A 110,807-nucleotide genomic window follows, 5' to 3' on the forward strand; every position below is an offset into this window, starting at 1 on the left:
CGTCCGGAGATCGAGTGACAAAGCTTTCGACATGTCCGCCGGCCTCCTCACCCGGCAAACATGATGAATCAGAAACGCGTTGATTTGGGAACCCGCACCGATTCATTCAGCTCGGGTGACGCTCTAGTTCGCCCAAAACCCACCATAATTGCAGCGCTCACTGGCATTTCGCCGGGGGGCCGGATGTGGGGATTTCATCATGGAATTTTTGGGCAGGGTTATTGCCGCCGCGCTGATCGCGGTGGGGATTGCAGGTGCCGGATGGCTTGGCGGGCAGGCGCTCATCGAGAGCCGCCAGCCGGTACGGACTGTAACGGTCAAGGGGCTGTCGGAACGCCCCGTTATGGCGGACCTGGGGTTCTGGCCGATCAAATTCGTGGCGACGGGCCCGTCGCTTGAGGATGCCCGGGCAGAGCTTGAGGCTGCGGATGCGTCCGTGCGACGCTTCCTTACTGCGCAGGGTTTCGCCGAAGAGGCGATGCGGGTCCAGAACATATTCGTCGAAGATCGGCTTGCCGGCTATAACGCCTCGAACATGCCCGATCTCGCCCGGTTCGTGCTGACAGAAGAATTTCTTGTGACATCGACCGATGTCGAAGCCATCGCCGAGGCGGCGCGTAATGTGGGCGAAATGCTGCGGATGGGGGTGGTATTTTCGTCCGACACCTACAATGCCGGCCCGTCCTATGTCTTTACCGGATTGAACGATCTCAAGACCGATATGCTGGCGGAAGCTACCCAGCGGGCGCGCGAGTCAGCGGAAGAGTTCGCACGCGAAGCCGGCGCGGCGGTGGGCACCATCCAGACGGCCAATCAGGGCGTGTTCGAAATTCTCGCCGCTGTCGAAATTCCCGAACAACGCAACGAAAAACAGATCGAGAAGAAAGTCCGCGTCGTAACGACAATCACGTATTTTCTCGAGTAGACAGCTACGCCGCACACTTGCGGCATTGGCCGCGGATTTCCATTGTGGTGCGGGTGGGGCGGAAGCCTTCGGCTTTCGCCCAGGCGTCCAACCGCTGGCGCACGACGTCGTCGGAAAATTCCGACACCTGGCCGCATGTTTCGCATATGGCGAACGCGATGAGACCCGTGTTGTGGCAATGGGGATGCGCGCAGGCGACGAAGGCGTTGAGGCTTTCGAGCCGGTGGGCGAGACCCATATCGAGCAACTTGTCGAGAGCGCGGTAAACCTGGAGCGGCGCACGCAACCCATCGTCGCGCAGCTTGTCGAGAATGGTATAGGCGCTCAGGGGGCCTTCGGCCTTTTCCAGCGCGCCAAGCACAAGCGACTGGTTGCGGGTGAGATCGGAGTGTTCGGTCATGCGGACGGTCCTTTAATCCCCAGCGGTACAATCGAGGTCAAGGCAAAGATTCCCAAAGCTGCCACGACAATCGAGGGGCCGGAGGGGGTATCGAAATAGAGTGACCCCCAAAGCCCCAGCAGCACGGCGGCGACGCCCCCGAGCGAAGCGTAGAGTGCCATCTGTTCGGGGGTTCCTGAGAGACGCCGGGCGGCGGTAGCGGGGATGATGAGCATGGCCGTGATGAGCATTACCCCGAGGATTTTCATGGCGATCGCGATGAGGCCTGCGAGCAGGACCATAAAAACCAGCCTCGTGCGTTCGGGCTGAAAGCCTTCGGCCTGCGCGATGTCCTCGGAAACCGTGCCTGCCAGCATCGGTCGCCATAGCCATGCGAGTGCGGCCAGCACCAATGCCCCTCCACCGTAGATTACGGCGAGATCGGCAACGGAAACCGCGAGGATGTCACCGAACAACAGCCCCATGAGATCGATGCGAACGTTGGGCATGACCGACACCAGCACGAGCCCCAGCGCGAGTGCAGAATGGCTGAGCAGCCCCAAGAGCGAATCGGCCGAGAGCGTACCGCGTCGCTGGAGGAAGGCCAGAACCAATGCGGTCAGCACGGCAATGGCGAAGACGCCGGCTATGGGCGTAATGGAAAAGAACAGTGCCAGCGCCACCCCGAGAATGGCCGAATGGGCCATCGTGTCGCCGAAATAGGCCAGGCGCCGCCAGACAATGAAACTGCCCAATGGCCCTGTGACGGCGGCGATGCCGACCCCTGCGATAATCGCGCGCGTGAAAAAGCTCTCAAGCATGGCTATGCTTTTCCCCCTCCTGGTGATCGCAATGGGGGCCGTGGGCATGGTGATCGAAGTGAAGATGGCCCGAAGCGTCGCGCACGGTTCCATCGGGTAAATGTGCATGGTCGTGATCGTGGCGGTAAATCGCCAAGGTCTGGGCGGCACGCGGGCCGAAGAGGGCCGTATATTCGGAACTGACGGCCACGGCTTCGGGCGTGCCCGAGCAGCAGACATGACCGTTGAGGCAGATGACCGTATCGGTGCGGGCCATCACGACGTGCAGATCGTGCGAGATCAGCAGCACACCGCAGCCGGTCTCGTCGCGGATCCGTCCAATGAGATCGTAAAGCGCGACCTCGCCCGAAAAATCGACGCCCTGTACGGGCTCATCGAGAACGAGGAGATCGGGCCTGCCGATAATGGCGCGGGCAATAAGCGCGCGCTGGAATTCTCCACCCGAAAGCGAATGGACCTGCGCGTGGCCCAAATGGGCGATGCCGACCTGATCGAGCGCGGCGGCGATTTCGGCTTTGGTGTGCCGCGCGGCGAGGGTCATCAGCCGGTTGACGGTCATGGGCAGCGAACGGTCCATCGCGACCTTTTGCGGGACGTAGCCCACGCGGAGTTTCGGTGCGCGCCATATCTCGCCTTCATCGGGTGTGACGATGCCGAGAGCGGCCTTGACGGTCGTGGATTTGCCCGAACCGTTGGGACCGATCAGGGTGACGATTTCCCGCCTCGCAATCGACATATCGACGCCGCGGACCAGCCAGCGCCCATCACGGCGGACGCCGATACCGGATACTCTGACAATCTCGTCGCGCTTGGGGGGTGTGAAGTTTTCCATAGGTGCTCGGATGACGGATTGACAATGCAGCGGATGTTATAGCATTACGTATCGAACGTTACATCATAACATATCTATCCGGAGCGCCATATACAATGTCCAAAACTCCGCTCGCGCTCATCGCGCCCGCCGCGATTGCCCTTTTCGCTGCCAGCCCTGCTTTAGCTGCCCCGAACGTCGTTGCAACGGTCAAGCCGCTGCACTCGCTGGTCGCGGCCGTGATGGAGGGTGTGGGGACACCCGAGTTGCTCGTGCGAGGGGCAGCCAGTCCGCACGGCTTCTCGCTCAGGCCCTCGGACGCCGCCAAGCTCGAAGCCGCCGATATCGTGTTCTGGATCGGCGAAGATCTGGAAACCTTCCTGCCCGGCCCGCTGGCCTCTCTTGCGGCCGATGCGACGGTTGTCGAATTGATGGATGTCGATGGCATGATCATTCTCGATCTGCGCGAAGGTGGTCTGTTCGAGGCGCACAGTCATGATGACGACCATAACCATAGCCACAATGATCACGAGCATGACGACCACGGCCACGGGCATGATCACGATGATGACCATGGGCATGATCATGACGATCATAGCCACGACGATCATGGACATGACCATGCGCATGGCGATGGACATATCTGGCTCGACCCGCAGAACGCGCGGCTGATGGTAGCGGCGATCACCGATGCCCTGATCGCGGCGGATCCGGAAAACGCCGAAACCTATAATGCCAATGGCCAGGCCACTGCCGAACGGCTTGTTGAGCTCGAGACCGAGATTGGCGCCGCGCTCGCCCCTGCACGCGGCAAGCCGTTCTTCGTCTTCCACGACGCCTATCACTATTTCGAAGCCCGCTTCGACATCGAGGCGACCGGGAGCTTTACTGTCAATCCGGAGGTTGCGCCAGGCGCGGCACGGCTGACCGAAATTCGTGCGACCGTCGAGGGGAGCGAAGCGGTGTGTCTATTTGCAGAGCCGCAGTTCAGCCCGGCAGTTGTCCACACCATTGCCGAGGGAACGACGGCGCATACCGGGGTTCTCGATCCGCTGGGCGCCGATATCGAAGACGGGCCGGAGCTCTATTTTACTCTGCTGCGCGACCTGGCGGCCAGCCTCAACGATTGCCTTAGCCAGTAAGCACCAGCGCTCAATCCATCTTCAGGGCGGGCTGAAATGTCCGCCCATTTTTCCAACCACAAATGTAATGTTATAACAAAAGGATAATTGAATATGCGAAACCTTCTTCTATCAACCAGTGCCGGTTGGATGATTGCGGCGCTGGCCAGCGGCCCGGTGCTGGCCGATGAAATTTCCTTCTGGCGCGCTTTTGTTTCCGATCACGGTGAGGCGAAAGTAAGCGTTGTTGATCTCGATGCGGGGACGGTGAGCCACAGATTTGAAACTGAGGGACCGGCAGCCCTTTATGCGACCGGATCGGGCAAAGCGGTCTTTGCGGTACAGGGTGGAGCCAATGTCGTGCAGGCGTTCAGCTCGGGTATCGAGATCGATGACCACGGGGACCATGGCGATATCGAGATTTCTGAACCCGCAGCACTTCCGGGAAGCATTGCAGGCGAGCGACCGGTCCACTTTGTCGAGCATCATGGACAGATTGCCCTGTTTTTCGATGGCGAGGGCGTGGCCAAGATCGTCAGGGAGAACGACTTCGGAGCAAATGTGCGCGAGATCGATTCCGGGGCGCCGCATCACGGCGTTGCCGCCGCCTATGGCGACTATGTACTGATATCCGAGCCGCACCCGGAAGATCCCTCCAATCTGCCGGTCGGCATATATGTCGTCGGGCCGGACGGGAACCGGGTGGGCGACCTTTACGAATGTCCGGATCTCCATGGCGAAGCGTCTTCGGGGAACCTCCTCGCCATCGCCTGTGCGAGCGGCCTGCTGCTCGTCACCAACAGCGCAAACGGCCCGCAGATTTCGCACCTGCCCTATGCCGAGAGCCTGCCGGAAGGCAAATCCACGACGCTTCTGGGCGGAACGAGCATCCAATACTTCCTCGGAAATTACGGCGCGAACCGGGTGGTGATCATCGATCCTTCGGATGCCGACGGGTTCCGGCTCGTTGATCTGCCGACGCGCCGGGTGCATTTCGCCACCGATCCGATACGGCCCCAGTTCGCCTATATTTTCACGGAAGACGGTAATCTGCACCGGCTCAATATCCTTTCGGGCAATGTGACCGGAACGCTTGCGCTGACCGCGCCCTATTCGATGGACGGACACTGGTCCGATCCGCGTCCGCGCGTAGCCGTTGCCGGTGATGAAATCCTCGTGACCGATCCGCTCGAGGGCAAAGTGCTGCGCATCGATGCGTCCAGCTTCGAGATCGCGGGTGAAATCGCTGTCGAGGGCGTGCCTTATAATATCGTCGCCGTCGGCGGCTCGGGCCACGCCCATTGACCTCCTGCCGCCCCACCCTGTGGCGGGGCGGCACCTTCCCAACACTTTCGAGCCTCACTTCATGGTCAGTCGTCTTCCCGTTACCGTTCTCTCGGGCTTTCTTGGCGCCGGGAAAACCACCCTACTCAATCACGTTCTCGCCAATCGCGAGGGCAAGCGCGTTGCGGTGATCGTCAACGACATGAGCGAGGTCAATATCGACGCCGCCCTCGTGCGCGAGGGCGAAGCGAACCTCTCCCGTACCGATGAACAACTGGTCGAGATGACCAATGGCTGCATCTGTTGCACGCTACGCGACGATCTTTTGAAAGAAGTACGACAATTGGCCGAACAGGGACGGTTCGATTACCTGCTCATCGAGTCCACCGGGATTTCCGAACCCCTGCCCGTCGCGACCACGTTCGACTTCCGGGACGAATCTGGCGCTTCCCTGTCGGATATCTCGCGGCTCGATACGATGGTGACGGTGGTCGATGCAGCGAACCTGCTCGCTCACTATGCCTCCCACGACACGCTTCAGGATCATGGCGAGAGCCTTGGGGAGGGCGACGAGCGCACGCTGATCGATCTTCTGGTCGAGCAGATCGAATTCGCCGATGTGATCGTGCTCAACAAGGTTTCGGCGGCAACGGCTGAGCATCTCGATGCCGCCCGCAAGATCATCCGCTCGCTCAACGCCGAGGCCCGGCTCATCGAGACCGATTTCGGCAAGGTGGCTGTGAGCGATATCATGGGCACAGGGCGGTTCAGCTTCGAACGGGCGCAGGCACACCCGCTATGGTTCAAGGAACTCAACGGGTTCAAGGACCATGTGCCCGAGACCGAAGAATACGGCATTCGGAGCTTTGTCTATCGCGCGCGGCGGCCGTTCGTGCCGCAGCTTTTTCACCGGTTTGTCAACGACGCGTGGCCCGGTGTGGTGCGCGCCAAGGGCTTCTTCTGGCTCGCGACCCGCCCGTGGTTCGTGGGAGAGATGAGCCAGGCGGGAGCGATGGTCAGGACCGAAAAGCGTGGGCTCTGGTGGTCGGCGGTACCGAGGGAACGCTGGCCGGACAATCCCGAGTGGCAGGCCGCGATGACGCCCTATCTCGACCCGGTCTGGGGCGACCGGCGGCAGGAGCTTGTGTTCATAGGGATCGATCCCATGGAGGAGGTTGCCCTAAGGAAACGGCTCGATTCCTGTCTCGTGCCGGCAAAGGGCTTCAACCCTGAGGACTGGGCGCACCTGCCGGATCCGTTCCCAGCCTGGCAATAGTCCCTATTTGAGCGGGCCCTTGAAAATGAAGAAGGCACCGAGTGCAATGAAGGCGAAGCCCAGGACGTGATTGAGGGTGAACTTCTCGCCGAGATAGAAGATTGCAAAGAGAGCGAAGACGGATAGGGAGATGACCTCCTGAATCGTCTTGAGCTCGGCGCCCGAATAGACGCCATACCCGATACGGTTTGCGGGGACCGCCAGCCAGTATTCGAAGAACGCGATGCCCCAACTGACGAGCACGACGACCCACAGCGCCGCTCCAGGAAACTTGAGATGCCCATACCAGGCGAAGGTCATGAAGACGTTAGAAGCGATGAGCAGGACGATCGGCGCGACGACCGCGAAAAGCGAAGGCACGGCAGCTTGCATTTGGCACTCTTGGATTACGCACGTCTGGAACCGTCGCGCGGATTCAAAGCGCTGATTTTCGGGCGAACGCAAGCAGATTTTTTGTCGGGGTGCAGGCAGCACCGCACCCCGACAAGAGCAATGCCTAGGCCACTTTTGAAATGTCGGGCACCGCGTCGAGCAGCATCCGGGTGTAGTCGGCCTGGGGATTGCCGAAAATCTCTTCGACCGGTCCGCTTTCAACCAGCACGCCATTATGGAGCACGCCTACGGCGTCGGCCATCTGGCGGACCACGGCGAGGTTATGGCTGATGAGAAGATAGGTCAGCCCGAACTCCTCCTGCAACGCAGTCATCAATTCGAGCACCTGAGCCTGCACCGAGACGTCGAGAGCCGAAGTCGGCTCATCACAGATTATGAACTCGGGCTGGCTCGAGAGTGCACGGGCAATGGCGATGCGCTGGCGCTGGCCGCCCGAGAACTCATGAGGGTATTTGTGCATGACGCCGGGATCGAGCCGGACCTTGGTCAAAAGGTCGGCGACCCGATCGGCGACTTCCGCGTTGCTGGAGGATAGCTTCAAGGCCCGGATCGGCTCGGCGATGATATCGCCTACACGCCAGCGCGGATTGAGGCTGGCATATGGGTCCTGGAAGATCATCTGGATAGAGCGACGGCGCTTGGTCGCAGCTCCTCGATCATTCCAGATGTCAACACCCTCAAGCTTGACGCTGCCCGCAGTGGGGGGCTGGAGGCCCACCATCATACGGGCACAGGTCGATTTGCCCGAGCCCGATTCACCAACCAGGCCATAGGTCGAGCCACGCCTGATCGTAAAGGACACGTCATTGACGGCCTTGATGATCTTGCGATTGCCGCCAAACAGCCGCGACAGGACAGACGGCGAAAGGTCGAATTCGCAAAAGAGGTTTTCGACCGTCACCAGAGGTGCGTCGTCCTCGTTTGCGGCCGCCACCTGTCCCTTTGCGGCAGCAGCGGCGTAACGCGGGTTCTGCGACTTGATCGAGGGAATGGCCTCGATGAGCTTGATCGTGTAGGGCTCCTTGGGACGATTGATGATGTCGCCGACGCTTCCCGTTTCGACGATTTCGCCCTTGTTCATGACGATCATGCGGTCGGCCGCTTCTGCGATGACACCCATATCGTGCGTGATGAGCATGACGCCCACGCCGCGCGAGGCACAGAGCTCCTTCAAAACCTTGATGATCTGGGCCTGCACCGAAACATCGAGCGCCGAGGTGGGTTCGTCGGCAATGACGAGATCCGGCTCAGCGGCCAACGCCAGCGAAATCACGACACGCTGACGCATTCCCCCCGAGAACTGATGGGGATAAGCGTCGATCCGCTCCTCGGGCTTGGGAATGCCCGCTTCGGCGAGCAGCTTTATCGCGCGTTCGCGGGCCTGCGCCTGATTGAGCGGCAGGTGGCGCTGGATGGTTTCGACGAGTTGTTCCCCGACCGTATAAAGGGGGTTAAGGCTCGTGAGAGGGTCCTGCATCACCATGCCGATACGCTTGCCGCGGATCTTGCGGTAGCCTTCCTCGTCAAGACCGTCGATGCGCTCGCCCTTGAGACTGATATTGCTCACGGTGACTTCGCCCGGCCTGTCGACGAGGCCCATGATGGCAGTGCCAGTTATGGATTTCCCGGCACCGGATTCGCCGACCACCCCCAGCACTTCGCCGGGCATGATATCGAAGGATATGCCATTTACGGCGGTGAAATCGCCCCGGCGGAGGTGAAAGACGACCTTGAGATCGCGGACCGAAAGAAGCGGTTCAGCCATCAGCGGAGCCTCGGGTTAAGGGCGTCGCGCAGCCAGTCGCCCAGCAGGTTGACCGAAAGCGCGAGCAGGATCAGCGTGAAGGCTGGGAAGGCAAGGATCCACCATTCGCCGGAGAACAGGAACTGCTGGCCGATGCGGATCAGCGTGCCGAGCGACGGCTGGGTGGGCGGCACGCCGACGCCGAGGAAGGACAGCGTCGCCTCCTCGATAATGGCAAGCGCCAGCCCGATGGTCGCGATTACGAGCACGGGGCCGACCACGTTCGGCAGGATGTGCTTGATGAGGATGAAGATCGGCGGCACGCCCATGATGCGCGCTGCAGATACGTAATCCTTCTGCCTCTCGACCATGGTTGCACCACGCACGGTGCGCGCGAATTGCGCCCAGTTGGAAAGCCCGATGGCGAGGATAAGGACGACCAGCACGGTGTTTTCCTGCTGGTTGGCCGGAATGAGCCCGCGTGCCACGCCAAAGATCAGGAGAGCGATCAGGATGGCGGGAAACGAAAGCTGGATATCGGCAATGCGCATGATGACCGCATCGAGCAGCCCGCCGCGATACCCGGCGATCAATCCCAACGACACACCGAGCGTCATGGCGAAAAGCGTAGCCGATAACCCCACGAACAGCGACACCCGCATCCCGTAAAGGATGGTCGAGAGCAGATCGCGTCCCTGATGATCGGCACCGAGCAGAAAGTAGTTTCCGGCAAAGGACGTCGACATGGGCTTGGTGAACCCATCCATGAGATTGAGTGTCCGCGGATTGAACGGGTTATAGGGCGCAATCCAGGGCGCAAGTATCGCAGCCAGGATCAGCACCACCGCGATAATCGATGCGACGATGGCAATCGGAGAGCGGCGGTAGGAAAAGACCAGATCGGAATCGAGAACGCGGACGAGCCGGCTCTGCGGTTTTGCGGGGGTGGTGACATCGGTCACGGCTTATCTCCCGCCCGCGACGCGAAGGCGCGGGTCAACTATGAAATAGAGGATGTCGACGATCAGGTTGATGACGACGAAGATGAAGGCGACGAACATCAGGTAGGCCGCCATTACCGGCACATCGACCACTGCGACCGAGTTGACGAAAAGCGATCCCACGCCCGGCCACTGGAAGACGGTTTCGGTGATGATGGCGAAGGCGATGACGGATCCCAGTTGCAGACCCGTGATCGTGATGACCGGCACGAGCGTGTTCTTGAGCGCATGGCCAAAATTGATGGCGCGCTTGGAAAGTCCGCGGGCACGGGCAAACTTGATATAATCCTGCCGCAGCACTTCGAGCATTTCAGCCCGCACAAGGCGCATGATGAGCGTCATCTGGAAAAGCGAAAGCGTGATGGCCGGAAGGATGATCGAACGCAGGCCAGACTCGGTCAGAAAACCTGTGCGCCACCAGCCAAGATCGACCACCTGCCCGCGACCAAAGGAAGGAAGCCATTTCAATTCGACGGCAAAGACGTAGATGAGCCCGATACCGATCAGAAAGGTGGGCAACGAGACGCCAACCAGCGAGGCGGTCATAATGACCCCGGTCGACCAGTTCTTGGGGCGAAGCGCAGTGAAAACGCCCAATACCAGCCCGACCGTCAGCGCCAGCGTCGCAGATACAAAAGCCAGTTCGATGGTCGCGGGCAGGCGCGACATGATCAGTTCTGCCACCGGCTGCTGCAAGCGATAAGAGATGCCGAACTGGCCTTGAAGCGCATTGCCGATGAAGCGGAAGAATTGAACGTAGAAGGGATCGTTGAGGCCCAGCCGCTCACGCAGCAGCGCCTGATCGGCCATCGTCGCTTCCTGGCTGACGAGCGAAGCGACCGGATCGCCCACATAGCGGAACATCAGGAAGGAAATAAGGGCAACAGCCAGCATGACGAGAGCGGATTGCCCAAGTCGTCGGATGATGAAGGCCAGCATTGTCTCGCGGTCTCCGTTTCAGATCGAGGCCAGTGCCAATCGAAACGCTTCTAGCCGATGCGCCCTTCAAGCTATTGTGGCCTGTCTGGAAGTGTAGCGTCTATCGGGACGCCCTCATATCCCCTTGTCCGCGGGTGCATCAGCACCGGCTCGGGGAGGTGGATAAGGAAACGCCGCACCGCAACTTTTTCAAGTTACGGCGCGGCGATTCAATGTCAACGAACCTACTCGAAGGTCACCGACGTCATCAGCGGCTGATTTTCCGGATGAACCGGCAGCGTAATGTTGTCGCGCATCGCATAGGCCAGGACCTGGTTGTGGATCGAAAGGAACACATGGTCCGCCTGAACCTGCTCCCAGATCTCGGCGATCACGGCATCGCGAGCTTCGAGATCGGTCATGGTGCCGAGCGAGACGATCTTGGCGTCAACATCGGGGTTGGAATAAAGCCCGATGTTGTAGGTGCCGAGACCGGAGTCGTTCTTGGTGTGCACCAGACCATTGAAATTATAGGCCGAGTCGAAGGTCGGCACGCCCCAGCCAAGGAGGTAGAAGTCCGTATCGCTATTGAGAATGATCGGGCTGTGCTGGGCGACAGGACGCGAGGCGAGCGTCACGTCGATGCCAATCTGCCCGAGCATGCCGACAACAGCCTGAGCGATAGCTTCGTCGTTGATGTAGCGATCGTTCGGCGTGTCAAGGGTGACCGAGAAACCATCGGCATAGCCGGCTTCGGCCATCAACTCACGGGCCCGCTCGAGATCGGGTGCCGGGCAGGCATCGAGCTCGGGTGTCCAGCCGCTGACGAACGGAGGCATGTTGACGCAGGTCGGGATCGACTGGCCGCGCATGACCACCTGACGGATGGCCTCACGATCGACAGCAAGGTTCATTGCTTCGAGCACACGCACGTCATCGAACGGGTTTGCGCCGTCGGTTCCAGAGATCGAGGTGCCTTCACGCAGATCGCCGAAGCGGTAACCGAAGTAAATCGTGCGGTTTTCAGGACCGGTCTCGATCTTGATGCCGTCGGTACCGGCAAGGCGCTCGATATCCTGAACGGGCACGTCCTGGACGATATCGACCTCGCCCGACAGCAGTGCGGCAACGCGGGTCGCGGCATCGGCGATCGGGAGATAGATGATCTCGGTTACTTCGGGCGTTTCATCCCAGTGATCTTCGAAATGGCGCAGAACCGAACGAACGTCGGGGTCGCGCTCGACCAGAACGTAAGGGCCCGTGCCGTTGGTGTTGCGAACGGCGTAATTGTCTTCGCCTGCACCGAAATCCTGGACATCGACCACGTCATTGGCCTCGGACCAGCCCTTGTCCATAATGAAGGTGTTGGTGACGTTGTTGGGATAGAGCGGCGAAGGGCCGGCCATCTGGATTTCAACGGTATGGTCGTCGACCGCGCGCACCTCGACGATGTCGCCATGCAACTGGCGCATGTTCGAACCTTCCGAACGGGCGCGATCAAGCGAGAACACAACGTCCTCGGCAGTGAAATCCTCTCCGCCGTGGAACTTCACGCCCTGGCGCAGTTCGAACACCCAAACGGTGTCATCGTCTTCCTTGATATACCAATCGGTCGCAAGGCGTGGCTGCAAGGCGCCGGTCAGGTCACGGTCGAGCAGGGTTTCGTAGATGTGGTGGTTGAAGTTGTGCGTGGGACCCTGATTCTGGGAATGCGGGTCGAGAGTCAGTGCGTCGGTGGAGCGCGCCCAGCGGACTGTTTCGGCGCTGGCTGCGCTAACGAGCACACAAGAGGCCAGAAGGGCCGCTGCAATGCCGGTCAGAGTTTTCTTCATATCTGTTCAATCCCCTTGAGATGCCCACCGCCGGCGGCGTTTTGCCTCCGGCGGTGAAGACTTCGAATGCAAACAGAACACGTCAAACGATGCCGGCAGTTCGAACCAGGGAACTCCGCTACGGAGATCATCTATGTCGAACGTGTCGGGTCACCTGTCTGGCGCACTCTCTTTGTCGATGTGCAGGGGTATCTTTTGCATGATGATTCCTCCCTGCGACTTGGGGCCAGCAACGCGGCTAAGCGCTGCACGCCGAGACCGCAACAAAGCGCCTTTTGTATGATCGCGCAATGGGTATCTAGCAGCCCTTTACGTCAACGAGACTGACCCTTCTTTACCCTTTGGTCAAAAATACAAGGATTTACAGAGCTTAAGAGGCGTACCAATTGGTACACACTGCTTTAAAATGGAGCAAAATTTTTTTGGTGCCTAGCAATAGCTCGTCAGGCGTGCGGCGACAAAAGCCGGATACGGCTCGAATGGGAGCGATTTGGTCCCGATCACGGGCCTAGCGCGCCGAGCGCTTCACATGATCGAGGAGCAGGTCTTTAGCTTCGTTGATGCGAGCAGCAAGAAAAGAGGATCCCCCGTGATCGGGATGCACCTTCTTCATGAGCGTCCTATGGGCCTTGCGGATGTCCTCGGCGCTCGCGCCGGGCTTAAGTCCGAGGATTTCATACGCCTCGTCAATGCCAGAAAGGCCGGAACCGGTGTCCGCACGACGCCCTTCGTCTGCTCCTGCTCCGGAATCCATTCCGAAGTGCTCGGCGAACCAATCGCGCCAGCCCGCGCGGTTGGCATCGAGCCAGCTTTCGAACAGCGCCAGGGAGTCCGCGTCGTCCGCGACCTCGTCGTAAAGGGCCCAGCATTCCTCAGCCGTCAGGGAGGAAAGATCGCGGCCGGCGAAAAGGCCTTCATTGACGGCTCCCGACACCGAACCTGTTTCATGCTCGAGCCGCATGGAGAGATAGCGGCTGCGGACCTTGGAGCTGTTGTTTGGGCTCGACATGCCCGCGCCGAAATCGATGGGACCGAGCCGGCCGCGGGTCAGCACGCCTGCTGCAGCGATGCCGACAAAGCTGGCGAGCATCATGTTGCCACGCAGGCCGAGGACCGCAGCCACAGCGGCGAGTCCGCCTCCGACAATCCATCGCAGCGCCCGAACGAGCCGACGAATTTCGCCCTGCGTGTAAAGAGAGTAGAGCCAGGCACCCAGCACGACGGCCACAGCCCCCAGGAGAATCCAGGTCATTTGAGCTGTTCGAGCAGCTTATGCGCCTGCCCGCCCCCTTGGAGCTTCAAAGCCTGGCGGCCACCGCTTGCATAGGCTGCAACGGCACGCAAGAGCGCGGCGAGTTCGCGCGGAGCTTTTGCGTCGAAGCGCGCATAGGCTCCCTTCGAGAGACGGGCGAATTCGCGGAATGCGGTTTCGGCGGTTGGATCATGTCCTTCCTGGAAAACGAAGATCGGGCAACCTAGCAGACCAATCTCTCCCGCTTTCTGGGACAGGCGGTCGATATCTTCCTCCATCGCGTCGCCCACATAGACGATGGCGTTGATCCGTTCCTTCTTGTGCTCTTCGCGAGCGTGGGAGAAGACCTTGGAAATCTGCGTATGGCCGCCACGGCAATCGATTCCGGTCATGAGATTGGCCAGCGCGCGCGGGTCGGCCACCCATTTGGAAGCCCGGCATTCGCCAAATCCACGAAAATAGATGAGTTGGACGCTGAGACCACCGGTATCGGCAACAGCCTCGAACATTTCGGCCTGCAACTGGCAAGCAAGGTCCCATGTCGGCTGGCGGCTCATTGTCGCGTCGAGCGCAAACAGCAGACGGCCCTTACCTCCGCCCTCACCTGCCCTGGCCGCCGACATGGTGCCGACTTTGGCGATAAAATCGGCAATAGCGCCCGATTTCGGCCGCGCCTTGCGTGCCGATAACGCTTCATCCCGCTTGCTCGGTTGTTTGGTGTTCATCGCCTGTCCCTGTTACCGGCAATATGGTCCCCGAGGACCTGTACCGCAAGAGTTTGGCCCTGCACTCGCGCGCTCGTACCCGCTACCTAAGCCCCATCGGCAGGCAACGGTTCCAGCCGGGTTTCCGCGTCCCACGCTATGGCATCGTTACAACCACGCTGCCACGCTTTAGGCCAGAAGCTGCGCGGGTGTGGGCCTTAGCGATTTCGGACAAGGGAAAAACGGAATCGATCAGGGGCGTATAGATGCCTTGTGCCGCGAGTGCCGTCAGGTATTGGAGGTCTTCGGTCCGCTCGGGTGTCGTGCCCGTGACGTTACGTTTGCCGCCCTTGCTCTGCCTCAGCATTCCCGGCAGGCTGGCGGCGATGCCGAGGAACCGACCGCCGGGTTTGAGCGCATCGAGGCACGCATCGAGACTGGTGACGCCCGCCGTGTCGGCGATGACGTCATAAGCAGCGTGTTCTGTTGTGTAGTCGGTATAATGATAATCGATAACCCGCTTCGCGCCGAGGTTTTGCGCCAATTCCATATTGGGTGCGCTGGTGGCGGCTGTGACCTCGGCGCCCATGTGACGCGCGAGTTGGACGAGAGCGGAGCCCACGGTGCCGCTGCCGCCAATCACGAGGATTTTCTCCCCGGCCTGCAGCATGGCCCTGCGCAAAAAGTAGAGCGCCGTCGTGCCGCCGAACGAGAGGGCCGCGGCTTGCTCGAACGAGAGATTTTCCGGCTTTTTGACGATGGGCTTGGTTTCGGCAATAGCCCTGTACTGCTGGTGAGAGCCAAAGCCGGGCATGGCGATGATTTCATCTCCCGCCACAAAACGGGTGGCCGATCTGCCGACGGCGACGACGGTACCCGACAGTTCGGCGCCCAGGATCGGCACACGGGGCTTTCGGAAGCCGAACACAAGGCTGGCCAACAATCCGAATCCTTTGGGATAGGTCCGCGTGCGAATGCGGATGTCTGCCGAATTGACGGTGGCGGCAGCGAGCTTGACGAGGATTTCATGATCGCGCGGCTCGGGCACGGGTCGTTCGGCAAGGACGAGGTTTTCCGGTCCACCGAAGCCGGTGAGGATGGCGGCGGTCATTGTATTTGGCAGAGTCATCCTCGAGTCTCCTTTTCCCCAGCTTTCCATTGAAACACCTCGCCGATCTCGACACCGAACACCTCGGCGATGCGGAAGGCGGCTTCGAGCGAGGGGGAATACTTATTGTGTTCGATTGCCGCGACGGTTTGTCGGGTCATGCCGATTTTCTCGGCGAGTTCCGCCTGGGTCATTTCACCGTGGTCGAAGCGCAGACGACGGATCGTGTTGGTGATCGGCGGAGGCGTCATGCGGCAGCCGTTGTGCGGAAATGGCCGATCAGGATAGTTTCCCGGATGAGGCCGGCGGCCATACCGACAACCATGAGCGCGTTCGCCATCAGGATCGCAGTTGCCCCGGCCGGATCGGCGGCGAACTCCCCGCGGGCCACCTCGCTGACCCAGAAGCTGGCGATTGCCACCACTGCAATGCCGAGTTCCAGAACTCGCCGGCAGACCTTGTCGGCCCGTGCTTCTATGATGCGTTCGAGTTCATCGGGCGGCGCATCGAAATCTTCACGCGCCATGCGGGCGCTGACGATTGCGAGGCCGAGCAGGAGCGCAATGTGGATGACGAGGGTCCAGACAAAGACCGTCAACAACGCCCAACCATCGATATCCCGGCTCGCCACCGCGGCAAAGAGGGTGGCGAAATAATAGGGCCAGAGCAAGAAGGTGGTGACCAGGGCGAACCAGGCCTGCTTTTCCCGAACGGACATCTTCGCCTCGAAGCAATGTGAAAAATCTGTGGCTTGATATCCATTATTATTGTCATAATGTCAAATATTTTTTCCATAGTGGTTCGTGATGAATGCCTGCCGGAGCAACGCACCCCATTTAGGGATGACGAAGCCAGGGGGCCGGGCTAGTCTCGCCCAATCGGGAATCGAGCGGGCCAGAGCACCATGATGAGCGGAAAGCCGAAGATCGCCATTACCTATTGCGTGCAGTGCAACTGGCTGTTGCGGGCGGGCTGGATGGCGCAAGAATTGCTCTCGACCTTTTCGGATGCGCTTGACAGCGTGACATTGGTCCCGGCGACCGGCGGAGCGTTCGAAATCGTTTGTGACGGGGAAAGCCTCTGGGAGCGCAAACGGGACGGCGGATTTCCGGACGTTAAAACGCTCAAGCAGCGCGTGCGCGATCGAATAGACCCCGAGCGGGATCTGGGCCATATCGACCGATAGCGTTCTTTTCCGCTGTCCCTCCTCCTTCCGGAAACCGATACTCGGCTGCGCGATCAATAGGCCAAAGTATTCCGCTCCATCCCGGTGTACCAAACACCTGACGGGCCCATATTAGCCGGGTGGAAAGATACGCGCGTTCCGGGCGTTGTCCCAGGAACCGGAAAGGAGACCCACCATGCCCATTCTCATCGGCGATATCGCCCCAGATTTCACCGCCCAGACCACTGAGGGCGAAATCCGCTTTCACGATTTCATAGACGGAAGCTGGGCGGTGCTGTTCTCGCATCCCAAGAACTATACCCCCGTCTGCACGACCGAGTTGGGTTATACCGCCAAGCTCAAGCCCGACTTCGACAAGCGCGGGGTCAAGGTTCTCGGGCTGTCGGTGGACAAGATCGAGGATCATGCCGGCTGGGCACGTGATATCGAGGAAACGCAGGGCGCGGCGCTTAACTTCCCGCTCATCGCCGACGATGGCTCGATCGCCCGGCTCTACGACATGATCCACCCCAACGCCAACGACACCCTGACCGTGCGATCAGTCTTCGTCATAGGGCCGGACAAAAAGGTCAAACTCAAGATCGAATACCCCGCATCAACCGGGCGGAACTTCGATGAAGTGCTGCGCGTAATCGACAGCCTGCAATTGACGGCCAAACATCAGGTAGCAACGCCGGTCAACTGGAAGCATGGCGAGGATGTGATCATCGTCCCCGCGGTCACCAATGAGCAGGCAAAGGACAAATTTCCTGGCGGCTGGAACGAATTGAAGCCCTATTTGCGCATAGTGCCGCAGCCACAGGGCTGAGGCTCCGAACGGGGCCCGGCGCCCTGACGGCGCATGGATAGGAAGGGCGGCCTGGAAGCCGCCCTTTTTCATATCTTTAGAAGGGTATGTTTGCCTGGGAGAGCCGCAACTCCTCCGAGCGGCGAATGCTGGCAAGTTCGCTTTCGCGCGCGGAACGCTCGCGCTCAAGGACGAGCCGGGTGTTTTGCAGCGACTGAAGCTGGGTCCGCATGGCCGAACGCTGTTCCGGAGTCAAATCCGGTTTGGCGACATTGGCGATGGCTGTTTCGATTTCGCTGTCCAGCGAGGTGATCCGTGCATTGAGATCAAAGAGCGCGCGCGCAGCGGTGTGGACGCGGGCAAACGACACGCCGATCTCTCCCTGGCAGGTATTGTAGGATGCACGGCCTGCTCGCCCTTCACGCTCAGCCCGCTCCAGCCGGCAATAGGTCCGCAAACCCTCCTGCCGTCCGGCTTCGTAGAGCTGCCGGTCCAGCACTATGCCGTGCTGAGCACAGGCTGAAATATGGTTGTCGACATACGATGCCGGATATCCGTTTGCGCCGTCTCCGATCCCCACGGAGCGCCAATCCCCGGCGGAACACTCGGCTTTGGAAAGCGTCGCACAAGATGCGATAATGGCCGCCGCGAGAAAGGCGGCCCCAATAAGAGCGAGACGTAGCATTTATTAATCCCCCAATGAAATGGGGCAATAATGCAGATCAAATACCAGTTACGCAATAGGACCAAGCGCAATCCGAAGGGTCTTCGGCAGGGATTGAAATGCGAGGGCGTGCGCCTGAACGATGTAGGCGCTAAGTAGATCAGCATCGAGCGCCGCTTCTGGCTCGACCTCCACCCATTTGGCCCGGGCAAGGTAAGGTGCGGGTCGAACCCCATGCTCGTCCTTGAGCAGGTCAAAACTCATGTCCGAACACTTGAACGATATTGCAGGGCCATCGCCGTCCCCATCCGAAAAGATGGCAAATATCTTTGCCCGGTCGCCGGACCCCACCTTGGCGACGCTAGCACCGCCCCACTGGTGGACAATAAAGCCGTGCGGCAGGTTCCCCGCGAATGTCTCGAAGCTGTCCCGCTCGAATATGTTCATGCTGCGGGGAGCGGGCACGACACGCCGGTGCCCTTCAAGCCGCAATACCCGTTGGGATTTTTGGCCAGATATTGCTGGTGATAGGTTTCGGCAAAATAGAACGGACCAGCCAGTGCGATTTCGGTGGTGATCTCCCCTGCCCCGGCAGCGTCGAGTTCGGCCTGATAACGCACCCTGCTCATTGCTACGGCCTCGGCCTGGGCCGGACTGGTGGTATATATGGCCGAGCGGTATTGCGTACCGACATCATTGCCTTGGCGCATGCCTTGGGTAGGGTCGTGCTCCTCCCAGAAGGTCTTCAAGAGGGTTTCGAGGGAAACCTTAGCCGGATCGTAGACGACCATCACCGCTTCGGTATGTCCGGTACGGCCCGAGCAGACTTCCTCGTAGGTCGGGTTGAGCGTCAACCCGCCCTGGTAGCCCACCGCGGTGACCCATACCCCTGGAAGCTGCCAGAACAGCCGCTCGGCGCCCCAGAAGCATCCCAGGCCGAAATAGATCGTTTCGGTCTCCTCGGGATAAGGGCCCTTGAGCGGACGGCCCGAAATGAAATGGGTATCGGCGATCTCGAGCGGGGTATCGCGACCAGGCAGCGCCTCGTCCGCGGTGGGCAGAGAAGCGGACTTTGAAAAGAGCGAAAAGATCATCAGGACAGCCTCCTTGGGGAGAGCCTCGCCCGCATCACAGCTGGTCGATACTGACGAGACGGCGGCGATTGCGCGTGCGGCTGAGCAACGCAAAAGCGATCCCGAGGCCGCCCAGCACTGCCCACCCGGGCCAGCTCAGCAATGTGGTGATGACCGGTGCCCAAAGCAAGGGATGCGCGGCAGTCTCGACATAGTCCTGCGCGGTCCGCAACGTTCCGGGGAAGAAATCATCCCAGGTGCCTTCGAGCGAGGTAACAACCAGCGCATTGGACGCCAATGTCCGCGTTCCGTCGATGATCAGAAGGATCATCGCCAAGGCAAGCAGCACAGCGGCCAGAACAAACGCAATCCGTCTCAATGCCATTCCAACCGCATCCCTGAACCCCTGCCGGACCTACCATAGCCAACACGACATGATAAGAGCGGATGCGCCGCATATAGTACTCGTCCCAGCACCGGCGGCAAGCAGCCGATCAAAAAGTGACGTTTACCCCTTGGCATAATGCAGAAAGCCGGATAATCGAGCACTCGCAAAATGGAGAGATGGCCGAGTGGTCGAAGGCGCACGCCTGGAAAGTGTGTAGGCGGGCAACCGTCTCGAGGGTTCGAATCCCTCTCTCTCCGCCATTTGCTTTTAACGGCAGTAACGCTTTGTTTTAGCTGATATTTTCGGATAGCACGGTGACGGCGGGGCCCATGAAAGTGCTCCAAAAAGCCCGCCTGATCGCAGCCTAAGCTACTTGCGTGGTACCGGCCAGGAAGGGGCAGGCGCAACACCTGGATCGCCCCTACCTGGAGGCTCCCCCTTAGGAGCAGAGTCGCCAGGGTGCGGACGAGGTGGAGACGGTCTGGGCGGGATCGGGAGAGGAGGCCTAAGCATATCACTCGCCTATGTTGGTGAAGGCAACGGCACAGATTGCCAACGTACCTAAAGCAAAGAGCCAGAAACTCAAGGTGTTGAGCCTGCTGGTCCACATTCTGTGCTTGTTTACGGAGGGCTGCGCCTCGATATGCTTCCGGTATTCTGCATCGAGGTTCTGGATGTCGAGATTAGCTGCCTTCCATGCAGTCTGGTAGGAGCACAATTTGGTGAGAATTGATGCGAGAATAGAAACCACGCAACTAGCAAGAGCCACTTGTGCAAAATGACGTCGGTGCCGTCTAGTTTATCTACAAAGGCAGTGAGAGGCCGAGGGCACCTGAAGCTAATGTAAGAAGGGCTTTATCAAACGTCCTGATATTGTGGCTGGAAAGTTCAGCAAGAGCTTTGCGCCGCTCGATGAAGCAGGCGTACTCCATTTCATCTTGGTCTAAACTCGACGCGTCCCTCATTGCAGCATCTTACCCGATTGGCCTCGGCCAAAGTCACCCCCCAGAAGCCACCGTGTGAATGGCGATGGTCGCGAACCCTAGGCCAGTCAGTAGGTCGTATTTGTGGAGCAGGCTGATGCCCCCCCTTTGCCCTCGATCATGTTACCGACAATCTGCCCTCCGAGTACAACAGCAAAGCCGACCACCGGGCACATCAAGGCGGTCTACTCCCGGGCGACTTGATCGGGGGCGGTTCAGTCCGATTGCGCTTCGGACGCCAATCTGTGAAGGCCGTTATTCCAATGGGGCCCCTGTTGGGTCGACAACTCGTGATGACCTCCCAGGAGCGTTCGATAGACTACCCCCTTTAGGTCGATCGACAATTATGGCCGCCAGCAATAACGCCAGGGCAGAGACCGAGAATCCCGTACGCCAAATGTGCCAGTTCCACCACTGCGCCCGCAGGTCGCTCCAGCCTCCCGGAAGTGCATCAGGAGACCACTCCATCACCAGATCATTGATCGGTTGACTGAAGAGCCGGGTGGTAATGCCGGCCGCGGCCATGAATAACAGAGCCACCAGATACAGCCAGAAAATGTACCCCTTGCCACGTGCCGACCAGACAAGAAAAAGTGTGAGCCCAATAGCTGCAAAACCCAGTGCTGGCAGCAGCACGTTCAGGCCGCGCACGGCTCCCTGGTGCATTTCAACAAAGGTCGCCGGCGCGAACAAGGAAGGATCATATCCGCGCCAGATTCCAAAAACGCTTCCGGCGACGAGCGCAAAGAGCAGCGCAGCGAAATACTGGCAAAGCATGAGCCGAAGGTTCATATCATCCTCCATACCAGGCTGGGCGCTGGCGAAATATTCAATACTGCGATACTGTATCCAAATATGAGCGATGTAAAGTCACAAAAACGGCGCTATCAGTCGGACCTTCGCAAGGCACAGGCTGCCGAGACTCGCGAGGCCATGCTCACGGCGGCTGATGACCTTTTTAGGCGGAGGGGGTGGGTAGCTGCCACGATCGCCGACATCGCGGCCGCGTCACGCGTTTCCAAAGAGACCGTCTATGCGGTCTTTAGGAACAAGAAGGCAGTCCTGCGGGAACTGATCGTCCGCGCCGTCCGTGGCACGGACCCGAAAACCCCGCTGATCCAGCAGGAGGCGACACGTAGTATTGCCAAGGAGGCGGATCAGGCGCGGCAGATAGAGTTGTTCGCAGCCGGGATTGCTAAAGTGCTCGAGCGGGTGGCGCCGTTGATGGATGTGGCACGGGCTGCTGCGGAAACCGATCAGGCCATGGCCAAGCTCTACGAGGAACTTCAACGCGGGCGGCTGAACAACCTCGAATGGTTTGCCAATGCACTGGCGCGCACCGGCCCGCTGAGAGACAACATGGATCCGGGCGCAGCCGGACGCATCATCTGGCGGCTAGCCAGTCCCGATCTCTTCATGCTGATAAGGAACGTCGAAGGCGCTTCCCAAGAGACTTATGTCGATTGGCTGGCAACAAGCCTGAAGCTTCTGCTCCTTACCCGCTAAACCGGGCGAAAGTGCCAATCGGCAACGCCATGCTGACCGAAGAGTATCCTCGTTTTAAGTTGACAATGATATTCAACTTTATAAAAGAGGAGTTGTTTAATCATATTTCGGTGCGCTTATGTCTCCCGCTAATTCCCTCTCTTGTGCCGGCGCTGCCGCGCTCACCTTCGCCCTCTTATCCACCGCAGCGGCCTATGCGCAGTCGATCGAGATCGTCGACCAGGAGAACCGCACGATCACCCTCCCCCGGCCTGCGGAGCGGATCGTCACCATCCCCATGCCGATGGCCTCAGGCGTCATTGCGATCGACGGATCGGCGGACAAGCTTGTGGGCATGAACCCGCTATCGCTGACCGCCATCCAAGAGGGCATTCTGGGGCGCATCTTCCCCGAGGCACTGTCGATCACCGACGCGGTGACGGCGACCAATTTCGTGCCCAATGTCGAGGCGCTCGCAGCGGCAAATCCCGATCTCGTAATTCAGTGGGGTGGGCGCGGTCCCGAAATCGTTGATCCGATCCTCAATGCAGGTCTCAACGCGCTGCTGATCGTTTACGGCAACGAGACCAACACCCGCGACTATATGAGCAATGTCGCCACCGCGATCGGCAAACCCGAACGCATCGAGGCACTGGTCGACTGGCGCGAACGAGTGCAACAGGAAATCGCAGCTACCACAGAAGGGTTGTCGGACGACGAACGTCCCAACGTGCTTTATCTGGGCCGCTCGCTTTCCGATATCACGGCCTCGGGCGCGCCCAACAACTACAACAACTGGTATATCGAGCTTGCGGGCGGCAAGAATGCCGCGGCCGAACTTGAAGGCAACCAGTCGATCAACCGCGAGCAGATCGCGCAATGGAATCCCGATGTCATCCTGCTCAATTCCTTTGAGCCCGAACTCGACGTTTCCTGGGTTTACGACGATCCGATCCTGTCGCTGACCACAGCCGCGCAGGAAGGCCGGGTCTACAAGATGCCGCTGGGCGGCTATCGCTGGGATCCCCCCAACCAGGAATCGCCGCTGACCTGGATGTGGCTGGCCGAGTTGCTGCACCCCGATCTGTTCGATTTCGATCTCCGCTCGGAAATGGTCGAAGCCTACCAGGTCCTCTACAACCATGCGCTGACCGATGCCGATATCGACGAGATCCTCTGGGTTTCCTTCCAGGGCGACGGGGCTGGCTATGACCAGTTCCTTGCCGACTAGGCCGGGACGATGACCGATGCCACGCTGGGGCCGGCGCAATCGCGCCGCCCCTTCGGGATATCTGCCACTGCTCTCGTCTTTGCGGGGATGGGCGCCTTCACCCTTCTCAACATCGTCATTGCCATATGTGTCGGACGCTATGGCGTGCCGGTCGGTCGGGCGCTCGAAATCGTTGCACACGCAACGCTCAATCCGGGCGCCGAGCTTTCGGAAATCGACGAGCGGATCGTCTGGCTTGTCCGAACCCCGCGCGTGCTGCTCGCTGCGCTGTGCGGTGCCGGGCTCGCGGTTTCGGGTGCCGCGCTGCAAGGCGTGTTCCGCAATCCGCTCGTGTCCCCGCAGGTGCTGGGCATATCGCAAGGCGCGGCCTTCGGGGGCGCGCTGGCGATCTCGCTGGGCATCTGGGGCGCACCGCTGCTGATCATGGTCTTCCTGTTCGGGCTTTCGGCGCTGGCGATGGTCGGGTTCATCGCGCGGATCGACGGGCGCACCGAAATCATAACGGTGATCCTGTCGGGCATGGTGGTAGGAGCACTGTTTTCGGCCTTTGTCTCGTTGCTGCAATATTTTGCTGACCCCAATTCCTCGCTTCCCGCCATTGTCTACTGGCTCATGGGATCGTTCGCCACAGCCACCTGGGAGCGTGTCGGCATTGCAGCGCCTGGCATGGCGATCGGTGTGTTTCTGCTGTGGTCGCTGCGGTTCCGGCTCAACATTCTCTCGCTTGACGATGCCGAGGCGCGCAGCCTTGGTGCCCGGCCCGATCTGGAGCGCTGGATCATCTTTGTATTGGTCGCGCTGGTCGTTGGCTCGCAGGTCGCAGTTTCGGGTGTCGTGGGCTGGATTGGGCTGGTCATCCCTCATGCCTGTCGTCTCATGGTCGGTTATGACCATCGCAAGCTCATCCCGGCCTCCATCATCGCCGGGGCCGGATACATGGTGCTGATCGACACGCTGGCACGCACCATGACTACAGCGGAAATACCGCTCGGGGTGCTGACGGCCATCGTCGGAGCGCCCGTCTTTGCCCTGCTTTTACGTCACCATTATCGCGAGAAGGGTTCGAAATGATCGGACTTGAAAATGCGTCGGTTGCCTTTGGCAAGCGAACGGTCCTCGACAAGCTCAACTTCAACGTGCCGCGCGGGCAATGCATGGCCATTCTCGGCCCCAACGGCCGCGGCAAGACCACCGCGCTGCGGGCTATGCTGGGATTCCAGCCCTTGGCCAGTGGCTCCCGGGTCGCTCCCCAAGTCGTGGGGTACGTGCCGCAGTATGCTTCTGCCAGCCAGAGCTATTCGGTACGCGAAGTTGTGGTGATGGGACGCGCGACGGGGCTCGGGCTTTTCGGCCAGCCCCGGCTTGGCGATTATGCCGCCGCAGACAGCGCACTCGAGCGCGTGGGGGCAGAACGGTTTTCAGGCGAGCGATTCGACCGGCTTTCTGGCGGCGAGCGCCAGCTTGTGCTGCTGGCACGCGCGCTGGCGACAGGGTCGGACGTGCTGGTACTGGATGAGCCAGGCTCGGCGCTAGATCTTGCCAATCAGCAGCGCCTGCTAGTGATGCTCGACGGTTTACGCCAGCAGCGCGACAAGGCAATCGTCTTTACCACCCACGACCCCAATCATGCCCTCGCTGCCGCCGACACCGCGCTATTGATGATGCCCGACGGTCCGGCTCTTTTCGGCCCAGTCGAAGAGATGATCGCGCCGGCCCCGCTCGAAGCGCTTTATGGCGTGCCGATGAGGTTGGTCGAGATGGAGGCGGGCAAGGGCCGTACCCGCGCCGTACTGCCCGCCTTTGCAGGAAGACGCGCGGCATGAGCGTTCTGTTTGTCCATTCCCACTATGGCGAGCCGGGGCGAGGTTGGCAGGCACTGGCCGATGAGGGCAGGCTCACCATTGTGCGCGAGCGCGAATTGTCCCCAGAACATTTCGCAACCACACAGGGCATTGTTACCACCACGCATCTCGATCAGATCGGGTTCATGGGCTGGAAGGATGAGATTGCGGCTCTCTTCACGCGCGGGGGCAGCTGGTTTTTCAACGGCCACACCTTGAAGCCGTTCGTTGACGGGCTTAGCACCTACCGTCCACTTGGAAGTCCCAAGCGTGCCGACCTCAGGCTCACCCGGCTTTTCGAACACCCGATCTACCAAGGGATTCCGCAAGGTGATCTCGAGGAAAACAAGGGTGTGGCCGGATTCTACGGGCGGGGTCACAACCCGATGCCGGCGGGTGGGACGGCGGTCAACGGTATCAGCGCGGCGTTGCTGCCCATTGACTGGGAGTGGCGATTGCCCGGCGGTGGCAGGATGTTCTCGCACGCCGGGAACGATCTGGGTGGCATGGGCGCCGACGCCGGACACAGCGGCGTCCTGACCCGGCGTATTGCCGCTTGGGCGGCAGGGGAGATTTGAGCATGAAAGTCCTCGCCGTACATCCAGGCACCTATTATCACATCGAAAGCCTCGAAGGGCCGCGCTATGGCGGATACTTCGATGAGTTCGTGCGGCCTGAAGATCTGGGTGACGTGGAACTCGATGATTTCGACGTCGTGCTCGTCCCCTGCCGGACGCCCGCAGACCGCATGGCAAAAAATTCCGCACAGTTGCGCGCCTATCTCGACAAGGGGGGCACGATCATCGCGACCGGGGAAAGCGACAGCCATCTCTGGCTGCCGGGCATAAGGTTCACCCCCCAGCCGACCAATTTCTGGTGGTGGCTGACGCCGGGCGCCGACCTTGGCGTACGCATTGCCGATCCCAACCATCCGCTGTTCGCGCGGTTGGCGCAGCGCGACATCACCTGGCACCTGCATGGCTGGTTCGACGCGCCGGACGGGGCCGAGGTGCTCGCCGTCAACGATGACGGCAAGCCGATCCTCTATATCGACGGGGTCACGACCAAGGGTCGCATGGTGGTCACCTCGCTCGATCCCTTCTACCACCATGGCAGCCATTTCATGCCGGCAACGACACGGTTTCTCGATGGGTTCCTCCCGTGGATGCGCACTCATCTGGTCCGGAATTCCAAAGCACACGAAAGGGTCGCCGCACTATGACAACGCTCACCGTTGCCGAGGACGGCAAGGTCCTCCATTTCTCCTATGACGACCTGATGCGCTATCATGGGTTCGGTTTTCCCGGCGGAGTGGCGCATGGACTAAAAGTGCTCGAGCGCGCACTGCCGCTCCTGAGTCCGGACGAACCCGCCGAAAGGCGCGAAATCTCGATTCGTACGCCGTTCCGGGGCCCTGGTGCGCGCGACGCCTTCGAGATCGTTACACGCAGCCTGACCGAAGGACGTTACAGCGTCGAGGCAGACCTTGCCCAGCCGGAGCGCGGGGAAACGCTCAAGGGTTACGTCTTTATTCTCAGCTACCGGGACAAGACCGTTCGTCTGCGCATCCGCGAAGGGATTGTGCGCGAGGAGTTCATTTTTCTTGGGCGCAAACCGGATCGCACGGCTGAAGAGACCATCCGCCTCACCGAATTGAAGCAGGACATGGCAGAACGCCTGCTGGCATTGCCGGCGACGGATATCTATGACCCGTTCTGACCACGAGACCATGAGACCATGAGACCGCACGCTTCACGTCCTGACGGGTGATGCTCTCGTGCCGTCTCACCGCCCCTTTCCTTGTCGGCATATTGCCTTGTCGCCAGGTCTCCAAGAAATATCGCCTTGCCGGACCTAACGCGGGCACAGTAATATTTATCAAATGTTAAGCCGTGGGGGCGGCGTGGATCATGGGGAATGGGGATATCGAAGGGGTAGCGCCGGCACCCCTCACGCGCCTACCCTTTTCCAGCTTCAATACCAGCGACCTGCCGCAAGAACAGGCCTTTGCCGGCTGGCAAGAGCAGGTCAACACCTTCGTGGACGTCCGGCCGCACGACAAGGACGAAGCGTTCTTTGGTTCCATCCATGCTTTTCTCCTCGGTGGCATGCAGTTGGGCATGTTCAAGACCACGTCCCAAAGCTGGGATCGATCGCGCTTCCGCATAGGGCGCGACGGGCTCGATCACTACGGCTTGCAGATCTACCTGAACGGCTCCTGCGGGCAGCGTGACGGTGCAAACGGTTCCTACGCTCGAAAAGGCGATCTGTTCATCTGCGATCTTGCCCAACCGCACCGCAACGAAACGATCAGTCCTGAAGCTCTATACCTCATGGTGCCTCGTGCCGTGCTGGCCCCACTTCTCAAGGCACCGGACGCTCACAACTGCCGCCTACTTTCAGGTCACAGCCCCCTCGTGACTCTGCTCCGCGAACACTTGCAAATCCTTCTTCGGCAGGCACCGGCGATGAGCATGGAGGAGGCCGGCATGATCGTCAGCCCAACGCTCCAGCTTGTGGCCGCCGCGATCAACGCCCAACCTGCAGAGGTGCATGCCAGCGGGATCAACCTTGCCCTGACCATGCAGATCCGCCACCTGATCGAGCTAAACCTGTTGGATGCCGCCCTTTCCGCCGAAGCGGTAGCGGCTCATTTCGGAATCTCGACGCGCAAACTCTATTATCTCATGGAAAGTTCCGGAGGCTTTACCTCCTATGTGCAGGAGGCGCGGCTGCGGCGCGCCCGCGCCGATCTGCTCGATCCCCGGCAAAGCCATCGCAGCATCGCCGAAATCGCGCAGGCATACGGCTTTGCCCATCGCAAGAGCTTCATCCGGGCGTTTCGACGGCTTTACGACATCGGTCCGCGCGAAATGCGTCAGCTCGGAACCCAGGGCACGACCATTCCCCCGCGGCGCAGCGTCGGGGATGACTGGCGGCATTGGATGTATGCGGCCGGCTAGGAAGCCCGTTTCCACGCTCCGGCCCTCAACCGCCGCGCCGCGACGATGCCGTGGCAGTCGCCGGTGCGCGATTCGAACCTGAGGGCTGTGTCTACACCGCTGTTCCAAGCCGAACCTTGCGAATGCGGCCACTAGTTTTGCAGTCGCGGCCACATTTGCAACGCTCCGCTTCATTCCGCTTGAGACAGGTCGGCGATCTCCTGAAAAGACGGGAACTCAACTTCGGCGCCGGGTGCGCGCCTGCAAGATAGTTTTCGTCAAGGGGTGGGAAGTGAAGTCAGAGGCAGGGGTAAACTGTGGGGGAGTATCCCCGGGTCGCAAGGTGGGCGGCTGCCCGAGACGCCGTCGCTCGCTGATGTTGGCTCTGCTGGGGGCAACGGCTCTAACGACCACACAGGTATATGCAGCGGATCGCGACTGGCTTGGCGACGTTTCAGCGGATTGGAATACCTCGGCAAATTGGGCTCTCGGTATGACCCTGCCGCCGCCGAACAACACCTTTCACGCGTCGATAGACTGGGACCCCAACAGTTTTACCGGATTCACACCGATACTCACGACCGTCGGAGGCTTCCAGATCGACAATCTGCTTTTCGCCTTTGACAATGGACATATCGGTACTCTAGCCATTGAGGGAGGAGGCAGCCTCGGCATAGACGGCGATTTGCTGATCGGCTTGGGTCAGGGGAGTTTCGGCAGTCTGGCAGTCAGTGATACGGACGGCAATGGGAACCGTTCGGCATTCACGGCCGTGGGCGGGTTCTCCATTGGAAGCGGTCTCAACAGCAATGGCGCCTTGATCATTACGGACGGAGCCATTGCTTCAGCTCTATTGGCCAGTTCGATCGGCCAGTGGAACGGATCCAACGGTTCGGTCACGGTTATCGGTGCTGACGGTGCCTTGCGTTCGCAATTCATTATCCAGGACGACCTGGATGTTGGCGTCTTCGGCGCGGGCCTCCTGGACATTACAGACGGCGGCGAAGCGGCGGTCCTTGGCACGTTGACGTTCGGCACCAACGGGTCCGGCATCGGTGGGGCGACCGTCAGCGGCGCCGATGCCAATGGCACGAACTCCAAACTTCTGGTTGGTGGTGACATTTACGTGGGAGCCCAGGGAACAGGCTCCCTCAGCATGGAGAATGGCGGCTTTGCCGACGCATCCAACGGAGCGGTCTATATTGGCTATGATATAGGAAGCGGCGGTATCCTGAACGTCACAGGAGCCGGCTCGGCATTGCTTACCGACAATCTGCGCGTGGGCGGGGCGGGCTCAGGGGCTTTGACCGTCGCTGAGGGCGGCCAGGTCGTCGTCACCGATTCCATACAACTCAACCATTGGGGCGGCCAGGGGAGTGTTATCGTGACGGGGGCCGGCTCGACGCTCACCGCCATGAACAGCCTATTCATCGGCGAGAATACCGTCGCGGGAAGCACGGGCGAACTGACCGTATCCGATGGGGGTCAGGTAAGCGCAGGAACCATTTCGATTGGAGGGACAGGTGGCATCGGCCGGTTGAACATTGGAGGGGCCGTCACGGCGGCAGCTGCGGGCACGGTCGATACCGGCAGCATCGTTCTGGGCAACGGCGGCACCGGCATGCTGATCTTCAACCATACCGATACGAGCGGAAATTACATTTTCGCGCCCGATCTGACTGGCAACGGCAGTATCGTCCATCAGGCCGGAACCACGATCTTCACCGGCAACTCCGCCACCTTCGCCGGCAATACAGCGTTGGCTGCCGACAGCAAACTGGTCGTCAATGGCAGCCTGGGCGGCTCCCTCGGCGTCGGAGGCATCCTGGGCGGCAACGGTATGCTGGACCAGGTCCATTTGTTCTCCGGCGGCGTCATCGCCCCGGGCAATTCGATCGGCACCTTGACCGTGGCCACCATCACGTTCGATCCCGGTTCGATCTATTTGGTGGAATTGAACGACGGCGGCAACACGCCGGGGGTCAACAACGATTTCATTGACGTTACAGGTAGCGCGACGATTTCCGGCGGAACGGTGCATGTAACCCCCGAGAACGGCACCGACAATGGAACGAGCTACACCCTGGGGACCACCTACACGATTCTCTCTGCGGCGGGCGGTATCATGGGCCCCGGTTTCAGCGCAGTTACCGACGACTACGCCTTTCTCAACTTCGTGCTTTCGAACGATGCGAACAATGTCTATTTGACTTCGGCACCCGGGGCGACCAGCTTCTGCCTGGCCGGCATGACCGCCAATCAGTGTGCGACAGGAGATGGCGTTTTCTCGCTGGGCTCGGGTGGCCTCCATACCGCGGTCCTCAACCTTTCGAACGCGGCGGCCCCGGCAGCCCTAGACCTTCTCTCTGGTGAGATTCACGTATCTGCAAAGACCGTGCTGGTCGAGGACAGCCGGTTTGTCCGCGAGGCGGCTGTCAACCGCCTGCGCACCGCCTTCGGGGCCGCCGGCGCGAATGGAAACGGCATGGCCGGGCGCGACGTCTCCGATACCCTCACCTTCTGGGGGCAAGGCTTGGCGTCCCGGGGGCATTGGGACAGCGACGGCAATGCCGCACAGGTGGCGCGCAGCATCGGCGGGGTGTTGCTGGGCGGGGACGCCGCGCTCACCGATACCGTCCGGCTTGGCCTGATGGGCGGCTATAGTGTCTCGCGCCTGGGCGTCGATGACCGCTCATCGTCCGCTTCAGTAGAAAGCTGGACCGTCGGCGCCTATAGCGGCGGGCAATGGGATATCGCAGGGGGCGCCTTCGCCCTGCGCGGTGGCGCGGCCTATGGCGGCCACAGCATCGATGTCAGCCGCTCGGTGGCCTTTGCCGGCTTCTCGGACGCACTGTCGGCGAATTATGGCGCCCGCACCCTTCAAGCTTTTGGCGAGGCGGCCTATGGCTTGGATGCCGGGCAGGCACGCTTTGAGCCCTTTGCCAGCCTCGCCCATGTCAACCTTTCGACCGATGAATTTACCGAAACCGGCGGCGCGGCGGCACTCTCGGCGACCGGCCAGACCATCGAAGCCACCTTCGCAACCCTGGGTATCCGCGCCGAGACGACGCTGAACCTTGGCGAGGCGGCCACGGCTCGGCTCCATGGCTCGGCGGGGTGGCGCCACGCATTCGGGGATACACCGGATGCCATGCTGAGCTTTGCCTCCGGCAGCGATACCTTCACCATCACCGGTGTGCCGATCGCAAGGGACGCCCTGGTGCTCAACGCGGGCCTCGACCTCGACATCACCTCCAATGCCCGGCTCGGCCTCTCCTATGGCGGCCAGTTCGGACAAGGCGCTGCCGACCATACCTTCAAAGCCAACTTCAATGTCAGTTTCTGAAAGGCGGACCCGAGTTCGCCCGTTTGCCCTCGGGAGAAACCGAAGAATGGGGAATCAAACTGCACCCTCGAACTCGGCGACGCCCCCTAGAACGGCAGGACCATTGGCACCAGGGCGACACTGACGAGCAGAGCAATTAGCGCAAGAGGCGTCCCGATTTTTACGAAGTCGATGAACCTGTAGCGCCCAGGACCCACGACGAGCGTGTTCACCGGCGAGGAGACCGGGGTCATGAACGCGGCCGAGGCGGCGAGGGCTACCGTCATGGCGAACGGATAGGGTGAGGCCTCCAGCGCTTCCGCAACAGCCAGGGCCACCGGCGCCATTAATACCGCCGTCGCGGTATTGGAGACAAAAAGCCCAAGTCCGGCTGTTACCATGAAGATGCTGGCCAGAATCAGATGGGGCCCGGTCGCTCCGGCCGTATCGAGCAAAGCTTGGGCGGCGATGTCGACCCCGCCAGTACGCTGCAGCGCGATCGAAAACGGCAGCATACCCACAATGAGCACCAGCGATTGCCAATGGATCGAGCGATAAGCACTGTTGAAATCGATACAGCCAAACAGCCCCATAAGCAGGCAGGCAACCAGCGCCGCAGTGAGATTTGGGACGAGGCCAGTGACCATCAGAACGATCATCAGGGCGAGGGCCGCCAAGGCGAATGGCGCCCGGTGCGGCGCAGGCAGCACCTCATCGCTTTCCCGCGGCAGGCCGAGCACGATGACGCGGCTGAGATCGGCCTGCAACTGCCGGACAGCCCGCCAGGGGCCTATGACGAGAAGAGTATCGCCAAGGGCCAATTTCATATGTGTCAGATTTCCTGAAACAGCATCGCGGCCCCGCTTCAACCCGATCACCGAAAGGCGGTGCCGGGTCCGGAACTGGCTTTCGACCAGTGTTTTTCCGATCAGGTCGGATCCTGCGGGCACCATAACCTCGGCCATTCCGATTTCCTGCGCATAGTCGGTGTAATAGGCTCCCGAGAGGGGCAGATCGCGCAGGTTGAACCGTGCAATAAAGTCTTTGACGTCTTCATCCGGGTTTACATAGTCAATGAGCAAAACGTCGCCTGCCAAAAGCAGCGTATCGGCCTTGGGATGGACAAGGCGGCGCCCCAGACGCTGCCGGCGTTCGATTGCCAGAATGGACAGACCGGAACTCGAGCGGAGATCGAGCTCGCCGAGGCTCTGCCCGATCATGGGGGAACCGGGACGGATCTGCAGGCGATGCTCACGCCCGGCCAGCGCGTACTCGTCGATCCAGGTCGGAAATTGCGGCCCGGCGTGCTGATCGTCCTGTACCTGGGAGGAGAGAAATCGCCGGGCGAAGATCATGTATCCGATGGCCAGTATCAATACGGGCACGCCGAATGCACTGAAAGTGAAAAAGCCGAACCCCTCAAATCCGCGCCGCTCCAGTTCGCCCTGGACAACAAGGTTCGGGGCGGTGGCCACCAGCGTCATCATCCCGGATATCAAGGCAGCGATGGACAAGGGCATCATGAGCCGGCTGGGACTTGTCCCGCTGCGGGCCGCAATTCGCAACACGATGGGAATGAAGATCGCGACAACCCCCGTGGAACTCATCACCGAGCCGACGCCCGCTACGACGAGCATCAACAAGACGATCATTCTCGATTCGCTCCGGCCGACCGTGGCAGACATCCAGTCGCCCAAACGCTGGGCTACGCCTGTCCGTACCAACCCTTCGCCAATCACAAACAGGGTGGCGATCAGAACGATGTTGGGATCGGCGAACCCCGCCAGCGCCTCTTCAATGCTGACAATCCCACTCAGGGGCAGGATGACAATCACCAGCAGCGCAACCGCATCCATGCGCGGCCGGCCAATGACGAACATGACAATCGCCGCACCCAGCAGCAAAAGTACAAAGGCAAGGTCGGCGGGCATGACACTCCATCGTGACGCTCGATCAGCGGCTTTGTCCTACGGGGCGAGGGGTATCCGCAAGGCGATCCGACGTTCTCTCTCTGTCGGCGATGTGGAAACATCATTAATGGCTTGTGGCGGTCGTGGGGGCAATCCATGTTAGGCGGCTTTGTTCCCGCGAGGCGGCGGCGATGACTTACGCATGCGCGGTTCCCGCGCCGCTCGCCTTGCCCCGGTCCGATATCGTATTGGCGGAACGTGGGTGGCTTGAGATAGTGGGATGGTCCGGAGGAGAATGCAGATGATCGTGGGCGGATGGTCCAAAAAACCCATGCTGTTGATCCTGGCCCTGGTCCTGCTCGCGGTGCTGGCGATGCAGCAGAGGGCGATGGCTCGAGCGTGCGCCGAAGAACGTTTCGAAGGCACCGGTTATATCGTCTGCACATTCGATCCGGCGACATCGAACCTGCGGCTGTTCTGGAAGAATGCCGACGGGGAGCCCTATCGCTCCTTCTCGAATGTTGGTGCGGCGCTACGCGATCAGGGGAAAGAACTGGTCTTCGCCGCCAATGCCGGAATGTACCAGGCGGACTTTTCCCCGCTGGGGCTTTATATCGAGAACGGGCGGCAATTGCGGCCGGCGGATACCGGGAGTGTCGACGGACCGCCAGCGCAGGTCCCCAATTTTTATAAGAAGCCCAACGGCGTCTTTTTTCTCGGGGCAACAGGCGCGGGAATTCTCGAAACCGCTGCATTCATCGCGGCGCAAATGGGTGTTCGCTACGCCACGCAGTCCGGACCGATGCTGGTGATCGAAAATGCCCTGCATCCTGCGCTCATCCCCGGATCGACCGACAGGCGGCGCCGCAGCGGCGTTGGCGTTTGCGAAAACGGGGTGGTTCGTTTTGCCATCAGCGACGGCGCCGTCAACTTCCACGATTTTGCTCGCCTGTTTCGTGACCGTCTCGCCTGTCCGAACGCACTGTTCCTGGACGGAGGTCATGGAGCGGGGCTCTACCTACCCGAAGCGGAGCGCAACGACTTTTCCTGGCACGGCGGATACGGCCCCATCCTCGGGCTCGTCGAATAGGTCCGCTGCCGGTTCAGCCCTGCTCCTCCGGTTTGCCCAAGGCATATACGCACCATTTAATCCAACGGCTCATGCGTCACGAACGTCAGGATTTCGTCGGTGTGGAAGCCCAGCGCCATTGGAGAGGCGATACCGGTCAGCAGGCCGATATCGTAGAGTTCCGCTACAGCGCCGTCGATGCGGAACCAATGAACGCAGGTTCCTGTCGTAAGATTAATGATCTGCCACCCGCACCACGGTTCGGAATCCGCGTCGGCGAGACGCTGGTCGAGGGCCAGGCCCTCGAATCGCTCGTAGCGTGGCCGGGAAAGCCCGACGATGGCGTAGTCACCATGGACGGCGAGCCCGCGCACAAAGCCAGGGCAGAATGCCAGCGGCCGAAAGGCATCACTGGAATGGGCCGTGCGATCGACCCAGCCCAGTTCGCCCGTACCGGAATTGAGTACCCAAAGCCGACCCCGGTGGAGGCGGGGAGAGTGCGGCATTGAGAGGCCTTCGGCGACGATCCGGCCGCTCTCGACCTCGATCACCACGCCCCCGTCCGCGCGCCGGTCGCGCCACCCGTCTATCGTGTCCGACCGGCTGACGGCCGTGACGTAGGCCGGCCGGCCGCCGTCCATCGCCAGGCCGTTGAGATGACAGCGATCTTCCCGGACAATCCGCGATATAAAAGGCGGCTTCCAGAATGGCTTGAACGCATGACGCGCCGAAGGGGTGGCGAGACAGTTATACAGCGTATTGACGAATACCGGTCGACCGTCTGCCATCATGCCGACATCGTGGATGTCGAGCGCTCCGGTAATGTCGATGCGGCGCGGCACGAAACAGGCATCCTGCAGATGATTGATGCGCTCGCCAGGACCGAGCACATTTTCGAACCGGATGAGCTGAAAAAGTGACGCGAGGAGGATCGACTGGTTTTCGCCCTCCCGGGACGGAATAACGCAAATGCCCATCGCTTTTTGAAAGAAGCGTTCGTTGACATGCAGCCCCCCATTGGGATGACTGCCGAGCAAATAAAGTTTGCCAGACTGATATGAGGAGAAGGCGAGTGAGATGTTCTGCTGGGCCAGGAACTGGGCGAGTCCGGGCGAGGCCGAGTAACGGACGGCAGCTTGCGTCCCTGCTGCCGGAGCGGGATCGGCCGGCTGGGCGTCGACGCCGTAAGCATTCTCACGCTCATGCATCTCTGGCCATCCGTCGCATGCCAAGGCATAGGGCGATGTCGGCGGCGATCCGCGCGGCGGCCTGGGCGGTGTAATGAAACTCGTCGATAAAGGAGAGCGACGCCGCGTCCGACACGACGACGTGTGCGCTATCGGCGGCTGCGGCAAGGAATGTCCGCCGGAATGAAGACGCACGCAGGCGATAGGTTGTAAAGCGCTCCTCATCATCATTGCCCGGTTCAGTTAGAGCGCAGCCGATTTCGGTCTCGTCCAGTTCCGACTTGTCGAAGGCGGAAGCCTGACCGTGGACCACCAGCGGACAACCAGAGCTGGCGGCCAGCGTCAGGAGCTGATCGAGCCAAAAGCAGCTATAGGTGACGAGATTGGCAAATGCCCTCTCTTCATCTGCCGACCCGGGCAGAAAACGCGCGATGTCGTTGCCCAGGAAATCGGGCGATCCGAAAAGAGGGTCACAGCGGCGCGTATAGGCGTAGCGCGAGAAGGTTGCCCCCGCAAAACAGATGATGAAATGGGGCTTGCGTGGTGCTTCCGACAGGATACGCAGCGCTGCGGTATAAAGGGTGCGCAGGTCGGCTTCCGGGAACGACACATTGATGCAATAAAGGCCGCAGGCCTGCGAAAGTCGGGAGGCAACGGTCTGCGCATTGGATTCGAGCCCGAAACCGAAACTTTCCGAGGCGCCGAGAACCAGTCCGTATTCTGCACCGGACAAGGCCGCATCAAGCCCGTAGCGCTCACCCTCGATTTCCCCGTGTCGGAAGCCATACGGGTCGGTCGAGAACGCCTCAGCCTCTAGGTTGCCGACATAGGCCAGCACATCGCCGCGACGCGCCCACCGGCGCTCGCGCACGTAATGACGCGCTGCGGGGAACACGCGAAGAATTTCGCTGTAGTTCGCCATGAAACCTAGAACTTGTACCCGATCGATAGTTGCCCGCTGTGCGCCGTTCCGTTGGAGCCGAAGCTGCCGCGATAGCTCCCGCCCAATTTCAATCCACTATCGAAAGTGAGGTTGACGCCCGCGCCGATGGCCAGGCGATTTTCGTCGAAATGGCCACCGCTCAGCGTATAACCTGGCGTTCCGGCAGCAAGCGTCAGACTCCGGTCCGGCGCGCCGCCCACCGCATGCTCATACGCGACGCTCAGCCCGGCATGCAGACGCGCGCCATCATCGAATTGCCATTCGTGTCCGAGCGCGATACCCGCTGAAAGCGACCCCGTGAGATGATCGGTTGGAGCGAAAGAAAGATTGAGGACGCCTGCGCCGGTTTCTGTCCCTCCGTCGCTGCGGACGTAGGCCAGGTCTGCCCCCACGAAGGGCGAAATGGTGACGTCACCCAGTTCGAGGGCATATTTGGCCGCAGCCGAGATACCAAGACTCTGTGCTCCATAATTGGCAGTCGCCGTGCCCCCCACGCCGCCGATAAAGACGTCGCGGGTGGTTTGTACGTTGTGAACGCCGACATGTGCCGCTGCCGTCAGCAGGAAGGGCCCGTCCTCCACCGCACCGAAAACGCCAAAATGGCCGCTATCAATGGTGGCTTTAGAGGAGGAGGTAGTGGCGCCGCTCCGGGTATAGCCGAGAGCTATAGCGGCGGAGATTCCTGCGTCGAGCATGGCCAATTCGGTTCCTGCTGCAATGCCTGAGAATCCAAGATCGAGATCGGACGCCGTGCCGCCGCCCCCTATAGTAGCACGGCCCCCAGTCAAAAGCGCCCATGGCCCTCCATCAGATTGGGGGGCCGCAGGATCGACGGCGCGGCCGATGGCCTCCACGGCGGGCGGCCTCGGTGCGTAGGCCAAGGGTGCAACGGGCGGCGTGGCGCTCTGGATATTGCCTGCCTGGCCCGTCAGAACCTGTCCGAAGCTGAGGCTGGAATTGGCCAGAACGCCGGGCGTTCCGGCATGAATCTCACCCGAAGCGAGGGTAAACGCCGCCTGAGCGGTTTCGAGAGTGGGAGCAAACAAAATGCTGTTGTAAACCGCGTGAGCATCGGGATCGGAACTTTGCGACAACTCGAAAAGACTGCGGGCCACGGCGGCTTGGTTTGTTGTCGCGGCAGCGGTTTCGAAGGCCGCAATATTTGCTTCGAGTGCGACTTGCGTGGCCGTGTTGGCAAAGATGAAATCGATGAACATCGAATCGAACAGCTTGTAGATATAGTCAAACTCGCCCGCGATATCGTTACCCGCTTCGAGGATCACGAAGCGCTGGCCATCGGCAATGGCGCCTGACGGAACAAGATTCACTACAACCGCCCCGCCGTTTAGCGTCACGGTGTCGGATACAATCCGGTCCGTTCGCCCATCCCCCGCGATATCGACCACATACAGGCTATTGGCCTCGAATTCGGTCGAACCCAGCGCGGTCAGCGTATCGAATGTCCAGAGCGCTCCGGGGGCCACGATCGCGCCGGGACCGAAGGTAAAGGACCTCGCAGTTCCGCCGCCCAGCAAGGCGCCCCAAGGGCCGACAATGAAATCCATGCCGCCGAGATCAGCGTTGAGAACGAGCCCGCCCTCATAGACCGTAAAATCGGCGGTGCCGGCATTGCTGCCCGTCAACTCCAACACAGAGGTGCCAGACTTGGCAAAGGCCTCGAAGCCGAGGAAATCGGCATCCGGCGCCCCGCTTCCGCCGATATCAAGCCGCGTCATGTCGAATGTGGAATCCGGTCCCCAAACGCGTCTCGAACCGCTGAAGACGAGGGTATCGAAGCCGAGGCCGGCATCGACGATACCGTCGATTTGCCAATCATCCCGCAACTCCAGCCGATCGTCGAACGCGTTGACCGTATCGAAAACGATCGCATGGCCGCCCTGCGCGGCTACGGTCCCGGCGACCGTCACCGAACTTTGCCCTGTGATCCGGATGGCGTTCTCCGTCATGGTCAATCCCGTGGCCGTGACGGTGGCCTGGTCTCCGATCACAATCCGGCTGCCCTCAAGACTGGACATGACGATACCGCTGCGACCGATAACGTCCCCATCGACCACGATATCAGTATGGCCGCCGGCATTGTTGACGACCTCTATACCGTATTTGCCGCCCTCGACCCGCCCGGTCTGGCCGATCGACACAGAAATACCTGTGGCGCCATGGGAATTGGTGACGTAAATGCCCCTGCCGATAGGAGAGCTGGCGCTGACATTGCCGTGCACCGAGACGGTGGAAATTCCGGTCCCGCGGTTGAGCACATTGATACCGCTATTATGACCCAGAATATTGCTGCCTTGTTCAGCCGCCACCGTGACGCTCCCGGCATAGAGCTGGTTCGTAACGCTGACCGCATACCCAAAAAGACGGTCAACCATGACGTCGCCGCTAACGGTTACGGAGGAGTCGCCGCGTCCCGCATTGCGCAGCACAATTCCGTTCCCTCCGATAACCCGCGAGTTATCGGCCGTGACGACGACGAGATCGCCGGCATCTAACTGCCCCTGCATTAAAATGGCATACTGCCCTGTTCCAGTTACGTCACCTCCGACATCGATGCGCGCGGTGCCGGTGCCGGCGTGACCCGCAAAGATGCCGGTAACCCCCTTGACTTCCGAGCCGGCGCCGGTGGTGATGGACATGTCGGTGCTCATCGCGCCATTGATGACACGGAGTGCCTGCCCGTCGGACGAACCGGCAAAGCCATCTACATTTACCGTGACCACCCCACCCATATTGATAACGCCTAGGCCGACGTTCACGCCGTCGACATGGGCGTGTTCCCCAAGCGTCACGGACAGACCACCAGCCCCGCCTGCGTTGCGCGCGCTGATGCCAACCTGGGACCCCAGCGCCATACCGTCGAAGTTGATCGTTGCGCCGGCACTGCCGTAATTGACAGCATTTATGCCGTATTGTCCGGCGAAATAACCGCTCGTATCGATTGAGACCGAGCCTGGAGACGCGCCAGTATCACCGGTCGAGACGATGCGAAGTCCGTCCCTTTCGCCCGAAACGAAGACATCGCTGTCCGGCGCGCTCGTGAACCTGATATCGCCGCCGCCCGAGATGGCAATGGCGTCACCGCCGTTCCCGCCATGTGGGGGATCGGTCTCGATGGACAGTCCATCGTCGGCATGGACGCTGGCATTATCGATATTGATTGTTTGCGTGTCGTAGCTGCCGCCCTGGCACAGATAACTCGCGCCGCCGGTCGATACGCATACCTGCTGCGCGTATGCACCGCGCCCATAACCGGCAAGACCGCTGGCGATAAGGGAAACAGACACGAGAAGCTGTCGCCGGCGTGAGGCGACGACACCGGCCTGTTGCCTGGCATTGCTCGTTTTGTCCTTCCGAGCGGGACGTGTTTCTTTAACTTCGAACATCATTTCTTGCCGTAGCCTGGTTCCACTCGGGCACCTCGACGGCTGGCTGGCTACCCCTCCCCCGTCGCGTGCGCCCCGCCCTGCGTATATCCATATCGCCGGGGATTTCACGTGCCGGTAAGCTGGCAGACAAACGATGTATGTGAGGATGCAGAAATGGCGCCGGAATTTATGAATTCGTGCAACGGATGCGCGCTGGCATCCGATGATATCAACGCATGCGTGAAATCCAGTGCCACCACTCGCTGGAATTTCCCTTCCAGGCGAGCCTGCCCTGCCCTTCCAGGGCGAGTTGGCGCACATCGCGCGCCGTCATGCCGAATTCGCGGCGAAAGGCGTAACTGAAATTGGAACCGTAGGAGAAGCCATAACGCTCTGCGATATCGGCGATCTTGAGACCTTGCTGGGCTGGATCGGCGAGGATCTGCCGGCAGGCGCGGAGCCGCTGCCGCTGCACATAGGACGCAAAACCGCCATGCCTTTCGAAGAGGTAATAAAGTTTGCGCAACGAGATACCGAACCGCCGCGCGACCGGCTCCGCCGCCAGGCCAGGATCGGTCAGATGATCGCGCACATGGCTAGCAATGGCCTCGAATAGAGAGAAGTTTACCCCGTCCATGACGTCTTCCTCCACCGCGCCGTTGAGTACCGCTGCCGCGATCGCAACCGTAGGATGGACGAGAGCGGCAGCCTGATCCGGACGCATTTGCGGTGCAGCTGCAAACAGGCCGACGAGATGGTTGTAGAACAGTCCAACCATAGGATTTTCCCGCCTGATAATGCGGGTGTTGTGATCATCCTGCCGTGTAAGCAAGGGTGCCAGAAGGCGCCGGGGAATGATTATGTTGAGGGTGTGGCAATCGGTGGTGCCCGTGGCCTGGGGTTGTGTGAGATCGCTCACCCATAAATCGCCGGGACGCGTATAGCTGTCCGTGCCGCCGTCTCGCTCGCCCAGATGGCCTTCGGTATAAAACTCGATCATGAAGTGATCCAGGCCATCGCGCCCGATGCGGAAATTCGACCGGTCGAAGCTCTGGGCTACCGTGGAGGCAGACGAAAGGACGAGATCGCCAATCTGAAAGGATTCGACACGGGCAAAAAATCGTTCATCGGCATCGATCTTCAGTCTCGTGTCAAAGATCACCCCTATGCCCTCGTTCCATGCGGCCACCGCGAGCTTCGGGGCGAGTCCGCGCGTATCGAGGACCGAACTGGGGACGGGAGAGATTTCTTGCCGCGATGTCGGCTCGTCCTCATTCGCCATTGGCGCTAGTTCCCAGCTGAAAGCATCAAAAAGAAAAAATCATACCCTGCGGGAGGAAACCGATAAAGTACCGATCGGTTCGGCTCGAAGTTCGGATCGAACGGCCGTCTATCAATCCCTGTGGAGGACATATTTTATGGGATATGTGTTTGATCCTATGCCGACGCCAATCCTGGCGGTTGCCGGATCCGACGACCTGCTGCCGGTGCGCCGAATTTTCTGCGTGGGGCGCAATTATGCGGCTCATGCGCGGGAAATGGGTCGCGATCCGGACCGTGAGCCCCCCTTCTTTTTCACCAAGCCAGCCGATGCGGTGGTTCATGACGGCGAGACCGTAAATTATCCTCCGGAGACTGAGAACCTGCACTACGAAGCCGAACTGGTGGCGGTTATCGGCAAGGGGGGCCGCAATATCGCGCAGGCCGATGCCCTCGATCATGTCTGGGGCTATGCGGTCGGCAACGATCTCACCCGGCGCGACCTCCAGTTCCAGGCGCGCGAGCTTGGTCGCCCGTGGGATTGGGGCAAGGCGTTCGACCGGTCGGCCGTCATCGGGCCGGTGCACCCGGTTGCCGACATAGGCCATCCCGACCGCGGTGAAATTCGCCTGGAGGTCAATGGCGAGGTCAAGCAGCAGGCCGATCTGTCCGAGATGATCTGGAGCACGAGCGAGATCGTTTCCCTTCTCTCGCGCTCCATGACCATCAAGCCGGGCGACGTCATCATGACAGGCACCCCCGCTGGGGTCGGCCCGCTCGTGGAAGGCGACGTTTGCGTGGCCTCTATCGAGGGGCTGGGCGAACTGACCACCCGCATCGGTCCAAGGGTGTAGCCCGGCGGCTCCACCTGTTCCGGGCATCTGGCGGGGCCGATTGCCTAGGCCGTCAAATGGCCGCGATCTTCCGCTTCGGAAAATTCGACGATCACGTTGCGGATATGCCGGCCCATCGCCTTTTGGGCGGCGTCGGGATTGCGCTGGCGCAACGCCGCGAGGATGGCGTGATGATCCCCGATCCACAAGGAACGCACGCTGGTTACGTCGATATGCTCGACCAGCTTATGCCACATCGCCGACTGCTGGCGCTGCGACCATAGTGCCTCGACCATTCCCACGATAATCACGTTGCCCGTCATCTTGGCGAGGGCAAAATGAAAGCTCTGATCGCCGCCTTCGTTCCAGAAATCGTGGTCAGGCTCATGAAGCATCCGGGCGATGCACTCTTCGAGCAAGGCGATGTCGTATTGGGTGACCCGGTCGGCGGCGAGTGCGGCTATTCCCGGCTCTATGGCGAGCCTTGCTTCGAGCAACTCAAATGGGCCAGGGCCAATGTCGGCATTGAGGGGCTCGAAACTCACCTGGCATCCCAGCGAGGGGAGCACCACGATACCAGATCGTCCGCGGACCTCGACAACACCACGCATCTCGAGCGCGATTACCGCCTCGCGGACCACGGGACGGCTCACCTGCAGCAATTCAGCCAGTTCGCGCTCCGACGGCATGCGCCAATTCGGATCGTGCTCGTTGGCGCGGATAATCGATGCAATCTTGCGAGCGACGGTCTGGTAGAGCCGATGCTCGCCTGGCGGCGAGCCCTGACGGTGCTGCATTGCGTCCATGATACTGGTACCCTTACCGGCCGATCACCGGACGACTTATAGCGTTACGGAAGCCACGAGCAATAGAGCGGATGCGTCGGGTCGACCGGCAATTTGGCCGGCAGCCCAGTGCGCTGCGAATGATAGGCGGCCGTGACCAGTTCGATGGAGCGGCGCGCATCGGCGACCGTCACTGGCGGTTCGGCGCCCTCGACGAGCGCGGCATGGAACAACTCGAACTGGCGTGTGTAGCCGTCCTCGGTCGGCTCGAACGCTGCAAGTACCTCCTCTATCCGATTTTGATGCGCCTCGTCCCGAGCCGTGAAAACCCACGGGTCGCGTGCCATTGTATAGGGTTCGGTGATGCTTTCGGCGGTCAGATCCGCAAAGCAGAACCGCAACCGCGAAATCTCCTTGTGCGAGCCGAGCGTCATCGAGAGCGTAGCCAGTGAACCGTTGGCCATGCGGACTGCGAGAGCCATCGTGTCCTCGACCTCGATCGGGTTTACCAGCGTCGCACCATAAGCAAAGATTTCGGCGGAAGGGCCATGAACATAGTTGAGCATATCGTGCGCATGGATGGCGTGGCCGAGCAGGCCCCCGCCCAGTTCGGTCGCCCATTTCCCGCGCCAGGGCACTTCATAATAAGCGGGGCCGCGCCACCAATGGGTTTCGATGGTGGTCATGAACGGCGTTCCCGTCAATCCGGCCTCGATGAGCCGTTTGAGCTTCTGCAATCCCGCGCCGTAGCGATACTGGAAGATCGGCATCAGCACGCGGTCAGTTTCATCGAGAATGGCGGCGATGTCATCGACTTGCTTTAGCGATCCGAACAGCGGCTTTTCACATATCACGTGTTTTCCGGCACGGAGCGCCTTCTCACAGAGTTCGAAATGGGTTCCCGGCGGGGTGCAGATGTCGACAATATCGATATCGTCCCGGGCAATTACCTGGTCGAAATCCTCACAAAATTCGGGAAGCCCAAAGGCATCGACAAGCACTTGCCCTCGGTCGGCGTCGAGCGAGCACAGAACCCGCACGTCAAACCGCTCCTTGTTCCAGTTGAACCCCGTGAGGTGCCGCTCGGCAATTCCCGCGCCGATCACGGCTACATTGTACCTGCGTGTCATCTGTCGACCTACCTTTCACCGTTGGTCAGGACGGTTGCGCTTGCCTGGGCTTCGAGCGAGAGCCGGCACACCTCGAATGCGTGGCGCTGGGTCATCGCCGTTTCGGTGCGATCGCGGACGTCTGCGAGGAACTTGTCGAAGTATTCGAGCGGTTCATCTCCACAATCGATGTGGCGGATACCCTCGGAATCGACAATGAACAGGTGATCCTTGCCAGGCCGGCCAGCGATATCGATGTATTTGCGTAGCTCGATATAGCCCTCGGTTCCCAGAATGGTCAGCCGTCCGTCTCCCCACGTGGGCAGTCCCTCAGGGGTAAACCAGTCGACGCGGATATAGCCCGCGCCCTTGTCGCTCGCCAGGAGCACGTCCCCGAAATCCTGGAAGCGCGGGATCTGCGGATGGGCGAAATTACCAACGGTACTGGCAAGGACCCGTGCCGTTTCAGAACCGGTGTAGAACAGAAATTGATCGATCTGGTGGGAGGCGATATCGACGATGATGCCTCCGAACGCATCGGGGTCGAAAAACCATTCCGGTCGCCCCGTCCCGCGCCGGTGTGGACCGGTACCTATTGTCTGAACCACGCGTCCAATCGCTCCGTCGGCGACCAGTTTACCGGCCACGACGGCCGAAGGAACGCAGAATCTTTCGGAAAAGCAGATCGAAAAAATGCGGCCGGTCCGCGCAACCGTCGCCTCGACGGCCTCGAGTTGCTCGAAGGTGGTGACCCCAGGCTTATCGACCATGACATCCTTGCCAGCGTCCATCGCTTGAATCGCCAGCGCTGCACGGTCCCGCGGAACGGCAGCTATACAGATGACATCGATGCTATCATCGGCAAAGATCGCGTCCCGTTCCAACTCGGCCGCATCGGGATAAGTTCTCCTGAACGCGTCGACCAATCCAGGTATGGACGACTCCGGACAAAAGCCAGCGAACTGGGCTCCCGACGCCTTAAGGCCGTTCACGTGCTCGAATATGTGGCCGTGGTCGATGCCGACAGCCGCAAACCTCACCATCTTGGCTTTCTCCTCGCTTCCGCTCAACGCGAATTATTGTTTCTGGACAGACCAGATATCCAAAATTGCGGGCCTGTCAAGCATAGGCCATACCACGCAATGACCGCAAGTTCGGGGCCATGCACCTGTTTAAATACGGGAAAATCCCGGATTTCCTGGCCACTTCTAGATTTTGATCGAAGACAAGTTCCCCCGCCGGAATCTTTCTCCCGCCCCCGGTTGACATTCTGGTAAGGCCAGATAATTCTTTTGAGGTATCGCAGTTGGAGGACTGCGACAATAGGGAGGACTAAACATGAGATTGAAATCCTTGGCAGCCTCTTCTGCTTTGGGTCTGCTGGCCGGGGCGCTGTTCTCGGGCAGTGCCTTCGCGCAGCAAATCACCGTTTACTGCGGCGACAACGATTGCGACACGATGCGCATGATCGCCGATCGGTTCGAAGCGGAACATCCAGGGATGAGCATCAATTTCGAGCTCGTCTCTTACCAGGCCATTCTGGAGGCGCTGCCGGTGCAGCTCGAATCGGGCGAAGGCCCCGATGCCGCCGTGGTCACCGACTTGGGCGGCCTCAGCCGGTATTACCTCGACATTTCCGAGTATGTGGACAGCGATTTCTTCGAAGACGAGTTCGGCGGGACCCTGATCTGGCTTCGCGGTGCCAATCCTGGCAGCGATGCGATCAACGGCATGCCCTTCACACTTACAGTGAATGGCGGCTACGTGAACCTCACCCTCTTCGAGCAGGCCGGCGTTCCCCTACCGGAAGAGGGTGCGACCTGGGACGAATGGGCCGAGGCCACCTCACAGGTTGCGGCAGCGACCGGGACTGAATTCGCCATGTCCATGGACCGTTCGGGGCATCGTTTTGCAAGTCTGGCGATCAGCCACGGCGCGGAACTGGTGGATGAGGAAGGAAATCCGGTTGTCGACGAGGGTCTGAGACTTGCCGTTGAAAAATTCGTCGACTGGCACCAGACTGGCGTCATGCCGATGGATCTCTGGGGCGCGGTTGGCGGCGCGACGCACCGCGAGCTGTTCTCCGATTTCCTCAATGCCAACGTCGTCATGTATTTCGGCGGCTCCTGGGCGCTTTGGCAGATGGATGCCGAGGTCGGCGATCTCTTCGACTGGAAAGTAATCGATGCGCCATGCGGTCCGGGCTCCTGCACCGTCATGCCCGGCGGCGGGGCATTGGTCGGGTTTGCCCATACGCGACACCCTGAAGTGGTCGGTGCCTGGATCGGTTACCTGGCACAGCCCGAAAACATGCGGGAAGTGGTCAGCACGCTTGTGGAAATTCCGGCAGGCCGCACGTTGGTCGAGGATGGCGTCGATTACCCCACGGCGTCGGAACGCACGCAGGAGGCACTGGCAACCTTCACCAACCAGATCCCGAAGATGGCGCCCGCTGCTTATCGTTTCCAGGGCTGGCGCTTCCAGCGGGCCATGATGAATGCGCTGACGACGCGCATCAGTCAGGTTCTCAACAACGAGCTTAGCATCGATGCGGCCCTTGATCGCATCGCGCAGGACGTGAACCTGGCCATCGAAGCGGCAGCCGGGACCTGATGCAGGCTTCGTCGCCTCCCTGAGCGGCGTGACGGGGGCCTGGATACGCTCCGGTCCGACAAGGGCCGAGGCTTCCGGGCCCCCTACTCCTCAGGCAGGCTCCACGCGTCGTTCTCAGGGCGCGTCAGAATTGCGCGATCATCCGGGGAGGCATGATGAGCACCACCAACTGGGTATCCAGAGCCGGCTTCGGCCTTATGTCGCTGCCCGCACGTGTCATCGAACCAGTGATGTCGGGCGTCCAGCGTCTCATCGGCATCAAGCGGATGCCCTGGTTCTTCCTCATCCCCAATCTGACGGCTGTGATGCTCTTCGCGCTCCTGCCAGTGCTCATCAACGTCTTTTATTCGCTGACCGGAAGCGACCGGCTTTACCCGCAGGACCGGCCCTGGGTCGGCGGGCGCAATTATGAGACGCTTTTCGACTGCACGAACTATCTCGATCCCTCAACGTGTTCGCGCGACCTGTTCTGGCGGGCTCTGGGCAATACGCTGACGTTCGTTCCTATCCAGGTCGTGTGCATGATCGGCATCGCGCTCATTACTGCGCTCTGCCTCAACAGGGAGATACGCGGCCGTGGCTTTTTCCGCGGCGTGTTCTTTTTCCCCGTTATGCTCTCGCCGGTTGTCGTCGCCTTGACCTGGCAGTGGATATTGCAGCGCAACGGCGCGCTTAACGGTATTTTTTCCGCAATCGGACTTAACCCCGTCAACTGGCTGGTGTTTCCCAACACTGCCTTCTTCTGGTCGGTATTCGTGACGGTCTGGGCTCATATGGGCTTTTACACGATCATCCTGCTTGCAGGGCTGCAGGCCATACCGCGCGACGTTTATGAAGCCGCGAAAATGGATTCAGCCAGCAACTGGCGCGTGTTCACGAAAATCACCCTACCGCTTTTGCGTCCGGTGCTGCTCGTCGTCTTCATTCTTTCGATGATCCGCTCGGTGCAGACCTTCGACGAGCTTTACATTCTCACGGGGGGCGGGCCGGGCTCGGCCACCATGCTGATGGTTCAATATATCTACGAAATCGGGTTCGCCATTCAGCCCCGCAACTTCGGCCTGGCGGCGGCCGCCTCGCTGCTGCTTGGCGCGGCGCTGCTGGTCTTCACCGCCATCCAACTTCATCTCTCGAGGAGAGCCCAGAATGGTTGACGTCACTTTGGCTCGCAAGTCGGCCCCCTCCGGCACGTTTTCGTGGCTCTTTGCCCGCCGCGGCCGGCAGGGGTTCGATTGGTCGGATGCCCTAACCTACGGCTTCCTGCTACTCGGCGTGCTTGTGATGTTCACGCCCGTGCTGTGGGTCGTCATATCCTCGTTCAAGACGCCAGCCAATCTTTCGGAATTTCCGCCCACGGTCCTTCCCTATTCAGCCGAACGTGTCGAAGTTGAGGGGTACGCACAGCCCCTGCCCCTATTCGAGGTCGCGGGGGAGGATGGTGAAGTGAGACTTCTCGCGCAGATACGGCGGGTCGGGCTCAATGCGCAGATGATCGATCCACAAGACGTGGAAGCCGGTCCGTTCACCGTCCCTGTGGCCAGCGCGGTTCCGTTGCGGCAAGTCAATTTCGTGCTGGAGAACTACACCAATCTTCTCGTCGGCCAGGGTGGAGACATCTGGCGATACGTTTACAACAGCCTGTTCATCACGGTCGTGGCTACGGTCATAACCCTCATCATGAATTCCATGGCTGCGTTCGCGCTCTCGAAATACAAGTTCAGAGGCCGCAATGTAGCGCTGCTCGCGATCCTGGCGACGCTGATGATCCCCGCAACCGTGGTCCTCGTGCCGACATACCTGATCGTCGCGCAACTGGGTCTGGTCGGCAACCTTTGGGGTGTCATACTCCCCACGGTCGCGACGCCGACCGGCGTGTTCCTGCTGCGCCAGTACATGCTGACCATCCCCGACGAATTGATCGAAGCGGCGCGCATGGATCACGCCAGCGAGTGGCGCATTTTCTGGCGGATCATCCTTCCGCTCTCGTCGCCCGCATTGGCGGTTGTCGCCATCTTCTCCATTCTTTCCCGATGGAACGACTTCCTTTTGCCGCTGATCGTCTTGAACCGGCGCGAGGTCTTCACCCTGCAATTGGCGCTGGCATCCTATCAGAACGAGAACGAAATCCGTTACGACCTGCTGCTGTCGATGACGACACTGACCGCCCTGCCGCTGGCACTCTCGTTCATCTTTCTCCAGCGCTACATCACCAGCGGCATCGCTTCCACCGGCATCAAATAGGACACTGGATCCATGGCTAAGCTTGTTCTTGAAAAAGTCGCCAAATCGTTCGGCCTGGTGAACGTGTTGCCGGGGGTCGATCTCGATATCGAGGACGGCGAATTCGTGGTTTTCGTCGGCCCTTCCGGGTGTGGCAAGTCAACGCTTCTGAGGCTCATCGCGGGGCTGGAAGACGTGTCCTCCGGCGATATCCTGATCGACGGAGACAGCGTCACGCACGTTCCGGCCGCCGACCGGGGAGTCGCCATGGTCTTTCAGTCTTACGCTCTCTATCCCCACATGACGGTGCGGCAAAACCTCAGCTTCGGGCTTGAAAACATCAGGATGCAGCGTCCCGAGATCGAACGACGCGTGGGCGAGGCGGCGCGGCTGTTGCAGATCGAACAACTGCTCGAGCGCCGGCCCAAGGAGCTTTCGGGAGGCCAGCGGCAGCGGGTCGCCATCGGCCGTGCCATCACCCGCGATCCCAAGATCTTTCTTTTCGACGAACCGCTTTCCAATCTCGATGCCGAACTTCGAGTGCTGATGCGAATAGAGATTACCCGGCTGCACGAGCGGCTGGGCAACACGATGATTTATGTGACCCACGACCAGATCGAAGCGATGACGATGGCCGACAAGATCGTGGTGCTACGCGGCGGGGTGATCGAGCAGGTCGGGGCGCCTCTCGAGCTCTACAACCAGCCGCGCAACGCCTTTGTCGCAGGCTTTATAGGCTCCCCGCGCATGAATTTCGTCGAAGGGACAATTGGTGAAGTGAGCGGGGAAACATTCACCTTCACCTCCCCCGATCTCCCTGCGATGACTTTGCCCCGCCGAACTGCGTCTCTGGCTGCCGGCCAGAAGGTAAGTGTCGGCGTGCGGCCTGAGGATCTGATCGTCTCCAAGGGCAAAGGGAGCGGCTGGCCGGTCACGGTAAGCGTCGCCGAACAGCACGGAGCCAACAGCTATATTCATTGCTCGCGTCCCAACGGCGAGCCCCTCCTGATCCATCAGCCCGGCCAAAGCGCGGTGGAGCGAGGGGACATCCTCAACGTTTCTCCCGTGCCGGCCCGCTGGCACCTGTTCGATGCTTCGGGTCTCAGAATCGAAATCGAGCCCGGGCAGGAAATGGCACCTCCTATCCTGCATACTGCTATTCAGTAGGCTTACAGCGGCGAAGACCGTAGACCGCAACCCCGCCCCGCGGTCATCCTTAGGTTGGCTGCGGCCAAGGGGCGGTGCCGATCTCACCATCTTTGCGCCACGCCGCTTGTAAACAATATTACAATATGCCTAGAGTGACGCGACGAAGGCGGTGACCCGCACAAAGCGGCGAGGGTGGAGATCGGCATGACCCAGGTTGCATCGGGTATCGAAAGCACGACCGGCGCCAGGCGATCGGGTATCCGGCGCCTTCGCAATTTTCACTCGCAGGTCATTTGGGCGCTGGGCACAGGCATCGTCTCGGGCACCTATGCGGAAGGCCAATTGCTGCCCGGGGATGCGGATTTGATCGAACAGTTCGGCGTGTCCCGGACCGTTGTACGTGAGGCCCTTAAAACGCTTGCTGCCAAAGGGCTCATTGAAGCCAAGGCGCGCGTTGGCACCCGCGTGCTGCCGCGCGCGAGTTGGAACATGTTCGATAGCGACGTGCTCATCTGGCATCTGGAGGGTGGACCTGCACCCGAATTCGTGGTCAGCCTTGGCGAAGTCCGGATGGCAGTCGAGCCCGAGGCTGCGGCGTTGGCTGCCGTTCGACGTACCCAGGAACAGGCGGACATGCTCCATCATTGGGTGACGATGATGGCCCACCCCGGACAGTCTGCGGACGAGTTCGCGTTCCACGATCTCGAATTTCACAGGGTGGTGGCCGAGGCTTCCGGCAATCCGTTCATGGTGTCGCTCAGTGCAGTCGTCGATGTAGCGCTTACAGCCACGTTCACCCTGAGTTCGCCGGTCGAAGGCGGCGAGGCCCTGGAACAGGCTGTACGCTTTCATCGCGGAATCGCGGAATCCATCGCCGAACGCGAACCCGAAAGTGCTCGGGTCTACATGCGCCGGGCCATACAGAGCGGCCTTGACCGCTCCATGAATGCGCTTCGACGCGCGACGCGTTAAGGTAACTTGCGAAGCCCTCTTTACAATAAATCATATTATATGTCAGCTTGCGAGGGTACGGGCACTTGCGGCCCGTGCTCGGAGGTGCCGGGAGAGCTTTCGCGGCAAAAACCTAGGGAGACGTTACAATGAAGTCCATTCTGCTTGGCGCGGGCGCATTCATGCTGGCCGCGTCCATGACCGCCGCGCCGTCCTTCGCACAGGAGCGCGGTTTCGTCGGCATCTCGATGCCGACCCAATCGTCCGCCCGCTGGATCTCGGACGGTAATTCCATGGTGGAACTGTTCGATCAGGCGGGATACGCCACAGATCTTCAATACGCTGAAGACAATATTCCCAACCAGCTTGCCCAGATCGAGAACATGATCGTCCGCGGCGTCGATGTTCTGGTTATCGCTGCGATCGACGGCACCACACTTTCTGCGGCGCTCGAAGAGGCTGCTGCGAACGGGATCAGCGTGATTGCGTATGACCGCCTCATCCGTGGCTCTGAAAATGTCGACTATTATGCAACGTTCGACAATTTCCAGGTTGGCGTGCAGCAGGCACAGTCGCTGCTCGATGGCCTCGGCATTCCGGGCAATTCCGGCCCGTTCAATCTCGAAGTGTTCGGCGGCTCGCCCGACGACAACAACGCCTATTTCTTCTACAACGGCGCTATGAGCGTCCTGCAGCCCCATATCGACGCGGGCACGCTGGTGATCCAGTCCGGCCAGACCGGCATGGATACCGTCGGTACGTTGCGCTGGAGCGGCTCGGTCGCCCAGGCACGCATGGACAACCTCCTCAGCGCCCACTACACCGAAGAACGCGTTGACGCCGTTCTGTCTCCCTATGACGGCCTCTCGATCGGCATCATCTCCTCGCTGCGCGGCGTGGGCTATGGCAGCGATGACCTCCCGATGCCGATCATCTCCGGCCAGGATGCAGAGGTACCGTCGGTGAAGGCGATCCTTGCGGGCGACCAGTACTCGACGATCTTCAAGGATACCCGCGAACTGGCACGCGTGACCGTTGGCATGGTCTCGGCGCTGCTTGCGGGCGGCGAACCCGAGATCAACGATACCGACACCTACGACAACGGCGTGAAGGTCGTCCCCTCCTACCTGCTGCACCCGGTGCTGGTGACGGCGGATAACTGGGAAGACGTCCTGCTCGGTTCCGGATATTATACCCGCGACCAGATCGTCGACTAATACGTCCCTTGCCTTGCGGCGCGGCGGCTCCGCTGCGCCGCAAGGCTTACGGTATCAATCCAGACTTTCCGGTGCGCCATGACTGCCATCCTCGAAATGCGGGGAATCACCAAGACCTTTCCGGGCGTCAACGCGCTGGACAACGTCAACCTGACGGTCGAACAGGGTGAAATCCACGCCCTTGTCGGAGAGAACGGCGCTGGCAAATCGACGCTCATGAAGGTCCTCAGCGGGGTTTATCCGCATGGGGAATATGAAGGGCACATCTATTTCGAAGGCGAAGAAAAACGCTTCGGCGGGATTGCCGATAGCGAGCGCGCCGGGATCGTGATCATCCACCAGGAGCTGGCCCTCGTACCGCTCCTTTCGATCGCAGAGAACATATTTCTGGGCAATGAGCGCGCCTCGCGCGGGGTGATCGACTGGGGCGAGACCTACCGGCGCACCGAGGAACTTCTCGCGCGCGTATCGCTCAAGGAGTCCCCACGCACGAAGGTTACCCATCTGGGACTGGGCAAGCAGCAACTGGTCGAGATCGCCAAGGCGCTGTCCAAGGAAGTCAAACTCCTGATCCTTGATGAACCGACCTCGAGCCTCAACGAAAAGGACAGCCAGGCGTTGCTCGACCTCCTGGTCGATCTCAGGGCCAAGGGTGTCTCCTCTATTCTGATCTCGCACAAGCTCAACGAGATTTCGCAGGTCGCCGACCGCATCACGGTACTGCGCGACGGTGCCACGGTTTCGACGCTCGATTGCCATGCGCGCCAGATCGCGGAAGCCGATATCGTTCGCGACATGGTTGGCCGTCCGCTCAATGATCGCTTCCCCAAGCGCGAAGCTAGCGTCGGGGATACGCTGATCGAAGTGCGGAACTGGACGGCGCATCACCCGGTTCATACCGACCGCAAGGTCGTCAACGACGTGTCGTTCCATGTGCGCGCGGGCGAAGTGATTGGCATAGCCGGCCTCATGGGCGCCGGCCGCACCGAGCTGGCGATGAGTCTGTTCGGCCGGTCGTACGGCGAAAAGATTTCAGGCGAGGTCCTGAAAAGTGGCATGCCGGTCGACGTTTCCACGGTGCAGAAGGCCATCGGCAACGGAATCTGTTATGCAACCGAGGACCGCAAGTCGCTCGGCCTCGTGCTTATCGACACCATTCGCCGCAATATTCCCCTTGCCAACCTGAAGGGCGTTGCCAAAGGTATCGTTATTGACAGGCGCAAGGAACGGGAGGTCGGCGAAAGCTACCGCCGCCGCATGGCCATCAAGAGCTCGAGCATCGACCAGAAGACGGTCAATCTTTCGGGTGGAAACCAACAAAAGGTTGTATTGAGCAAGTGGCTGTTTGCCGGACCCGATGTGCTCATTCTCGATGAGCCCACACGCGGGATCGATGTGGGCGCCAAATACGAGATTTACTCCATCATCAACGACCTTGCCGCCTCCGGTAAGGCGATCATCGTCATTTCTTCGGAAATGCCGGAACTGTTGGGCATCACAGACCGCATCTATGTGATGAATGAGGGAAGCTTTGTGGGTGAATTGCCGATTGCCGAGGCGAGCCAGGAAAAAATAATGAGCATGATACTCAATAAGGGCGAGAGAGCATGACGACCGAAATCTCGACTACGCAAGCACCGTCCAGACGGTCGGCCTCCTTCGATTTCCTGAAGACCCATGTGCGCGAATACGGCATTCTGTTCGCGTTGATCGCGATCATGGCATTCTTCCAGATCGCCACGGACGGCATCTTGCTGCGCCCGGTCAATCTTACCAACCTCGTCCTTCAGAACAGCTACATCGTCATCATGGCGGTGGGTATGCTTATGGTGATCGTCTCTGGCCATATCGACCTGTCGGTCGGCTCGGTGATGGGCTTTATCGGCGCATTGTCGGCAGTGTTGATGGTCAATATGGGCATCCCCTATATTCCCACTGCCATCATCTGCCTCGCGGTCGGGGCGACCATCGGAGCGATGCAGGGCTACTGGATTGCCTATTGGCGGATCCCGAGCTTTATCGTGACGCTTGCCGGCATGCTCGTTTTCAAGGGCATGATGATGGTGCTGCTCAAAGGGCAGTCCATCGGCCCGTTCCCCAACGAGTTCCGGGCCATTTCCTCGGGCTTCATTCCCGATGTCCTGGGTGGCGACGGGCTGCACCTGACGTCGCTGGTGTTGGGAATCCTCACCGCTGCGGCAATCGTCGCCATGGGCGTCATGGCGCGCAACAAGGAAAAGAAGCACGGCATCCCTGATGAACCGTTCCCCTTCTTTGTGGCCCGAAACGTCCTGGTTGCGGGCGCAATCGTCTACCTCACCTATCTGCTCGCCACTTCGCGCGGCCTCCCCAACGTGTTCATCATCATGGCGCTGCTGATCGGCGGCTATAGCTTCATTGCCAAGCACACGACAATCGGCCGTCGAGTTTATGCAGTTGGTGGTAACCAGAAAGCCGCCAAGCTTTCCGGAATCAATTCGGAGCGCCTGACCTTCCTCGTCTTTGCCAATATGGGCATGCTGGCCGCCCTCGCAGGACTCGTTTTCGCAGCCCGCCTCAACATGGCGACCCCCAAGGCGGGTGAAACCTTCGAGCTCGATGTGATCGCGGCGGTGTTCATCGGCGGGGCGTCCATGGCCGGGGGCGTCGGTACCGTCGTGGGCGCGGTGATCGGGGCGTTCATCATGGGCGTCATGAATAACGGCATGTCGATCATGGGCATCGGGATCGACTGGCAGCAGATGATCAAGGGCCTGGTGCTGCTCGCCGCCGTTATCTTCGACGTCTATAATAAGAACAAGGCCGGATAGCGCCACTTTCTCGAAGATCGCCACTGCGATTCAAGTTTGGGAATGCCAGGGAAACAAAATCCTGAAGATCCGGTCTTGCCTGCCAGCAAGACCGGATCTGCAGTTTCCGGCCGGGCAATCAATGCAAAGTCACTGGTGCCGCGCGCGCCATTCGGACAGTTCGAGTTCGGCCTGTTCGAGCGAGTTGGCGTTGAGCAGTTTCCTGAGCAAGGCAACCGAAATGGCGCGGGTCCGAAGGTTGAAGGTTGAGGGCTGCTGCCCTTCCGGCTCGTCCTTGTACAACTCGAGTTTGTCGTAAAGCTGCTGAAGGCGGTTCTGTACACTGCGCAAGGACAGGGACCGGCGATGAGCTATGGCCCGGTCCGTCAACCCGAGCGCGATATCGACGAGCACCTCGTATTCGCTTTCGGTAAACCCGCCGCGGTGCCCGAGGCTCTTTTGTTGCACACCGCGTACTTCGCGGTCGATGACGCACTGGCCCTCAACGAATATCCCGCGCAGCGCAAGCTTGAGCCGTGCATCCGTTGCACTCTTGAGCACATAGCCATAAGCGGCCCCTTCGGGCACGATCCGTGAGACACCACGTACATATGCCTCGTCGGAATAGTTCGACCAGAATAGAATGCAGGTTTCGGGCCGCTCCCGCCATATGTTGCGGGCTGCCTCGATGCCGGTACGCGCATTCATCTGCAGATCCATGACGATATGCAACGCCTTGTGCTCGCGCGCGAGTTGTTCGCCGACGAGCCCATCCGCCGCCTCGATGACTTCCGTGCATTCAGGCAACGCGGCAGCGATTGTGTCGCGTAGATAGGCGCGGTGAAGCGAGTCGTCCTCGACAATCAGCATTTTCATGGTTCGGCCTCTTGCGTGACAGCCTCTGACGCAGGCCCTGGCGCTGTGGCAGCTGGCCGGGGAACACTTATGACAATGGCGGTCCCCTTACCGCCTGGGCCGCTGCTAACGTCCATCTTTGCGCCAATCAATTGCGCCCGCGTCGCGATATTGCCGAGCCCGCCAGAGTTGTAGAGGTCCTCGCCGCGCATCCCGCAACCGTCATCCATGACGCGTGCCTCGATGATCGCCGGTCTGGCTTCCAGGCTCACCGAAACGCTTGTGCACCGCGAATGAAGCACCGCATTGTTGATGGCTTCTTGAACGATCCTGAAAAGGGCGATCCGCACGATGGGTTCGAGCGCATCGATTGCGCCCTCCGTTTCGTCGACAAGCCGGAATACGATGCTGGAGCCGCTGTCGCGCGTCGCACGCTCAAGGTGCGTTTCCACCGCGGACGCGAAGCCGAACAGTTGTAGCACCGAAGGCGTCGCATGCTCGATGATGCGCCGCAACTCCTGCATGCAGCGCTGCAGACTACGCGATATCGGTTCGAGGGATTGGCCCTCGATCTCGGGCCGCTCCGCGAGCCGTTCGATTTGCCGAGTCAGACGGGTCAAGTCCGCCAGCGTCTGGTCGTGCAAGTCCATGCCGATGCGTTGGCGTTCGCGCTCGAGCGCTTCCGTGAGGTTGAGCGCTCCCTGGCGCAACCCCTCCTCCCGGGCGCGAGCCTCGGCCTGCACGATGGCCGAATGCTGTGCCAGCTGGGCTGCTCGCAACGAAAAGAAATAGGGTGCGAGGAGATCGGCTATCGCCTGCGCATTCACTACGTCCTCAAGCGTATATAGACCGGGTTGGTGGGACGAGCAGCTCAGGGCGCCAATCACCTCCCCCTGTACCGTCATGGGTACGTGCAGGCGGCTGCGTAGCGTCTGATCGAAGATCGGACGATCGAAAGCCCCTTCGAAATGGAACCGTGAATCGACGCTCGCATCGTCGGTCAAGATATATCGATCCTCGCCCCAAAGGAGGCTGCGGATAGGGCTTTGCTCAATAGGGGCGGCAGATAGCCGACCCCAATCGGTGTCGATGCCGTTCTCATAGGCTGTATGGTATTTGCCATCGATCATGACGATGCAGACATCGATATGGTCGTGGGGCAGGAATTGGCCTATTTCCACCGCGACGGCTTTGATCGCGGACGCAAATTCGAGCTGGCCGGCAAGCAGTCGCGATATGCCGGCATAATGCTTGAGCAACTCAGCCGGACGTATCCGTTTCCGCATTCTCCCCATCCTCTCGCGCCAATCATAAACCGTCGATCCGGCGATGGCGACCGTAGACGCGCTGCGACGGTTGCGGGTTCCCGCAAAACATTCGCCGATCCCTGCATCGAACATGCTTTTCGAGACCTACCGGCCCTGACGCCCTCAAGGCATTGTCCTTTCCATTCTGGTGCACGCGGTGCGCCTGAGAATCTGGCCGCCGGGAGGGGTGGCCGCAAAGGGAGAGAGACATGAAGATTTCGCAGATGCTCCTGGCATCGGTCGCTGTGCTCGCTATCGGGATGCCGGCAGCAGCCATTGCCGATACCTCGGACAAGCGCATTGCGCTTTCCAACAATTATGCAGGCAATTCATGGCGCCAGGCTATGCTGACCAGCTGGGAGCTGGTGACAGGCGAGGCCGTCAGCGTAGGTGTGGTTGCGGCGGCGGACGCCTTTACCACGGCCGAGAACCAGGCCACCGAACAGGCGGCGCAGATTCAGAACCTTATCCTGCAGGGTTACGACGCCATTGTCTTGAACGCCGCCTCGCCAACCGCTCTCAACGGCGCGGTCCGCGAAGCGTGTGACGCCGGCGTCATCGTCGTTTCGTTCGACGGCATCGTGACTGAGCCATGCGCATGGCGCATTGCCGTCGAATTCCGCGAAATGGGCCGCGTGCAGGTCGAATATCTTGCCGGGCGCATTCCCGAGGGAGGGAATCTCCTCGAAATCCGCGGGCTGGCCGGTGTGTTCGTTGACGACGAGATTTCCGCCGGTATCCATCAGGGCGTCGCAGAGTTTTCCCAGTTCCAGATCGTGGGTTCGGTTCACGGCGATTGGGCACAGGATGTCGCCCAGCGTGCAGTTGCCGGCGTACTTCCCAGCCTGCCACAAATCGACGCTGTCGTAACGCAGGGCGGTGACGGCTACGGTGCGGCCCAAGCCATTGCTGCGGCTGGCCGGGATATGCCCATCATCATCATGGGCAACCGGCAGGACGAAATCGCATGGTGGAAGGAACAAAAGGACGCCAACGGCTACGAAACCATGTCGGTTTCGATTGCGCCGGGCGTTTCCACCCTTGCCTTCTGGGTGGCCCAGCAGATCCTCGATGGTGAAGACGTGCCACAGGATCTCGTGGTTCCCTTCCTTACCATCACGCAGGACACGCTGGAGGAAGCGCTGGAAACGACGCCCGAGGGCGGCGTGGCCAATGTCGAATATTCGCTCGATGATGCCAAGGCTGTGATTGCCGCAGCCAAATAAGACCTCCTGAAGAGGCGGCGTCACTGACTTTGTGCATGACGCCGCCTTCTCTTTCGGAAAATATGGGTGAAGTTCAAGTCGGCATGAGCGTATCTGCGATGGACACCAACATGTCCGAAAGGCCGGTTATCGAAATAACCGGAGCACGGAAGCTGTTCGGGGCCGTAAAAGCGCTCGACGGAGCGGATTTCGCCATAGCGCCCGGCGAATGCGTGGGGCTTGTCGGGCACAACGGTGCCGGCAAATCCACCTTGGTCAATGTCATCAATGGCGGCCTCGGTCTGAACGAGGGGCAGATAACGCTTTCCAGTGGCCAGGTATCGTCCGATTTCTCGATCCGAGTTGCGCGGGCGCAGGGTATCCGGTGCGTGTTTCAGGAGCTTTCGCTATGCCCCAACCTCTCGGTGGTTGAAAACATGCGGATTGCGCATTCGGGACTGTCGGGACCGGGATGGCGCAGCCAGGCACGTTCGATGGTTGATGAGCTTCTCGACAAGATCTTTCCAGGGCATGGAATTGACAGCGGTCGTGCGGTAAGCGAACTGTCGATAGCGCAGCGCCAAATGGCGGAGATCGCGATCGCCTTTTCGAGTCATGGCGCGCCCACCGCTCTCGTCATTCTCGATGAGCCGACGTCCTCCCTCGATGCTTCCCGTGCCGAGCAGCTGATCGCCTATGTCAAAACGTTCAACGCGGCGGGGGGCGCCGTCATTTTCATTTCTCACATTCTGGGCGAGGTGCTCGACGTCTCGGATCGCATTGTCGTAATGCGGGACGGCAAGGTGGTAAGCGACAAGCCTTCGAGCGCCTTCACCGTTGGCAGTCTGGTTCAAGCCATGGGCAGCGTTGCCGCCGAAAGCGCCGGACGGCGGACGGTTGCGAAGCGGGCGGTCAGTGAGGCGCCGGTGATCGCATTTCCCCGCGAGCGGGATGCAGTGGAATTCGAGGCCTTCAAAGGTGAGCTCGTCGGTTTGGCGGGGCTGAGCGGGCACGGGCAAACCCAACTCATCGTCGACCTCTTCATGTCGGTTTCCGGGGACTGGTGGGCTCGGCGCGAGCCCGTAGCGGCCTTTGTGGCCGGAGACCGGATCGTCGATGGCGTCTTTCCGATATGGAGTATCTTGCTCAACATGACCATCGCGGTCCTCGGGCGGTGGCAGCGGTTCGGATTGACCGACCGGGCTCAGGAAGCCGAATACGGACGCACCTGGCACGAGAAGATCGGCATTCGCACGCCGAATCTCGATCATCCCATCCTGTCGCTTTCGGGTGGCAATCAGCAAAAGGCCCTATTCGCTCGGGCGCTGGGGACATCAGCACCGCTTGTGTTGATGGACGACCCCATGCGCGGGGTCGATATCGGCACCAAGCAGGATGTCTACCAAATGCTGCGCGAAGAAGCGGACAGTGGACGTACGTTCATCTGGTACTCGACCGAAATGGACGAAGTCTGCGTGTGCGACCGTGTCTACGTCTTCAGGGAAGGCCGTATCGTCCGCGAATTGGAAGGCGACGCGGTGAGCGAAGAGAATATCCTTGCCGCATCATTCGGGGAGCGCGTGGCATGAAGACTCTTTTTTCTGCCGACAGCCTGCGTATCCTCGTCCCCGCCTTTTCGCTGGCGGCGCTACTCGCTGCGGTCTTTTACCTCCAGCCCCGAACGATGAGCTACATGGGCTTGAACCTGATGTTCAATCTCGCCGTGCCCATCGCGCTGGCAACGATTGCCCAGATGCTCATCATTGCGGTCAACGATCTCGACCTTTCCATCGGCGCTTTCGTTAGCTTTGCGGCCTGCGTAACGGCGACGTTCCTGGAATCAGATCCCTTGATCGGGTTGATCATTCTTGCTGCGGCTGTGGGGGTTTACGCCCTGATGGGCGTTGTCATCTATCTGCGCAATCTGCCGGCAATCGTCGTAACACTGGGCATGAGCTTTGTCTGGTCGGGACTGGCCGTCCTGCTCCTGCCCTCGCCGGGGGGCTCGGCACCCGAGTGGATACGGGCGATCATGACATCCCGGCCGCCCTTCGTTCCAATGGCGATCATTGCCTCGGTGCTGATCGCGATTGTGGCGCATCTCATCGTCATGCGCTCGTCGTTCGGGGTTGTCATGCGGGGCGTCGGAGGCAACAGTCGTTCAGTCGAACGGGCCGGGTGGTCGGTCGTCAAGGTCCGCGCCATGACCTACGCGCTGGCCGGGACATTCGCAGTCATTGCCGGGATCGTGCTGGTTGGATTGACGACTGCCGCCGACGCCAACATCGCGCTGCGCTACACGTTGCTTTCGATTGCCGGGGTTATTCTCGGCGGAGGCGAGTTTGTCGGTGGCAGGGTCTCGCCGATCGGCGCGGTAATCGGCGCGCTGACACTGACGCTGGCCGCGTCCTTCCTGTCGTTCCTGCAGATCTCGCCCGACTGGCAGATCGGCGTCCAGGGTGCCATCCTCATAATCGTGCTCGCCATACGACTCCTGCTCAACCGCAGGGAACGCAGGGAGAAGCGCGCTTGACCCAGTTGGTTTCCATCTACCGAAGCCGTTGGATCTGGTCTTTCGTGGCCGCCGCAGTCGTGTGGACGATCACCGTCATGTTTACGGGCGGGGCCAGCATGGTGGGGCTTACGCAAGCTGCGTTTACCTTCGCTGCCTTCTCGATCATTGTCGGGTTGGGACAGATGTTCGTCATCACGCTTGGTCCAGGCAATGTCGATCTTTCGATCCCGGCGACGATGACGCTTTCGGGTACGGTGGCGCTGAAATTCATCAATGTCGATGCGAGCCTGATCGTACCTGGCTTTCTCATTGCCGCCGGCATCGGGCTGGGCGTGGGACTGGCCAACTATTCGCTGATCAAACTCCTGCGCATTCCGCCGATCATCGCGACGCTTGCGATGAGCTTTATCATCCAGTCCACCGCGATCTGGACGAACAGAGGGCTGCGCATCCGCCCGCCCCAGCCTTTGTCCGATTTCGCGGTCGGCTTCACATTCGGCTTGCCCAATCTCGCCTGGGTGGCGTTGCTGATCTCGGCCCTCATCTACCTATTGCTCGAAAAAAGCGTATTCGGGCGTTGGGTGATAGCGGTGGGGCAAAACATGCGCGCCGCGCGGCTGGCAGGAATACCGGTCGATGGCGTGCGGTGCCTCACCTATGTGCTGTGCGCCGTGCTCGCGGCCATCTGCGGTTTCTTCCTAGCGAGTTTTTCGGGCGGTGCTGCGCTTAATATGGGCGCGGAGTACCTGCTCATGTCCATTGCCGTGGTGGTCATCGGCGGGACATCGGTTGCGGGAGGCGACTCCAATGTACCAGGGATCTGGGGTGCATCGCTCTTCATGTTTCTTGTCGTCTCGATGCTCAACACATATGGCTTCGATGCAGGATACCGGATGATTATGACGGGTATCATCATTATCGGCGTCATCATTGCGGCGAGCAGTCGAACCGTGCGGATTTGAGGGTGCCTCCTCCAAGTATCGAGAGCCAATGTCATGCCTAGTGAAAACCTCTACGAGATTCGCGACGATCGGTTCCGCGACCTGATCATCCTCAATGCTTTTCTCGAGGAACTCTATTCCGATTGCCTCTGGGCAGAGGGGCCGGTCTGGTGCGAGGATTGGCGGCATCTGATCTGGAGCGATATTCCCAACAACCGTATGCTACGCTGGTCGCCGGAGACGGGCGTATCCGTTTTCCGGGCACCGTCGAATTTCGCCAACGGCAACACACGCGATCGGAACGGACGTCTCATCAGTTGCGAGCACGGCGCACGCCGCGTGGTCCGGGCCGAGCCCGATGGTGGCCTCACTGTCCTCGCTGACAGTTTCGAGGGCGGAAAACTCAACTCACCCAACGATGTGGTCGTCCATGAGGACGGCGCCGTGTGGTTCACCGACCCCACCTACGGCATTCTCTCCGATTATGAGGGTTACAAGGCGGAGCCCGAGCAGGCACGCCGACGCGTTTATCGCATCGATGGAGCCACGGGGAACATCACGGCGGTCGTTGACGATTTCGTTCAGCCCAACGGGCTCGCTTTTTCGCCCGACTTCAAAAAACTCTATGTGGCCGATTCCGGACGGAGCCATGACAGCGCCGCACCGCACCACATCCGGGTGTTCGATGTGGGCGACGGCGGGCGTCTCAGCGGAGGCGCCGTATTTGCCGAAATCGACACTGGCGTGCCGGACGGTTTCAGGCTGGACACTGAGGGACGGGTGTGGACCAGTGCCGGCGATGGCGTCCATTGTTTCGATCCCGACGGCACGCTGCTGGGTAAAATCCGAATACCGCAGACTGTTGCAAATCTGACTTTCGGCGGACCTCGGCGCGCCCAGTTGTTTATTGTGGCGACGCGATCACTTTACGCGATCCATGTGAACGCGCGCGGCTGCGCGCGTCCGTGACTTCTGCCTCCGAGAACGCTACTCTTCTTCCTCCTGAAGCAACCAGGCAATATCGGCAGGTTCGAGCGCGATATCGAGAGCCTCGAGGCTGTCGTCAAGCTCCGCCAAGGTTCTTGGGCCGATGAGCGGAACGACCGGGAAAGGCTGCGCGAGGCAGTAGGCCAGAGCAACATGGATGGGCTTCTTGCCCAGTCGCTGTGCCATCTCGATGGCGCGATCCCGCCGCGAAAAGTTTTCCTCCGAATACCAGGTGCGGACCAGTTCGGCGTTGGCGGTTTTATCGCGGCCCGCAAGGTCGGTAAAAAAGCCGCGCGCCTGGCTCGACCAGGCGAAGTTGGGGATATTCCGGGCAGCCAGCCAAGTACGCCAATCCTTGTCCGAGGCGGCAACACAGCCTTCCCAGATCGGGTCCTGCATTTCGGCGAGCGCAAAATTGTTCGAAAGCGCGCCGGGGGCTGTCTTGCCATTGCGATCGGCATAGTCCACCGCTTCGTCGAACCGCTCCCGGGTCCAGTTCGAGCCGCCGAACGGGCCGCGGATACGACCGCGTTTCACTTCCGCGTCCATCGCATCGACAAACTCGCCCACCGGCACATCGGGGTTGTCCCGGTGCATGAAATAAACATCGACATGGTCGGTCTTGAGCCGCTCGAGGCTGCGATCGAGCTGTTTGGCGATGACGTCGGGATAAGTGAGCGGCGAGTGGCACCCCTTGCCGATGATCACGAGATTATCGCGCACGCCGCGCGAGCTATGCCAATCGCCGAGCAGGGATTCGGTGATGCCGTTGCCATAGATGAAGGCAGTGTCGAGCGCGTTGCCGCCTGTCTCATAGAAGGCATCGAGCAATATGGCCGCGCTCGAAAAGGTACGGAAATCCTCAAAGCCCAGCGCTACGCGGGAAATGGACTTTTTCAGGCCGGGAATGGCTATCTGCCCGATGCGGTCCGTTTTGACCGCCAACTTCTCGCCCTTGAGAGTCTTCGTTCGGAGTGTCGGTCTTTCGATTTCGTATTCCAGACCAGCAGCTTGGCGCCATTTGTCGAGGACTCTTAGATTACCTAGCGTATCGTCCCAGCTCATGCCAGGCGCATCGAACTGGGTTTTTCCGGCCCGAATAGCCTGGGAGGCTGCCTCGGCCTCAAAGGCATAGAGCCAGCGTTGTTCGGCAAACTCGATCGTTTCGCTCGTGCCGTCCGGGCGTATGATCTTGACGGGGTTCGTACCGCCAGTGCGCCCGGTGGCGAACCAGAAATCCTTGACCTCCAGCCTGCCTTTCGTGCCCAGCACGCGCAGGACGTTGTCCTGTGCCAGTGAAACCGAACAGGAAACCTCGGCAAGAATTCCGTTGGGAAACTTGAGAACGGCAGCGGCCCATTCGTCGACACCGGTTTCGCCCAGATGGGCAGCCCCGGTCACGAGGTCTGGCTCGAGGAAGGGTTTTCCGGCGACAGCGGCCGCGATCAACCGCGCCATCGACACGGGATAACAGCCGACGTCGAGAATACCTCCACCAGCCAGCGCGTTTGCATAAAGGCGGTGTTCGGGCATGACACTGGGCATGGCAAAGCCGAACGTCGATTTGATCGCGCGCACCTCGCCGATATCGCCCGAAGCGATGAGATCGAGAAGCCCCTGGGTCATGGGGTGGTGCCGATACATGACGGCCTCGCCCATGAAAGTGCCCGCCTTGCGCGCGGCATGGAACATGGCATCGGCCTCGAAAGCCGTCAGCGCCATCGGCTTTTCGCACAGCACATGCTTGCCCGCCTCGGCGGCCTTGATGGCCCACTCGACGTGCAACGGATGCGGGGTCGCTATATAGATGGCCTCCACTTCGGGATCTGCAAGAAGAGCATCGTAGCCCGCGAGAACGCGAGCACCCGGGAAGTGTTCGTCATATCCGGACTTGTCCGGATTGCGGGCGCCTATCGCCACCAGTTCTCCCGACGAGGATCGGGACAGGCCGGCTGCAAAAGCGCGGGCTATGGCACCGGGACCCAGAATACCCCAGCGGACCTTGGCGGGCAGTGACATCTCAAATCGGCCTTTCTATCTATTGTATCGGCGAACGGAATTACCGCCAGCCGGTCTGTCGGTCGGGCTGTTTCCCAAGGCTAGCTGACCCTAAGGCCCTGAGAATCGAAAAACATCAGTTTGGCAGGATCGAACGCGGCCTCGAATTTGTCACCTGGCTTGAAAGCGCGACCATCGTGCATTCCCACGGTGAGGATTTCCCGCCCGCCATTGCCAGCATATACGAAGGTTTCTCCTCCGAGGTGCTCGACGATCTCGGCGGTCACGGCGAGCCGAGCCGAGCCGTTCGGGCCGAAATGCTCGGGCCTGATCCCTGCGACAAGCCTGGTTCCGTCCGGCACCTTTCCAGAGACCGGCCCCAGGGGAATTTTCTGGCCATCGTAATGGGCCAGCAACAGGCTCCCGTTTTCCACGACGCCTTCGAGGAAATTCATTTTCGGCGACCCGATGAAGCCGGCGACAAACTGGTTCGCGGGATCGTCGTAAAGATCGAGCGGTGTGCCGACCTGTTCGATTACCCCGTCGCGCAACACGACAATCTTGTCGGCCAGGGTCATCGCCTCGACCTGGTCGTGGGTCACGTAGATGATGGTGGTCTGGAGTTCCTTGTGCAGGCGCGCGATTTCAATGCGCATGTGCACGCGCAGTTCCGCATCGAGATTGGAGAGCGGCTCATCGAAGAGGAAAACCTCCGGATGTCGGACGATGGCGCGCCCGATGGCGACGCGCTGACGCTGGCCACCCGAGAGCTCCTTGGGACGACGATCGAGCAGGTTCTCAAGTTCGAGGATCCGTGCCGCTTCGCGCACTTGCCGCTCGATCTCGGACTTGGGCACACCGGCAAAGCGCAAGGCAAAGCCCATGTTGTCGCGCACCGTCATGTGCGGATAGAGCGCGTAGGACTGGAACACCATCGCGATGCCGCGTTTGGACGGGTCAACGTCGTTGACCACCCTGTCGCCGATGATGACGTCGCCTTGCGAGATCGTTTCGAGACCGGCGATGATGCGCAACAAGGTGGACTTGCCGCACCCGGACGGTCCGACGAATACGACGAATTCCTTGGGCTTGATTTCGAGATCAACCCCCCGGATCACCTCTAGCGCCCCGTAGGACTTCCTTACACCCTTTAGCTCGACCCCACTCATTCCCTCCCCCTATCGCGCCGTCAGGTCGATCGTTACCGACCCGATGCGTGCGTGTGAGACGCGTGCCTGTATCGGGCCTGCGCCTGTGCTCCTGAGCCAGAACCCCGTGGAACCACCGAGAACGGGAACCACGTCGGGGCCGATCAATTTGGCCGGCCCCTCGAGCGCTATCGTCACGGGATCGAAGAGGTACGGCAGCTTATTGCCAGCCTGGTCCAGGACCCGCACGACGACGCGCACCGTTTCATGGCGTTCAACCCAGGAGGTATCGGCAATGACCTCGAGGCGCGTCGGCTTGGGATCGGCCGTGAACCGGGCTGTCGCCACCGTCTTTCCATCAAGAAACCCGGTGATCGTCCCATGCTGCCACAACCAGCCCCAACTGCCGATTTCCGACTGGGAGACGTGGCGATGATCTATCACCACCGGCGGATGCGGCAGGTGGGGGTAGTTCTCACGGTCCGGTACCACGCGCTTGGGCGGGTTGTCGCCGTACTGCAGCTCCACCTCATCGCAATTGGTGAGGATGATCAGCGGCAGGACGCCGCCGATGTTGCGCTCGCCCCGGGCCCACAACGTGACCGGCTTGAGGATGACTTCTTCGGACGGCTCGCACTGGCTGGCATAAACATAGGCGGCGAACTTGGGTTCGCGGAACATGTCCATGACCCCGTGATAGCAAATCCTGTCGCCCGATCCGAAATCCTTGTGGGTATTGTAATCGAATGCGCACCAGCCGATTGCCCCGGCGATTTCGGGGTCGCCATAAGCGGCGTTCAGCACTTCGAGATGCCGCCGAACATGCTCGGCCTGACGCTGCTCCTGGTCGTATGATTTGGTAGGGTACATGTGCCCGTTGAATTCCGTCACCATATAGGGCACCCGGTGATCGAGGCCGGTGACTTCGCGCTGGGGACGCAGAGGCGTGCGGGGGCGGTTGCCGCCCAGTTCCTCATGGCCGAGCATGAAGTCGTTCATCGTATAGACGTCTTCGAGCAGTTCGCTGTCGGTGATGCAGCGCACGCCGGCCGTCGGCCGGGTGATATCGAGCTCGCGCGCCGCCGCATTGGTCTTGAGATAGAATTCGTGGTTATCGGCAGACTCGTTGATGCGAACGCCCCACATGACGATCGAGGGATGATTCCAGTCGCGCCGTATCATCCTCCGCACGTTCTCTACGGACTCGGCCTGCCAGGCTTGGCCGCCGATATGCTGCCAGCCCGGGATTTCTTCAAAGACGAGCAGGCCGATTTCGTCACAACGGTCTAGGAAGTAGGTCGATTGCGGGTAGTGCGAGGTGCGCACCATGTTGAGCTTGAGTTCGTGTTTGAGAATTTCGGCATCGCGGATCTGGGCTGACCGCCCCATCGCATATCCGGCATAGGGAAACGACTGGTGGCGGTTGAGCCCACGCAGTTGCAGTTTCCGGCCATTGAGCCAGAAGCCTTCGGTGTTGAAGGCGACATCGCGGAAGCCGAACCGGGTGGATGTCGCATCCTTGCCGTTCGCCGTCTCGAGCGCGAGAACAAGCGTATAGAGGACCGGGCTATCGACGTCCCAAAGGCGGATCGAACCGAGACCTTCCAGCGACATCTCGACCTTTTCACCGGTCACTGACGATCGGGTACGCGCGATTTCGGTTCCCGTGGCATCCTTGAGAACCGCCGTCAGTTCGCCGTCGAGCGGCACTCGGTTGGGATTGCTCAGTTCGGCCATGATCCGGACGATCTTATTCCCGGCCAGCACATCGGGCGTTTCGATCTTGACGTTGGCCAGCGACACCGGATCGGTCACTCTCAGCCATACATCGCGATAGATACCGGCATAGGTGAGGTAGTCGATCATGCCGCCGAACGGTGGAATTTCCGGATTCTCACTGCCGTCGATATGGACAGTCAGAACATTCTCTCCATCCGACAGTCTGTCCGTAAGCCTTGCCTCAAAGGGCGTATAGCCGTCCTTGTGTTCGGCGATGACCTCGCCGTTGAGTTCAACGCGCGTGTTGGCGATGACGCCATCGAACACGATGACGGCGTCGCGTCCGCGCCAAGCCGCATCGGCCGTGAAGCGCTTTTCATAGGTGAAGGGGCGCTGGTAGACGCGCTCGTCGAAATAAGAAAAGGGCAGTTCGACTGCAGAATGGGGCAGACGCACTTCCTCCCGTCCCTCGAACAGCCAGCCGTCGTTGAAATTTGTAACCGTGCGCATGAACTGAGAAATCCTATTTGACCGAGCCCAGCATTCCCTGCACGAACAGCCGCTGGAGAATAAAGAAGATGACGAGGGTGGGAAGCGTGGTGATGACCGTTGCCACCATCACGACGCCATAGTCGGGAACATAGGCCGAAGCCAGCGAGGAAATGACGAGGACCATCGTCTTCATGTCATTTGTCTGCAGTACGATCAGCGGCCAGAGGTAATTGTTCCAATTGAGCATAAAAACGATGATGGTCGCAGCGGCGTAGGTCGATTGCATGACCGGAAAATAGACCCGCAGGAAAATCTGCCATTCCTTGAGGCCGTCGATCCTGGCGGCGTCGCGCAGCTCGCTGGGAAACGCCTTGGTGGCCTGGCGGAAATAGAAAATGATAAAGATGTTGGCGATCGCCGGGGCGATTACGGCCGTGTAGGTGTTGATCAGGCCCACGCCGGCCATCATGACGAACAGCGGCACCATCAGCGCGGCGAACGGGATCGACAGCATAAGCAGAAGCGCTGCGAAGATGCGCTCGCGAAAGCGCGAGCGGAAGACTTCAAAGGCATAGCCGGCCGCTGACGAGATGACCAGCGTCAGGACGGTGGCGAGGATCGAGATAAAGAACGAATTGAACAGCACCCGCGGGATATCGACCTGCGCGAACAGGTTGGTGACATTGATCCAGAAATGATCACCGAAATTCGCCTTCCCCCGGACGATGTCCACCGCAGAATTGGTGGTGCCCACAAGCATCCAGTAAAACGGAAAGATCGAGACGAACGCAGCGAGCGAGAGCAAACCGTAGACGAAGACGCCCTTGAGAAACCGCAGCGGTTGGAACCGCGCTGGACGACGGTATTGTCCCGCCGCGGCAAGGGTTCCCGTTTCCTTGGCAAACCCGACACCGGTCATCGGCGTTCCCTCGCAACGCGGAACTGGATAAAGCTCAGGATCGCCACGAGCAGGACGATGACATAGGAGACGGTCGCCGCATAGCCGAACGAAGGCATGAAGCGGAAGGTGAGATTATAGATGTATTGGGACAGCGTCAGCGTGGCATTCGAAGGGCCGCCTTGCGTGATGTTCTGCACCTCGTCGAACAGCTGCAGAGTGCCAATGGTCGAGATGATCGTCGTAAAGACGATTACCGGCTTGAGCATCGGAATCGTGATGTGGAAGAACTGGGCCCATGCTGGTATTCCATCGATGCGTGCCGCCTCGTAGATCGATTTGTCGATGTTCTGGAGCGCGGCGAGATAAAAGATCATGTTGTAGCCGGTCCAGCGCCATGTGATGGCGAGAATGATGACGACCTTGGCCCAGAAGGGGTGCCCGAGCCAGGAAATCGGCGCCGGGATCAGACCAAGTCCGACGGCCACGTGGTTCATCAGCCCGTCGGTGGCGAACATCGATTTGAACAGGATGGAATAAGCGACAAGCGAGGTCACGGCCGGCAGAAAGATTGCCGTGCGGAAAAACCCCCTCCCCCATATGCGTGGCGAATTGAGCAGGACCGCGAAAACCAACGCCAACAGGATCATTATGGGGACCTGAATGGCAAGGAAGATCAGCGTGTTGGTAAGCGCGGTCAGGAATATGGGGTCAGCGCCCAGCCGCTGGATGTTGGCAAGGCCGCCAAAGCTCAAATTCATGCCGCGGCCCGTCTGGAAGCTCATCCAGAGCGACCAGAGGATTGGCCAGATCATGAAAAGCCCGACGAGAACCAGCGCGGGCGTCACGAACATCCAGCCACTGATGCTTTCATTGCGTCCAAGGCGTGTCTGCACCACCCGACTCCCTCCCATGAGACGGTTCCGCGCACGAAGGACTGCCCCGCGCGCGGAAAGCAAAGTTACTGCGTCAGGACGCGGGCTTCAGCTTCGGCCCGCTGGATGGCCTGGTCGATGTCGCCACCATTGGCGATATCGGGAAGCTGGGTGGCGATGGCCGAGCGCACCTCGTAGGTGAAGATGCCGAAGTCGACCCCGGGGATTTCGCCCAACCACTGGGAGAAGTTCTGCCAGACAGGCTGCCCACCGTAATAATCGTCGGAGGATTGATAGGCTTCACCTTCACGGACCCGGAGGAGTGATCCGACGGCGCCCTGCCCCACAAGAATCTCCTGATAGAAATCGATATCGTTGCCCCAGACGGTGGCAAGAAAATCCTTGGTGGTCTCCATGTTGTCGGACGAGGCAAGAACATACCAGCTCGAGCCGCCAAGATTTGAGGCGTTCCGCGCGCCTTCGACACCCTCGATGCGCGGAATGGGCGCCACGGCCCACTGGCCGGGCATATCCGCCGCCTTGATCGTTCCGGTAATCCACACCCCGGTGATCGTCGAGGCGACATCTCCGCCGGTGAACGAACTGGTATATTCGGCCCAGCCGTTGACGACCTTGTAAATCTCCGGCGTCTGGAGAATTTCGCCATAGGTTTCCATGACGGCGCGGAAGGCTGGATTGTTGACGAGATTGAGTTCGCCGTTGTCATCGAAGAACCAGCTGCCCGTAGATTGGAGCATGACCACGATCATCCCCGGATCATTGAGATCGAGCGAAAGCATGGGCTTTCCGGTTTTGGCGTGAACGTCCTTTGCGATCTCGATGAAGCGGTTCCAGGTGATGTTCTCGAGGTCGTCGGCGCCGTACCCGGCCTCTTCCAGGATATCCGAGCGGTAGAACCAGCCGGTCACCCCGGAGTCGAAGGGCACCGAATAGGTCTGGTCTCCTACCGTCGCGAGTTGCACCTTGTAATCGGCAAACTGGCTATAATCGAGCGTGTCGTTGAGCGGCTCGAACGCACCGGGGAACGATAGCAGGAACTTTTGAGCGCTATAGTCCTCGATCAGCACGATATCCGGCAGGCCCTGCGTCGTGCCGGCGGCCAGTTGGGTCTGGAGTTTCTGTTCGACTTCCTCGCGGGCGAATACCTCGAACACCAGATTGAAATCGGGGTTTGTGCGCTTGTAGTGCTCGGCTGCAAGCTGCATTGCAGCGCCGTTGAAATTGGGATCCCACGCCCAGACGGTCACGTCCTCGGCCTGAGCCGCCGAAACGGCAAAAACGCTGATTCCCGCCATTATGACGCCCTGAGCGAAGCTCCGGGCCTTTGCCTTGAGTTTCATTATCTCCTCCCTATGAGCGGACCGATCCTCTCCGGCCCAGGCCGATAGTGTTAACGGAGAAACAACTCGCCTGCAATAATTTAGTAAATTTTTCCTACTCCGTATTCGGCATTACGGGGGAACTGGCCGGAACGGCCGTACTGCCGCGAAAAATCAGGGTGGACGCGAGGGTGACCCGCTTGGCCAGCGTCCGGCCGCGTGCGCGCTCGATCAGCAAATCAACCGCAGTTTCCCCGATTTCCTCGAATGGCAGCCTGACGGTCGAGAGGGGCGGGTTAAGGAACTGGGCAACGGAAATATCGTTGAAACTGGCGACCGCGATATCCTCGGGGATACGAAGCCCGGCCTCATGGATCGCACGGTAGGCGCCCACCGCCATATTGTCGTTCCCCGCGACCAATGCATCCGGCCGACGGGTTTCCTGCAACAAGGCCCGAGTCAGCCGGTAGCCGCATTCTTCGGTGTTCCGCTCGACGCGACAGAGACGCTCGTCGAACAGACCCGCCTCCTTCATCCACTCCATGTAGGCCCGGCATCGCGCTTCCAACTGCACGCGCCGGACGCCGTTATAGACATCGTCCCAACCGACAAAACCGATGCGCTTGTACCCCGCGCCGGTCAAGGCCTTGAGGAGCTTGCGCATCGCAAGTCCAAGGTCCGATCGGACAGCATCGATTTCGTCGGACGCCGGCGCATAGTCGGCAAAGACGAGATGCCGTGCATTTTCGGCGAGCCAGGCAATCTCCTCCTCATCGTGCCGACCGATGACGACGACCCCCGATGCGCTGCGGATCAGAGTGGCGTCGGGCAGACCTTCGTTATGGTAGACCGTTACCGTCTCGATCTTCTTGGCGTGACATCGACTTTCGATTCCCAACCGCATCCCGACGTAATAGGGATCCGCCAGTTCCTGATCGGGCCTGAGAAAATGGACGACGACAACTTTGTGCATCCCGGACTGAGAGGTGCGTTTGCGGTTGCGGGGCGTGAGATAATTCAGCGCTTCCGCGGTCTCGACGATGGCCTGCCGCTTTTTCTCGGAAATTGAAAGCGTCGAATCGAAATTGAGAACCCTCGATACCGTCGTGGTCGATACGCCAACGGCGGCCGCGATTTGCTTGAGAGTGACCATTTTACTGAATTTCTTTATTGGAGCCCCAGTGCTGCTTATTCACAATACAGAGCCCTGGCAACATCCACAAAGACGGAGTGCTCGCTGTTCCCGGCAAGAGGACGGTTTAAAATCATCCAGTCATTGAATACATTGGCGCGCCGGTCAGAACAGAACGGCCAACACCTAAGCCGTGAACATCACTCGGAATGCCAAGTACGATGGTTACACAAATGTCCGCTTCCGACCCTTTGGTGTCGTTCCATTGCCTTCTGCCGCTTTCCAAGAACTGCGGTCCATTTGGCCCCCGACCTGGGAATTTCGTGATCAGTCGTTGAGCATCTTTGCCATCGACGCGCCTATCTGCCCGCCGGCGTATGCATCCCCGTACTCCCGCTGCGACTTCTCCGCGAGTTCGACAAGTGGTGGGAGGGACGAAATGCGCTTGCTCAGTGCGGCCGTCATGGGCGCCGTCTCTTCGAACAGTTCGCGGACCTTGCTGAAACGCTTGACCATGGTGGTCCAGAGTGTGGCTGTGATCACATCGGCGATCCCTGGTGCCTGGCCTCCGAGGATATAGCCAGTGGTCCGATCAAGCCCGTAGCGTCGACCAGTGTCCTCCCAGATGCTCATCCACTTCGCCAGCCTGGGCCTGTATGTCGTCCAGCGTTTCTCGGTCCACATGTGATCGCCCCCGTTCAACGTTATCTCATCTATGACGTCATTGGCGTCGTTGGCGATCTTCATCGTCATGGCGCGACGCTCGGGGTCGTTCGGCATCAGGTCGAGTGTTTCAGCCAGATAGAAGACGATGGCCGGCATCTCGGCGAGGGCCACCTGGGCCTTATGGTCGATCAATACTGGCGGTCCCATGAAGGGTACGGGCATGTCACACACTGAACCCTCCATGAGCCGAGATATCTTCGCATCGCCTCCCTCTATCCATGTCCTGCCGGCAAAGGCGAGCACGGCGCGCACGAATTGACCGCGAAAGGGCACCGACCAATATAGAAGCTCGTAGTCAGCCAATGCTCGTCTCCCGTTGATCACTCGATTTGGAGAGTTGAACGATTTGTGGTGTGAAGCGGCGACAGGCGATTTCGTTCCTACCCGCAATACGTGATCCCTTGATGGTTATTTCGAGGGGGCGGACGAGGCAATAGGAAGCCGGTTGTCGTCGATCCAACGTGTACGTCCGACCAGCACCGAGCGGCTACACGTCTGGAAAAAGGCTTCCATCCGCCGCTGGTGTCGTCTCGTCTCACAAAGACCGAGGCCAAGGGGGCCTTCGCCGCGCTCCCTATGTGCTTCCTGCAGGAAAACGCCAGACTGGCAAAATCACCAAGTCGTTGAAAAAATTGGCGCACCGCGCCGGGCGATGATGATAACTTCGTCTACGCTATAACCCTCCGAAATCGTGCATGAACTAGGAAAGCGAACTTCCTGTCTGAACCGGTTCTTAGTGACTTCGCCACCCGCGACAGAGACGCGGCGTTCTCGTTGGCCACCTACGTGATGTTCTTTTTGGTCAATCGTCGTCTAACCGCCGGGCTGCTTGCGATCGCGGGTCGAATTCAATGGCAGAGACCTGCTAACTCCCCAGACATTCCTAGACGAGGCTCAGTTGCCGATGTCCCTTTCGGCCGGTAATATCAAGGCGTCGAGGGGGACTTCGCCATCGGTTCCTAGCGCCATCAGCAGCGTCCCAACCGGGTCACGGCTTTCGAACAGCGCATCGAGCAGCGTATCAGTGCCGCCCTCGATCGTTCCTATGCGACGTAGGCTGGCATGCACCATGAGGGCATGCGCCCGCCCAAGCCCAGGTCGACCAACTGACTAATCAAATTTGCGCGGCTGAGCATGACACCCATTCATGGGCCGCTGTGACGGTGGCCCGCGACGCTCAACGTTCGAGTGGGGAGGCGCGAAGCGGCCATTCGCCGTGTGGTTGGAATGGTCATTCGTGACATCCTTAGGGCTTGGGCTGATCATATGAGCAGGGCTCGCCCACTAAGATCGCCGCTAAGCATGACTGTGAGCGTGATGGACCGGGCAGTCTTGCGGTGGGCATGCCATCTCGTCGCAAAGGCGGCAGAGATGGCCTCTGCTGGACGGCTGACCTGCCAGACGCTGCAGTATTTTTTCGAGGAGGCGAGTTAGTTCATGTTGCTCGTCGGAGCCGAGGAGTTCGACGATTGTGCCGGTCGCCAGGCAGCGCTGTGCTAGGAGAGTCCTTGCGTAGGCCTTGCCCTCTGCGGTCAGTGTCAATTCGACGGATCGTCGGTCCAGCAGCTGGCGGCCGACAACCAACCCCTGAGCTTCTAGCTTGTCGACCAACCTGACGGTGGCGGTATGCGAGAGGCCGATGGGCGAATGGGAAGTCCGCGATGTGCAGAACATCGCCGACATCCTCGTCGATCCCGAAGGCAGCCTCGACAAGCGCAACCACTGGGAAAAGACCTCTCACGCACTGCTGGTGGGTGCGATCCTGCACGTTCTCTATGCCGAACCCGACAAGACTCTGGCCGGCGTCGCCAACTTCCTGTCCGACCCGCGCCGCCCGGTCGAAGCCACCTTGCGCGCGATGATGGACACGCCGCATCTGGGCGAAGCCGGCGTTCACCACGTCGTCGCGTCCGCTGCGCGCGAATTGCTGAACAAGAGTGAGAACGAGCGCTCCGGCGTGCTCAGCACCGCCATGTCGTTTCTCGGCCTCTACCGCGATCCGGTCGTGGCGCGCGTCACGTCGCGCTGCGACTGGCGCATCGCCGATCTGGTTGGCAGCGGCCAGCCTGTCACGCTCTACCTTGTCGTGCCGCCGTCCGACATAAACCGCACCAAGCCGCTTATTCGCCTGATCCTCAATCAGATCGGCCGCAGGCTCACCGAAGAACTGACGACATCCGGGAAACGTCATCGCCTGCTGTTGATGCTGGACGAGTTCCCGGCGCTCGGCCGGCTCGACTTCTTTGAATCGGCGCTCGCCTTCATGGCCGGCTACGGTCTGAAGAGTTTCCTGATCGCGCAAAGCCTCAACCAGATCGAGCGCGCCTACGGGCAGAACAATTCCATTCTCGACAACTGTCATGTTCGCGTTGCCTTCGCCACCAATGATGAACGCACGGCAAAGCGCGTGTCCGACTCGCTCGGCACCGCGACCGAGTTGCGCGACTCCACCAACTATGCCGGGCATCGGCTCGCGCCCTGGCTGGGCCATCTGATGGTCTCGCGGCAGGAAACCGCGCGGCCATTGATGACACCCGGCGAGATCATGCAGCTTCCGCCCACCGACGAAATCGTCATGGTGGCGGGCACGCCCCCGATCCGCGCCACCAAGGCCCGCTACTACGAGGATGCGCGGTTCACGGAACGTGTCCTTACGCCGCCCGACCCGGCCGCCGGGCCGGCTTGCGCACCGGCGCCCACAACCGACGACTGGTCGCGCCGCGTGATTGCAGCGGCAGACCGATCGGCATCGGGCGCCACAGAAGGCGCCCCCGGTGATCCGGCCAATGCTGGCATCCGCCGCGAACCGGAACTGCCCGAGCATGAGGAGGTCGTCCCGCCGCCGCCTTCTCCGGCGCGGGAATTCGACATCCTGGACGACGAACCCGATGTAGACGCCGCCAAGGCCCGCGCCCTGCGCTCCCGCATGCGCGTGGTCGCGCGGCAGGCGTCGATGAACCCCGATGACGGCATCGAGCTTTGAAGGAATCCCCGTGACCAAACGCGCGCGCATGAATGTCTATTTCGATCCGGAATTGTTGAAACAGGTCGAGGCGTTGTCGTTGCGGCGCAAGGTGTCAAAGTCCGCGATCATCGAGGCGGCCGTCGCCTCATTCCTGTCCGGGGACACGGCGGATCGGCTGGAAGCGGCCATGTCGCGCCGCCTCGACAAGCTTGGTCGCCAAATCGACGGGCTGGACGAAGATCTTGCCATCCTCGGCGAGACCCTCTCGCTCTTCATCCGCTTCTGGCTGACCATCACACCGCCGATCCCGGAGGCCGGAAAGGACGCGGCTCGAGCCAAGGGCGTGGAGCGCTTCGAGGGTTTCATGCAGATGCTCGGCAAGCGTCTTGCAACCGGAGACAGATTCCTCAAGGAACTGTCGCGGGACGTCGAAACGACTAATCACAACCTAGATTAGAATCCCAACCAGGACCGAAGATAGCGAGGTCGATAGCCGTGTGGCGCGCCGCGGCAACCATTTTCGTGACCATACCTCAGTATCTTGGGACTGTTTTGCTCGCCAACCTTGCTGAGATCATATGGCCGACACTGCGTGAGGAGCCGAGACGACGATGGCCGCATTAAAAGTTGACAATATTCATTGTAAGTTGTAATTTTTAATATCTGCTAGGCCTAATAGGTTCGCACCAGTGAAAGTTCAATAGGGAAGCTTCTGATCTTTAACGGCCTGCTTTTCAAAGGGCAGCAATGAGGGAAAACTAAACAAAGATGCCGCATACGGAATGTCACCTCCCTCCTGTGGGTGTTCGGGAAATCAAAGTTGTGTTGGCAACAGTTCCCTATGAGGCCGAAGAAATCGAGCAATTGCGACGCGCGGTAGCGTCAGCGGAATTCATCCACTGTTCTTCCAAAGATGACCAGGCAATAGAGCAAGCATTGAAGCGAGCCGATGTTGCGATTATCCCAGAGGATATTGACGACCGCTACATTGCCGCTCCATTTCTGAAATGGGTTCACTGCGATCATTCGGGTCTTACGCGTTCCGCACGTAAAGAGGCATTCGAAAAGGGCATGATCGTTACCGGAGCCGCCGGGCGATCCGCGTCAGCCCTCGCGCAGCACGCATTCTATTTCGCCCTTGCTTTAACCTTTGACGCAAAAAAGCTTATTGAAAATCAGGCCGCACACATTTGGCGCGGCATTCCAGGCTACGAAGGCAGGCAAGGCCTCCCCGGCAAGACGCTCGGCGTCGTTGGCTTTGGCAACACAGGAGCAGAAATGGCGGCGCTTGGCAGGGCGTTTCAGATGAACGTAGTTGTCTATACCCGAAGCGTCGTTCCAGCACCTTCCACTGTCGATGTAATGCTATGTGCGGAACGTGGCGACAGTCTCGATCCTCTCGTCGAACAGGCGGATGTGATCATGCTGGCGACCAAACTTACCGATGCCACCTATCACATGTTCGCCGCGCCGCAATTTGCAAGGATGAAGAAATCAGCCTTCATCATTAACATGTCGCGCGGCGCGGTAATCGATGAAGAAGCCTTGGTCGATGCGCTTCGTTCAGGAGAAATAGCGGGGGCCGGCCTTGATGTATTCACCAAGGAGCCTTTACCGACGGGTTCACCTTTATGGGATGAGGAAAACGTTATCATAACCCCGCATATGACGCCGGCGCAGCCCGACAAAAGGCAGCGTTCGATGGCGATGATACTGGATAACATTGCGCGCTACCTGGCGGGCGAGGAGATGCTCAACGCGATTACGCAAAAGGACGTCTTTACACACGAACTGCCTCCACACCCGGCGGGATGATTGGCGCGTTACAACTATTGACAAATACGCATGGAAATGGTCCCTCTCAACAATGGAAACGTAGCAAAGGTGTCGACCGTGGATGACAGCCGTAGCGCAATTTTGACTCCGGAGAGCACGGCTCCTACGCGCCTCAGCGACGTGATTTACGATGGGATCGTAACCTTGATCGCCCAAGGCGATCTCGAGCTGAACAGTCGCCTGCCCTCTGAATCGGAATTATCCGAACGCTTCGGCGTCTCGAGGCCTGTCGTTCGAGAGGCCCTCGGTCGGCTTCGCGAGGACGGTGTTATCGTTTCCCGGCAAGGCTCCGGCTCCTACGTCCAGCGCCAGCCCGACATCGCAGTGCTGCAGTTGAAGCAGGTCAGTTCGCTCGGAGACGTGCAACGTTGTTTCGAATTCCGTGCCGGGCTCGAAGCCGCGGCGGCGGGATTGGCTGCCGAGAAATGGCAGCCGGAAGATCTCAAGAAGATTGAGGACTCCCTTCACGCCCTTGAGGCTTGTGTCGGTAGAGGCGATCTCGGAATCAATGAGGATCGCAGCTTTCATGAAGCAATCGCGAGCGCGACACGTAATCAATACTACATTTCTGTGCAACGCTCGCTCGCGCCGCATATCGCGGCAGGTATGAACATCACGCGCCATTTGAGCCTCATGCGTACGCGCGAACGCTCAAATGCCGTTCAGGACGAGCACGTAGCAATTGTAGAGGCGATCCGCCGACGCGATCCCGAACAGGCCAGCAAAGCCATGCAGCAGCATATTTTGAATGCGCGCCAGCGCATGTTCGAAGGGGTGTAACGCTTTGGCGCTGTCGGCGAATTCAATGGGCGGAGGCTCAGTCCGTGCGCAGCAATCCGCACCCGATTCTTCAACGAAGACGATTGTATTTACCGGTGGTGCCGGAAGGCTGGGTCGAGCACTGCGGGAGGAACTGGCCTGCGACCTCGCAGCTATTCGGATCGTTGACATAGAGGACCCTGGCCCGCTCAGGGAGAACGAAAGCTGGCAGCGAGTGGATATTTGCGACCTCGATGCACTGACACAATGCCTCAAGGGCGCTGACGCGGTCGTTCACTTTGCCGGCTACCCCAATGAGCGCGCCATAGAAGATATTCTCAGGGTAAATGTGCTCGGTACACACAACATCTACGAAGCGGCCAGGCGGGCCGGTGTGGGACGCGTGGTATTTGGTTCGAGCAACCACGTGGTAGGGTTTTACCCGCGCGACCTGCGTGTCGGCAGCGACGTTTTCATGCGCCCGGATAGTATATATGGGCTCAGCAAGTGCTGGAGCGAGCTCGAAGCTGGTCTGTATTACGAGAAAGCGGGCATCACCAGCCTGAACATCCGCATCGGGCATGCTGGCAAGCCACCAAACGATCCCCGCGCTCTTGCGGTTTGGGTGAGCGCGCGTGATCTGGCGCAACTCGTGCTCATCGGGATCGGGCATCCCGACATTGAATGCGATACGGTATTCGGCGTCTCAGAAAACGACTCCGGCTGGTGGGACAACAGTGTTGCAACCGGCTTGGGCTACAGGCCTCGGGATCGCGCGATAGATTTTGCCCTGCCTCAGGCATTTGAGCCAGAACAGCCGCAAGTCCCAGGCGTTACGGACTATTTCAAGGGCGGACGGTTTTGTGCTTTTAACCACGACAGCGTCCCGCGTCGTCGCCGCATCGGTAGGCCTGCGTCTCCCGGACACATGAAAGACTAAGGAGATAACCATGAAGATCGGATTCATCGGGCTCGGCGTCATGGGCCGGCCGATGGCCGGCCATTTGATCGATGCCGGCCACGCCCTTTTTCTCCACCGCGTGAAGGAGCCATCGCGATACCTGGTCGACAAGGGAGCAGATGCGGTCGACACGCCTCGCGCTGTGGCCGAGCAATCCGATGTTATCATCGTGATGGTTCCCGATACGCCGGACGTCGAACAGGTGTTGTTCGGAGAATCGGGCGTTGCCGCCGGACTGACTCCAGGCAAACTCATTATCGATATGAGTTCCATATCGCCCGTGGCAACGAAGGCGTTTGCCGCCAGAATCGAAAGCCTCGGCTGCGAATACCTCGACGCTCCCGTTTCGGGTGGTGAGGTCGGGGCCAAGAACGCCACGCTCACCATCATGGTCGGGGGCAGGCAAGAAGTCTTTGAGCGTGCAAAGCCCATCTTCGAAAGCCTCGGCAAGAACATCACACTGGTTGGCGGCACGGGCGACGGACAGACGGCCAAGGTTGCCAACCAGATTGTGGTTGGACTGACGATCCAGGCCGTTGCGGAGGGGCTTCATTTCGCCAAAAAGGCGGGGGCCGATGTCGCTAAGGTCCGCGACGCCCTCATGGGTGGCCTTGCCACGTCCCGGATACTAGAGCTTCACGGCGAGCGCATGATCAAGCGCACTTTCGATCCAGGCTTCCGTATCCAGCTTCACCGGAAGGATCTGACATTGGCAATCGACGCGGCGAAGGATCTCAACCTTACCTTGCCCAACACCGCAACCACCCAGCAACTGATGAACGCAGCGATTGCGATGGGCGAAGGAGACAGGGACCATTCCGGTCTAATCCTGACGCTTGAAGCGCTTGCCGGCGAGAAACCCCAAGGTTAAACGCCGCGTGCCGCTGGACAACGACCGGCAGATCCCTGACGTTTTGCCATCGTCCGAAGTGATAACCCTCCGCAAAGGGGCGCTGCATGCTGCTTTCTGCCCCAAAAGCGGCGGACGGATGGCACGCCTGTCGCACGATCTGCACGGCGACATCCTTGTGCCTCTTGACGATCCTGCCTTTGACCCTTTGCAGTGGCCAAAGGCGGGCGCCTTTCCGCTGATCCCGTATCACAACAGAATGACCGGTGCGCAGTTCACGCATGCCGGAAGGCGCTTCGATCTCATTGCGCATCCCACGTTCGGCGGAGACGCCATGCACGGACCAGCGCAACGTCGGCCATGGACTGTCTCATTCCAAGGCGCAGAAATGCTGGAGCTTGCGCTCCGCTATGGGGACGATGGTGACTGGCCGTTTGACTTTTTTGCCCGGCAGCAGTTCCGTTTGAGGGATGACGGGCTCGACGTCGAACTTACGCTTGTGAATGTCGGAACAAAGCCGATGCCGGGCGGACTTGGATGGCATCCGTATTTCGTGGCAACTTTCTCAGATGTGCTCACTTGCGACGCCGCCAAGCGCTGGTCGGTCGACGCCCTGCCCCGAGGAATACCGCCATTGCCGCGGGACAACATCGGACAATTTCCCGCACGACGGGTCACCGAGCACCTGACAGACTGGACCCATGCAACAGTTCTCCTGCGCGATCGAGTGCGGGTAACTTTGACCGCGGATGCGTTTCTCCCGCACTTGGTGATCCATCGCACACCGGACTACGTGTGCCTGGAGCCTGTTTCTCACGTTGCCGGCGTTTACGGTTTCCCGCCCGAGACGCAGCAGAACGCGGGGTTCGTAGTGCTGGAACCAGGACAAGCTGTCTCCGGAAACCTGTCGCTGGTTATAGCATCCGACTGATGGAACCCGATACTCACCCGCCGGGTTTTGTCATCCGGAGTCGCGCGCGGCGGCCAAGGCGCGGCTGGAAATAGACGCATTCATCAACCGTTCCAGGTTCGTAGGCGCCCCCGTCATCGGGCGGCATATCGCCTACATTTCGTGCACTCGGATATTTAGTGATCTCTTCTTCGACGAGTTCGACGCCGAGTCCGGGAGCGTCCGGCACGGGCAAATGGCCATCGACCACCTTCAGGACGGGGGCTACCACCTCATAGCGGCCCGGCCAGTCGAATTCGACACGTTCGAGCATGAGCGCGTTCGGAATCGTTGCCATGACGTGCAGGGCAGCAAACTCTGCTACGGGCCCGAGCGATCCAGAATGCGGTGCCATCGTTATGTAGTGGGCTTCTGCCATGGCCGCCATTTTGCGCATCTGCGTTATGCCCCCGGCGCGGCCGGTGTCGGGCTGGATGACATCTACAAGTTCGCGCTCAACATAGGGGCGGATGCCCCAGATATTGCTGACGCGCTCCCCGGCTGCCAAAGGCAAGTCCACTGCGTCGCGTACGCGCTGTAGAGCGTCCAGGTTCTCCGGCGCAACCGGGTCTTCGTAGAACAGCAGATCGAATTGCTCAAGCGCCCTGCCAACCGATATTGCATCATTGGCTGTCATCCAGGACGGCCCGTGTGCATCGACCATCACATCCACGTCCGCTCCTACCGCCTCGCGGACGGCGGCGACACAATCGAGCTTTACGGCGCCGGTAAAACCAACCTTGATGGCTGAATAGCCCAAGTTCGTCAGCTCTCGAGCCCGCTCTGCCGTTTTGGCGTGCCCATAAACACGTATGCGATCGCGGAACCTTCCTCCGAGCAGGTTCCAGATCGGTTGTCCCAGCGCCTTGCCCTTGATGTCCCACAGGGCCATTTCAATGCCGGTTAGGGCGCCGCCGCCAACTGTGCCAAGCATGCCGTGGCCCATCGAGGCCACGAACATCCGATGCCACAGCCGGTCAATGTCTCTCGGATTCTCGCCAATGAGAATGGAGCGGTAGTCGAGCACTGCCGTCTCGACAACGCGGGGCCAGCCCGAACATTCGCCTATTCCGGAAATGCCTTCATCGGTTTCGATCTTGACGAACAGCCAATTGCGGGAGCCGCGAAAGGAAGCATCTGGACCGGCGAGTCCTGGTCGTGGCCCTGGCTGCATGAGATATGTTTTGACGTCTGTAATTTTCATGAATTCAGATGCTCTTCCTGGCCCTCGTGATAGCGGAAACGTTCGGTCATCCCGCGACGCCGTGGATCTGCAACAGGAACGGCAGAAAGCAGCGATCGCGTATAAGGATGCTCAGGTGCCTTGCATACTGTTTCCGTTTCACCGGTCTCAACAATACGCCCGCGGTACATCACCGCAATCCGATCACAGAAATAGCGGATCACAGCGATGTCATGGCTTATGAGGATAAAACTCAGGTCAAGCCGTTCCTGTATGTCGAGCAGCAGGTCAAGAATCTGTGTCCGGATGCTCACATCCAGCGCGGACGTTGCCTCGTCAGCAATTATGACTCGCGGATTTGGCGCGATTGCGCGTGCAATCGATATACGCTGGCGCTGACCGCCAGAGAAGGCGTGCGGATATCGTTCCATCGCCGAGGAGGGCAGACCAACGAGATCGAGCAATTCAGCGATACGCTCCTTCAGTTCGTTGCCTTTGGCCAATCTATTCATGACCAGTGGTTCAGCAATGATCTGCCCTACAGTCATACGCGGGTTAAGCGAGCCAAAGGGATCCTGAAACACAGTACGGATATCGCGCCACGGTTCCCGAAGTTCGCCGTCGTTTAATGGCGCAAGATCAGTGGTCGCACCGTGACGATCGGTATAGAGAATCTTGCCCGAGGTTACGTTATGAACACGCTGCAGGCATCGACCCAATGTGGTTTTCCCTGAGCCACTCTCCCCCACGACACCGAGATTTTCACCAGCTCTGAGCTCCAGATCAACATCATCAACTGCCATAAAGCCGCGATATTTCAATCCAAGAAAACCATGCGCGGATCCGAACTCTTTGCGTACACCTTGCGCAACGAGACAGGGCGCACCGATTTCGCGGGATGCCCGCATGGCAATGCGCCGTTCTGACGGGCGATCAAGCTCCCGCACAGAGGAAAGCAAGCGCTGGGTATAGGGGTGCTGCGGGGTCTCGAAGATCGAATAGACATCACCTCGCTCAACAACCTTACCGTAGCGCATGACCGCTATCTCGTCCGCGATTTCCGCAACAACGCCCATATCATGGGTGATGAAGAGGACGGCCATGTCGCTCGATTCCTGCAACGACCGAATAAGCGCCAGAATTTCCGCTTGGATGGTGACATCGAGCGCGGTCGTTGGCTCATCCGCGATGAGGATGGACGGGTTACAAGCCAGCGCCATCGCAATCATTGCGCGCTGACGCATGCCGCCCGAATACTCGAATGGATAGCTATCGATCGTCCTTTCCGGGTTCGGTATCTCGACCTTGCGAAGAAGCTCGACGGCGCGATCGCGCGCTTCGCGCTTGGAGACATGCTCGTGCAGTCGTATGGCCTCCCCAATCTGGTCGCCGATACGATGAACGGGAGAAAGCGAACTCATTGGCTCCTGGAAAATCATGGCAATGTCACGGCCACGGATGGTCCGTATCGCGGCAGACTTCGGTTTGAGTTGTGCCAGATCGATCGTCTCTTCCGTCGCGCCCCCGCGAGCCGTATGATGACGATGCAACAAAATCTGTCCGTCGATCACCCGTCCAGGGGGGTCGACGATCTGCAGAATAGAGCGCGACATTACGCTTTTGCCAGAGCCACTTTCGCCTACGACGCAAAGTGTTTTGCCAGCCTTGAGTTCGATCGATACATCGTCGACCGCGCGGAATGACCCCGCTCGTGTTGCAAACGCGGTCGATAAGTTTTTCACCTCAAGGACCGTCTCGTCGTTGGTTGACGCTTTCATATGTGCTTTTTCCATTATCGACCGTCCTGAGTGTAAGGATCAGCGGCGTCTCGCAGCCCGTCACCGAGAAAGTTGAAGGCAAGCACTGCGATGACAACAGCTGCGCCAGGAATAAAGAGCCAAGGCGCCTGCGCAATAGAGCGCACATTCTGTGCCTCTTTTAGCAGCACGCCCCACGAGATCGTAGGCGGCATAAGTCCAAGGCCAAGGAATGAAAGAGAGGTTTCGGCAATAATCATCACGGGAATAGCGAGCGTGACCGATGCGATAATGTGGCTGACCATTGAGGGCATCATGTGTCGGAAAATGACGCGCCCCTTGCTCCCGCCATCAAGCCGGGCAGCGGTCACGAAGTCTTCTGTTCGCAGTGCGAGAAAGCGACCACGCACCACGCGGGCAAGCTCGGTCCAGCCAACAAGAGAAAGAATTATGGTGATCGCAAAATATCGCATCAGTGGAGACCAGTCCTGAGGCAACGCGGCACTGAGCCCCAGCCAGATCGGAATGGTTGGCAGTGCAAGCACAAGTTCGACGAGACGTTGGATTAACGAGTCGATCCTTCCCCCAAAGTAACCTGAAATGCCGCCAAGGATGAGACCGAAGGTCAAGCTCAATGCCACACCGACCAACCCGATCGACATCGATATCCGTGTTCCGTGGATAACCCTGCTCAGCATGTCGCGGCCCAGACGGTCGGCCCCAATTAGGTAAAATCGCTCGCTCGGGTCCACGGGGGCGATCAGGTGTCGATCCATAGGGATCAGTCCCCAGAGCTTATAAGGAGTGCCCTTTCCGAAAAGTGTCAGATAAATTTTGTGCTCCGGGTCAGGCACGTATGTGGTGGCAAGCGTAAACGTGTCGCGCTCGAGTTGCAGCCCAATCACGTGAGGACGGAACGCCCAGCCACCGTCCTCTACCCGATCTATAAAATGGACGGCTTGTGGAGGATGATAGCTGTGACGCGAGGAAAATGCGTTGGGATCGAACGGCGCCAGGAACTCTGCAAAAAGCCCTATTGCATATAGCGCAAGCACCACCGCTGCTCCAAACATCGCGAGGCGATGGCGGCGGAAAGCCAGCCAGATAAGCTTCCATTGCGAGGCCTGCTCGTCCGGAGTGGTTGAAATGGCGCGGGGATCGACGGGAGTAGCTGTCATGTTGTCACCGGTAGCGGATGCGCGGGTCGATCAGTGCGAGAAGGATGTCAGAGACGAGCATCCCGACGATCGACAGGCAGCAAAGAAGAAGGATAAAGGCTCCGGCCAAATACATGTCCTGCGCCAGAAGCGCCTGCAGGAGCATCGGGCCGGCGGTCGGTAGCGACAGCACAAAGGCTGTAATGACAGCTCCGGAAATGAGCTGCGGAAAGGCCCAGCCAATTGTCGACACAAACGGGTTAAGCGCCAATCGCACAGGGTACTTCATGATCAGATGGAATTCTGAGAGACCCTTGGCCCGCGCTGTTGTGACATACGGCTTGTGGAGTTCATCAAGCAGGTTGGCACGCATGATCCGCACCAGACTGGCAGTCGCGCTTGTGCCAAGGATAATCACGGGAATCCAGATGTGGCTGGCAAGGTCTGCAAGCTTGGCCCACGACCAGGGAGCGTCCTGGTATTCGGGCGAGAAAAGTCCCGAAACGTCAGCGCCGAAATGAACGACCGCGATGTACATGAGCACCAGCGCGACAAGGAAATTCGGTGTTGCAAGTCCAATAAAGCCAACCGCCGTGATCACGTAATCACCGACAGAATATTTACGCACCGCCGAATAAATACCGATTGGAAGGGCGACCGCCCAAGTAAATATCAGCGTCGCGAGGGCCAAGGTCACCGAAAGCGCCATGCGCTCGCCGATGAGTTGTGAAACCGGTTGTTGCCACTCGAACGAAATACCGAAGTCCCCTTGAATGACGCCACTGATCCAGCGCCAGTATTTGATCAGGAACGGCTGATCGAGCCCATAGCGTTCTCGCAAGGCATCCAACCTCGCCTGATCGACCATGTCGCCCGACTGTGCAAGTGTTGCCGCAAAGGTCGTGAGATAATCGCCCGGCGGGGCAGAGATCAGTGCGAACGCGATCAGCGAGACCGCGAAGAAAAAAGGGATCGCCCACAAAATCCGGCGCAGGATGTAGTTAAGGAGCACGGACCCACATTCCTTTCAGTTTGGAGTTTGCGAGCCCCGTAACGGGGCTCGCTCCGATGCATTGGGTCGCTCAGTCCTGCCAGTACCAGCTCTGCGGCAGCGCCTGAGCTGGAGCCGTAGCAAAGAAGGTGTTCACGACTTCCTCCGGCACGTTCTTCAGGCCGTTCTTTACGATGCCATAGGTCGGGACCGACTTCGACACACCAAAGACCTCGAACTCGCCAGCAGCGATGTCAGCGATCTGCATGATGAGCTGACGGCGCTCCTCAGGATCGGGCGTTCCGCGGGCCAGATCATACAAGCGAAGACGTTCCAGTACACTTGCGGGAGGCTCTTCGCCTGTCGACCCACCGCTGTTGTACCAGTTGACCCAGGGAATGCCCCAGCGGCTATCTTGATGGATCGGCACGATCTGCTGCGGCACCTGACCCGGGACCCAACTTTGAATGGCCGCCCAGACGGCCGCGTCATGGTCGTTGCCGTTGGAAGTGCGCTCGAAAAACAAGGTGCGTTCGAGTGCATTCACTTCCATTCTGACGCCGATTTGCGCCCATTGTTGCTCAATGAGCTGCAGCATGTCAGGCCATTGCGGGCGGAAGGTGGGGATAACGTCGACCCGTATGGTAAGGGGACGGCCGCTTGGCAAAAGCCTCATTCCGTCTGCGTCACGCTGATCAAGCCCGATCCCATCGAGTAGGTCATTCGCGGTCTCAGGATCATATTCGAGATACTGGGTGGATAGCAGTTCATGGAAGTACGGATGGTCCTCGAATGGGCCATGCTGCCACGGCTCTCCTTCCCCAAGTAGGGCCGTTTCAATTATCTCTTGCCGATCCATCCCCACCGAGAGCGCAATCCGGAAATCCCGCTCGTTAAACAGATCACGGAGTTCGGAATCCTTGTGCGTGAGATTCAGGTTTATGATCATATCGACGCCACCTGGCGCGGCAGCAGCAATGAAACGGTAATCTCCGGCCTCGCGGTTTTGCGCAAGGACAGGACGATCTGCAGGTGTATCGAGATGGCGTATGCCAAAATCGATCCGACCGCCTATCGCCGCAAGAATGAGGCTTTCAACGTCTTGGGAGATTGTCGCATTGAGCGCATCTACATAGGGAAGCTGATTCCCCTCGGAATCGACTTGCCAGAAATAGGGATTCCGTTCCATCACAAAGCGGGTCGCACCGCCGGAGTATGGCGTTGCTACTATCCAGGGATCGAGCGTAGGCCGTTCGGGGTTACCCCACCGGGACGGAATTTCGATATCGCCGCATTTTTGCAGGAAGAGGTTCTGCCAGTCGCTGGCGTTATTCTCCCGGATCGTCTGTTCTATGTCCGAATTGTAGTCCGGATGGAACTGGGAACAATAATGCTTGGCGTAAAGTACCGGATGCTGGCCAAGCGGACTGGCAAGCTCGGAAAGAAAGTCGCCATAGGGAGCCTGGAACGTAAAGCGAACTGTGAGATCATCGACTTTCTCGACCGTCATCGGCTCTCCCGAAGACATGTAGCGCGGGGGTGTAGGTGCGAAATCCTCGTTGAGCAGCAGGTCTTCCACATTGAACATAATGTCGTCTGCAGTGAACGGTTCACCATCCGACCAGCGCATGCCTTCGCGCAGGTGGAAGGTAAATATCCGTCCTTCAGGATCGACGTCGACGCTTTTGGCAACGGCTGGATGAACCTCCGTATAGGTTGGGTTCCAGCGCATTAAACCCTGCGACCCGACCATCCGTAAAATGTGGTTGTGATCCGAACTGCCGCGCAGCCCGAAACGGATTTCGCCACCATAGGAGCCGACGCTCTCAAGCGGGGTAATAACTTCCGGCTCTGAACCGACGCGCTCGGCGACCGGCGGAAGTTGCCCTGCACGCACCAGATCGGCAAGCGCCGGCGCCTCTCCGGTCGCACTCTGAGCGAACGCCACCGAAGCGACAAGCGGTGCTAAGGCCACGCCCGCAAGCGCCTTTAGAACCACTCGCCGGGCGAATCCGGGCGATTTAATGGTAAGCTTAGCTCTCATAAAACCCTCCTCCCTGAGGTATCGAGAATTGTGGGCCACTGCGCGAACAAGCGAAGTCAGCTGCCTTTTCGCACTGTGGACGAGATGGGCGTATTACAACTATTGACAAATGTCAACAAGAATGCGCTATATGGTCCTGTGCATAACAAGCTGCCAGCGGCGGCCTCGGTTGGTTGGGTGCTGCTTACAGGCGCGCTTAAGCCATATCAGTTGTGTCAGTTCTCTAAAACTTGCTTGACCACGGTCCTTGCAACTTCGAACAACTTATGGGCTCTTTGCAGAGGAATAGGAACAAGAAATGGCCTACAACGACAACGTCCGGAACAAACTGGCCGCCGTCTCAACAGCGACGCTCACCACGGTGCTACTCAAGCATGGGCTGCGCAACGCCTTCATCGGCGATCTCAAGATCCTCAATCCGGCGGCACCGCGCATGGTCGGGCCGGCCTATACCCTTCGGTACATTCCCGCGCGCGAAGACATCGATCATATTAATGTTTTCGAAGATCGCGGGCATCCCCAACGCCGCGCGATCGAAGAGTGCCCCGAAGGCCACGTGCTAGTCATCGACAGCCGTAAGGATCACTCGGCCGCTTCCGCGGGAGGCATTCTGGTTACGCGGCTTTTCAAGCGTGGTGCGGCAGGTGTCGTGACCGACGGAGGCTTTCGCGATTCTCCAGACATTGCTGAATTGCCGTTTCCAGCCTATCATGTCGCACCTTCGGCACCGACCAACCTTCTCCGCCATCACGCAATAGACCTCAATGTGCCGATCGGGTGTGGTGACGTTCCTGTCTATCCGGGCGATATTGTCGTCGGTGATGCTGAGGGCGTCGTCATCATTCCGGCGGCAATCGCTGAGGACGTAGCGGATGAAGCCTTCGAGCAGACCATGTTTGAAGATTTCGTGCAGGAACAGGTTATGGCAGGACGCTCGATCTTCGGTGTCTATCCCCCAGACGCAGCAGCGAAGGCAGAATTTGAGCGGTGGCGGCTTTCGCGCATCAACGCCCAAACAACGATGCGGGCTCAAGCCTGACATGACCTATGCTGTCAGCCGCCTTGCTGATACCCGATGCAGGGTCGGAGAGAGCCCGGTCTGGGATGGAGAGCGAAACCGCTTGCTGTGGGCGGATTGTCGCGCCGGTCGCATATATGTTCACGACTTCAATGTAGGTGAACTTTTCAATTGGACGTTGCCGGAACAGGTCAGATCTTTTGGTCTGGCCGAAGCCAGCCGCCTGGTTGTCGCATTAATATCCGGCATCTACCTTTTCGATACCCAAAGCCAGGGATTGGAGTTTCTGGTGGACCCAGAACCTGAACATGCGGGTAGCCGTTCGAGTCGTCGTCTCAACGACGGCAAGGTCGGGCCAGACGGAGCCTTTTGGGTGGGGAGCATGCATACCGATGCTCCGACGGCGGCACTCTATCGGATAACACCGGACGGGCAATGCGAGCGCAAGGTCGAAGGGCTCTCTACGTCCAACGGCCTTGCTTTCTCCGCTGATGGAACCGTGATGATCCATACTGACTCTCGCGCGGAGTGGATCGACCGGTACAGCCTCGATGCCTCAACCGGCGAACTTGGAGAACGCACTCGGATCGCGACGCCCGGAGAGGCAGATGGGCGGCCCGATGGAGGAGCGTTTGATAGTGAAGACTGTTACTGGAGCGCCGGGGTCACAGCCGGCTGTATCAACCGATACGACTTGAATGGGCGCTTGTTGGAGAAAATTCCCGTACCGGTCAGGGCGCCGACAATGCCCTGTTTTGGCGGCCCTGACATGAAAACACTGTTCATCACCAGCTTGCGCCGCGAGAATGGGGCAGGCGACGAATGCGGAAATGTTTTCATGATGTCAGTGGATGTTCCGGGCGTTCCGATCGGGCGCTTCGGCTTTCCAGTTTGATCTGTACGGTCACCTCTGCGCTACCTACCGCACCAGAATCGCGCGGAAATCGTTGACGTTGGTTCCCGTCGGCCCCGGCACGAACAAATCCCCGCCCGCGTTGAACGCGGTCCAGGCGTCGTGGCCGACGAGCAGCGCCTTGGGGTCGACGCCCGCCGCACGAATGCGGGCGAGGCTCTCACCATCGGCGAAGGCGCCGGCATTGTCCTCGGACCCGTCGATCCCGTCGGTATCCGCCGCCAGCGCATCGATCCCCGCAATCCCGGTAATGTCGTGGGCAAAGGAGAGCAGGAATTCGGTGTTGCGCCCGCCCTTGCCGTAAATCCCATCGCGGATCGTCACCGTCGTTTCCCCACCCGACAGGATCACCACCGGCTTGGTGAACGGCCGGTTTTTGAGCGCGACTTCCCGCGCCAGCGCCCCATGCATCCTGCCGATGTCCCTGGCTTCGCCCTCAATGGCGTCCGACAGGATCACCGGCTCGACGCCCCATGCCGTGCGGCCCTCGAGCGGGAAGACCTTGACCGGGTTGAGCAGCCACTCGGGATCGAAAGCGGCCCGGACCCGCATCTGCTGGTCAAGATCGACGGCGCTGAACTGCACGGTCATGAGGTCACGCTTTTCGATGCCCACGCCGTGCTCGCCGGTGAGGCACCCGCCGACCTCGACGCACAGCCTGAGGACATCGTTGCCCGCCGCCTCGGCCTTGGCCTGGTCCGCGGGATCGTTTGCGTTGAACAGCACCAGCGGATGCAGATTGCCGTCACCGGCATGAAACACATTCGCGACCCGCAGGCCGTACCCAGCGACGATCTCCGAAATCCGCCGCAGCACGAACGGCAACTGCCCGGTGGGGATGGTCCCATCCATGCAGATATAGTCTGCCACCCGTCCCGTGGCACCGAAGGCCGATTTCCGGCCTTTCCATATCTGGGCAGTTTCCATTGCGGACTGGGATTCCTTGATCACGCGGACGCCATGCGCGCGGGCGATTTCGATGATCCGCGCAAGACTTGCATCGATCTCGGCATCCGATCCCTCGACCTCGATGATCAGCATCGCCTCGACATCGAGCGGATAACCGGCCTTGGCAAAGGCTTCGCAGATCTCGATGGCGGGCCTGTCCATGAACTCCATGGCCACCGGAATGATCCCTGCCGCGATGATCGCGGCCACCGCCGCGCCCGCTTGTTCGCTGGAATCGAAGCCGAACAGCACCGGGCGGGCGCCTTCGGCGATCGGGATGACGCGCAGCGTCGCTTCGGTGACGATGCCAAGCTGCCCTTCTGAGCCGACCATGAGGCCGAGAAGATCGAGCCCGGGCACGTCCAGAGCCTCGCCGCCCAATTCCACAATCGTGCCGTCGATGAGCACAACCTTGACGCCCAGGACGTTGTTGGTCGTCACCCCGTATTTCAGGCAATGGGCGCCACCGGAGTTCATCGCGATGTTGCCGGCAATCGTGCAGGCGAGCTGGGACGAGGGGTCTGGTGCGTAAAAGAAGCCTTCGGGCGATACCGCGGCCGAAACCGCAAGATTGGTTACCCCGGCCTCGACGCGCACAGTACGGTTCTGCCGGTTGAACTCAAGGATTCTGCTGAGCTTGGACACGCCGATGACCACAGCGTCTTCCTGAGGAATGGCGCCTCCCGCGAGCGACGTGCCCGCTCCTCGTGGCACCACCTTGACCCGTTGCGTGCTGCAATAGCGCAGGACGGCGCTCACCTCATCGGTTGAGCGCGGCAGCACGACAGCCAGCGGCATCCGGCGATAGGCGGTCAGCGCATCGGTCTCGAAGGCGCGCATCTCGTCTTTCGAGGTTATCAGACACTCGGGCGCAACCAGACGTGCCAGCCCGGCGATGATGTCATCCCGGCGCTGAACGGTCGCCAGGTCGGGCTCGGGAAACGCTATCGCGGACATGATGTTGTCATGGAGTCTACCTCGATACATTTGGCGTAGGGCCGTCTGAAATGCCCGAATGCGTGGAAATTCTCGCGTATTCGATGGCACAGCACTACAGAACCATTAGTCCAAGTTTGTTGACAGTTGTCAATAGTTGTAATATCCAGACAGCCTTCTTTTACCACCTGCGTGACTGGTATGGAGAGCAGTCAACCCTACAAGGAGTCCGAAGTGCATAGCGTGAATCGCCTTGATTTGGAGGATGCCCGGCTTCTGATTGCTGCGGCCTCGCAGAAGGCCGAGGAGATCGGCGTGCCCATGGCGTCGCAAATGGCATATCGCGTGCCGGCTGCCTTTGGCCGCTCCTCTCGGCGACATCCATCACGCCGGCAAACTCGCAATCTTCATGCCTTTCCCATCAACGAGCGTCGGCCCGAGCGGGCGGTTGGTGATGACAAGGACCACGGTTGTCGGCAATGCCAGGCGAAGCATGGTCGGCACTATTGGGCCGGCCATGATGCCGGGCGGAACCTCATACGATGGGGTCGGGCCCGCTGAAAGCTCCGAACGGGATACGGTGGTCATCGGTTGAAGCCTTTGCAAGACTGGTTGTTGAGGCTATCGCCGCCCATGATCGCCCAACGGTCTCTGTCGCGGCTTGCTAGACCGGCAATCCGAGCTGCTTTCGCAGGCTCTTGTCGAAAGCGGATGCAGGGACGAAACGGCGCAGGAAACTGACCTGGCGCGCCATTTTTCCCGCCGCATAGCGCCTCCTCGGAACCGGATCGGTCGCTGCTTCCAGTACCGTCCTGGCTACGACTTCGGGAGTATCGCCTTTTTCCATCGCTTTCCGCACGGCGACAGTCATGCCAGCGCGCGCAGAGCCATAGACATCAAGCAGCTGATCGGCGGTGGCGACGTTCTCTTCGAAGGACGTGCGGGTATAGGCGGGCTCGACCAACACAACGCGAATGCCAAACGGGCGCAGTTCGTGGTCGAGCGACTCGGAATAGCCTTCAACGGCATGTTTGGTCGACGAATAGAGCGCGAAATAGGGACCTGGGATGAATCCCTGCACCGAGCTCAAATTGACGATCCGGCCCTTCCCTTGGCGTCGCATTGTTGGCAGCACGGCATTGGTCACGCGCATGACGCCGAAGACGTTCACGTCGAACAACGCCTGAGCCTGGGTCGTTGAGGATTCCTCCGCGCCGCCAAACAGACCCCTGCCGGCATTGTTGACGAGCAGGTCGATGCGACCGGCCTTGGCCAGCACGTCTTCGACAAGCTTCGTAACCGATGCTTCATCGGTGACGTCGCAGGCCAGCATGGTAACGCCGTCGGAGCTTTCGGCGGCCGCGCGTCGGCTGGTTCCGAACACGCGATAACCCGCGTTCGACAACGCATTGGCTGTTGCATATCCGATTCCGGAGGATGCCCCCGTCACCAGGGCGACGCCGAGATTGGTCTTGTTCATGCGGATCACTTCCTTTTACGCTGGATTGTCTATGAAAGCGGTGTTACTATCGATTCGATATGAAGTCACTATCAAAATGATATGAACGAAAAGAATCTTTCCGACACCTCCTGTCCGATCGCCCGCGGCGTCGCCGGCATCGGTGATGCGTGGAGCATGCTTATCCTTCGTGATGCGAGCCTGGGCCTCACCCGCTTCGACCAGTTCCGCAAGAGTCTCGGCATCGCCCCCACCATCCTGACCCGGCGGCTGGCGATGCTGACGGAGGAGGGGCTGCTGGAGAAGCAGCGCTACTCCGAGCGGCCTCCGCGCGATGAATATGTGCTGACCTCCGCCGGACGTGACTTTCTGCCAGTGCTGATCCTGATCGGTGCGTGGGGACGCCGATATCGCGGCGAAGGCAAGCTGACACAGTACCTGGATGCTGAGACCGGAGAAGAGATCGAGCCAGTGGCCATCGATGCCGTAACGGGAGCAAAGATCGGCACCCGCGCCATTCGCATCGTCAAGCCCGAATAAAGCTTGCCCGCATTGGCGGTCGCAATGCGGGCTGCAATGGACCTCATCGCGTGGCGTCGATGGGAGCTACGAGACGTGGTACGCGGGCGCGGCGTATCCGTAATTGGGGCCGGGACACTTCCCCCGGCGGAGTTCCGCTTGCTTCACGCGTGTTCGATCACGCGACTCTCTGGCCGAACTCAATTACCTCCGCCGTTTGCCGCAGTCCTGTCGCGACCACGGATACTCTGAATTTTCCCGCCAGCGCGTCGTCGAATATGGCTCCGACAATGACGTCCGCGTCTGCATCGACTTCCTCCCGGATGCGGGTCGCCGCTTCGTCGATTTCGAACAGCGTCATCTCCTTTCCGCCGGAAATCGAGATAAGCATGCCTCTCGCGCCTCCCACCGATGCCTCGTCGAAAAGCGGGTTCGCAATCGCGGCTTCCGCAGCGGCCTTCGCGCGATCTTGTCCGGACGCCTCGCCGGTGCCCATCATGCCTCGCCCCATGTCGCGCATCACCGACCTCACATCAGCGAAGTCGAGATTGATCAGCCCTTCCTTCACGATCAGGTCGGTGATGCAACCGACACCTTGATAAAGAACGCGATCCGCCATGCCGAATGCATCGGCGAAGGTCGTTTTCGCATCGGCGACCCGGAAAAGGTTCTGGTTCGGGATGACGATGACCGTGTCGGCGCATTCTCGCAGGCGTTCGATTCCCTGCTCCGCCGCCTGCATCCGGCGCTTGCCCTCGAAAGCAAACGGCTTGGTGACCACCGCCACGGTGAGAATGCCCGCCTGGCGCGCTGCATGGGCGATGACAGGTACAGCCCCGGTTCCAGTTCCGCCTCCCATGCCCGCGGTCACGAAACACATATGCGTTCCGGCAAGATGGTCCATGATCTCGTCGATCGATTCCTCCGCGGCCGCCTGGCCGACTTCGTGCAGAGAACCGGCACCAAGGCCCTCGGTTACGTTGGGGCCGAGCTGAATCAGGCGCGAGGCCTTTGACATGGCGAGCGCCTGAGCATCGGTGTTCGCAACGATAAATTCTGCGCCCTGAAGGTTCTGCGCGATCATGTTGTTGACAGCGTTTCCACCGCCGCCGCCCACACCGATCACGGTGATCCTGGGTTTCAGTTCAAAGATGTTCGCGGTGGCGGTCATTGCCGGTCTCCATCAAAGGCGTGAGCAGTCGGAGGCAAGACGTCAATCACGAAGGTCTCCAGTGCCGGCCAAGTCGTCCGTCCAGCGTCGGAATAATGCGCTTGCGTTGACCCCTCCAAACCCGAAGCCATTGCAGATCGCGTAGTCCATCACCACCGGCCGGGCCTGGTTCGCGACAAAGTCGATTCCTTCGCCGGCTGCATCGGGATCATTCAGATTGAGAGTCGGCGGCGCCACCTGATCCCTGAGTGCCAGTATGGTGAAGACGGCGCCAAGCCCGCCCGCGGCCCCGAGCAGGTGTCCTGTCGCGGATTTCGTTGCGCTTTGAGTCCAAGGGGAGTCTTGCTTGCGATTGCCGCTTGCTCCCCATCCGCCGGTACAGCGCCTGAATTTGGATGCTTGTCATATTGTCGCCTCCGCTTTGGGCTGACGCAGCGCGACGGGAAGAAAGGCAGCAAGGGCCAGCGCCGAACCCGTCGTCAAGATGATGGCAAGGGAAGCGGAGGGCTGAAGAGGCAGCATGCTTGCCAACGACGCGCCGATGGCAGCGCAGCCCATCTGGAGGAATCCGAGCAATGCCGATGCCAGGCCGGCCTGGTTTCCAAAGGGATGAAGCGTGATCGCGGTGCCCAGCGGATTAATCAGACCCATGCCGAGGAGGTACAGCCCAATGGCTGTTGTGAAGGACATGAAGCCCGGCGCGGCGTCGAACGCGAACAGGGTGAGACCGCCGGCGAGCGCGATGGAAACACCGACCATGCCGATGGTATGCTGCCCCCATCGACGCGCCAGACGCGGCGCAAGGAGCCCCGCCGCGAAGACGATGACGACCGTGGATGCAAAATACAGCCCGAGTTGAAAGGCGGTCAGGCCGAGTTGGTCCATCAGAATGGCGGGGGCGGCGGCAAAGAATGTGTAAAGGCCGCCGATGACGAGGCTCACGGAAACGGCAGGGAAGAGAAAGCGTGGATCGATGGCCAGGCGACCATAGGCGGAGGTCACGGTAGAGACCGTCAGATTCGTTCTGCGTTCGGGAGGATGGGTTTCTCCGGCGCCCGTCCCGTAGTGCAGCGCCAGAGCAGTGCCCAACGCCGCGACGACCAGGAAGATGGTCCGCCACCCGAACAGGCTGTCAAGCGTGCTTCCAAGCAGAGGGGAAAAGCCGGGCGCGGCCGCCATCGCGATCATGGTCAGGGCGAGAGCCCGTGTCAGCGCGTCGCCTTCGAACAGGTCACGCGCGATGGCGCGCGACAGGACGACCGCTGCGCTGGCCCCAAGCGCCTGGACGACACGACCAAGAACCAGAAAGGCCAGGGTGTCGGCGATGGCGCAGAGGACACTGCCGGCGACAAAGACTGCGAGACCGCCTAGCACCATCCATTTGCGGCCAAAACGATCCGAGAGCGGTCCGACGAAAAGCTGCCCGAGCGCGAACGCAACAAAGAAGCTGCTCAACGTCATGCCGAGTCCCTGGGAGGACACGCCAAGGTCGGCGCCAATCCCCGGAAAGGCAGGAAGGATGATGTTGGTGGCGAGCGCGCCGAGCGCGGCAAGCCCAGCGAGGAGAAACAGGATTCCTCCTGTCAATCGACGCTCGGAAGGGCGGGTGTCCGTCAACGAATGCGCCGACATCATGGCCTCCCAGGTACGATCAGGCAGGTCGACGTACCATGAGCATGAAGTCGGCCTTCCGTGTCCTCGATCCTGCCCTCCAGCGTGATGACGGTCCGGCCGCGTGACACGACGCGGCCGATGACGTGCACGACACCGGAATCGCCGAGTATCGGGCGGACGAACTTGGCGGTGGTTTCGTGTGAGGGACAGGCTTCGCCGGGAGCGAGCGTCGTTTGAGCGGCAAGCGCCATCGCGGTGTCGAGCATCGTCATGATCCAGCCGCCGTGGACCGTGTTCATCAGATTGCAGAAACGCGCCTCGGGAGTGGCCTGCAGTTCGACCTTGCCGGCCTCGGGCGGCAGCAAGGTGAAGGGCAGCATATCTGCCATTGGTGGGCGGCGGATGCTGCCAGCCGCCAGTCCCGCGACGAATTCGAGCCCGGAGTATCGCGCCTTGCTGTTGCCGTGGCAAATTACCTGGGCTCGGATATCGAGTTCGAATTTGCCGCTCCGCTCGCCCCTGGAAACGCCGAGAAATTCCGTCACCTCAATCCAAATCTCAGGCTACCCATTCTCCTGGTGCCCGAAGGCAGTGTCTGGGAAACGGATGCGATTGCGTGCAGACTTTCCCAGTCTCTCGGCCATCGGTTCTGGCGCTCGGGAAGCGAAGAGCCTGAGATGATTCAATGGCTCAGCTGGGGCAAGGAAAACTTTGTGAGGGCCTGCGACATGGTTCATTTCGAACGCGGCACCAAGCAGCGTTATGGTATTGGCCCTGTCCACGATGCCGCGGTGTCGGCCGGGCTTTCGCTTTTTGAGGAAAGCGCGGTCATTCTGGATGCCGCCTTGGAACATCGCACATGGTTGCTGGGCGATGAAGTCTCCTACGCGGACTTCCGGATGGCGACCTTTCTTCCCTTCAACGACGCCGCGGATCTTCCCCTTCACCGCCATGCTTCTGTCGAGCGCTGGTATCGGCAACTGGAGGCCATACCCGCCTGGAACGACCCCTTCGAGGGCCTGATCGCGCCGGCATTGCCGCCTCATGATCCGGGAGAAGGCTAGAACCGGCAGTGCAGCAATCTACGCTTCACCCTGCAAATCAACGTTACGCATAACTACAAACCAGTTCCCACCAAACGATCGGAACGCTCATGGATCCACATGCCTTTCTGGACGCCCTGATCTCGCCTTCGGCCCATATCGAGGTGCCGGACAATCAGAGGATTTTCGAGCCGTTCCTCGGCAGTTGGGCGCTGGTCGTGCGGTGGTACGGCCGAGACGGCAATCTCGTGAGGCAAGAGGACGGTGAGTGGCATTTCTCCCGAGTGCTGGAAGGCCGCGCAATCCAGGACGTCTGGATTGTCCCTCCGCGCGGCAAGCGTGACGCCGGCGCCTATGAGTATGGCACGAGCCTGCGCTTCTATGACGCTTCTGTCGACGGATGGCGCTCGACCTGGATCGGGCCCATGCACGGGGCTGTCTTGACCTTCATTGCACGGCAGAAAGGCGAGGCGGTCGTGCTGGAGACAACAAAAGAGATCCAACCCGCCCGCCGGTGGTCCTTCCGCGATATTTCTGCTGCCGGGTTCAACTGGATCCACGAGGAAGCGGCGGGTGACGTTTGGCGCATCGTCCAGACGTTCGCGGCGCGGAGGCTGGACGTCGCTACCGCTCCGCCGCAATAAGCGAATACCTGGCCGGTAACCGGCCGACAGACGGCCGCAATCGATGCGATGCCGTCATGATCCGTGTCCGGCCAGAAGCAGGCGGGCAGCATTCTGGAGCAAGGGAATGGCCTCTTCCGGCGCCAGCATTCCGGCGCTCACGAAAGCTCCGTTGATCAGAAGCGCAAGTTGTCCGGCCAGCTCATCGGGGCGGTCGGAGCCCAGCCGAACTGCAATCGTCTTCAACCGCCGCCGCATCTCTGCCTTGTGGTCCGCAGCGATTTTCCGCGCCGGGTGCTTCGGGTCCGAGAATTCCGCTACGGCGTTTATCTGCGGGCAGCCGCGGTAATTGGGGCGTGCGAGCCGCGCTCCGATCCATTCCAGATGCGCGTCGAGTTCCGCCCCGGCATTGTCCGCGTAGCGGTCGGCAACCTCCTGCCAGGTCTGCCAGAACTGCTGGTCCTCACGGCCGAGAAACGCGGCGATGAGATCGTCCTTGGTGCGAAAGTGGCGATAAAGGCTGGTCTTTGCCACCCCGGCCTCCGCTACGATCAGGTCGACGCCGACCGCACGTATTCCGTGCGCGTAGAACAGCGACGACGCGATGTCGAGAAGATGGTCCTTGAGGGCAGTCTGTTCGCTAGGGGCCATAGGGTTTTCGATATCACATATCGATTGACGGCGTACAGACCGGTTTGTATCGTGAAAAACAGACAGGTCTGTATCGCGGAGTTGCGCAGTGACACATCACGCCAGCAGGAAGATTGCCGTCATTGGGGCCGCGGGCCATACCGGTCGTTTCGTGGTTGCCGAACTCCTGCGGCGCGGCGCGGCGCCGGTCGCCGTGGGCAGGGATCGAAACCGGCTGATTGCCGCCGGCTTCCCGCCGCAACAGGTCGAGCTGCGGGAAGCATCGGCCGATGTCCAGGCGTCGCTCGACCTCGCCTTCAACGGGGTCGACGCGGTGATCAACTGTGCCGGACCATTCCTGGACACGGCAAGGCCGGTGGCGTCGGCGGCATTGCGAGCGGGCATCCACTATCTGGATGTGAGCGCCGAGCAGGCGAGTACGGCCGCCATCTATGAAGAGTTTGGCGTTGCCGCTCGGGAAGCCGAACTGGTGTTTCTGCCCGCCATGGCTTTCTTTGGCGGCTTCCCGGACCTGCTGCTGTCGGCACTTGTCGAGGACGAACCGGACATCAGCGACGTGACGATTGCCATCGCCCTGGATCATTGGCATCCCACGGAAGGCACGCGGCGGACCGGCAGAAGGAACACCGCACCACGACTGCAAATATCTGGCGGAGAGCTCGTCCCTCTGGCTCAGCCTTTGGAGGAGGCGCAGTGGGATTTTCCGGCTCCGTTTTCGAGGCAGCGTGTCGTGGAGCTGCCCTTCTCGGAGGTGCCCGTCATCACCCGGCATATTCGCCTGTCCCGGCTGCGAACCTATCTGACCAGCAACGCTCTGGCCAACATTCGCGACCCCGAAACTCCACCTCCTGCCCCCGTCGATCAGACCGGGCGCTCCGCGCAGAAATTTCACGTGGACGTTGTCGGGCGCACCGGTTCAGCTGCGCGGCGATTGTCGGCATCCGGACAGGACATCTATGCCTTCACCGCCCCGCTCGTTATTGAAGCGGTCGAGCGCATCTTGGATGGCCGTGTTCGCGCCTTTGGGGCTCAAGCGCCCGGTGCCGTCTTTGATGCGGCGTCATTCCTGAAATCGCTCGCCTCGCGCGGCCTCGTGACCCGCGCCGAGATCATTTCCGAAGTCGTCGATAGCGAGGAGTAGTGGAGCGTCGCCTCATCACCCCCACGCACGGTCCCTGGATCATCCAGCACCCGCGTGATGATGTTGACTCCGAGCCCTCTAGGGACAGGTTCAATTCGAACACGAGTTCGCGAGGTGAGATATCTCCGGTCCAGCTTCCTCGGATTGGCTTGTGCCGCCATTCCGCGTCACTAAGCACTGTCCAGTCTTGTCGGGGGCGTCGTCAGCCTAAGCGCAACATGCGTAGCGACCGTGGACGGAACAACCCGATGGATCGCAATCTACCCGGCCAGCTCACTGGTCGGTCGGAGTCGAGCCGACTTACAATCGTTTCAGGGCTAGTTGGCACCTATCGGGGCACCACCGAAGCCGATCTCGTTTCCGTCCGGGTCACGGAAAATCGCTTTCCTAACACCGTTCCCATAGGTGAGGCGGTCAATTGGTTCGATGCCGCGAGCGCTAATCGCCGCGATTCGCTGCTCGAAGTCGTCTAGAAAGATCGTAACGACTGAGTGTCCCGCATGGTCCGCGCTCTGCTCGATGAAGATGGAGCGATGCTCGGCTAGCTCCCATACGGCCTCAGTCTCGGTCGCTATGTAAGTGGGCTCGCCGAGAAGTTGGCAATACCATGGCAGCGAGGTCGAGTAATCTCGCACGTAAATACCAGCAAACAAATCAACCGACATAAGAGACTCCTGCGCCCACCGCCCGGCCGACAGAGGCTTCCGGCCCCGCGACATAGGCATCGAGCGACATGCTGTAGACAAGGACAATACATGCCATCTAGTCGACCACCATTCCGCAGGTGAGGTTCGCAATGGCTCCCGTCATCGCTCCAGCGCGATCGGACGCAGCAAAGGCAGCGAACTCGGCCACTTCACGCAAAGTCGGTGCACGCTGAAGCAATGCGCCTTGCCGAGCCCGCGCGGTGAACATCTCTTCGACAGTGATGCCGGCCCGGCTCGCGAAGCCCTCGAAAACCGTCCGGGCATGGGAGATCGGTAGCGCCTCGGGAATCGCATCGGCGCGCAAGCAGATCGCGCGAACACCGCGACCGCCCAGCTCGGCGGCAAGAAGCCGTGAGAACGTCTCGGTCGCGGCGCAGGTCACGCCATAGCCGAGGAAGCCTATGCCGGCGACACGGGATCCAGGCGTCGACAGGGTGAGTATGACGCCCGATCCTTGCTCGCTCATCGGCTTGGCAACCGCTTTTGCGATATTGAAATTGGCCTTCATGTAGGCGGTCAGCGGAAACAGGAAATCGTCCAGTTCGAGTTCGGCCAATGGCGGACCTTGAACATGGACGATTCCGATCGCGTTCGCGGCGACATCGATGCACCCCGCCTTTGTTAGAATTTGCTCCGTGTGTTCGGCGACCGCCGATGTGTCCAACGCATCGACCTGCGCGATGTCGACCAAGCCACCTAGTGCCCGAATGTCTGCGGCCACACGCTCAAGCTTGTCCAGGCTCCTGCCGGCGATGAACACGTGCGCACCCTCTTGCGCGAACGTCCGTGCCATCGCCCCGCCGATGGCGCCCCCACCACCGTAGATCACCGCTGTCTTGCCATGCAGCAACATAGGTCCCATCCGCGAATCTGATTGCAACTTGCAACCAATTGCATAGTGACTTCAGTAATGTCAATGTCCCGGTCTGAAGAGGAAGCATGAATGGCCGAACTGCACCGATCGGGATGTCCCATCAATCTCACGCTTGAGGTGCTAGGGGATCGCTGGAGCCTCATCGTCATCCGCGACATCATGTTTGCTGGCCGCCGGCATTTTCGCGAACTGCTAACGCGATCCGAAGAAGGGATCGCATCCAATATTCTCGCCGATCGTTTGCGCCGCCTCGTGGAGGTCGGGTTGCTCTCCAAATCGGATGATGCGTCACACCGCCAGAAAGCGATCTACAGCCTGACCGAGCCAGCAATTCAGCTTGTCCCTCTGCTGGCGGTCATGGGCGCGTGGGGCCGGCGCCACACACCGGCCACGCACACCCTATCGGTTCGCGCCGAACTCCTTGAGCAAGGCGGACCGTCTCTGTGGTCGGAGTTCATGGATGAATTGCGAAACTTGCACCTGGGCCATCCGTCAAAAGGACCATCGGTTCTCGCACAGCTTCAGGCCGCGTTCGAGAAGGCAAGGATCGAGGACGACGTGTCCCCCGTCGACAAGCGATGATCTAAGGCGAGGGCTTTGTTGGACAAATCTCCGCAGCGTTCGTCAGTTGCAGGTTAAGGGCGTTGTCCTTAGGGCCGAGCTTTCGGCTGCACTGGAACCACCTCTGTCATGCAGGGCGGAACGGTGTCGTAGCAGTTGGGTGGCCGAGAGGGGTGGGTTTGTAGTTTCCCCAAATCCCGATACGTCGTCCCCTCCGGCACGATACAAGGCGCTGACCTATGCGCTTTCGTTCTGCCTTGCCTCATATTGATCGCGTGCTTCCGCAATCCTCACCTGATTTGTCTCCGTCCAGATGACCAGTGCTTGAACAGTATCGAGCAGCGAATTGCCGAGAGGCGTGAGGTTATATTCCACCTTTGGAGGCACTGTCGCATAGACAGTCCTCTCCACGATCCCGTCCCGTTCGAGCTGGCGTAGGGTGGTGGTCAACATGCGCTTGCTGATGCCCTCGATGCTGCGTCGCAATTCGGCGAAGCGCATTGTGCGTTTGTCGAGCAGCGCGATGACCAGCAGCGACCACTTGTCGGCAATCCTGTCGAGGATTTGCCGCACTTCGCAGCCCTCACGAACGTCCCATTGCAGCACGTCGTAGTTGGAGGTGAGCCGGCAGTTACCGGGTAATTCTAAAGTGCCTTCTTTCATGGGTTTGCATCCTGCCGTATCGCTTACGGGGTTACAAGAGGGAACCCGGTAAGAAAAAGTTCCCTCATTCTACCAGAACCATGAATGAGGACACACCCCATGACACCCACAGTGTCGCAATCGTCGGCATCCGAACCCGCACGTATGACCCTTCAGGAGAAAGGAGCGCTTCTAGTCCTATGCGGCGCGATCTTCCTGGAGGGTCTGGACATCGCGATGCTCAACGTGGCGCTGCCGCACATTCGTGTTGATCTTGGACTCTCCACCACGACGCTCAGCGCTGTAGTCAGTTCCTATGTGATCGGCTACGCAGGATTCATGCTTCTCGGCGGTCGCATCTGCGACCTCTATGGAAGGCGTCGTGTCTTTCTGATCGCCCTCGGCGTGTTCGTCGTCCTTTCAGGGCTCGGAGGGCTCGCTACCGAGGGCTGGATGCTTCTTGCGGCCCGCTTCATCACCGGGATGTCGGCCGCCTTCATGACCCCGGCTGGCCTCTCGCTCATCACCACCAACTTCCCCGAGGGGCCAAGGCGCAACAAGGCCGTCCTCATCTATGCGGGCGCTGCTTCGGCTGGATACTCCTTGGGTCTGGTCGTTGGTGGAGTACTGACAGCGATTAGTTGGCGCTGGGTTTTCTTTGCTCCCGCGATTATGGCTGCCCTGATCCTCCTGCTCGCTGTGAAACTCATAGCCGATGCCCATCGCCCGGAGGCACGTCGCAAGTTTGATCTCATCGGCGCGCTGGTGCTGACGTCAGCCATGCTCTTTGCCGCCATCGGCATCGCTCGCCTCGAAAATCCTCAGGAGTATCAAACTGCACTGGTCGCCTGCGTAGTGAGCGCGGCCTTGTGGGTGATCTTCGTGCTCATTGAACGCAGGACGAACGAACCCCTTATCCGCCTTGGCATTCTGAGGTCCGGTTCACTTGTTCGCGCCAATCTTTCCATGCTGCTCTTTGGTGGATCGTTCTTCGGGTTCCAATTCGTCGTGACGCTCTATCTGCAAGAACTGCTGGGATGGACGCCGCTTCAAACAGGTCTTGCCGTAATCGTCGTGAGCATCGACGCGATCCTTGCACCCACGCTGACACCTGTTCTGGTGAACCGCTTCGGCAATGTCAGGATCATTGTCGTTGGGCTCGCCCTTGCTGCACTCGCCTATGCCTTGTTCCTGCGTCTAGGCCTGGATTGGACCTATGCAGCCATGTTTCCGACCATGCTAGTGCTTGGCGTGGGGTTCGCCCTTGCCTACGGCCCGCTCACCATCGTGGCCACCAACGGGGTGGTTGAGAATGAACAAGGCCTTGCAAGCAGTCTGGTAAACACTTCCTTCCAATTTGGGGCCGGTCTCGGGCTTTCGGCTGTCGGCGCGCTTGCTGTCCTCGGTCTTGGCGGTGACGGCGGAGTTGAGGCACGGCTGGAGGCACTGCGCATGGCGATGCTCGTTCCCGTTGCCGCTGCCGCAGTCGCTGCCTTCGTAATGATGACGACCAGGAGGGAGCGGGCAGGTGCAATTTCCGAGCAGGCAACCGCGCTATCCTCGAACTGACGCTGGGACGCAGACCCATGCGGCGATCACCATCAGCAAGAAACCATCGGTATCCGTTGCGGACGCCAACTTTGCTGGGCGGACGCATCCCCATGACGTCACTGCTTCATACATTGGCGGTCGCCGAATATCTGAACTTCCGCCACGCCGCTAGCGCGCTGGGCGTGGCGCAATCCAGTGTAAGCGCCAGGGTGAAGGCGCCGGAGGAAGACCTTGGCATCCTCCTGTTCGAGCGTCACACGCGGGGCGTCCGGCTGACCCAGGCCGGGCGTCACTTCGTCGAGCGGATAGCCGCAGGGGTCGATCAACTGGATAGTGCGGTGAAGACCGCTGGAATGGCAGCGGTTGGACAGTGTGGCCGGTTGCGCATCGGCGTCCATGCCCTGATCCCTGGCAGCTTCCTGGCCAAACTGATCGGGCAGTACCGGGAAGATCACCCCGGCATTGAGGTCGAGATTACCGAAGGCATGGCCCGCGACGCAGTGATGCAGCTTCGCGCCGATCGGCTGGACGTGGTGTTTGTCGCCGGCAAGCCCAAACTCCCCGACTGCCATACCGACCCGATCTGGAGCGAATCGCTGGTTGCCGTACTGCCTGACGGGCATCGCCTCGCCGCGCAGTCAGCAATCACCTGGGACGATCTGGTCGGCGAGACTTTCCTTGTTCGTCGCGGTGGCACCGGCCCGGAGGTTCATGAGCATATCGTGCTGCGCTTTGCCGGGCGTTGGCCTGCACCGTCGATTCAACGTTTCGATGTCGGGCGCGGCACATTGTTATCCATGGTCGGACAGGGCTTCGGCATCACCATCGCCGGGGCGGCCACGGCGCTGCTGCCGACGACCGGCATCGTCTTCCTGCCCGTCGCCGATGAGCCCGAACCGGTTGCCTTTACCGCCGTCTGGTCGCCATCCAATCGCAGCGCAACACTTAAAAACCTGCTCGACCTCGCAAGCGATATGAGTCGTCGCGGCGGTTCGCGCGGCCAGTTGCTGGCCGACCACTATCCTCCCGGGATGGGGTGACGGAATCCATCCAATTTGCCGCCGATAATATCCGGCAGTTCCATGGCATCCTCTTTCCTGTTGCCCGCCCCCTTTTGCCTGCCCTCTGTTCGGCTCCATCACTTTTTCCGATCGGAGCCGGTATGCGTGGAGGTCGAATACTCTGGGGTCACATCATCGTCGTCTTCACCATCGTTCTGGTGATGATATGGGCGGCGACGCAATGGGTCGCCTTCCGCCTTAGCTTCCAGCCCCAGCTTGGAGCGCCATGGTTCGAACTGACCGGCTGGCCGATCTATTACCCGCCAGCCTTCTTCTGGTGGTGGTTCTCCTTCGACGCCTATGCGCCGGCGATCTTCGTGGAGGGCGCAATCATCGCTGCGTCCGGCGGCTTCATCGCCATCGCCGCCGCAATTCTCATGTCGATCATCAGGGCACGCGAAGCAAAGAACGTCGCCACCTACGGCTCGGCTCGCTGGGCCGAGGATCGGGAAATCCGTGCCGCCGGGCTTCTCGGCCGTGACGGTGTGGTGCTCGGCCAGTATGAACGCAACTACCTGCGCCATGACGGGCCGGAGCATATCCTGTGCTTCGCACCGACCCGCAGCGGCAAGGGCGTGGGCCTGGTCGTCCCGACCCTGTTGACTTGGCCGGGAAGCTGCATCGTCCACGACATTAAGGGGGAGAACTGGACGCTGACAGCAGGCTTTCGCGCGAAGCATGGCCGTGTCCTGCTGTTCGACCCGACCAATGCCAAATCCTCAGCCTACAATCCGCTGCTCGAGGTGCGGCAGGGCGAATGGGAAGTCCGCGACGTGCAGAACATCGCCGACATTCTTGTCGATCCCGATGGCAGTCTCGACAAACGGAACCATTGGGAAAAGACGAGCCACAGCCTACTTGTCGGCGCGATCCTGCATGTCCTCTACGCGGAGCCGGACAAAACCCTGGCCGGCGTCGCCAATTTCCTGTCCGATCCGCGCCGCCCGGTGGAAGCCACCTTGCGCGCCATGATGGGCACGCCGCACCTGGGCGAAGCTGGCGTTCATCCCGTCATCGCTTCATCCGCCCGCGAACTGTTGAACAAGAGCGAGAACGAACGGTCGGGCGTGCTCAGCACGGCTATGTCCTTCCTCGGCCTCTATCGCGATCCGGTGGTGGCGCGCGTTACCTCGCGTTGCGACTGGCGCATTGCTGACCTGGTCGGCAGCCGGGAGCCGGTCACGCTCTATCTCGTCGTGCCACCGTCCGACATCAACCGGACCAAGCCGTTGATCCGGCTCATTCTCAATCAGGTGGGCCGTAGGCTAACCGAGGAACTGGAAACCTCCGGCAGGCGCCACCGCCTGCTGTTGATGCTGGACGAGTTCCCGGCGCTCGGCCGTCTCGACTTCTTCGAGAGTGCTTTGGCCTTCATGGCTGGATACGGCCTCAAGAGCTTCCTGATCGCGCAATCGCTTAACCAGATCGAGCGCGCCTACGGCCAGAACAACGCCATCCTCGACAACTGCCATGTCCGCGTCGCCTTTGCGACCAACGATGAGAGGACCGCGAAAAGGGTCAGCGACGCGCTCGGCACCGCGACCGAACTGCGCGATTCTACCAACTATGCGGGCCATCGTCTCGCGCCGTGGCTGGGGCATCTGATGGTGTCGCGGCAGGAGACCGCGCGCCCGCTGCTCACGCCGGGCGAGATCATGCAGTTGCCACCCACCGATGAGATTATCATGGTGGCGGGCACGCCACCGATCCGCGCGACCAAGGCCCGCTACTATGAGGATGCGCGCTTCCAGGAACGCATCCTGCCGCCGCCCGATCTGGCATCCGTTCCGTCCAGGCCCAGTTCGTCATCCGACGACTGGTCGTGCCGTGTGATCGCGTCCGCGAGCCCGTCGGCGGCGAACGCGGCCGGCGACACCGCAGGCGATCCGGCAAATGCAGGCATCCGCCGCGAGCCGGAATTGCCCGAGCATGAGGAAATCGTCGCACCTCCGCCGCACCCGACAAGGGAGTTCGCAATCCTCGACGACGAACCCGATGTCGATGCCGCCAAGGCCCGAGCCATGCGTCAGCGCATGCGGATAGTCGCGCGGCAGGCATCGATGAACCCCGATGACGGCATCGAGCTTTGAAGGAATCCTCGTGACGAAACGCGCGCGCATGAATGTCTATTTCGAACCCGACCTGCTCAAACAGGTCGAGGCCCTGTCACTGCGCCGGAAGGTGTCGAAATCCGCGATCATCGAGGCTGCTGTCGCCTCCTTCCTTTCCGGCGATACCACCGAGAAGATGGAGGCCGCCCTGTCGCGGCGCATGGACAGGCTCGGCCGCCAGGTCGATACGCTCGACGAAGATCTCGCCATTCTCGGTGAGACTCTTTCGATGTTCATCCGCTTCTGGCTGACCATCACCCCGCCCTTGCCGGAAAGCGCCCGGGCCTCGGCGCGGGCGAAGGGCATGGAACGCTTCGATGGCTTCATGCAGACTCTCGGCCGGCGGCTCGCTTCTGGGGACAGGTTCCTCAAGGAACTGTCGCGGGATGTCGATCCATCTGTACAAATTGCGACAGACGTTGAGGAGAGCCAAACGAAATAGTGTCAGGTTTCGACGCCTTTGCGGACGTTCGCATCTCGGGTGCGGAACGGCGGCTTCGAGCCCTGCATGCGCTTTCCCCAGAATGCAACCAATGTCCGATCTTCAGACTTGCCTTTGAAAAAGGGATATGGATTGCTGGAACTTAAGACGCATGAAGGGTCTCGGAATGATCGACGCAACTGTATTGATAACCTACTCACTGGTCGTACTGGGGTTTGTCTTCATCCCCGGACCCGCGACGCTTCTTACTGTTGCTCGCGCCACGACCTCCGGTACGAAGGTTGGGATCGCCACGGGCGCAGGCATCACTGTCGGAGACATCATCCATACGATCATGGCCGTCGTCGGCATCTCGGCGATCATCGCGACCTCAGCAACCCTGTTCAGCATCGTGAAATATCTCGGCGCAGCCTATCTCGTTTACCTGGGGATCAAGGGCATAATCGAGAAAGCGCCGGTTGATCTCGGGCTGGGCCGGGTTCCGATCACGGCACCGCAGGCATTCCGGCAGGCAATCCTCGCCGAAGTTCTCAATCCCAAGACTGCGCTCTTCTTCCTGGCGTTCCTGCCGCAGTTCGTAGTGCCCGAGAATGGTTATGTTATCGCACAACTCACGATTCTTGGCGTTCTGTTCGCCTTGATCGGATTCTTCAGCACGATCGTCTATTCAGTCGCGGCGGGCGGTCTGGGTAATTTCCTGCGTCGCAACCCGACCGTGTTGAAATGGCAGGGCAAGGTTGTCGGAGGCATCTACTGTGCGCTTGGTGCGCGCCTGGCCCTGCAAGAGCGATAAGCAGACATTCAGCCGCGATCAGCTTTGTTTGCATTGCTGCCGTTCCCGTCGCGGGACGCTAACGGCAGCTTTCCACCCCGTTCGAGCCGTTCCGGAAGTGAGAGCGGCCAACCGACGGGAAATGACCCCAATTCAAACTTTCACGCTCGGATTGCGCGGCGCCCGAAACCTGCCAATCGTTCCGGTCGGTCGCCGACGTTAGCGGTCCGTTTGCATTCTGACTGGTTTTGGCCCGTGATGCTGGCCTCTCCATTGACGCCTAGGCGTCGCGTTGACGGGCGCTCGTTGAGCGCTGCGGCTGAAAACCACAGAACGAGCCGGTACGGCATCCCAGTCCGCTCCTGTCAGCCAGGCCCAGTGGCCGCTTGAGCGGCCCGTCTCCTTCATTTCCTGTTCTTGAACTCGAACAATTCGATAGCATTGCCTGACGGGTCCTCGAGAAGAAGCGCCTTGCCAGCGCCCCCTTCGCTGACGTCCCCACGAAACGTCGCTGCAGCGTCTCGCAATCTCTTTGCGAGGGCGTCCAAATCATTCGTCACGATCATGAACCGGTTCCAACCACCCGGCGCAGGATCACCCCCTGCTTGACCACCGCTGCCAGCGCCCGGTGCGCTCAGAAATAAGGTCAAATCCTCACGCGTCATGGCGGCGAATTTACCCTCATTGTGCATATCGACTTTAAAATCGAGATTATCTCTGTAGAAGCCCACTGCCACGTCGACGTCAGAGACGATGTACCGTACCGATGCCATCCTGCTTTCCTAAATTGCGTTAACAATATAGAACGCTAGCGTTTCACACATTGTAACGAAACGCAAGCGTTCTATAAGGGGGTCAAGTGGACCGGCGCATTGAACGGACTCTGACGAACGCTCGTGAAGCTGCGCTCGACGTGTTGGCCCAAGGCGGTTTCGGCGCCTTCACCATGGAAGCAGTCGCTGCCCATTCTGAAATTGCCAAGAGCACTCTGTACCGACACTGGCCCGACCGAATGGCTCTACTTTCGGACGCGCTGGAGACGCTCAACCTACAGCCGCGCCGGTCCGAGCCGCTACAGCAGGACGAACTGCGCGCACGCGTTATCGAACTTCTCACGCATTTGGCATCCGTCCTTGAGAACTCGCGTGTTGCCAAGGTGATACCGGCGCTTATCGACGCCGCCGAGCACTATCCTCAGGTCGCGTCGTTTCTGCACACTTATAGCGCCACCCGACGCCAGACCTTGGTGGCATTGCTCCGGGAGGGAGTGACAATCGGGGAACTTCCTCCCGATTTCGACGCCGAACTCGCCGCCCTGATGATGAGTGGCCCGATATTCTACTGTCGCCTTATGTCGCCCACGTCGTTCCCGGTCGCAAGGATTCCGAAGTTGGTGGATTTTGCTTTGTATCGGACGCGGTAGGGGCGCATCGCCGATTGTAGATATGTCGGTACTCGCGGGACATCTCCCATACGCTCCCAATTCTGGGACGAAGGAGGTGTTCATGAACAAGGACCAACGCGAGATCGCGCGTAAGCTTCGCATTCTTCAGCATGCTGATGAG

103 protein-coding genes, 1 tRNA gene and 3 pseudogenes are annotated in these 110,807 nt (G+C 60.0%); 51 read left to right on the forward strand and 56 right to left on the reverse strand.

Annotated elements, in window-relative coordinates; all coding sequences use genetic code 11:
- Positions 1-199 precede the first annotated feature (199 nt).
- On the forward strand, positions 200-925 hold the full coding sequence (locus I2G20_RS16190) for an SIMPL domain-containing protein (protein ID WP_196260782.1): 726 nt from the start codon (positions 200-202) through the stop codon (positions 923-925).
- A gap of 4 nt (positions 926-929) precedes the next feature.
- Here the strand turns inward: I2G20_RS16190 and I2G20_RS16195 are convergent, their stop codons facing one another.
- Genes I2G20_RS16195 through I2G20_RS16205 form a run of 3 tightly spaced genes read right to left on the reverse strand, consistent with a single transcriptional unit; the run spans position 930 to position 2,957 of the window.
- The gene (locus tag I2G20_RS16195) at positions 930-1,325 is read right to left on the reverse strand and encodes a Fur family transcriptional regulator (RefSeq protein WP_196260783.1); all 396 of its coding nucleotides are present in this window, start codon (positions 1,323-1,325) and stop codon (positions 930-932) included.
- Entirely contained in the window at positions 1,322-2,179 is an 858-nt protein-coding gene (locus I2G20_RS16200; RefSeq protein WP_425502657.1) for a metal ABC transporter permease, read from the reverse strand. Before I2G20_RS16200 ends, I2G20_RS16195 begins: the two co-directional genes overlap by 4 nt.
- Positions 2,118-2,957 carry an ATP-binding cassette domain-containing protein gene (locus I2G20_RS16205; RefSeq protein ID WP_196260785.1) on the reverse strand — a complete coding sequence of 280 codons (840 nt, stop codon included), beginning with the start codon at positions 2,955-2,957 and terminating at the stop codon, positions 2,118-2,120. Before I2G20_RS16205 ends, I2G20_RS16200 begins: the two co-directional genes overlap by 62 nt.
- Positions 2,958-3,052: 95 nt before the next feature.
- Between I2G20_RS16205 and znuA the strand changes: the two genes are divergently transcribed.
- The 3 genes from znuA (at position 3,053) to zigA (ending at position 6,617) form a co-directional block, all read left to right on the forward strand.
- Positions 3,053-4,078 (forward strand): zinc ABC transporter substrate-binding protein ZnuA, encoded by a 1,026-nt coding sequence (gene znuA / locus I2G20_RS16210; RefSeq protein ID WP_196260786.1) that lies wholly within the window; start codon positions 3,053-3,055, stop codon positions 4,076-4,078.
- Positions 4,079-4,171: 93 nt separating this feature from the next.
- Positions 4,172-5,362, forward strand: coding sequence for a metallochaperone AztD (locus tag I2G20_RS16215; RefSeq protein ID WP_196260787.1), 1,191 nt, complete (start codon positions 4,172-4,174; stop codon positions 5,360-5,362).
- Positions 5,363-5,423: 61 nt separating this feature from the next.
- Positions 5,424-6,617: a zinc metallochaperone GTPase ZigA gene (gene zigA / locus I2G20_RS16220; RefSeq protein ID WP_196260788.1), complete on the forward strand. Its 1,194-nt coding sequence runs from the start codon at positions 5,424-5,426 to the stop codon at positions 6,615-6,617.
- A 3-nt stretch (positions 6,618-6,620) separates the two neighbouring features.
- On the opposite strand, the gene I2G20_RS16225 is transcribed toward zigA, so the two are convergent.
- From I2G20_RS16225 to I2G20_RS16270, 10 genes are all read right to left on the reverse strand, one after another.
- Positions 6,621-6,989, reverse strand: a complete 369-nt coding sequence (locus I2G20_RS16225; RefSeq protein ID WP_196260789.1) for a DMT family protein — start codon at positions 6,987-6,989, stop codon at positions 6,621-6,623.
- 124 nt (positions 6,990-7,113) lie between these two features.
- Entirely contained in the window at positions 7,114-8,775 is a 1,662-nt protein-coding gene (locus I2G20_RS16230; protein ID WP_196260790.1) for an ABC transporter ATP-binding protein, read from the reverse strand.
- The gene (locus I2G20_RS16235; protein WP_196260791.1) at positions 8,775-9,716 is read right to left on the reverse strand and encodes an ABC transporter permease subunit; all 942 of its coding nucleotides are present in this window, start codon (positions 9,714-9,716) and stop codon (positions 8,775-8,777) included. Before I2G20_RS16235 ends, I2G20_RS16230 begins: the two co-directional genes overlap by 1 nt.
- 3 nt (positions 9,717-9,719) lie before the next feature.
- Entirely contained in the window at positions 9,720-10,694 is a 975-nt protein-coding gene (locus tag I2G20_RS16240; RefSeq protein WP_196260792.1) for an ABC transporter permease, read from the reverse strand.
- A 224-nt stretch (positions 10,695-10,918) separates the two neighbouring features.
- The gene (locus tag I2G20_RS16245; RefSeq protein ID WP_196260793.1) at positions 10,919-12,505 is read right to left on the reverse strand and encodes an ABC transporter substrate-binding protein; all 1,587 of its coding nucleotides are present in this window, start codon (positions 12,503-12,505) and stop codon (positions 10,919-10,921) included.
- A 508-nt stretch (positions 12,506-13,013) separates the two neighbouring features.
- A complete protein-coding gene (locus tag I2G20_RS16250) occupies positions 13,014-13,757 on the reverse strand; it encodes a DnaJ domain-containing protein (protein ID WP_196260794.1) in 744 nt (247 codons plus the stop codon).
- The gene (locus tag I2G20_RS16255; protein WP_196260795.1) at positions 13,754-14,482 is read right to left on the reverse strand and encodes a VWA domain-containing protein; all 729 of its coding nucleotides are present in this window, start codon (positions 14,480-14,482) and stop codon (positions 13,754-13,756) included. Before I2G20_RS16255 ends, I2G20_RS16250 begins: the two co-directional genes overlap by 4 nt.
- Before the next feature lie 136 nt (positions 14,483-14,618).
- Positions 14,619-15,590 carry an NAD(P)-dependent alcohol dehydrogenase gene (locus tag I2G20_RS16260; RefSeq protein ID WP_196260796.1) on the reverse strand — a complete coding sequence of 324 codons (972 nt, stop codon included), beginning with the start codon at positions 15,588-15,590 and terminating at the stop codon, positions 14,619-14,621.
- Positions 15,587-15,820, reverse strand: a complete 234-nt coding sequence (locus I2G20_RS16265) for a helix-turn-helix transcriptional regulator (protein WP_196260797.1) — start codon at positions 15,818-15,820, stop codon at positions 15,587-15,589. The genes I2G20_RS16260 and I2G20_RS16265 overlap by 4 nt, the downstream gene beginning before the upstream one ends.
- Positions 15,817-16,287 carry a hypothetical protein gene (locus I2G20_RS16270; protein WP_196260798.1) on the reverse strand — a complete coding sequence of 157 codons (471 nt, stop codon included), beginning with the start codon at positions 16,285-16,287 and terminating at the stop codon, positions 15,817-15,819. Before I2G20_RS16270 ends, I2G20_RS16265 begins: the two co-directional genes overlap by 4 nt.
- A 189-nt stretch (positions 16,288-16,476) precedes the next feature.
- Here I2G20_RS16270 and I2G20_RS16275 point away from each other — a divergent pair, with 189 nt between their 5' ends.
- Together I2G20_RS16275 and I2G20_RS16280 are read left to right on the forward strand one after the other, a co-directional pair.
- Positions 16,477-16,755: an Rdx family protein gene (locus I2G20_RS16275; RefSeq protein ID WP_207747664.1), complete on the forward strand. Its 279-nt coding sequence runs from the start codon at positions 16,477-16,479 to the stop codon at positions 16,753-16,755.
- 175 nt (positions 16,756-16,930) lie between these two features.
- Positions 16,931-17,563, forward strand: coding sequence for a peroxiredoxin (locus I2G20_RS16280; protein WP_196260800.1), 633 nt, complete (start codon positions 16,931-16,933; stop codon positions 17,561-17,563).
- Between the two features lie 76 nt (positions 17,564-17,639).
- Here the strand turns inward: I2G20_RS16280 and I2G20_RS16285 are convergent, their stop codons facing one another.
- Genes I2G20_RS16285 through I2G20_RS16300 form a run of 4 tightly spaced genes read right to left on the reverse strand, consistent with a single transcriptional unit; the run spans position 17,640 to position 19,664 of the window.
- Positions 17,640-18,227 carry a DUF2799 domain-containing protein gene (locus I2G20_RS16285; RefSeq protein ID WP_196260801.1) on the reverse strand — a complete coding sequence of 196 codons (588 nt, stop codon included), beginning with the start codon at positions 18,225-18,227 and terminating at the stop codon, positions 17,640-17,642.
- A 48-nt stretch (positions 18,228-18,275) separates the two neighbouring features.
- On the reverse strand, positions 18,276-18,653 hold the full coding sequence (locus tag I2G20_RS16290) for an MmcQ/YjbR family DNA-binding protein (RefSeq protein ID WP_196260802.1): 378 nt from the start codon (positions 18,651-18,653) through the stop codon (positions 18,276-18,278).
- The gene (gene msrA, locus I2G20_RS16295; protein ID WP_196260803.1) at positions 18,650-19,300 is read right to left on the reverse strand and encodes a peptide-methionine (S)-S-oxide reductase MsrA; all 651 of its coding nucleotides are present in this window, start codon (positions 19,298-19,300) and stop codon (positions 18,650-18,652) included. The genes I2G20_RS16290 and msrA overlap by 4 nt, the downstream gene beginning before the upstream one ends.
- A 34-nt stretch (positions 19,301-19,334) precedes the next feature.
- On the reverse strand, positions 19,335-19,664 hold the full coding sequence (locus I2G20_RS16300; protein WP_196260804.1) for a hypothetical protein: 330 nt from the start codon (positions 19,662-19,664) through the stop codon (positions 19,335-19,337).
- 173 nt (positions 19,665-19,837) lie between these two features.
- On the opposite strand from I2G20_RS16300, the gene I2G20_RS16305 reads away from it, so the two are divergent.
- Positions 19,838-19,927, forward strand: a tRNA-Ser gene (locus tag I2G20_RS16305).
- A 254-nt stretch (positions 19,928-20,181) separates the two neighbouring features.
- On the opposite strand, the gene I2G20_RS17165 is transcribed toward I2G20_RS16305, so the two are convergent.
- Together I2G20_RS17165 and I2G20_RS16310 are read right to left on the reverse strand one after the other, a co-directional pair.
- The gene (locus I2G20_RS17165; RefSeq protein WP_207747665.1) at positions 20,182-20,418 is read right to left on the reverse strand and encodes a hypothetical protein; all 237 of its coding nucleotides are present in this window, start codon (positions 20,416-20,418) and stop codon (positions 20,182-20,184) included.
- 487 nt (positions 20,419-20,905) lie between these two features.
- Positions 20,906-21,442, reverse strand: a complete 537-nt coding sequence (locus I2G20_RS16310; protein WP_196260805.1) for an anthrone oxygenase family protein — start codon at positions 21,440-21,442, stop codon at positions 20,906-20,908.
- A gap of 63 nt (positions 21,443-21,505) precedes the next feature.
- Between I2G20_RS16310 and I2G20_RS16315 the strand changes: the two genes are divergently transcribed.
- The 9 genes from I2G20_RS16315 (at position 21,506) to I2G20_RS16355 (ending at position 31,495) form a co-directional block, all read left to right on the forward strand.
- Entirely contained in the window at positions 21,506-22,156 is a 651-nt protein-coding gene (locus tag I2G20_RS16315; RefSeq protein ID WP_196260806.1) for a TetR/AcrR family transcriptional regulator, read from the forward strand.
- Positions 22,157-22,274: 118 nt separating this feature from the next.
- Positions 22,275-23,366, forward strand: a complete 1,092-nt coding sequence (locus I2G20_RS16320; protein WP_196260807.1) for an ABC transporter substrate-binding protein — start codon at positions 22,275-22,277, stop codon at positions 23,364-23,366.
- A gap of 9 nt (positions 23,367-23,375) precedes the next feature.
- Positions 23,376-24,437 (forward strand): FecCD family ABC transporter permease, encoded by a 1,062-nt coding sequence (locus tag I2G20_RS16325; RefSeq protein WP_196260808.1) that lies wholly within the window; start codon positions 23,376-23,378, stop codon positions 24,435-24,437.
- On the forward strand, positions 24,434-25,189 hold the full coding sequence (locus tag I2G20_RS16330) for an ABC transporter ATP-binding protein (RefSeq protein WP_196260809.1): 756 nt from the start codon (positions 24,434-24,436) through the stop codon (positions 25,187-25,189). The genes I2G20_RS16325 and I2G20_RS16330 overlap by 4 nt, the downstream gene beginning before the upstream one ends.
- A complete protein-coding gene (locus tag I2G20_RS16335) occupies positions 25,186-25,785 on the forward strand; it encodes a hypothetical protein (RefSeq protein WP_196260810.1) in 600 nt (199 codons plus the stop codon). Before I2G20_RS16330 ends, I2G20_RS16335 begins: the two co-directional genes overlap by 4 nt.
- Before the next feature lie 2 nt (positions 25,786-25,787).
- Positions 25,788-26,429 carry a hypothetical protein gene (locus I2G20_RS16340; RefSeq protein WP_196260811.1) on the forward strand — a complete coding sequence of 214 codons (642 nt, stop codon included), beginning with the start codon at positions 25,788-25,790 and terminating at the stop codon, positions 26,427-26,429.
- Positions 26,426-26,926 (forward strand): hypothetical protein, encoded by a 501-nt coding sequence (locus I2G20_RS16345; protein ID WP_196260812.1) that lies wholly within the window; start codon positions 26,426-26,428, stop codon positions 26,924-26,926. Before I2G20_RS16340 ends, I2G20_RS16345 begins: the two co-directional genes overlap by 4 nt.
- 191 nt (positions 26,927-27,117) lie before the next feature.
- Positions 27,118-28,170, forward strand: coding sequence for a helix-turn-helix domain-containing protein (locus I2G20_RS16350; protein ID WP_196260813.1), 1,053 nt, complete (start codon positions 27,118-27,120; stop codon positions 28,168-28,170).
- A 472-nt stretch (positions 28,171-28,642) separates the two neighbouring features.
- Positions 28,643-31,495, forward strand: a complete 2,853-nt coding sequence (locus tag I2G20_RS16355) for an autotransporter outer membrane beta-barrel domain-containing protein (RefSeq protein WP_196260814.1) — start codon at positions 28,643-28,645, stop codon at positions 31,493-31,495.
- An 86-nt stretch (positions 31,496-31,581) separates the two neighbouring features.
- Here the strand turns inward: I2G20_RS16355 and I2G20_RS16360 are convergent, their stop codons facing one another.
- Entirely contained in the window at positions 31,582-33,405 is a 1,824-nt protein-coding gene (locus tag I2G20_RS16360) for an SLC13 family permease (protein ID WP_196260815.1), read from the reverse strand.
- Between the two features lie 274 nt (positions 33,406-33,679).
- Between I2G20_RS16360 and I2G20_RS16365 the strand changes: the two genes are divergently transcribed.
- A complete protein-coding gene (locus I2G20_RS16365) occupies positions 33,680-34,474 on the forward strand; it encodes a phosphodiester glycosidase family protein (RefSeq protein ID WP_246473138.1) in 795 nt (264 codons plus the stop codon).
- A 56-nt stretch (positions 34,475-34,530) separates the two neighbouring features.
- Here I2G20_RS16365 and I2G20_RS16370 read toward each other — a convergent pair whose 3' ends face one another.
- The 4 genes from I2G20_RS16370 to I2G20_RS16385 all read right to left on the reverse strand — a co-directional run bounded on the left by I2G20_RS16370 (position 34,531) and on the right by I2G20_RS16385 (position 41,251).
- Positions 34,531-35,661 carry a TIGR03032 family protein gene (locus tag I2G20_RS16370; RefSeq protein ID WP_196260816.1) on the reverse strand — a complete coding sequence of 377 codons (1,131 nt, stop codon included), beginning with the start codon at positions 35,659-35,661 and terminating at the stop codon, positions 34,531-34,533.
- Positions 35,654-36,562 carry a hypothetical protein gene (locus I2G20_RS16375; protein ID WP_196260817.1) on the reverse strand — a complete coding sequence of 303 codons (909 nt, stop codon included), beginning with the start codon at positions 36,560-36,562 and terminating at the stop codon, positions 35,654-35,656. The genes I2G20_RS16370 and I2G20_RS16375 overlap by 8 nt, the downstream gene beginning before the upstream one ends.
- A 5-nt stretch (positions 36,563-36,567) precedes the next feature.
- Positions 36,568-39,888, reverse strand: a complete 3,321-nt coding sequence (locus I2G20_RS17500; protein WP_196260818.1) for an autotransporter domain-containing protein — start codon at positions 39,886-39,888, stop codon at positions 36,568-36,570.
- A 310-nt stretch (positions 39,889-40,198) separates the two neighbouring features.
- On the reverse strand, positions 40,199-41,251 hold the full coding sequence (locus I2G20_RS16385) for a helix-turn-helix domain-containing protein (protein WP_196260819.1): 1,053 nt from the start codon (positions 41,249-41,251) through the stop codon (positions 40,199-40,201).
- 136 nt (positions 41,252-41,387) lie between these two features.
- Between I2G20_RS16385 and I2G20_RS16390 the strand changes: the two genes are divergently transcribed.
- On the forward strand, positions 41,388-42,083 hold the full coding sequence (locus I2G20_RS16390) for a fumarylacetoacetate hydrolase family protein (protein ID WP_196260820.1): 696 nt from the start codon (positions 41,388-41,390) through the stop codon (positions 42,081-42,083).
- Between the two features lie 44 nt (positions 42,084-42,127).
- On the opposite strand, the gene I2G20_RS16395 is transcribed toward I2G20_RS16390, so the two are convergent.
- Genes I2G20_RS16395 through I2G20_RS16405 form a run of 3 tightly spaced genes read right to left on the reverse strand, consistent with a single transcriptional unit; the run spans position 42,128 to position 44,999 of the window.
- Positions 42,128-42,868, reverse strand: coding sequence for a FadR/GntR family transcriptional regulator (locus I2G20_RS16395; RefSeq protein WP_246473139.1), 741 nt, complete (start codon positions 42,866-42,868; stop codon positions 42,128-42,130).
- Positions 42,869-42,912: 44 nt separating this feature from the next.
- Positions 42,913-43,977 (reverse strand): Gfo/Idh/MocA family protein, encoded by a 1,065-nt coding sequence (locus I2G20_RS16400; protein WP_196260821.1) that lies wholly within the window; start codon positions 43,975-43,977, stop codon positions 42,913-42,915.
- Between the two features lie 8 nt (positions 43,978-43,985).
- Positions 43,986-44,999 (reverse strand): Gfo/Idh/MocA family protein, encoded by a 1,014-nt coding sequence (locus I2G20_RS16405; RefSeq protein WP_196260822.1) that lies wholly within the window; start codon positions 44,997-44,999, stop codon positions 43,986-43,988.
- Positions 45,000-45,294: 295 nt separating this feature from the next.
- On the opposite strand from I2G20_RS16405, the gene I2G20_RS16410 reads away from it, so the two are divergent.
- The 8 genes from I2G20_RS16410 (at position 45,295) to mmsB (ending at position 54,916) form a co-directional block, all read left to right on the forward strand.
- Positions 45,295-46,569, forward strand: a complete 1,275-nt coding sequence (locus tag I2G20_RS16410) for an ABC transporter substrate-binding protein (protein ID WP_196260823.1) — start codon at positions 45,295-45,297, stop codon at positions 46,567-46,569.
- Positions 46,570-46,724: 155 nt separating this feature from the next.
- Complete coding sequence (locus I2G20_RS16415; protein ID WP_246473140.1) at positions 46,725-47,723, forward strand: carbohydrate ABC transporter permease; 999 nt, start codon at positions 46,725-46,727, stop codon at positions 47,721-47,723.
- Positions 47,716-48,810, forward strand: a complete 1,095-nt coding sequence (locus I2G20_RS16420; protein ID WP_196260825.1) for a carbohydrate ABC transporter permease — start codon at positions 47,716-47,718, stop codon at positions 48,808-48,810. The genes I2G20_RS16415 and I2G20_RS16420 overlap by 8 nt, the downstream gene beginning before the upstream one ends.
- Before the next feature lie 12 nt (positions 48,811-48,822).
- Positions 48,823-49,956, forward strand: coding sequence for an ABC transporter ATP-binding protein (locus I2G20_RS16425; protein ID WP_196260826.1), 1,134 nt, complete (start codon positions 48,823-48,825; stop codon positions 49,954-49,956).
- Positions 49,957-50,142: 186 nt separating this feature from the next.
- On the forward strand, positions 50,143-50,910 hold the full coding sequence (locus tag I2G20_RS16430; protein ID WP_196260827.1) for a FadR/GntR family transcriptional regulator: 768 nt from the start codon (positions 50,143-50,145) through the stop codon (positions 50,908-50,910).
- 128 nt (positions 50,911-51,038) lie between these two features.
- Positions 51,039-52,106: a multiple monosaccharide ABC transporter substrate-binding protein gene (gene chvE / locus I2G20_RS16435; RefSeq protein WP_196260828.1), complete on the forward strand. Its 1,068-nt coding sequence runs from the start codon at positions 51,039-51,041 to the stop codon at positions 52,104-52,106.
- 78 nt (positions 52,107-52,184) lie between these two features.
- A complete protein-coding gene (mmsA, locus tag I2G20_RS16440; protein WP_196260829.1) occupies positions 52,185-53,717 on the forward strand; it encodes a multiple monosaccharide ABC transporter ATP-binding protein in 1,533 nt (510 codons plus the stop codon).
- The gene (gene mmsB / locus I2G20_RS16445) at positions 53,714-54,916 is read left to right on the forward strand and encodes a multiple monosaccharide ABC transporter permease (RefSeq protein WP_196260830.1); all 1,203 of its coding nucleotides are present in this window, start codon (positions 53,714-53,716) and stop codon (positions 54,914-54,916) included. Before mmsA ends, mmsB begins: the two co-directional genes overlap by 4 nt.
- Before the next feature lie 129 nt (positions 54,917-55,045).
- On the opposite strand, the gene I2G20_RS16450 is transcribed toward mmsB, so the two are convergent.
- The gene (locus I2G20_RS16450) at positions 55,046-55,771 is read right to left on the reverse strand and encodes a response regulator transcription factor (RefSeq protein WP_196260831.1); all 726 of its coding nucleotides are present in this window, start codon (positions 55,769-55,771) and stop codon (positions 55,046-55,048) included.
- The gene (locus tag I2G20_RS16455; RefSeq protein ID WP_196260832.1) at positions 55,768-57,036 is read right to left on the reverse strand and encodes a GAF domain-containing sensor histidine kinase; all 1,269 of its coding nucleotides are present in this window, start codon (positions 57,034-57,036) and stop codon (positions 55,768-55,770) included. Before I2G20_RS16455 ends, I2G20_RS16450 begins: the two co-directional genes overlap by 4 nt.
- A gap of 230 nt (positions 57,037-57,266) precedes the next feature.
- Between I2G20_RS16455 and I2G20_RS16460 the strand changes: the two genes are divergently transcribed.
- The 5 genes from I2G20_RS16460 (at position 57,267) to I2G20_RS16480 (ending at position 62,687) form a co-directional block, all read left to right on the forward strand.
- Positions 57,267-58,283 carry an ABC transporter substrate-binding protein gene (locus tag I2G20_RS16460; RefSeq protein ID WP_196260833.1) on the forward strand — a complete coding sequence of 339 codons (1,017 nt, stop codon included), beginning with the start codon at positions 57,267-57,269 and terminating at the stop codon, positions 58,281-58,283.
- A gap of 62 nt (positions 58,284-58,345) precedes the next feature.
- Positions 58,346-59,851, forward strand: coding sequence for a sugar ABC transporter ATP-binding protein (locus I2G20_RS16465; protein ID WP_425502655.1), 1,506 nt, complete (start codon positions 58,346-58,348; stop codon positions 59,849-59,851).
- Positions 59,848-60,795 (forward strand): ABC transporter permease, encoded by a 948-nt coding sequence (locus I2G20_RS16470; RefSeq protein WP_196260834.1) that lies wholly within the window; start codon positions 59,848-59,850, stop codon positions 60,793-60,795. Before I2G20_RS16465 ends, I2G20_RS16470 begins: the two co-directional genes overlap by 4 nt.
- On the forward strand, positions 60,792-61,739 hold the full coding sequence (locus tag I2G20_RS16475; protein ID WP_246473141.1) for an ABC transporter permease: 948 nt from the start codon (positions 60,792-60,794) through the stop codon (positions 61,737-61,739). The genes I2G20_RS16470 and I2G20_RS16475 overlap by 4 nt, the downstream gene beginning before the upstream one ends.
- Before the next feature lie 33 nt (positions 61,740-61,772).
- Positions 61,773-62,687 (forward strand): SMP-30/gluconolactonase/LRE family protein, encoded by a 915-nt coding sequence (locus I2G20_RS16480; protein WP_196260835.1) that lies wholly within the window; start codon positions 61,773-61,775, stop codon positions 62,685-62,687.
- Between the two features lie 18 nt (positions 62,688-62,705).
- Here the strand turns inward: I2G20_RS16480 and I2G20_RS16485 are convergent, their stop codons facing one another.
- The 9 genes from I2G20_RS16485 to I2G20_RS16525 all read right to left on the reverse strand — a co-directional run bounded on the left by I2G20_RS16485 (position 62,706) and on the right by I2G20_RS16525 (position 74,104).
- Positions 62,706-64,724: an aldo/keto reductase gene (locus I2G20_RS16485; RefSeq protein WP_196260836.1), complete on the reverse strand. Its 2,019-nt coding sequence runs from the start codon at positions 64,722-64,724 to the stop codon at positions 62,706-62,708.
- Positions 64,725-64,804: 80 nt separating this feature from the next.
- Positions 64,805-65,872, reverse strand: a complete 1,068-nt coding sequence (locus I2G20_RS16490) for an ABC transporter ATP-binding protein (protein WP_196260837.1) — start codon at positions 65,870-65,872, stop codon at positions 64,805-64,807.
- A gap of 9 nt (positions 65,873-65,881) precedes the next feature.
- The gene (locus I2G20_RS16495) at positions 65,882-68,080 is read right to left on the reverse strand and encodes a glycoside hydrolase family 2 protein (protein WP_196260838.1); all 2,199 of its coding nucleotides are present in this window, start codon (positions 68,078-68,080) and stop codon (positions 65,882-65,884) included.
- Between the two features lie 13 nt (positions 68,081-68,093).
- Positions 68,094-68,981 carry a carbohydrate ABC transporter permease gene (locus I2G20_RS16500; RefSeq protein WP_196260839.1) on the reverse strand — a complete coding sequence of 296 codons (888 nt, stop codon included), beginning with the start codon at positions 68,979-68,981 and terminating at the stop codon, positions 68,094-68,096.
- On the reverse strand, positions 68,978-69,814 hold the full coding sequence (locus I2G20_RS16505) for a carbohydrate ABC transporter permease (RefSeq protein ID WP_425502658.1): 837 nt from the start codon (positions 69,812-69,814) through the stop codon (positions 68,978-68,980). The genes I2G20_RS16500 and I2G20_RS16505 overlap by 4 nt, the downstream gene beginning before the upstream one ends.
- Positions 69,815-69,921: 107 nt before the next feature.
- Positions 69,922-71,196 carry an ABC transporter substrate-binding protein gene (locus I2G20_RS16510; protein ID WP_196260841.1) on the reverse strand — a complete coding sequence of 425 codons (1,275 nt, stop codon included), beginning with the start codon at positions 71,194-71,196 and terminating at the stop codon, positions 69,922-69,924.
- 94 nt (positions 71,197-71,290) lie between these two features.
- Positions 71,291-72,328, reverse strand: coding sequence for a LacI family DNA-binding transcriptional regulator (locus tag I2G20_RS16515; RefSeq protein WP_196260842.1), 1,038 nt, complete (start codon positions 72,326-72,328; stop codon positions 71,291-71,293).
- 306 nt (positions 72,329-72,634) lie between these two features.
- Positions 72,635-73,336 (reverse strand): glutathione S-transferase, encoded by a 702-nt coding sequence (locus I2G20_RS16520; RefSeq protein ID WP_196260843.1) that lies wholly within the window; start codon positions 73,334-73,336, stop codon positions 72,635-72,637.
- Positions 73,337-73,927: 591 nt separating this feature from the next.
- Entirely contained in the window at positions 73,928-74,104 is a 177-nt protein-coding gene (locus tag I2G20_RS16525; protein WP_196260844.1) for an AAC(3) family N-acetyltransferase, read from the reverse strand.
- Between the two features lie 571 nt (positions 74,105-74,675).
- Between I2G20_RS16525 and traG the strand changes: the two are divergent.
- The 7 genes and pseudogenes from traG to I2G20_RS16560 all read left to right on the forward strand — a co-directional run.
- A pseudogene (gene traG / locus I2G20_RS16530) lies at positions 74,676-76,016 on the forward strand (IncP-type conjugal transfer protein TraG); the annotation flags it as partial.
- Complete coding sequence (locus I2G20_RS16535) at positions 75,997-76,455, forward strand: ribbon-helix-helix domain-containing protein (RefSeq protein ID WP_207747667.1); 459 nt, start codon at positions 75,997-75,999, stop codon at positions 76,453-76,455. The pseudogene traG and the gene I2G20_RS16535, both read left to right, overlap by 20 nt.
- Before the next feature lie 311 nt (positions 76,456-76,766).
- Positions 76,767-77,813: a D-2-hydroxyacid dehydrogenase gene (locus I2G20_RS16540; RefSeq protein WP_196260846.1), complete on the forward strand. Its 1,047-nt coding sequence runs from the start codon at positions 76,767-76,769 to the stop codon at positions 77,811-77,813.
- 78 nt (positions 77,814-77,891) lie between these two features.
- Positions 77,892-78,614 (forward strand): FadR/GntR family transcriptional regulator, encoded by a 723-nt coding sequence (locus I2G20_RS16545; RefSeq protein ID WP_425502659.1) that lies wholly within the window; start codon positions 77,892-77,894, stop codon positions 78,612-78,614.
- Positions 78,615-78,639: 25 nt separating this feature from the next.
- Positions 78,640-79,533, forward strand: a complete 894-nt coding sequence (locus I2G20_RS16550) for an NAD-dependent epimerase/dehydratase family protein (protein ID WP_196260877.1) — start codon at positions 78,640-78,642, stop codon at positions 79,531-79,533.
- 10 nt (positions 79,534-79,543) lie between these two features.
- On the forward strand, positions 79,544-80,425 hold the full coding sequence (locus tag I2G20_RS16555) for a 2-hydroxy-3-oxopropionate reductase (RefSeq protein ID WP_196260847.1): 882 nt from the start codon (positions 79,544-79,546) through the stop codon (positions 80,423-80,425).
- Between the two features lie 7 nt (positions 80,426-80,432).
- Positions 80,433-81,335, forward strand: coding sequence for an aldose epimerase family protein (locus I2G20_RS16560; RefSeq protein ID WP_196260848.1), 903 nt, complete (start codon positions 80,433-80,435; stop codon positions 81,333-81,335).
- Positions 81,336-81,348: 13 nt separating this feature from the next.
- Here the strand turns inward: I2G20_RS16560 and I2G20_RS16565 are convergent, their stop codons facing one another.
- From I2G20_RS16565 to I2G20_RS16585, 5 genes are all read right to left on the reverse strand, one after another.
- The gene (locus I2G20_RS16565; protein ID WP_196260849.1) at positions 81,349-82,557 is read right to left on the reverse strand and encodes a mandelate racemase/muconate lactonizing enzyme family protein; all 1,209 of its coding nucleotides are present in this window, start codon (positions 82,555-82,557) and stop codon (positions 81,349-81,351) included.
- Positions 82,554-84,329: an ABC transporter ATP-binding protein gene (locus I2G20_RS16570; RefSeq protein WP_246473143.1), complete on the reverse strand. Its 1,776-nt coding sequence runs from the start codon at positions 84,327-84,329 to the stop codon at positions 82,554-82,556. The genes I2G20_RS16565 and I2G20_RS16570 overlap by 4 nt, the downstream gene beginning before the upstream one ends.
- The gene (locus tag I2G20_RS16575) at positions 84,329-85,471 is read right to left on the reverse strand and encodes an ABC transporter permease (protein ID WP_196260850.1); all 1,143 of its coding nucleotides are present in this window, start codon (positions 85,469-85,471) and stop codon (positions 84,329-84,331) included. Before I2G20_RS16575 ends, I2G20_RS16570 begins: the two co-directional genes overlap by 1 nt.
- A gap of 4 nt (positions 85,472-85,475) precedes the next feature.
- Complete coding sequence (locus I2G20_RS16580; RefSeq protein WP_196260851.1) at positions 85,476-86,462, reverse strand: ABC transporter permease subunit; 987 nt, start codon at positions 86,460-86,462, stop codon at positions 85,476-85,478.
- Between the two features lie 70 nt (positions 86,463-86,532).
- Positions 86,533-88,485, reverse strand: a complete 1,953-nt coding sequence (locus tag I2G20_RS16585; RefSeq protein ID WP_196260852.1) for an ABC transporter substrate-binding protein — start codon at positions 88,483-88,485, stop codon at positions 86,533-86,535.
- Between the two features lie 298 nt (positions 88,486-88,783).
- On the opposite strand from I2G20_RS16585, the gene I2G20_RS16590 reads away from it, so the two are divergent.
- Both I2G20_RS16590 and I2G20_RS16595 read left to right on the forward strand, forming a co-directional pair.
- Positions 88,784-89,524, forward strand: a complete 741-nt coding sequence (locus I2G20_RS16590) for a ribonuclease activity regulator RraA (RefSeq protein WP_196260853.1) — start codon at positions 88,784-88,786, stop codon at positions 89,522-89,524.
- A 1-nt stretch (position 89,525) separates the two neighbouring features.
- Positions 89,526-90,398 carry an SMP-30/gluconolactonase/LRE family protein gene (locus I2G20_RS16595; RefSeq protein ID WP_281389773.1) on the forward strand — a complete coding sequence of 291 codons (873 nt, stop codon included), beginning with the start codon at positions 89,526-89,528 and terminating at the stop codon, positions 90,396-90,398.
- 24 nt (positions 90,399-90,422) lie between these two features.
- On the opposite strand, the gene I2G20_RS17335 is transcribed toward I2G20_RS16595, so the two are convergent.
- From I2G20_RS17335 to I2G20_RS16610, 4 genes and pseudogenes are all read right to left on the reverse strand, one after another.
- A complete protein-coding gene (locus I2G20_RS17335; RefSeq protein ID WP_246473152.1) occupies positions 90,423-90,827 on the reverse strand; it encodes an MOFRL family protein in 405 nt (134 codons plus the stop codon).
- Positions 90,828-90,890: 63 nt separating this feature from the next.
- Positions 90,891-92,321: pseudogene (locus I2G20_RS16600) on the reverse strand (FAD-linked oxidase C-terminal domain-containing protein); the annotation flags it as partial.
- Positions 92,322-92,684: 363 nt separating this feature from the next.
- Complete coding sequence (locus I2G20_RS16605; protein WP_196260856.1) at positions 92,685-92,888, reverse strand: hypothetical protein; 204 nt, start codon at positions 92,886-92,888, stop codon at positions 92,685-92,687.
- A gap of 76 nt (positions 92,889-92,964) precedes the next feature.
- Entirely contained in the window at positions 92,965-93,780 is an 816-nt protein-coding gene (locus tag I2G20_RS16610; RefSeq protein WP_196260857.1) for an oxidoreductase, read from the reverse strand.
- An 81-nt stretch (positions 93,781-93,861) separates the two neighbouring features.
- Between I2G20_RS16610 and I2G20_RS16615 the strand changes: the two genes are divergently transcribed.
- Complete coding sequence (locus I2G20_RS16615) at positions 93,862-94,299, forward strand: winged helix-turn-helix transcriptional regulator (RefSeq protein ID WP_196260858.1); 438 nt, start codon at positions 93,862-93,864, stop codon at positions 94,297-94,299.
- A gap of 157 nt (positions 94,300-94,456) precedes the next feature.
- Here I2G20_RS16615 and ftsZ read toward each other — a convergent pair whose 3' ends face one another.
- From ftsZ to I2G20_RS16635, 4 genes and pseudogenes are all read right to left on the reverse strand, one after another.
- Positions 94,457-95,449 (reverse strand): cell division protein FtsZ, encoded by a 993-nt coding sequence (gene ftsZ, locus I2G20_RS16620; protein WP_196260859.1) that lies wholly within the window; start codon positions 95,447-95,449, stop codon positions 94,457-94,459.
- Positions 95,450-95,491: 42 nt separating this feature from the next.
- Positions 95,492-95,773, reverse strand: a pseudogene (locus tag I2G20_RS16625) (beta-ketoacyl-[acyl-carrier-protein] synthase II); the annotation flags it as partial.
- Positions 95,774-95,851: 78 nt separating this feature from the next.
- Positions 95,852-97,036 (reverse strand): multidrug effflux MFS transporter, encoded by a 1,185-nt coding sequence (locus tag I2G20_RS16630; protein WP_246473144.1) that lies wholly within the window; start codon positions 97,034-97,036, stop codon positions 95,852-95,854.
- Positions 97,037-97,080: 44 nt separating this feature from the next.
- The gene (locus I2G20_RS16635; RefSeq protein WP_343070358.1) at positions 97,081-97,608 is read right to left on the reverse strand and encodes a PaaI family thioesterase; all 528 of its coding nucleotides are present in this window, start codon (positions 97,606-97,608) and stop codon (positions 97,081-97,083) included.
- Between I2G20_RS16635 and I2G20_RS16640 the strand changes: the two genes are divergently transcribed.
- Together I2G20_RS16640 and I2G20_RS16645 are read left to right on the forward strand one after the other, a co-directional pair.
- Positions 97,528-98,127 carry a glutathione S-transferase family protein gene (locus I2G20_RS16640; RefSeq protein WP_343070359.1) on the forward strand — a complete coding sequence of 200 codons (600 nt, stop codon included), beginning with the start codon at positions 97,528-97,530 and terminating at the stop codon, positions 98,125-98,127. The genes I2G20_RS16635 and I2G20_RS16640 overlap by 81 nt on opposite strands.
- 89 nt (positions 98,128-98,216) lie before the next feature.
- On the forward strand, positions 98,217-98,750 hold the full coding sequence (locus tag I2G20_RS16645; protein ID WP_196260862.1) for a hypothetical protein: 534 nt from the start codon (positions 98,217-98,219) through the stop codon (positions 98,748-98,750).
- A 54-nt stretch (positions 98,751-98,804) separates the two neighbouring features.
- Here the strand turns inward: I2G20_RS16645 and I2G20_RS16650 are convergent, their stop codons facing one another.
- A complete protein-coding gene (locus tag I2G20_RS16650) occupies positions 98,805-99,380 on the reverse strand; it encodes a TetR/AcrR family transcriptional regulator (RefSeq protein WP_196260863.1) in 576 nt (191 codons plus the stop codon).
- 88 nt (positions 99,381-99,468) lie between these two features.
- Here I2G20_RS16650 and I2G20_RS16655 point away from each other — a divergent pair, with 88 nt between their 5' ends.
- Entirely contained in the window at positions 99,469-100,521 is a 1,053-nt protein-coding gene (locus I2G20_RS16655; RefSeq protein WP_343070360.1) for a saccharopine dehydrogenase family protein, read from the forward strand.
- Positions 100,522-100,838: 317 nt separating this feature from the next.
- Here I2G20_RS16655 and I2G20_RS17560 read toward each other — a convergent pair whose 3' ends face one another.
- Both I2G20_RS17560 and I2G20_RS16665 read right to left on the reverse strand, forming a co-directional pair.
- On the reverse strand, positions 100,839-101,186 hold the full coding sequence (locus I2G20_RS17560; RefSeq protein ID WP_196260864.1) for a VOC family protein: 348 nt from the start codon (positions 101,184-101,186) through the stop codon (positions 100,839-100,841).
- Between the two features lie 97 nt (positions 101,187-101,283).
- Positions 101,284-102,090 (reverse strand): SDR family NAD(P)-dependent oxidoreductase, encoded by an 807-nt coding sequence (locus I2G20_RS16665; protein ID WP_246473147.1) that lies wholly within the window; start codon positions 102,088-102,090, stop codon positions 101,284-101,286.
- Between the two features lie 81 nt (positions 102,091-102,171).
- On the opposite strand from I2G20_RS16665, the gene I2G20_RS16670 reads away from it, so the two are divergent.
- Positions 102,172-102,684: a winged helix-turn-helix transcriptional regulator gene (locus I2G20_RS16670; protein ID WP_196260865.1), complete on the forward strand. Its 513-nt coding sequence runs from the start codon at positions 102,172-102,174 to the stop codon at positions 102,682-102,684.
- A gap of 216 nt (positions 102,685-102,900) precedes the next feature.
- On the opposite strand, the gene I2G20_RS16675 is transcribed toward I2G20_RS16670, so the two are convergent.
- Positions 102,901-103,326 (reverse strand): winged helix-turn-helix transcriptional regulator, encoded by a 426-nt coding sequence (locus I2G20_RS16675; RefSeq protein ID WP_196260866.1) that lies wholly within the window; start codon positions 103,324-103,326, stop codon positions 102,901-102,903.
- A gap of 99 nt (positions 103,327-103,425) precedes the next feature.
- Between I2G20_RS16675 and I2G20_RS16680 the strand changes: the two genes are divergently transcribed.
- From I2G20_RS16680 to I2G20_RS16700, 5 genes are all read left to right on the forward strand, one after another.
- Positions 103,426-104,874, forward strand: coding sequence for an MFS transporter (locus tag I2G20_RS16680; protein ID WP_207747669.1), 1,449 nt, complete (start codon positions 103,426-103,428; stop codon positions 104,872-104,874).
- A 92-nt stretch (positions 104,875-104,966) separates the two neighbouring features.
- On the forward strand, positions 104,967-105,896 hold the full coding sequence (locus tag I2G20_RS16685) for a LysR family transcriptional regulator (RefSeq protein ID WP_196260867.1): 930 nt from the start codon (positions 104,967-104,969) through the stop codon (positions 105,894-105,896).
- A gap of 122 nt (positions 105,897-106,018) precedes the next feature.
- Positions 106,019-108,007: a conjugal transfer protein TraG gene (locus I2G20_RS16690; protein WP_196260868.1), complete on the forward strand. Its 1,989-nt coding sequence runs from the start codon at positions 106,019-106,021 to the stop codon at positions 108,005-108,007.
- Positions 107,988-108,470 (forward strand): ribbon-helix-helix domain-containing protein, encoded by a 483-nt coding sequence (locus I2G20_RS16695; RefSeq protein WP_207747671.1) that lies wholly within the window; start codon positions 107,988-107,990, stop codon positions 108,468-108,470. The genes I2G20_RS16690 and I2G20_RS16695 overlap by 20 nt, the downstream gene beginning before the upstream one ends.
- A 166-nt stretch (positions 108,471-108,636) precedes the next feature.
- Positions 108,637-109,263: a LysE family translocator gene (locus I2G20_RS16700; protein WP_196260883.1), complete on the forward strand. Its 627-nt coding sequence runs from the start codon at positions 108,637-108,639 to the stop codon at positions 109,261-109,263.
- 383 nt (positions 109,264-109,646) lie between these two features.
- Here I2G20_RS16700 and I2G20_RS16705 read toward each other — a convergent pair whose 3' ends face one another.
- On the reverse strand, positions 109,647-110,015 hold the full coding sequence (locus I2G20_RS16705) for a VOC family protein (RefSeq protein ID WP_196260870.1): 369 nt from the start codon (positions 110,013-110,015) through the stop codon (positions 109,647-109,649).
- An 86-nt stretch (positions 110,016-110,101) separates the two neighbouring features.
- Here I2G20_RS16705 and I2G20_RS16710 point away from each other — a divergent pair, with 86 nt between their 5' ends.
- On the forward strand, positions 110,102-110,665 hold the full coding sequence (locus I2G20_RS16710; protein ID WP_196260871.1) for a TetR/AcrR family transcriptional regulator C-terminal ligand-binding domain-containing protein: 564 nt from the start codon (positions 110,102-110,104) through the stop codon (positions 110,663-110,665).
- Positions 110,666-110,807: the final 142 nt, after the last annotated feature.

The organism is Pelagibacterium limicola, from assembly GCF_015694405.1.
Classification (GTDB): domain Bacteria; phylum Pseudomonadota; class Alphaproteobacteria; order Rhizobiales; family Devosiaceae; genus Pelagibacterium; species Pelagibacterium limicola.

Excerpts from the sequence above, each read along its gene's own strand:
- I2G20_RS16190 (WP_196260782.1), top strand. The coding sequence starts at position 200 with ATGGAATTTTTGGGCAGGGTTATTGCCGCCGCGCTGATCGCGGTGGGG.
- I2G20_RS16195 (WP_196260783.1), bottom strand. The coding sequence starts at position 1,325 with ATGACCGAACACTCCGATCTCACCCGCAACCAGTCGCTTGTGCTTGGC.
- I2G20_RS16205 (WP_196260785.1), bottom strand. The coding sequence starts at position 2,957 with ATGGAAAACTTCACACCCCCCAAGCGCGACGAGATTGTCAGAGTATCC.
- znuA (WP_196260786.1), top strand. The coding sequence starts at position 3,053 with ATGTCCAAAACTCCGCTCGCGCTCATCGCGCCCGCCGCGATTGCCCTT.
- I2G20_RS16215 (WP_196260787.1), top strand. The coding sequence starts at position 4,172 with ATGCGAAACCTTCTTCTATCAACCAGTGCCGGTTGGATGATTGCGGCG.
- zigA (WP_196260788.1), top strand. The coding sequence starts at position 5,424 with ATGGTCAGTCGTCTTCCCGTTACCGTTCTCTCGGGCTTTCTTGGCGCC.
- I2G20_RS16225 (WP_196260789.1), bottom strand. The coding sequence starts at position 6,989 with ATGCAAGCTGCCGTGCCTTCGCTTTTCGCGGTCGTCGCGCCGATCGTC.
- I2G20_RS16230 (WP_196260790.1), bottom strand. The coding sequence starts at position 8,775 with ATGGCTGAACCGCTTCTTTCGGTCCGCGATCTCAAGGTCGTCTTTCAC.
- I2G20_RS16240 (WP_196260792.1), bottom strand. The coding sequence starts at position 10,694 with ATGCTGGCCTTCATCATCCGACGACTTGGGCAATCCGCTCTCGTCATG.
- I2G20_RS16245 (WP_196260793.1), bottom strand. The coding sequence starts at position 12,505 with ATGAAGAAAACTCTGACCGGCATTGCAGCGGCCCTTCTGGCCTCTTGT.
- I2G20_RS16250 (WP_196260794.1), bottom strand. The coding sequence starts at position 13,757 with ATGACCTGGATTCTCCTGGGGGCTGTGGCCGTCGTGCTGGGTGCCTGG.
- I2G20_RS16255 (WP_196260795.1), bottom strand. The coding sequence starts at position 14,482 with ATGAACACCAAACAACCGAGCAAGCGGGATGAAGCGTTATCGGCACGC.
- I2G20_RS16260 (WP_196260796.1), bottom strand. The coding sequence starts at position 15,590 with ATGACTCTGCCAAATACAATGACCGCCGCCATCCTCACCGGCTTCGGT.
- I2G20_RS16265 (WP_196260797.1), bottom strand. The coding sequence starts at position 15,820 with ATGACGCCTCCGCCGATCACCAACACGATCCGTCGTCTGCGCTTCGAC.
- I2G20_RS16270 (WP_196260798.1), bottom strand. The coding sequence starts at position 16,287 with ATGTCCGTTCGGGAAAAGCAGGCCTGGTTCGCCCTGGTCACCACCTTC.
- I2G20_RS16275 (WP_207747664.1), top strand. The coding sequence starts at position 16,477 with ATGAGCGGAAAGCCGAAGATCGCCATTACCTATTGCGTGCAGTGCAAC.
- I2G20_RS16280 (WP_196260800.1), top strand. The coding sequence starts at position 16,931 with ATGCCCATTCTCATCGGCGATATCGCCCCAGATTTCACCGCCCAGACC.
- I2G20_RS16285 (WP_196260801.1), bottom strand. The coding sequence starts at position 18,227 with ATGCTACGTCTCGCTCTTATTGGGGCCGCCTTTCTCGCGGCGGCCATT.
- I2G20_RS16290 (WP_196260802.1), bottom strand. The coding sequence starts at position 18,653 with ATGAACATATTCGAGCGGGACAGCTTCGAGACATTCGCGGGGAACCTG.
- msrA (WP_196260803.1), bottom strand. The coding sequence starts at position 19,300 with ATGATCTTTTCGCTCTTTTCAAAGTCCGCTTCTCTGCCCACCGCGGAC.
- I2G20_RS16300 (WP_196260804.1), bottom strand. The coding sequence starts at position 19,664 with ATGGCATTGAGACGGATTGCGTTTGTTCTGGCCGCTGTGCTGCTTGCC.
- I2G20_RS16310 (WP_196260805.1), bottom strand. The coding sequence starts at position 21,442 with ATGAACCTTCGGCTCATGCTTTGCCAGTATTTCGCTGCGCTGCTCTTT.
- I2G20_RS16315 (WP_196260806.1), top strand. The coding sequence starts at position 21,506 with ATGAGCGATGTAAAGTCACAAAAACGGCGCTATCAGTCGGACCTTCGC.
- I2G20_RS16320 (WP_196260807.1), top strand. The coding sequence starts at position 22,275 with ATGTCTCCCGCTAATTCCCTCTCTTGTGCCGGCGCTGCCGCGCTCACC.
- I2G20_RS16325 (WP_196260808.1), top strand. The coding sequence starts at position 23,376 with ATGACCGATGCCACGCTGGGGCCGGCGCAATCGCGCCGCCCCTTCGGG.
- I2G20_RS16330 (WP_196260809.1), top strand. The coding sequence starts at position 24,434 with ATGATCGGACTTGAAAATGCGTCGGTTGCCTTTGGCAAGCGAACGGTC.
- I2G20_RS16335 (WP_196260810.1), top strand. The coding sequence starts at position 25,186 with ATGAGCGTTCTGTTTGTCCATTCCCACTATGGCGAGCCGGGGCGAGGT.
- I2G20_RS16340 (WP_196260811.1), top strand. The coding sequence starts at position 25,788 with ATGAAAGTCCTCGCCGTACATCCAGGCACCTATTATCACATCGAAAGC.
- I2G20_RS16345 (WP_196260812.1), top strand. The coding sequence starts at position 26,426 with ATGACAACGCTCACCGTTGCCGAGGACGGCAAGGTCCTCCATTTCTCC.
- I2G20_RS16350 (WP_196260813.1), top strand. The coding sequence starts at position 27,118 with ATGGGGAATGGGGATATCGAAGGGGTAGCGCCGGCACCCCTCACGCGC.
- I2G20_RS16355 (WP_196260814.1), top strand. The coding sequence starts at position 28,643 with ATGACCCTGCCGCCGCCGAACAACACCTTTCACGCGTCGATAGACTGG.
- I2G20_RS16360 (WP_196260815.1), bottom strand. The coding sequence starts at position 33,405 with ATGCCCGCCGACCTTGCCTTTGTACTTTTGCTGCTGGGTGCGGCGATT.
- I2G20_RS16365 (WP_246473138.1), top strand. The coding sequence starts at position 33,680 with ATGCAGATGATCGTGGGCGGATGGTCCAAAAAACCCATGCTGTTGATC.
- I2G20_RS16370 (WP_196260816.1), bottom strand. The coding sequence starts at position 35,661 with ATGCATGAGCGTGAGAATGCTTACGGCGTCGACGCCCAGCCGGCCGAT.
- I2G20_RS16375 (WP_196260817.1), bottom strand. The coding sequence starts at position 36,562 with ATGGCGAACTACAGCGAAATTCTTCGCGTGTTCCCCGCAGCGCGTCAT.
- I2G20_RS16385 (WP_196260819.1), bottom strand. The coding sequence starts at position 41,251 with ATGGCGAATGAGGACGAGCCGACATCGCGGCAAGAAATCTCTCCCGTC.
- I2G20_RS16390 (WP_196260820.1), top strand. The coding sequence starts at position 41,388 with ATGGGATATGTGTTTGATCCTATGCCGACGCCAATCCTGGCGGTTGCC.
- I2G20_RS16395 (WP_246473139.1), bottom strand. The coding sequence starts at position 42,868 with ATGGACGCAATGCAGCACCGTCAGGGCTCGCCGCCAGGCGAGCATCGG.
- I2G20_RS16400 (WP_196260821.1), bottom strand. The coding sequence starts at position 43,977 with ATGACACGCAGGTACAATGTAGCCGTGATCGGCGCGGGAATTGCCGAG.
- I2G20_RS16405 (WP_196260822.1), bottom strand. The coding sequence starts at position 44,999 with ATGGTGAGGTTTGCGGCTGTCGGCATCGACCACGGCCACATATTCGAG.
- I2G20_RS16410 (WP_196260823.1), top strand. The coding sequence starts at position 45,295 with ATGAGATTGAAATCCTTGGCAGCCTCTTCTGCTTTGGGTCTGCTGGCC.
- I2G20_RS16415 (WP_246473140.1), top strand. The coding sequence starts at position 46,725 with ATGAGCACCACCAACTGGGTATCCAGAGCCGGCTTCGGCCTTATGTCG.
- I2G20_RS16420 (WP_196260825.1), top strand. The coding sequence starts at position 47,716 with ATGGTTGACGTCACTTTGGCTCGCAAGTCGGCCCCCTCCGGCACGTTT.
- I2G20_RS16425 (WP_196260826.1), top strand. The coding sequence starts at position 48,823 with ATGGCTAAGCTTGTTCTTGAAAAAGTCGCCAAATCGTTCGGCCTGGTG.
- I2G20_RS16430 (WP_196260827.1), top strand. The coding sequence starts at position 50,143 with ATGACCCAGGTTGCATCGGGTATCGAAAGCACGACCGGCGCCAGGCGA.
- chvE (WP_196260828.1), top strand. The coding sequence starts at position 51,039 with ATGAAGTCCATTCTGCTTGGCGCGGGCGCATTCATGCTGGCCGCGTCC.
- mmsA (WP_196260829.1), top strand. The coding sequence starts at position 52,185 with ATGACTGCCATCCTCGAAATGCGGGGAATCACCAAGACCTTTCCGGGC.
- mmsB (WP_196260830.1), top strand. The coding sequence starts at position 53,714 with ATGACGACCGAAATCTCGACTACGCAAGCACCGTCCAGACGGTCGGCC.
- I2G20_RS16450 (WP_196260831.1), bottom strand. The coding sequence starts at position 55,771 with ATGAAAATGCTGATTGTCGAGGACGACTCGCTTCACCGCGCCTATCTA.
- I2G20_RS16455 (WP_196260832.1), bottom strand. The coding sequence starts at position 57,036 with ATGCGGAAACGGATACGTCCGGCTGAGTTGCTCAAGCATTATGCCGGC.
- I2G20_RS16460 (WP_196260833.1), top strand. The coding sequence starts at position 57,267 with ATGAAGATTTCGCAGATGCTCCTGGCATCGGTCGCTGTGCTCGCTATC.
- I2G20_RS16465 (WP_425502655.1), top strand. The coding sequence starts at position 58,346 with ATGGGTGAAGTTCAAGTCGGCATGAGCGTATCTGCGATGGACACCAAC.
- I2G20_RS16470 (WP_196260834.1), top strand. The coding sequence starts at position 59,848 with ATGAAGACTCTTTTTTCTGCCGACAGCCTGCGTATCCTCGTCCCCGCC.
- I2G20_RS16480 (WP_196260835.1), top strand. The coding sequence starts at position 61,773 with ATGCCTAGTGAAAACCTCTACGAGATTCGCGACGATCGGTTCCGCGAC.
- I2G20_RS16485 (WP_196260836.1), bottom strand. The coding sequence starts at position 64,724 with ATGTCACTGCCCGCCAAGGTCCGCTGGGGTATTCTGGGTCCCGGTGCC.
- I2G20_RS16490 (WP_196260837.1), bottom strand. The coding sequence starts at position 65,872 with ATGAGTGGGGTCGAGCTAAAGGGTGTAAGGAAGTCCTACGGGGCGCTA.
- I2G20_RS16495 (WP_196260838.1), bottom strand. The coding sequence starts at position 68,080 with ATGCGCACGGTTACAAATTTCAACGACGGCTGGCTGTTCGAGGGACGG.
- I2G20_RS16500 (WP_196260839.1), bottom strand. The coding sequence starts at position 68,981 with ATGACCGGTGTCGGGTTTGCCAAGGAAACGGGAACCCTTGCCGCGGCG.
- I2G20_RS16505 (WP_425502658.1), bottom strand. The coding sequence starts at position 69,814 with ATGTTCGTGACGCCCGCGCTGGTTCTCGTCGGGCTTTTCATGATCTGG.
- I2G20_RS16510 (WP_196260841.1), bottom strand. The coding sequence starts at position 71,196 with ATGAAACTCAAGGCAAAGGCCCGGAGCTTCGCTCAGGGCGTCATAATG.
- I2G20_RS16515 (WP_196260842.1), bottom strand. The coding sequence starts at position 72,328 with ATGGTCACTCTCAAGCAAATCGCGGCCGCCGTTGGCGTATCGACCACG.
- I2G20_RS16525 (WP_196260844.1), bottom strand. The coding sequence starts at position 74,104 with ATGGTGCATGCCAGCCTACGTCGCATAGGAACGATCGAGGGCGGCACT.
- I2G20_RS16535 (WP_207747667.1), top strand. The coding sequence starts at position 75,997 with ATGACGGCATCGAGCTTTGAAGGAATCCCCGTGACCAAACGCGCGCGC.
- I2G20_RS16540 (WP_196260846.1), top strand. The coding sequence starts at position 76,767 with ATGCCGCATACGGAATGTCACCTCCCTCCTGTGGGTGTTCGGGAAATC.
- I2G20_RS16550 (WP_196260877.1), top strand. The coding sequence starts at position 78,640 with ATGGGCGGAGGCTCAGTCCGTGCGCAGCAATCCGCACCCGATTCTTCA.
- I2G20_RS16555 (WP_196260847.1), top strand. The coding sequence starts at position 79,544 with ATGAAGATCGGATTCATCGGGCTCGGCGTCATGGGCCGGCCGATGGCC.
- I2G20_RS16565 (WP_196260849.1), bottom strand. The coding sequence starts at position 82,557 with ATGAAAATTACAGACGTCAAAACATATCTCATGCAGCCAGGGCCACGA.
- I2G20_RS16570 (WP_246473143.1), bottom strand. The coding sequence starts at position 84,329 with ATGGAAAAAGCACATATGAAAGCGTCAACCAACGACGAGACGGTCCTT.
- I2G20_RS16575 (WP_196260850.1), bottom strand. The coding sequence starts at position 85,471 with ATGACAGCTACTCCCGTCGATCCCCGCGCCATTTCAACCACTCCGGAC.
- I2G20_RS16585 (WP_196260852.1), bottom strand. The coding sequence starts at position 88,485 with ATGAGAGCTAAGCTTACCATTAAATCGCCCGGATTCGCCCGGCGAGTG.
- I2G20_RS16590 (WP_196260853.1), top strand. The coding sequence starts at position 88,784 with ATGGCCTACAACGACAACGTCCGGAACAAACTGGCCGCCGTCTCAACA.
- I2G20_RS16595 (WP_281389773.1), top strand. The coding sequence starts at position 89,526 with ATGACCTATGCTGTCAGCCGCCTTGCTGATACCCGATGCAGGGTCGGA.
- I2G20_RS17335 (WP_246473152.1), bottom strand. The coding sequence starts at position 90,827 with ATGCATGGGGCGCTGGCGCGGGAAGTCGCGCTCAAAAACCGGCCGTTC.
- I2G20_RS16605 (WP_196260856.1), bottom strand. The coding sequence starts at position 92,888 with ATGACCACCGTATCCCGTTCGGAGCTTTCAGCGGGCCCGACCCCATCG.
- I2G20_RS16610 (WP_196260857.1), bottom strand. The coding sequence starts at position 93,780 with ATGAACAAGACCAATCTCGGCGTCGCCCTGGTGACGGGGGCATCCTCC.
- I2G20_RS16615 (WP_196260858.1), top strand. The coding sequence starts at position 93,862 with ATGAACGAAAAGAATCTTTCCGACACCTCCTGTCCGATCGCCCGCGGC.
- ftsZ (WP_196260859.1), bottom strand. The coding sequence starts at position 95,449 with ATGACCGCCACCGCGAACATCTTTGAACTGAAACCCAGGATCACCGTG.
- I2G20_RS16645 (WP_196260862.1), top strand. The coding sequence starts at position 98,217 with ATGGATCCACATGCCTTTCTGGACGCCCTGATCTCGCCTTCGGCCCAT.
- I2G20_RS16650 (WP_196260863.1), bottom strand. The coding sequence starts at position 99,380 with ATGGCCCCTAGCGAACAGACTGCCCTCAAGGACCATCTTCTCGACATC.
- I2G20_RS17560 (WP_196260864.1), bottom strand. The coding sequence starts at position 101,186 with ATGTCGGTTGATTTGTTTGCTGGTATTTACGTGCGAGATTACTCGACC.
- I2G20_RS16665 (WP_246473147.1), bottom strand. The coding sequence starts at position 102,090 with ATGGGACCTATGTTGCTGCATGGCAAGACAGCGGTGATCTACGGTGGT.
- I2G20_RS16670 (WP_196260865.1), top strand. The coding sequence starts at position 102,172 with ATGGCCGAACTGCACCGATCGGGATGTCCCATCAATCTCACGCTTGAG.
- I2G20_RS16675 (WP_196260866.1), bottom strand. The coding sequence starts at position 103,326 with ATGAAAGAAGGCACTTTAGAATTACCCGGTAACTGCCGGCTCACCTCC.
- I2G20_RS16680 (WP_207747669.1), top strand. The coding sequence starts at position 103,426 with ATGACACCCACAGTGTCGCAATCGTCGGCATCCGAACCCGCACGTATG.
- I2G20_RS16685 (WP_196260867.1), top strand. The coding sequence starts at position 104,967 with ATGACGTCACTGCTTCATACATTGGCGGTCGCCGAATATCTGAACTTC.
- I2G20_RS16690 (WP_196260868.1), top strand. The coding sequence starts at position 106,019 with ATGCGTGGAGGTCGAATACTCTGGGGTCACATCATCGTCGTCTTCACC.
- I2G20_RS16695 (WP_207747671.1), top strand. The coding sequence starts at position 107,988 with ATGACGGCATCGAGCTTTGAAGGAATCCTCGTGACGAAACGCGCGCGC.
- I2G20_RS16700 (WP_196260883.1), top strand. The coding sequence starts at position 108,637 with ATGATCGACGCAACTGTATTGATAACCTACTCACTGGTCGTACTGGGG.
- I2G20_RS16705 (WP_196260870.1), bottom strand. The coding sequence starts at position 110,015 with ATGGCATCGGTACGGTACATCGTCTCTGACGTCGACGTGGCAGTGGGC.